The following is a 115343-nucleotide window of genomic DNA, read 5'->3' on the forward strand; positions in this document are numbered from 1 at the left end:
GCGCGTGAAGTCGGCGAACTCCAGGAGCAGTTCACGGGCGCGTTCGGGGTCGGTGCGGACGAACGAGGCGATCACCGCGAGCGAGTTGAAGATGAAGTGCGGGGAGATCTGGGCGCGCAGGGCCTTGATCTCGGCCTCGATCAGGCGGGTGCGGGACTGGTCGAGGTCGGCGAGTTCCAGTTGCACGGAGACCCAGCGGGCGACCTCACCCGCGGCCCGGACGAGGACGGCGGACTCGCGGGGCGCGCAGGCTACGAGCGCTCCGTGGACGCGGTCGTCGACGGTGAGCGGTGCGACGACGGCCCAGCGCAGGGAGCAGTCCGGCTCGTCGCAGTTCAGCCGGAAGGCCTCGCCGCGGCCGGTCTCCAGGGGGCTGCCGAGCCGTTCCATGATCTCGGTGCGGTGGTGGTCCCCCAGGCCGTCCCACGCGAGGACGGTGTCCTGATCGGTGAGGCACAGGGCGTCCGTGCCGAGCAGGGTGCGCAGTCGGCGGGCGGACCTGCGGGCGGTCTCCCCGGTGAGGCCCGCGCGCAGTGGGGGCGCGGCCAGCGAGGCGGTGTGCAGGGTCTCGAAGGTGGCGTGTTCGACGGGGGTGCCGAGGCCGCCGAGGTTCTCGGGCCGCGCGGTACGCCGGCCGAGCCAGAACCCGGCGGCGAGCAGCGGGAGCACGGCGACACAGAGGCCCGCCAGGAATCCGCTCATGCCGTCACCGCCCCGCTCGACGATACGCTCACGCCTTGGCCTCCCCGCGTGCGTCGGCGTCTGCGCGCCTGTCCCCTCCGGCCAGTTCTTCCGGCAGGTGGAACCGGGCCAGGATCGCCGCCGTCCCGGCCGGCACCCGTCCGGCCGTGGCCAGCGACACCAGGATCATGGTGAGGAACCCGAGCGGCACCGACCAGAGCGCGGGCCAGGCGAGCAGCGCGTGCAGCGCGCCCGAGCCCGGGTAGCCCGCCATGGTCGCGGCGACGGCGACGAAGGCGGCGCCGCCGCCGACGAGCATTCCGGCGGCCGCGCCCGGCGGGGTCAGCCGCCGCCACCAGATGCCGAGGACGAGCAGCGGGCAGAAGGAGGACGCGGACACGGCGAAGGCGAGTCCGACGGCGTCGGCGACGGGCAGCCCGCCGACGATCACGCTCGCCGCGAGGGGTACCGCCATGGCGAGTACGGTGCCCAGCCGGAAGTGGCGCACCCCGCGCGAGGGCAGCACGTCCTGGGTGAGCACCCCGGCCACCGCCATCGTCAGTCCGGACGCGGTCGACAGGAACGCCGCGAAGGCCCCGCCCGCCACCAGCGCGCCCAGGAGATCCGCGCCGAGCCCTCCGATCACACGGTCGGGCAGCAGCAGGACGGCGGCGTCGGCGTTCCCGGTGAGGCTCAGTTCGGGGGCGTACAGGCGGCCGAGCGCGCCGTAGACGGGTGGCAGCAGGTAGAACGCGCCGATCAGGCCGAGGACGGCGACCGTGGTGCGGCGGGCCGCGACGCCGTGCGGGCTGGTGTAGAAGCGGACGACGACGTGCGGCAGTCCCATCGTGCCGAGGAAGGTCGCGAGGATCAGTCCGTACGTGGCGTACAGCGGGCGTTCCTCGCGGCCCGCCGCGAGCGAGGTCGACATGCCGCCGTTGCTGCCCCGGTCGGCGGCCGGGACGGGGTCGCCCTTGGCGAAGGTCAGCCGGGTGCCGCGCTCGATGTGGTGGACGCCCGCGGGGAGTCGCAGCCGCTCGCCGTCGTAGCGGTGGCCGTCGACCGTACCGGTGGCCGTGACGCCCAGCGGGTCCGAGAGTCTCAGGTCGAGGCTGTCGTCGACGCGGACGACGCGCTGCTCGCGGAAGGTCGCGGGTTCGGCGAAGGCCTGGCGCGGGGCGCCGTCGGCCTGCCAGGCGAGAACCAGGAAGAGTGCGGGAACCAGCAGGGCGGTGAGCTTGAGCCAGTACTGGAAGGCCTGCACGAAGGTGATGCTGCGCATGCCTCCGGCGGCGACGGTGGCGACCACGACGACCGCGACGAGCACCCCGCCGAACCAGTCGGGCGCGTCGGTCAGGACGGCCAACGTCAGTCCGGCGCCCTGCAGTTGGGGCAGCAGGTACAGCCAGCCGACTCCGACCACGAAGGCACCGGCGAGGCGTCGCACGGCCGGTGAGCCGAGGCGTGCCTCCGCGAAGTCGGGCAGGGTGTACGCGCCGGAGCGGCGCAGTGGGGCCGCGACGAACAGGAGCAGCACGAGGTAGCCGGCCGTGTAGCCGACGGGGTACCAGAGCATGTCGGGGCCCTGGACGAGGACGAGGCCCGCGATGCCGAGGAAGGAGGCGGCGGAGAGGTACTCGCCGCTGATCGCGGCCGCGTTGAGCCGGGGGCCCACGGTGCGTGAGGCGACGTAGAAGTCGGAGGTGGTCCGGGAGATGCGCAGGCCGAAGGCGCCGACCAGGACGGTCGCCACGACGACGAGGGCGACGGCGGGGACGGCGTAGTTCTGATTCACGGCTCAGCGGTCCTCATTCACGGCTCAGCAGTCCTCGTTCTCGGCTCAGCGGTCCTCGTTCTCGGCTCAGCGGTCCTCGACCAGGCGCACGAAGTCCTTCTCGTTGCGCTCGGCGCGCCGCACGTACCAGCGGGCGAGCAGGACCAGGGGCGGGTAGACGCAGAAGCCGAGCACGGCCCACTCCAGGCTCGCGCCGTCCGGCATCGCGGCGAAGACCAGGGGTAGTGGCCCGACCAGCAGGACCAGTACGGCGAACACCACCAAGGCGGCGCGGAGTTGACTGCGCATCAGGGAGCGGACGTAGGTGTGGCCGAGCGTGGTCTGTTCGTCGATCTCGGTCCTGGGCCGGTAGTAGCCGGAGGTGCGGCGGGTGCGCCGGGGCACCCCGGTGACGACCACCCGGCGTTCGGTCGGGTCCTGCGGCACGCCGCTTCCCCCTCTCAGCTCGTGGTCCGGCGCATCAGCAGATCGCGCAGTTCGCGGGCGTGCCGGCGGCTGACCTGGAGTTCGACGGAGTCGACGAGGACGCTCACGGCGCCCGCGTCCAGGCGGAGTTCGCCGATGTGGCGCAGGGCGACGAGATGGCGCCGGTGGATGCGGACGAAGCCGCGTGAGCGCCAGCGTTCCTCCAGGGTGGAGAGCGGGATGCGGACGAGATGGCTGCCCTGGGCGGTGTGCAGACGTGCGTAGTCGCCGTGTGCTTCGACGTGGGTGATGTCCTCGACGGCCACGAAGCGGGTGACGCCGCCGAGTTCGACGGATATGTGGTCCGGGTCGGGCTCGTGGACGGGTATCCGCGGTGCGGTGTCCTGGAGTTGGGCGGCCCGCCGGACGGCTTCGGCCAGCCGCTCCCGCCGTACCGGCTTGAGGATGTAGTCGACGGCCTTGAGGTCGAAGGCCTGGACGGCGAAGCCCTCGTGGGCGGTGACGAACACGACGAGCGGCGGTGAGGCGAAGCCGGTGAGCAGCCGGGCGAGGTCGAGTCCGTCGAGTCCGGGCATGTGGATGTCGAGGAAGACGACGTCGATGGCTTCGGGGCCGCCGGGTCCGGATTCCAGGGCCCGGTTGATCCGGCGCAGCGCCTCGGTCGCGTCGCTCGCGCCCTCGGCGCTGGAGATCCGGGGATCGGCGTTCAGGAGGTAGAGGAGTTCCTCCAGGGACGGTTGTTCGTCGTCGACGGCGAGCGCGCGCAGCATGACAGTGGAGTGTAGGAGCGATCGCCATGCCTGGACATGTGCGGGACGTGGACGTCGTCGCCGGACATGCGGACGTTGTCGCTGGTTGCGTGGACGTCGTCGCTGGATACAGTGCCGCCATGAACAGCAAGCCCGCGATGTTCGACGAACTCGACCGCAAGATCATCACGGCCCTGATGGCCAACGCCCGGACGAGTTTCGCCGAGATCGGCACGGCGATCGGACTGTCGGCCACCGCGGTCAAGCGCCGTGTCGACCGGCTCCGCGAGACCGGTGTGATCACCGGGTTCACGGCCACGGTGAAGCCGACGGCGCTCGGCTGGCGCACGGAGGCGTACGTCGAGGTGTACTGCGAGGGCGCGGCGCCGCCCCGACGGCTCGCGGAGGTGGTCCGCAACCATCCGGAGATCACCGCGGCCATGACGGTGACGGGCGGCGCGGACGCGCTGCTCCATGTGCGGGCGACGGACGTGGACCACTTCGAGGAGGTGCTGGAGCGGATCCGCACCGAGCCGTTCATCCGGAAGACGATCAGCTACATGGTGCTGTCGCATCTGCTGCCGGAGGCCCCGGAGGCGGGCGCCACCCACGCGGCCCCGCAGGATGCGCTGGACGCATCAAACCTGCGTTGACCTGAGCGATTGCGCAGCGATGCTGCGCACACACGCAGCTCTCGTCTCTTGTCGCCCGTATCCCCTGTTTCCTACCTTGGAGGCACCCCCAGTCGACACCGCAGGAAGCGGAGGTACCTCTCTGTGCCCGACAGCCGTGTGCCGCGCCCTCGGCGCTTTCTCGTCTGCGAACCCAGACACTTCGCCGTGCAGTACGCGATCAATCCCTGGATGCATCCCGACGCCGACGTGGACGTCGATCTGGCCCGTGACCAGTGGGCGGCGCTGATCGGCGCCTACCGGGCCCACGGCCACACCGTGGACACCGTGGAGCCGGTGGCGGATCTCCCGGACATGGTGTTCGCGGCGAACTCCGCGCTCGTCCTGGCGGGCCGGGTCTTCGGCTCGTACTTCCACGCGCCCGAGCGCCGCCCCGAGTCCACCGCGTACGAGACCTGGTTCAAGGCGGCCGGTTTCGACGTCTACCGTCCCGAATCCGTCTGCGAGGGCGAGGGCGACCTCGTCCCGGTGGGCCGGTACGTGCTGGCAGGCACCGGATTCCGGACGACCCCCGAGGCGCACCGCGAGGTGCAGGAGTTCTTCGGCGTCCCGGTGGTCAGCCTCCAGCTGGTGGACCCGCGCTTCTACCATCTGGACACGGCACTCTTCGTCCTGGACGACGGGCCCGAGGCGAACATCGCGTACTACCCGGAGGCGTTCTCGCCCGGCAGTCGCGAGGTCCTGGCCCGGCTCTTCCCGGACGCGGTGCTCGCGACCCGTGAGGACGCGTTCACCTTCGGCCTGAACTCCGTCTCCGACGGCCGCCACGTGTTCATCGCGCCGCGCGCCGAGGCCCTCGCCGACCGGCTCGCCCGCCACGGCTACGTCCCCGTCCCCGTCGACCTCTCCGAGTTCCACAAGGCCGGCGGTGGCATCAAGTGCTGCACCCAGGAGATCCGCTCATGACCGCTCCCGCCCGTACGCGTCCGTCCTCCGCCGCCGGTCCGCGCTCCTCCGCCGACCTGATCCGCGCCGAGGAGCCCGTCCTCGCGCACAACTACCACCCGCTTCCCGTGGTCGTCGCCCACGCCGAGGGCACCTGGGTCGAGGACGTCGAGGGCCACCGTTACCTCGACATGCTGGCGGGCTACTCGGCCCTCAACTTCGGCCACCGCAACCCGGTGCTGATCGACGCGGCCCACCGCCAGCTGGACCGGCTGACGCTCACCTCGCGCGCCTTCCACAACGACCGGCTGGCCCAGTTCGCCGAGTCACTGGCCGAGTTGACCGGCCTGGACATGGTCCTGCCGATGAACACGGGCGCGGAGGCGGTGGAGAGCGCCATCAAGGTGGCCCGCAAGTGGGCGTACGAGGTGAAGGGCGTCGCACCGGACCGGGCGACGATCGTGGTGGCCGCGGACAACTTCCACGGCCGTACGACGACGATCGTGAGCTTCTCGACGGACGAGACGGCCCGCGCCGGCTTCGGCCCCTTCACCCCGGGCTTCCGCGTCGTCCCGTACAACGACCTCGCCGCGCTGGAAGCGGCCGTCGACGAGACCACCGCGGCCGTGTTGATCGAGCCCATCCAGGGCGAGGCGGGCGTCGTCATCCCGGACGACGGCTACCTGACCGGAGTCCGGGAGCTGACCCGGCGCGCCGGCTGTCTGTTCATCGCGGACGAGATCCAGTCCGGCCTGGGCCGCACCGGCACCACGCTCGCCGTGGAGCACGAGGACGTCGTCCCCGACCTGCTCCTCCTGGGCAAGGCACTCGGCGGCGGCATCGTGCCGGTGTCGGCGGTGGTCGGCCGCCGGGACGTGCTCGGGGTGCTGCGGCCCGGTGAGCACGGCTCGACCTTCGGCGGCAATCCGCTGGCCGCGGCGGTCGGCTCCGCGGTCGTCGGACTCCTGGAGACCGGTGAATACCAGAGCAGGGCGGCCGAGTTGGGCGTGGTCCTGCGCAGTGGCCTGACGGCGCTCGTGGGCCGGGGCGTGGAGGGCTTCCGCTCTCGCGGGCTGTGGGCGGGCGTCGACATCGACCCGGCCATCGGCACCGGGCGCGAGATCAGCGAGGGCCTGATGCGCGAGGGAGTTCTGGTCAAGGACACCCACGGATCGACGATCCGACTGGCCCCGCCGTTGACCATCACCGGTGAGGAGCTCCAGTCCGCCCTGGGCGCCTTGGAGAAGGTGCTGTCACAGGGGGTCTGACACCGGCACCGGACGTCGGCGGCGGCGGCAGCCGACGCGGTGGGCACGCGTGCCTCCGCCGAGATGCCGCCGCCGTTCACCGACTGCGCCGAACGGGCGGAGCGGCTGCACCGGGACGGCGCCGAGGTCACCTTCGGCGCCGTCTGTGAACTCGGCCCGTCCGCCCGCGGCCAGTTGCCCGGCGACACCCTCGACGAGCAGAGCGGCCGTCCCTTGAGGAAACGCCTCACTCGGCCCCCTCACTCGGCGGTGAGCTCCGCGAGTTGCTCGGCCGCTGTCGTGCTGCCCTGGTCGGCGAGGCGTTTCAGCTCGTCCATGTTGTCCAGTTCGGTGGCGAGTTCGATCAGCTGGTCGGTGGCCGTGGCGTTGCCGCGGTCCGAAAGGCGGCGCAGTTCTTGGAGGTCGCCCTGCTCTGCGGCGAGTTGGATGAGCTCGTCGGTCGCGGTGGGGTTGCCCGCGTCCGCGAGGCGGCGCAGTTCCAACAGATCGCCGAGTTCGGTGGCGAGTTCGATCAGCTCGTCGGTCGCGGAGGTGTCGCCGTGCTCGGCGCGTTCCCGCAGGGCAGACAGGTCGGGCTCGGTCATGACGGGCAACCTCTCCGTGGTTTCGTTCCGGGACCGGCCGGCCCCGGACCTTGTGCGGTTACGCGCCGGGGCCGGGCAGCTTTCCCGAGGCGCGCAGCGTGTCGCGGTGTGCGTGCCACTCGTCCACCAGCCTGGGCAGGCGGTCGGCCAGGAACTCGGCCAGTGCGACCATCTCTTCGAGTGGCGCGCGCCGCTGCGGTGGAGCGTCGGCGAGCAGCGCCAGCCCCTCCCGGAACAGCGCCGCATGCTCCTTGTGGATGGCGGAGTCGAAGTTCTGCGGCTGCCGACTGGCCGGATCCAGGCTCACCCGGTCCATACGCTCGCCGGCGGCACGCGTGCGCCGCGCCGTCCCGTAGTTCTCGAGCAGCTTCACCGCGCCGGTGATGGCACTCCGGCTCGCCAGCAGCGCCTGGCTCAGCTCGTCGATCGTCTGATGAGGCGGATCACAGACGAGCAGGTACCCCAACAGGCGCCCGGCCATCGGCGGAAAACCGTATTGGCGGGCATAGAACCGCCCGACATGGTCGGCGAAGATCAGCTGGCTGTCACTCGGCACATCGCCAAACCTAGCACTCTTGACTGAGATGACACAGATTTGTGTCATCTCAGTGGCGGACGACGGCAAAGCATCTCAGTGCAGGGCGACGGCAAAGAGGGGCTGTTCAGTCGATGACCGCGGTGGCTTCGACCTCCACCAGATGGTCGGGTACGTCCAGTGCCGCCACGCCGATCAGCGTGCCCGGCGCCATCGGGGTGATCCCCAGCTTCGCGGAGGCCCGCGCGACTCCCTCCAGGAACAGGGGCATCTTGTCGGGGGTCCAGTCGACGACGTAGACGGTCAGCTTCGCCACGTCGTCGAAGGAGGCGCCGGCCTCGGCCAGTGCGGTGCCGACGTTGAGGTAGCTCCGCTCGACCTGCGCGGCGAGGTCGCCTTCGCCGACCGTGACCCCCTCGGCGTCCCAGGCGACCTGCCCGGCGATGAAGACCAGCTTCGACCCGGTCGCGATCGACACCTGCCGGTACACCGGGATCTTCGGCAATCCACTGGGGTTCACCAGGGTGATGGCCATGCTGCCTGCCTCCTTGTCATGAGCGCCCTTGGGCTCGCGTCCACCGAGCCAAGAGGCCCGCGGTCTCTTGTGGTTACTCGGGAACTGTAAGAGAGTGGCCGCTGACCTGGAAGAACGCACTTTTCAGTGACTGGGGAACCCAATGGTGACCAAGCAGTTCAGGGGCTCGCCCGAGGATGCGGACCTGAGGCGCGCGGACTCCTTGGCGCGGGAGATCTTCTCCGACGTCGCCAACAAGTGGGCGTTCCTGATCATCGAGGCTCTCGGGGAACGCACCCTGCGCTTCACCGAGCTGCGCGACGAGATCGAGGGCGTCAGCCACAAGATGCTCACCCAGAACCTGCGCATGCTGGAGCGCAACGGGCTGGTCGAACGCCGCGTGCACCCCACCGTGCCGCCGCGGGTCGAATACACCCTCACGGAATCGGGCCAGGGCCTTCGCGTCACGGTCGATGCGATGTGTGGCTGGACCCACCGGTACCTCAGTCACATCGAGGCCGCCCGGCGCCGCTTCGACGCCTGACGGCTGGAGCCCTCACCCGCGCGACCGTCGCGTTCGACGGACGCCCGTGTCCCCGCCAGGCGCCATCGGGTCGGTGCCCTCAAGGCGAATGGTCGACCACCGGGTACGGGACGAACGTGCTGTCGTTCTCGTCGATTCTCAGTCGCCGGCCGAGCGGGGGTGCGGCACGCTGGGGGCAGTCGGTGCGTTCGCAGCTGCGGCAGCCCATGCCGATGGGAGTGGCGGCGGCGGCATTGCCGAGGTCGAGTCCGTCGGCGTAGACGAGGCGTGCGGCGTGGCGGATCTCGCAGCCCAGGCCGATGGCGTAGGTCTTGCCGGGTTCGCCCCAGCCTCCGCGGTGGCGGGTCAGGGCACGTGCCGTCCACAAGTAGCGCTGTCCGTCGGGCATTTCGGCGATCTGGACGTGGATACGGCCGGGGGCCGCGAACGCCTCGTAGACGTTCCACAGGGGGCAGGTGCCACCGGTCCGGGAGAAGTGGAAGTCGGTCGCGGACTGCCGTTTGGACAGGTTGCCGGCCCGGTCGACCCGGACGAAGGAGAAGGGAACTCCGCGCAGCCGCGGGCGTTGGAGGGTGCTCAGACGGTGGCAGACGGTCTCGTAGCCGAGGCCGTACCGGTCGGTGAGGCGTTCGATGTCGTACCGCACTTCCTCCGCCGCCGCGTGGAAGGTGCGATAGGGCAGGATCAGCGCGGCGGCGAAGTAGTTGGCGATGCCGATCCGGGCCAGCGCGTGCGACGGTGAACCGGCGGGAAAGTCGGCGGCGGCCTGACGGTCGAGTTCGTCGCCGTACTCGAGCAGGGCGAGCTGGGTCGCCAGACGGAACGCCCGCTGGCCGGGTCGCAGGCGGCCCGACAGATGGAGAGTGCGGGACGCCTCGTCGTAGTGGTGCAGGCGATCGCCGGATTCGGCGGCCGACCGCACGCCGTGCCCGTCGGCGAGCCGCTCGGTGAGCGCCCGCACGACCTCGCCGGGCCGGATGCCGATGTCCTCCGCCAGTCGCTCGGCCGCGAGGTCGGTGTCGTGAAGGTAGTTCTGGCGACGGTAGAAGAAGTCCCGGATCTCCTCGTGGGGCGAGCGGGGTGCCTCCCGCGTGCCGTCCCGGCCGTCCGCGGCTCCGGCGAGCCGCTCGGTGAGCGCCTGGTTGCGACGCCCCAGGTCGAGCAGGAACGTGGCGACAGCGGGCATGCGCGAGGCGAGGTCCGAGAGGTCGGAGGCGGACACGCGGTCTTCGGTGATCTCTCCCGCCAGCGCTTCCCGCAGGTCCGCGACCAGCCGGGTCGTGTCGCGCTCCGAGAAGAAGCCGGGGTCGACGCCGAAGGCTTCGGTCAGCTTCAGCAGGACCGGCACGGTGAGCGGCCGGGAATCGTGTTCCATCTGGTTCAGATAGCTGGGCGAGATGCCGAGGACCCGGGCCAGCTCCGCCTGGCTCATCCGGCGCTCCTCACGCAGCCGCCTCAGCCGCGCCCCCGCGTAGGTCTTGCCCACCGTGCTCCTCCGTTGCTCCGGACGGCCGTCAGCGTACGCGACATCAGCTCATCGCACCCTTCGCAAACTTGGCAAAAGCGCTCTCGAAGATTCACAGAAATTGGCATACGTCCACCGTTGATGGCACTCAGTGCCAGTGCCAGAGTTCTAGTGCGGCCCGCCGGAACTTCGGCGGTCGGCACCCGGAACCGGGCGCGATTCATGCCCTGACGTCGGAGATCCCGGCATCGGCGCCCGTCCGCACGGCAGCATTGCTCGGCTCCGCTCAGCGAGGGGCGGCGGGCCGCACTCATGAAGTAGACACGCAGTGCCACTCTCCCGTTCAGTGACGTCGGGGATTGGCAGACCGGACCATCGAGGGAGACGGTGAAGGCCATGACAGAGCCGAAGACGACTACGGCCGAGGAGCTCACGCGCCGCTGGGCCACCGATTCCCGCTGGCAGGGCATCGAGCGCACGTACAGCGCGGCGGACGTCGTACGGCTGTCCGGCAGCGTCCGTGAGGAGCACACCCTGGCGCGGCGCGGCGCGGAGCGTCTGTGGCGGCAGCTGCACGAGCGGGACTACGTCCACGCGCTCGGCGCCCTCACCGGCGGCCAGGCCGTGCAGCAGGTCAGGGCCGGGCTCCAGGCCATCTATCTGTCCGGCTGGCAGGTCGCCGCCGACGCCAACCAGGCCGGGCACACCTACCCCGACCAGAGCCTCTACCCCGTCAACTCCGTTCCGCAGGTCGTCCGGCGCATCAACAACGCACTGCTGCGCGCCGACCAGATCGCCACCGCCGAGGGCGGCTCGGACACCACCGACTGGCTGGCCCCGATCGTCGCCGACGCGGAGGCCGGATTCGGCGGCCCGCTCAACGCCTTCGAGCTGACCAAGGCGCTGATCGCGGCCGGCGCCGCGGGCATCCACTACGAGGACCAGCTGGCCTCCGAGAAGAAGTGCGGCCACCTCGGCGGCAAGGTCCTCGTGCCCACCTCCCAGCACATCCGCACCCTCAACGCGGCCCGGCTCGCGGCCGACATCGCCGACGTGCCGACCCTCATCGTCGCCCGCACCGACGCCCTCGCCGCCAACCTGCTCACCAGCGACGTCGACGAGCGCGACGCCCAGTTCGTCACCGGCGAGCGCACCGCCGAGGGCTTCTACCGCGTGCGAAACGGCATGGCACCGGTCATCGCCCGGGGTCTCGCCTACGCCCCGTACGCCGACCTGATCTGGGTCGAGACCGGCACCCCCGACCTGGCCCAGGCCCGCGAGTTCGCCGAGGCCGTCCACGCCCGGTATCCGGACCAGTTGCTCGCCTACAACTGCTCGCCGTCCTTCAACTGGAAGGCCGCTCTGGACGACGACCAGATCGCCAAGTTCCAGCAGGAGTTGGGTGCGATGGGATACCGCTTCCAGTTCATCACGCTGGCCGGGTTCCACTCCCTCAACCATGGCATGTTCGACCTGGCCCGTGGCTACGCCGAGCACGGCATGACCGCCTATGTCGACCTCCAGGAGCGGGAGTTCGCCGCGCAGAAGCACGGCTTCACCGCCGTCAGGCACCAACGCGAGGTCGGCACGGGCTACTTCGACCTGGTCTCCACGGCCGTCAACCCGGCCTCCTCCACGACCGCCCTGGCCGGCTCCACCGAGGAGGAGCAGTTCCACTAGGCCCCGCAAGGTCGCCCGCGCGCACCCTTCCATGACCGGGCGGGGGGCCGGGCGACCGTCCCGTCCGGCCCCCGCTCCCCCCTCCCCCTCCCTGATCAGGAGATCCTGATGTCCACCAGCGCACCGACCCGCCACGTCCGCCTCCTCGCGGCACCGGGCGACCGGCACGACGAGATCCTCACCCCCGCCGCCCTGGACTTCGTCGGTCACCTCGTCGACGCCTTCGTCGGACGTCGACAGGACCTTCTGAAGGAGCGCAGGCGGCAGGCCATACGGCTGGCGGCCGGAGCCCCGCTCGACTTCCCCCTCGCCACCGCCGCCGTCCGTGCCGACCTCTCCTGGCGGGTGGCTGCGCCGGCTCCCGGGCTGAGCGACCGCCGTGTGGAGATCACCGGGCCGCCCGACCGCCGTATGACCGTCAACGCGCTCAACTCCGGCGCCCGGGTGTGGATGGCGGACTTCGAGGACGCCACCTCACCCACGTGGGACAACGTCATCGGCGGTCAGCTCAACCTGCTCGATGCCATCGAGCGCCGGATCGACCTCACCACCGAGGCGGGCAAGGAGTACCGGCTGGGCGAACGGCTCGCCACCATCATGGTGCGGCCGCGCGGCTGGCACCTGACGGAGGAGCACCTGGAGTTCGACGGCCGGCCCGTGCCCGCCTCCCTCGTCGACTTCGGCCTGTACTTCTTCCACTGCGCGCAGCGTCAGATCGACGCCGGGTACGGGCCGTACTTCTATCTGCCGAAGCTGGAGAACCGTTACGAGGCCCGGCTGTGGAACGACGTCTTCGTCCTCGCCCAGGAACTGCTGGGCATCCCCCGCGGCACGGTCCGCGCCACCGTCCTCATCGAGACGATCACCGCGGCCTTCGAGATGGAGGAGATCCTCTACGAGCTGCGCGAGCACAGCGCCGGCCTCAACGCGGGCCGGTGGGACTACCTGTTCAGCCTGATCAAGACCTTCGGCCACCGCACGGACTTCCTGCTGCCGGACCGGTCCAGGGTGACGATGACCGCGCCGTTCCTGCGCGCGTACACGGAACTGCTGGTGCGCACCTGCCACCGGCGCGGCGCCCACGCCATCGGCGGCATGGCCGCCCACGTGCCCGGCAGGGACCTGGCTGCCCACGACGCGGCCCTGGCCGAGGTCCGGCTCGACAAGGAGCGCGAGGCGCAGGACGGCTTCGACGGCTCCTGGGTCGCCCACCCCGGGCTTGTGCCGGTGTGCCGCGAGGTCTTCGACGGCGTCCTCGGCGACCGGCCCCACCAGATCGAGCGCACCCGCGACGACGCCGAGGTGACCGCCGCGGACCTGCTGTCGGTGCGCCGCGTCAGCGGGCCGCCCACACCGGAGGGCGTACGCACCGACATCGCGGTCGCGCTGCGCTACTTCGACGCCTGGCTGCGCGGGCAGGGGGCCGTCGCCCTGTACGGCCTGATGGAGGACGCGGCGACCGCCGAGATCGCCCGTGTGCAGATCTGGCAGTGGCTGCGGCACCGGGTCGTCGACCAGGAGACGGTACTGCGGCTGCTCGACGACGAACTCGCCGCGCTGGGTGCCGAGCACCCCTGGGCGGCTCTCGACGAGGTGCGAGCCCTCTTCGAACGAACCGCCCTGGAACCGGAGTTGCCACTGTTCTTCACCCCGGACGCCTACACCCGTCACCTCGTCCGGCACGCCGAGGCCGCGTCATGAGCCGGGACATCCGCCGGGTGGGCGTGGTCGGCGGCGGCCAGATGGGCGCCGGGATCGCCGAAGTGTGCGCGCGGGCCGGACTGGACACCGTCGTGTGCGAGGTGGACGCGGTCGCCGCACGCGACCGGGTGGCGGCCTCGTTGGACCGAGCGGTGGAGCGCGGCAAGCTGACGCGAGCCGCGGCACGGGACGCCCTCGACCGGATGGTCTTCTCCGGCAGCCTCGAAGACCTGGCCGACCGGCAGCTCGTCGTCGAGGCCGTCGTGGAGAACGCCGACGCCAAGACGGAGATCTTCACCGCACTGGACAAGATCGTCGAGGCCCCGGACGCGGTCCTGGCGAGCAACACCTCCTCCCTGCCGGTGGAACTCAGTGCGCCCACCCCATGGGATCGCTGAAGTTGGCCGACCTGATCGGCCTGGACACCGTCGCCTCGATCGCGGAGTCCCTGTACGACGAGTTCAAGGAACCGTTCCTCTGGGGTGAGCGGGTGTGAGCCCGATCAGCCGCACGCCCCGAACGGTCTTGGGCGCACTGGTCCCCGGCGTACTCGACCCCGGGGCGGCGACACGCATCCTGTACGTGGTCCGATCCCGGGAGGCCAGTTCCCTAGGCGACCTGACCATATGGATACGGCCAGAGGCGACGGGGAGGCCCTGAACCATCACTCCGGTAGGGCAGGGGCCCCGCACGCTGGCACCGCACCCGGCGTCCCAGATCGCACAGCCACGCTAACCCGGACGGCCCAGGGCGCCGCAAGCCCGGAAGCCGACCATCACACGATCGATCTAAAACGACCTCCCGCACCGAGGGGCCCGGACCGCGTGTCCCAGCTCACCGTCCGAATGCCGGACCTGATCCGCCGTGCCGGGTGCGTGCCCCATAGGCTGGCCGGTGCAACTGGTTCGCCCCGTCCGCCAGGCGGGATGCGTCGCAAGAGGGAACCCGGTGGGAATCCGGGACTGCCCCGCAGCGGTGAGTGGGAACGACCGCCGTCATACGCACTGGGTCCGGTGAACAGGACCTGGGAAGCGACGGCCACTAGGTGTCCTCCGTACGGAGGACGTGCCCGCGAGTCCGAAGACCTGCCCGTTGCCCGCGTGCGACCCCTCGTGCGCGGACATCCCGGTGACCTCGTGGGCGGGTCGGCGTACATATCGGGCGGACGACCGCGCTGTGCCGTGTGAGGGTCGTTTCCGTCCGGTTCGTCACCCCTTCGCGCCCTCGTCCCGTCCCGGGATCCCAGGGAGATATCTCGCGAAGGAGATTTCCGTGACAGCGAAGTCCGCAGCCGCGGCGGCACGGGCCACCGTGTACGGCTACCCCCGCCAGGGACAGAGCCGGGAACTGAAGAAGGCGATCGAGGGCTACTGGAAGGGCCGCGTCGACGCCGACGCCCTCCGGGCCACCGCCACCGAACTGCGCCGGGGCAACTGGCGCCAACTGGCCGAGGCCGGCATCCACGAGGTACCCACCGGCGACTTCTCGTACTACGACCACGTCCTGGACACCAGCGTCATGGTCGGCGCGATCCCCGAACGCCACCGCGCCGCCGTCGAGGCCGACGCGTTGGACGGCTACTTCGCGATGGCGCGCGGCACCCAGGACGCGGCGCCGCTGGAGATGACGAAGTGGTTCGACACCAACTACCACTACCTGGTGCCCGAGTTGGGCCCGGACACCGTCTTCACGGCCGATTCCACCAAGCAGGTCGCCGAGTTGGGCCAAGCCCTCGCCCTCGGCCTCACCGCGCGCCCCGTCCTCGTGGGCCCCGTCACCTATCTCCTGCTCGCCAAGCCCGCGCCGGGCGTGGCCGCGGCCTTCGATCCGCTGACGCTCCTCGACCGGCTGCTGCCCGTGTACGCCCAAGTCCTCACCGACCTCCGCACGGCCGGCGCCGAGTGGGTGCAGCTCGACGAGCCGGCCCTGGTCCAGGACCGTACGCCCGCCGAGCTGAACGCCGCCGCGCGCGCCTACCGCGACCTGGGAGGGCTCATCGACCGCCCGAAGCTGCTGGTCGCCTCGTACTTCGACCGGCTCGGTGACGCGCTGCCCGTGCTCGCCAAGGCTCCGGTGGAAGGCCTGGCGCTCGACTTCACCGAGGCCGCCGCCGCGAACCTGGACGCGCTCGCCGCCGTGGGCGGACTGCCCGGCAAGCGCCTGGTCGCCGGTGTCGTCAACGGGCGCAACATCTGGGTCAACGACCTGGAGAAGTCCCTCGCCACCCTCGGCACCCTGCTCGCACTGGCCGACCGGGTCGACGTGGCCGCCTCCTGCTCGCTGCTGCACGTCCCGCTCGACGCCACCGCCGAACGCGACATCGAGCCGCAGATCCTGCGCTGGCTCGCCTTCGCCCGCCAGAAGACCGCCGAGATCGTCACCCTCGCCAAGGGCCTCGGGGGCGGCACCGACACCATCGCGGCCGAACTCGCCGCCAACCGGGCCGACCTGGCCTCCCGCGCCGGCTCGGCGCTCACCCACGACCCCGCGGTACGCGCCCGCACCGCCGCCGTCACGGCCACCGACGCCCGCCGCTCCCAGCCCTACCCCGAACGGGCCGCCGCCCAGCGCGCCCACCTGCGGCTGCCCCTGCTGCCGACCACCACCATCGGCTCCTTCCCGCAGACCACCGAGCTGCGCACCGCGCGGGCGGACCTGCGCGCGGGACGGATCGACAGCGCCGGGTACGAGGAACGCATCAGGGCCGAGATCGGCGAGGTGATCTCCTTCCAGGAGAAGACCGGCCTCGACGTCCTCGTGCACGGCGAGGCCGAACGCAACGACATGGTCCAGTACTTCGCCGAGCAGCTCACCGGCTACCTCGCCACGCAGCACGGCTGGGTCCAGTCCTACGGCACCCGCTACGTACGCCCGCCGATCCTGGCCGGTGACATCTCCCGCCCGGAAGCGATGACGGTGCGCTGGACGACGTACGCCCAGTCCCTCACCACCAAGCCGGTCAAGGGCATGCTCACCGGCCCGGTCACGATGCTCGCCTGGTCCTTCGTCCGCGACGACCAGCCGCTCGCCGACACCGCCCGGCAGGTCGCCCTCGCCCTGCGCGACGAGGTGAACGACCTTGAGGCGGCGGGGACTTCGGTCATCCAGGTGGACGAACCCGCGCTGCGCGAGACCCTGCCCCTGCGCGCCTGCGACCATCCGGAGTATCTGGCGTGGGCCACCGAGGTGTTCCGCCTCACCACCGCGGGCGTACGCCCGGACACCCAGATCCACACCCACATGTGCTACGCCGAGTTCGGCGACATCGTCGAGGCCATCGACGACCTCGACGCCGACGTCATCAGCCTCGAGGCCGCCCGCTCCCACATGCAGGTCGCCCGCGAACTCGCCGAACACGGCTACCCGCGCGAGGCCGGACCCGGCGTGTACGACATCCACTCCCCACGCGTACCCGGCGCGGACGAGGCGGCGGCCCTGCTGCGCAAGGGACTTGAGGCCATCCCCGCGGAACGACTGTGGGTCAACCCCGACTGCGGCCTGAAGACCCGCGCCTGGCCCGAGACCCGCGCCTCGCTGGAGAACCTGGTCACCGCGGCCCGGACGGTCCGCACGGAGCTGTCCACGTCCTGAGCCCGCACGAGGGGCCGGGAAAGCACACCCACCACTTTCCCGGCCCACCGGTGGCGCGCTGCGGGGCGAGGGCGAAGGACACCTCGAAGCCTGCGGCGGAATGCCACGATCGCGAGAACGAACGGCCAGAAGCTGTACGTGGCTCCGCTGTCCGGAAAGGATCGCGAGGACGACCGGTACCGCCACACGTCGTGCGCACCGTCGGGCCGGTGGCTCACGGGCGCCAGTACAGCGCGGGGTCGGGGTGGTTGGTGAAGCCGAGTTCGCGGTACAGCGGTTCACCCTCGGCGGAGGCGTACAGGTCCACCCGGGCGACCTCACGCTCCCCGAACCAGTCGAGCAGGCCCCGCATGATCGAGCGGCTGTGACCGCGCCGCCGGTACGACGGGTCCGTGACCACGCCGATCACGTGCCCGATCCGGCCGTTGCGCAGATGCGGGCCGGGCAACCGCTGCTCGATGGTGGCGATCCCACAGGCGGCCAGGCCACGGTCGCCGTCGCCGTCGCTGTCACCGTCCACCACGAGGATGCGCACGGCATCCGCGGTCAGCTGTTCCTTCAGCACCACGGCCAGGGCGTCCAGCCAGTCGTCGTCCGCCGACGCGGGGCTGAAGAAGCGACCGCCGAGGTTCTCGAACAGCAGGGCCCGCAGACGTACGAGCTCCACCAGGTCGTACTCCACCGCCTGTCGCACGGCCGGCCCGTCTCCTTCGCGTTGTCCCATGCCGACCAGACTGGTGTAATGGTCTTATGCACCTCAACCCTTACGGCGAGGATGCCGTGAACCTGGCCGCCGATCTGGCCAACCGACGCCCGGCCGGCACCGAGGAGCTCGCGGAGCGCTGCCGCGCCGCCGGGCTGGTGCTGGAGCACCCTGCCACTGCCCAGGACCTCGACCGCACCCAGGACGCACTGGAGGCGTGGGAGAAGGTCGTCGATGCCACCGACGAACATGAACGGGCCGAGCTGCTCAACCGGATGCTGGCGGCGGCCGCCGCCCACCCGCGGATGACCAACCACGCCGGCAGCGGCTGGCACCTGCACTTCCGCGACGACCGGCAGACACTCGGCTCCGTACTGTTCTCACTCATCGCCGTTGGTACCGCACTGCACCTGACCGGACGAGGCATGCACCGCCTCCGACGCTGCGCCGTGAGCGAGTGCACCACGATCTTCGCCGACACCTCCCGCACCGGACGGCAGCGGTACTGCTCCCCACGCTGCGCCAACCGCGACGCGGTACGCCGCCACCGGGCACGCGGCGTTTGACGAGGGTCGCGAGCTGCCTCTATCCCCCACGTGGCCAGTAGAGCATCCTCAGGGATGAAGTCCGGAAGAACGCGGCCCCAGAGCCGATTCGGTAGAGTTGGAGAGACACCGTGTTTTACTACGTGCTCAAATACGTGCTTCTGGGTCCACTGTTGAGGCTGGTGTTCCGGCCCCGGATCGAGGGCCTTGAGCACATACCGGCGTCGGGTCCCGCCATCGTGGCCGGCAACCATCTCTCGTTCTCGGACCACTTCCTGATGCCCGCGATCCTGAAGCGGCGGATCACCTTCCTGGCGAAGGCCGAGTACTTCACGGGGCCCGGTATCAAGGGACGGCTGACGGCCGCCTTCTTCCGCAGCGCCGGGCAGATCCCGGTGGACCGCTCCGGCAAGGACGCGGGCCAGGCGGCGATCCGCGAGGGACTGGGCGTGCTGCGCAAGGACGAACTGCTCGGCATCTACCCGGAGGGGACGCGTTCGCACGACGGGCGCCTCTACAAGGGCAAGGTCGGCGTCGCGGTCATGGCGCTGAAGGCCGGGGTTCCGGTCATCCCCTGCGCCATGATCGGCACCTTCGAGGCGCAGCCGCCGGGCCAGAAGATCCCGAGCCTCCACCCCGTGGTGATCCGCTTCGGGAAGCCCCTCGACTTCTCCCGCTACGCCGGGATGGAGAGCGAGAAGGCCATCCTGCGCGCCGTCACCGACGAGATCATGTACGCCATCCTCACCCTCTCCGAGCAGGAGTACGTCGACCGGTACGCGGCCGTCGTCAAGGCGGAGGAGGCGGCCGAGGCCGCGGCCCAGGCCCGCAAGTTCCCGCGGATGCCGTTGAGCTGAGAGACGCACGGCAGGCAGAAGGGGCGGCCGGGGATCCGGCCGCCCCTCTGTTGTGCGTGGGGTGTTACGCGGTCGGCGTGGCGTGCGGGGTGCACGTCACATCGGCCGCGTCCGTCTTGCCCGTGAGCAAGTAGGAGTCCACCCGGGTGTTGATGCACGGGTTGACCAGGCCGGTCACACCGTGCGAGCCCGCACCGTTCTCGGTGATCAGGCGGGAGCCCTTGAAGCGCTTGTGCAGTTCGACGGCGCCGGGGTACGGAGTGGCGGCGTCACGCGTGGACTGCACGATCAGGACGGCGGGCAGGCCCTTGCCGGTCTTGACGTTCACCGGGGTCTGCTGCTTGACCGGCCAGGTCGCGCAGGGCAGGTTCATCCACGCGTTGGCCCACGTCATGAACGGGTAGCTCTTGTGGAGCTTCGTGTTGTCCTTGTCCCACTTCGACCAGCTGGTGGGCCACTTGGCGTCCGCGCACTCGACGGCCGTGTAGACGGCGTTGCCGTTCTCCGAGGCGATGTTGCCCGCGGTGTCGGACAGGTCGGGGGCGGCGGCGTCGACGAGCGCCTGGGTGTCACCGGCGACGTACTTGCTGAACGCCGTCGCGACCGGCACCCACGACGAGTCGTAGTACGGGGCGCTCTGGAAGAAGGAGATCAGTTCGGCGGGGCCGACGACGCCACCGAGCGGGCTCTTCTTCGCGGTGGCCCGCAGCTTCAGCCACTGGTCCTGGACCCTGGCGCGGGTGTCGCCGAGGTGGAAGGCGGCGTCGTTCTTGGCGACCCAGTCCTCCCAGTCCTTCCAGCGGCCCTCGAAGGCGATGTCCTGCTCCAGGTTGGCCTGGTACCAGATGTTCTCCTTCGCCGGGTTGACGACACTGTCGACGACCATGCGGCGGACGTGGCCCGGGAACAGGGTGCCGTAGACGGCGCCGAGGTAGGTGCCGTAGGAGACGCCCAGGTAGTTGAGCTTCTTCTCACCGAGTCCGGCCCTGATGACATCCAGGTCGCGGGCGGTGTTGGGCGTGGTCATCTGCGCCAGCATCGCCTTGCCGCTGCGCTTGGCACAGCCGTCCGCGTACGCGGCGGCGAGCTTGCGCTGGACGCGCTTGTCGGCCTCGGAGTCCGGGACCGGGTCGGCCTTGGGCGCCTTCACGAACTCCTGCGGGTCAATGCAGGAGATCGGGGCGGAGTGGCCGACACCGCGCGGGTCGAAGCCCACGAAGTCGTACGCCTTCGAGGTGTTGACCCACAGAGGGGCCTTGGTGGTGACGCGGCGCGGGAAGCGCATGCCCGAACCACCGGGGCCACCCGGGTTGTAGACGAGCGCGCCCTGGCGCTCCGCCTTGGTCCCGGTGTTCCCGATACGGTCGACGGCGAGCTTGATCTGCTTGCCGTAGGGGTGGGCGTAGTCGAGCGGGACGGAGACCCAGCCGCACTGGATCGGCTTCTCGAAGCCCCAGTCCGCAGGGCAGTCCTGCCAGTTGATCCCGGCCTTCGCGGCTCGGGCGGCGGCGATCGCCGCACCGCGGGCCTCGCGGTCCTGACCGTGCCGCGAGTCGGCGGTGGCCGACGGCGCCGCGACGGCTCCGGCTATCAGGGTCGCCGTGACGAGTGCTCCGGCCGAAGCGAACGCGGTCAGGCGTCTCGTCGGTCTCTTAGCCCTCAAGTGGGACCTCCCCGTACATCGTTGCGATTGGTACGGGGATCCTTTCTGCTGTGAGGTCCCTGAGAACAGGGGTGACCGGCCTTCTTTACCATTCCGATAACCGGAGCACCAAGTCCCGTTGAGCGGAGAGTACTTGTCGACTTATCGGTCGAGTGTGCGCAAAGCCTCGTCCAGCACGCGCCGCAGTCGCAGCGCGTCCGGCGCCAGGGCGCTCACCAGAGCCGCGGGCCCGGCAAGCGGCATGAGGGCCGCGTACTCCCCCAACAGCCGCGCCTGCGGCGGCTCACTCTCGAACTCCGGTCGCACGACGACGAGTTGACCCAGTGCCCGATGTCCCCCGAGCCCCGCGGGACCGTCCCAGCCGCCGGGTGCTCCGGGACCGCACGACAGCTCCTGGTCCAGCAGCGGCCGTCCGTCGAGCCGTACGGTGAGACGACTGGTGAGCCGTCCGGGTTGCTCGCCGACGCGCCCGAGTACCTGCTCCTCCCGGAAGACGAGCCGAGCGCCCGAGCGGAGCTCGACGCGCGAGGACACGTACAGGTCACTTCCCTGGGCGGAGATCAACTGCTCGGGCAGCCAGCGCAGTTCACCCCCGCCGGACACGTCGAGCCGCACATCGTAACGGGCCTCGCCCTTGGCCTGTCCCGGCAGGGCGATGGTCGCGGCGGCCGATCCGACGTGCAGCCGGGCCCCCTCCCCCACCTCCGCCTCCACGGCGAAGCGGTCACCGCCGAGCGGCCCGCTCATCGCCCCGACGAGCATGACGCGTGCCTCGTCCCCGCTCGCCCTGGTGCGCCGCAGGGCGAGCGGCCCTTCTCCTTCCAGCACGGGCAGCGCGGTACCGCCGCGCCCGTCGGCCCGTGCCCCGATCCGTGCGGTGGCCCGCACGCCCGCTGTAGTCATGCCGTCCACGCGGCCAGCCGTTCCCGCACCCACTCGGCGACGGCCGTCACCCCGGCCTCGGTCCGCAGCGACTGGAAGACGACGGGCAGCTCGGCCCGCTGCGCCTTGGCGTCGGCGGCCATCCGTGCCAGGTCGGACCCCACGTACGGCGCGAGGTCGGTCTTGTTGACGACGAGCAGGTCGGCGGTGGTGACACCGGGCCCGCCCTTGCGCGGAATGTCGTCCCCGCCCGCCACGTCGATGACGAAGATCTGCGCGTCCACCAGTCCCTTGGAGAAGGTCGCGGTGAGGTTGTCGCCCCCGGACTCGACGAGGATGAGGTCCAAGGGCCCCACCTCGTCCTCCAGGTCCTCCACCGCTTCGAGGTTCGCGGAGATGTCGTCCCGGATCGCGGTGTGCGGGCACGCCCCCGTCTCCACGGCGGTGATCCGCTCCGGCGGGAGCACGGCCTCCCGCAGCAGGAACTCGGCGTCCTCCCGTGTGTAGATGTCGTTCGTGACGACCGCGAGCGACAGCTCGTCCCGCAGCGCCCGGCAGAGCGCGGCGACGGTCGCCGTCTTCCCGGACCCGACGGGCCCACCGAGCCCGATGCGCAGAGCACGCCGCGAGCCGTCGGGCCGACGAGCGTCAGCGCTGACGGCCGAGGCCCCGTCGTGGGTATGGTCAAGATGCACGATACGGCTCCAGCTTCTTTCAGCCCGTCCGGCGTTTGAGGACGAGGCCGTTCAGGCCGATACGGGGGTCTGGGGGCGGAGCCCCCAGGGGACGGGAATGGGTAGGGGCGGCGGGGGCGATCCACCTACGACGCGAAGAGCCGTACAGCCCAAGCGGCATGCGCCTGCGCACCGATCTCCAGCAACGGCGCCGACGCCGACGGCAAGGCGTCGACCCCAGCGTCGACCACGTTGCGCGCCGCGTCGGCCGCCGCACGCGCCACGACGTCCAACTCCGGCGCGAGCCGGGCCAGCACCCCGGTGGCATCGAACGGATCAAGGCTCAGCAACCGCACGGTCGCGGTCGCCGGACCACTGACGCTCTCGTACGCGGAGCAGTACGCGGCGTCCTCGGGCCCGAGCCCGGCGGCCCGCGCCACCAGCCCCAGTACGACCGGCTGATGCGCTCCCTTGGGAAAGGCACGCGCCAGGGCGTCGAGTTCCCCGGACGGCCAGGTCGCCCGAGCCGCCCGCATCAGCTGCCGCCCGAGCCGCCGCGCGGCGACCCGCAGAGCCGGCGACGGCGTGCGGGCGTCCGCGGCCGAGTCCAGCAGTGCCGGATCGACCCCGAGTGCGGCCGCCGCGGCCAGGGCGGCCGACACCAGCCCCGCCGTGTTGAGGCGTCCCCGGCAGAAGTCCTCCAGGCTCGCCGCCCCGTTGATCCGCCCGGCCTTGACCGCCGCCTCGGCCCCGCCGGAGTGTGCGTGCCCTCCGGCGGGGAAGCGGCCGTCGGCCAGGACGAGCAGTGCCGCGCGGGACATCAGAAGAGGAAGTAACGCTGGGCCATGGGCAGTTCGGAGGCTGGTGTGGCCTCCACCAGCTCCCCGTCGATGTGCACGGCGAAGCTGTCGGGATCGACCCGCACCCGCGGCCGGGCGTCGTTCTCCCGCATGTCGGCCTTGGTCACCCCACGCGTCGAATCGATCGCCACGAACCGCTTCCCCAGCGAGAGCCGCTCCGGCAGTCCGTCCTCGATGGCGAGCGGCGCCACGAAGTTGAACGAGTTCGAGGCAGGTGCCCGTCCGATCGCCCCGAACATCGGCCGGGGCAGGATCGGCTGCGGTGTCGGAATGGACGCGTTGGCGTCGCCCATCTGCGCGTACGCGATCTGCCCGCCCTTGATGACGAGCTGCGGCTTGACCCCGAAGAACGCGGGCTCCCACAGCACGAGGTCGGCGAGCTTGCCGGTCTCGACGGAGCCGATCTCACGGGCGAGACCCTGCGCGAGCGCCGGGTTGATCGTGTACTTGGCGACATAGCGACGTACGCGGTGGTTGTCCGCGCGCCCGTCACCGGGGAGGGCGCCGCGCCGCCGCTTCATCACATGGGCCGTCTGCCAGGTCCGCATGATGACCTCGCCGACCCGGCCCATCGCCTGGGCGTCCGAGGAGATGATCGAGATCGCGCCGAGGTCGTGCAGGATGTCCTCGGCTCCTATGGTCGAGGGCCGAATACGCGACTCGGCGAAGGCCAGGTCCTCCGGGACGGCCGCGTTGAGGTGGTGGCAGACCATCAGCATGTCGAGGTGTTCCTCGGCGGTGTTGACGGTGTACGGCCGGGTCGGGTTGGTGGAGCTGGGCAGTACGTGCGGCTCGGAGACCACGGTCATGATGTCCGGCGCGTGCCCGCCGCCCGCACCCTCGGTGTGGTAGGCGTGGATGCCGCGGCCGGCGATCGCGGCGAGCGTGTCGCCCACGAACCCGGCCTCGTTCAGGGTGTCCGTGTGGATGGCGACCTGGATGCCGGTGCGGTCGGCGACGGTCAGCGCGGCGTCGATGACGGCGGGCGTGGAGCCCCAGTCCTCGTGCAGCTTGAGACCGAGCGCCCCGCCCCTGATCTGCGACAGCATCGCGTCGCGCGAGACGGTGTTGCCCTTGCCGAGCAGACCGAAGTTGAGCGGGTACTGCTCCATCGCCTCCAGCATCCGGGCGAGGTGCCAGGGGCCGGGGGTGACCGTCGTCGCCTTCGAGCCCTCGGCGGGACCGGTGCCGCCGCCGACCAGCGTCGTGATGCCGGAGGCGAGCGCCTCGTCGGCGATCTGCGGACAGATCAGGTGGACGTGCGCGTCGATGGCGCCCGCGGTGACGATCCGTCCGTTGCCCGCGATGATCTCGGTCTCGGGGCCGATGACGAGGTCGGGGTGGACCCCGTCCATGGTGTCCGGGTTGCCGGCCTTGCCGATGCCGGTGATCCGGCCGTCGCGGATGCCGACGTCGGCCTTGACGATCCCCCAGTGGTCGACGATCACGACACCCGTGATGACCGTGTCCGGAGTGCCTTCTGCGCGCGTAGCGCGTGCCTGGCCCATGGATTCGCGAATGACCTTGCCACCGCCGAAGACGGCCTCGTCACCGGCGAGCCCGGGGCCGCCGGAACGGTCCTCCTCGATCTCGATCAGCAGGTCGGTGTCGGCGAGCCGGATACGGTCGCCGGTGGTGGGGCCGAACAGGTCGGCGTACGCGCCGCGCGAGAGCTCAGGCATCGAGGGCACCTCCGGTCTCCCCGCGCAGGCCGGGCACGACACGGGCGCCGGTGAGCGGAACGAGTTCGACGTCGACGGGGATCCCGGGTTCGAAGCGCACGGCGGTGCCGGCGGCGACGTTGAGCCGCTTGCCGCGCGCGGCGGCGCGGTCGAAGTCCAGACCGGGGTTGGCCTCGGCGAAGTGGTAGTGGGAGCCGACCTGGACGGGCCGGTCGGCGGCGTTGAGGACGGTCAGCCGGGTGACCTCACGACCTTCGTTGAAGGCGACGGGCCCCTCGGCGAACAGGATCTCTCCGGGAATCACGGCTCTCGCTCCTCCGTCAGACGATCGGGTCGTGGACGGTGACGAGTTTGGTGCCGTCCGGGAAGGTCGCCTCGACCTGGACGTCGTGGATCATCTCGGGGATGCCCTCCATGACGTCGTCCCGGGTGAGGATCTTGCGTCCGGAGGACATCAGCTCGGCGACCGTACGGCCGTCGCGTGCGCCTTCGAGGATGTGCGACGTGATGAGGGCGACCGCCTCGGGGTGGTTCAGTTTGAGCCCGCGGGCCCGTCGCTTCTCGGCCACGTCGGCGGCCACATGAATCAGCAGCCTCTCTTGCTCGTGCGGGGTCAGTTGCACGGCGTCCCACCTCACAGTCCTCGCTCCGGACCGTGCGGGGTCCGGTGGCCGCAGCCACCAAAACCCCTGGTGGCGTGGATGGGCACGCTAGTTGGCCGTCGTTTCGAGGACGTTAACCCGGCTGTGATCCACACATGACCGACGTGGACGCTCCCGGGCCGTCGCCGGAGCCGCCGCCCGGGACGAGGCCATGCGTCGGACCGTATACGGCGCGAGGGCCACCCGCCTTCGACGCGGCCGTCACCGTCACCACCGAAGGGACCGTCACCACCGAAGGGACCCTACGAGGCGCCGTGCCCCCGGTGCTCCGCCGCGATGCCGAAGCGCTGGCGCTCACGCGGGGCGGACGCGACCTCGCGGACGCTGGAGAGGGAACTGACCACCTGCTCGTCGGCGGACTCCGGGAGATCCTCGAGCCGCTCCAGGTCGGCGGCGGAGACCAGGGCGACCAGGGGCTTGCCGTGCCGTGTCACCACGACGCGCTCGCCCCCGTACACCACCCGGTTGATCAGATCGGCGAGCTCAGCCCTGGCTTGCGTCACCGGAATCTCGTAGGCCATGCCCACCAGCTTAGACCGGGCCCCCGGCACCCCCACAGAGCGGACGATCGCGTTCAGCTCCACCGAAAACGATCCGTTCGCACGACCGGGCGACCCTCCCCGCCGGCGGCGCGCGGGGATTTTCGCTGTCAGCCGAGCACCCTTCCCTCGTTCTGTACGTCCTGTACATTTTTTACAGAACCCTTCTCAGGAGGCGCGTGTCATGAATGAACCGTCCGCCCGTTACGTCCTGCCCGAGTTCACCGAGCGGACGAGCATGGGGCACCGGACCCTGGATCCGTACTCGAAGCTGCTCGACGAGCGGATCGTGTTCCTCGGGACGCCGATCGACGACACCTCGGCGAACGACGTGATGGCGCAGTTCATGCACCTCGAATACCTGGCGCCGGACCAGGACATCGCGCTGTACATCAACTCCCCCGGCGGCTCGTTCAGCGCGATGACGGCGATCTACGACACGATGCAGTTCGTCAGCTGCGACGTGGAGACCACCTGCCTGGGACAGGCCGCGTCGGCCGCCGCCGTACTGCTGGCCGGCGGCGCGCCGGGCAAGCGGTTCGCGCTGCCGAGGGCCCGGGTGCTGATCCACCAGCCCTCACTTCCCGAGCCGGTAGAGGGGCAGGCGAGCGATCTGGCCCTCCAGGCCGAGGAGTTGATGCGCACTCGGAGGCTGCTGGAGGACATGCTCGTACGGCACACGGGGCAGAGTCCTGAACAGGTCGCCGCCGACATCGAGCGGGACAAGATCCTGGACGCTCAGGCCGCGTTGGCGTACGGACTGGTGGACGGGATCATCCCCAGCCGCAAGACCTCGCGCACCGCGCCCGGTGCGAGGAACGCCACACCCGACGCGAGGTGATCCGCCGATGGTGCCCGAACTGCCCCCGCTGCCCGCGCTGACGCGAGCCGAGGCCGAGCTGATCGACCGTTACCTCGATGTGGTCGACCTGCTCGGCCGTATCAACCCGGCCAGGCCCGGAGACACCTACCGCGGGCTGCGTGCCGCCCAGGCGCTGGTCGCCAAGGCCACCGAGCTGCGGGACGCCCTCGCGCTGATGCACCAGCGCGGCGAGAGCGAGGTGCACGCGCCGACCCTGGCGCAGGCTCTGCGCGTCCTCGACGGTGAGCGTCGGGCGGCCCGCGTCACCCTGCCGCCCGACGCCGACAATTGACACATCCACACCCGGGCCGCCGTGCGCGCCGAGTCGACGAGGCGTCCGGCCCGGGCTTCAAACGGACCAGATGGCGTACCCCCTGATGGAGTAGTCACACGCCCCTTCGGGGAACCGAAAAAGTTGCGCAACGCGCGTAGCCTGGAGGCGGAATGAGACGCTCCGGTGCTGGTGGGCGCGTCGTCGCCATCCCCAACATCGCCCGAACAGGGGGTCGTCCACCCGAACGGGTGAGTGGTGAGTAACCCCACAAATCGCCGGTTCCGCTCGGATTTTCTGACTGCTATGCGTGAAGATCCCTTCCGACGACAAGCCCCCGCCACAGCGGCGGGGCGGTCCGGGCGGACGCCGAGTCCTGCCGCTGCCCGGATGACCGGTCGACAGAAGTGCATCGGCAGGAGTGGAGGACCCAGCAAGACGGGTCGCCGGAGCAATCCGGGCGGTCCTTGGGGTGAAGCCGCGCAAGCGGCCGGGCTACTTCGCCAGCCCGAATCCGACAGGTCATCCTTCACAGGCGGCTGACGAAGGGTTGCGCATGACTGCGCTCAATCGTGTCCCGTCGCTGTGGACCCGGGCCGGTACGGCCTCGGCGCTCACCATCGCCGCCGTGGGCGGCAGCCTCGTGGTTCCTGGCGTCGCATCCGACGCCGAAGCGGCCACGTTGGCGACGAAGGCACTTCAGGTCGCGGCTTCCAAGAAGGGCTCCCCGTACCAGTACGGTGCCGCCGGGCCACGCCGCTTCGACTGCTCCGGGCTCACGCTCTACTCGTACAAGAAGGCGGGCAAGACGCTGCCTCGTACGGCCGCGGCGCAGTACAACAAGACGCACCACATCTCCGCGTCCCACCGCAAGGCCGGAGACCTGGTGTTCTTCCACTCGGGCCGGAACGTGTACCACGTCGGCATCTACGCCGGGAAGGGAAAGATCTGGCACTCCCCGAAGACAGGGGAGGTCGTGAAGCTGCAGAAGATCTGGACGAAGAGCGTCTGGTACGGCCGGGTCAGCTGACCTGCCCGAGGGGGTGCCGCCGGCCGGCACCCCCTCGGGGTTCCACCCCCCAGGCGTGAAAAGCGGACGGACCGGTTACTCGTTCAGCATGGCTGAGCGACCTTCCCCCGAGGAACGGAACGAGACGCCCCTCGAGCGCGCCGATCGCAACTTCGGCGAGCTGCTCCAGGAGCTGCGTGTCACGCAGACCGGTGTGCAGATCCTCTTCGCGTTCCTGCTGACACTGGCCTTCACCCCGCGCTTCCCGTCCCTCGACACGGTGCAGCGCGCCACGTACGTCACCACCCTCCTGCTGGCCGTGGTGGCCGCCGCGCTCTTCACGGCGCCGGCCGCGCTGCACAGGTCGCTCTTCCGGCAGGGCGCGAAGCCGACCATCGTGCGGGTCTCCTCCGTCCTGGCCACGGTCGGGATGGGCGTGCTCATGCTGGCGCTGACCGGATCGGTGCTGCTCGCCGTGGACGTGGCGCTGGGACGCGCCGCCGGGATCGCCTCGGGCGCGGGCACCCTGCTCGTCTGTGTGGCGCTGTGGGCCCTCCTGCCGGGCCTGGTGCACCGTGCCGTCGTCAGCGGAGCAACGGCTCCGAAGGGAGCACCGGACCGAGAACCGTGAGACCGCACCGAGAGCCGTGAACGCGCTCATCTCCCCACTGCCCGCGGACACGAACCGCGACAGCCGGCCGAGGAAGGTGATCGGCGCCATCGGGTCGAGCGCGTGGGTGACGAACCCCTGCCGCAGTGGGCGGTCCGTCCCGGCTGCTGTCGGCCGAACCGGCCGCACTGCACGGTCGTGCCCGAGTGGGTGGTCGGGACGGCGGCGGCTCCGGTGGGGCCGGGGTTGCTGGAACCGGGAGATCCGCGCCGTACGATCTCCCTCGTCCACCGGACCGGGGACCGCTCGGCACCGGCGGCCGAGCCTTCCGGGCCCTGCTGCGCGGCACCTTCGGATGCGCGGGACAGCGCAGACACGACAACTGAGCCGCTCCTCAGGGCTCTTGTGGACCGCCGGCCGTCACCGGCTCGGCCGGCACCGTCCAGGGCAGCTCGATGGCGACCGTCTTGCCGCCCTCACGGGTGGGCCGGACGACGAGTCTGCCGCCGCATTCGGCGGTCAGCCAGCGGATGATCACCATGCCGCGCCCGTTGTCCTGCTGGACGGCGGCAGGCAGACGTTTCGGAAAGCGCGGATGGCTGTCGGTGACGCCGATCCGCAGGTGTTCGTCTCGGTCGAGCTGGACGTCCACCGTGAAGGTGGGCGACTGGCCGAACGTGTGCTGGACGGCGTTGGTGGCTAGTTCTGACACGATCAGGCGTACGGTGTCCGCGACTTCGGCGTCGCACGGCAGGCCCCATTCGGCCAGCACATCGGCGACGAAATTCCGGGCCGCGGAGACCGAGGCGGGATCGCTCGGCAGAGTGACGGATGCTTCCAGGTGATCTGCCATGGCGACGTCGTCCCTTTCCCACGGGACCGGAGTCCGACACGGAGCGGATGGTTCGAGTACGGTCCCGGACTGGTGCTTCGCGCCAGACTGCCATCACTGGACCGGTCACGGGTGCGATCCACCGAGATATGCATATATCTGTCGCTCGATGCGGTGAACTCTGCGACGGCGGAGCGTATTTGGGCGGCTCGGAAGGAGTAAGGAGTACGGCCATGCAGCACGGTCCCGCGGTGCGCCGCCGCAAGCTCGGTGCCGAACTGCGCGCGCTGCGCGCCGGTGTGGGTCTCACCAGTGGTGAGGCGGCCCGTCTCGTCGGCTGGCACCAGTCGAAGGTGAGCCGGATCGAGACCGGTATCAGTGGGGTGAAACCGGCCGACGTGGAGCGCCTGTTGGACGCCTACGCCGTCACGGAACCAGAGTTACGGGAGCTCCTGGTCGGCCTCGCGGGCTCCGAGGGCAACGGCCGCCATCACTGGTGGCACGCCTACCGCGGGGTACTGCCGCCCACGTACCGCGACTTCATCAGTCTGGAGTCCCAGGCCAGCGGCATGCGCACGCTGGAGACCTCGGTGGTACCCGGACTGCTCCAGACACCCGAGTACGCACGGGAGGTGACCCGGGTCGCCGTCGGCGGCCTGGAGGACGGCAAGCTCGACGCGCTCGTCGAGGTACGCCTCGCCCGGCAGGTCGTCCTGCGTTCGCATCCGCCGCTGGAACTGACCGCGGTCCTGGACGAGGCCGTGTTAAGACGCGAGGTCGGCGGCCCGGAGGTGATGGCTCGGCAACTGGTGCGTCTGCGAGAGGCCGCCGCCCTGCCTCAAGTGCGGCTACAGGTACTGCCGTTCGCCGCGGGAGCCCATATCGGCGTCACCGGGCCTTTCGTTATCTTCTCATTTCCGAACACAACTGATCTGGATGTGGTTGTTCTCGACCACTTGACGAGTAGCCTCTATCTCGAACGGAAAGAAGACCTTCAGGCCTACACCGAGGCCTTCAACGCCCTTCAGTTCCACGCCCTTTCGCCCGAGGACTCGTTGGACTACATCGCCGGGATAGGTGACGGCGCGTAAGGAGGCACCCCCATGACTGCACTGCCTCGGTACGTACGTTCCAGTACTTCACTCCGTGACGTGCGATGGCTGCGCAGCAGCCGTAGTACGGGAATGAACAACTGCGTCGAGACGGCCCGACCCGGCCCAGGACCCTGGGCCGGACTGGTCGCCGTGCGCGATTCCAAGAACAAGGCGGGCCCCGCCCTGCTCTTCACTCCCGCCAGTTGGGAGGGCTTTGTCGCCGGACTGAACTGATCACGCCGACGGCGTGCTCGATCTGCGCGTCGGTGAGGTCCGCGCGGGCGGTAAGCCGCAGCCGTGAGATGCCGTCCGGCACGGACGGGGGGCGGAAGCAGCCGACGGCGAGTCCCGCTTCACGGCAGTCGGCGGCCCACCGCACGGCCTGCTCGGGGGACGGCGCGCGCACGGAGACCACGGCGGCGTCCGGTCGTACGGCTTCCAGGCCCTCGGCGGTCAGCCGGGTGTGCAGCGCCGTCGCCACCTCACGGGCCCGGGCGGCGCGCTCCGGCTCACGGCGCAGCAGCCTGAGCGCCGCCAGGGCCGCGCCCGCCGCCGCGGGCGCGAGACCGGTGTCGAAGATGAAGGTGCGCGCCGCGTTGACCAGGTGGTCGATGACCGGGGCGGGGCCGAGGACGGCTCCGCCCTGGCTGCCGAACGACTTGGAGAGCGTGGCGGTCACGACCACGTCCGGGGCGCCCGCGAGCCCCGCGGCCTGCGGGGCGCCCCGGCCGCCGTCGCCCAGGACGCCCAGCCCGTGCGCGTCGTCGACGAGCAGCGCCGCGCCGTGCTCGCGGCAGGCGGTGGCGAGTTCGGCCAGCGGGGCCGCGTCGCCGTCCACCGAGAAGACCGTGTCGGACACGGCGACGGCGGGACCCTCGTGCGTGCCCAGGGCCTTGCGCACGGCGTCGGGGTCGGCGTGCGCCACGACCTGGGTCGCGCCCCGGGCGAGCCGGCAGCCGTCGATGAGGGAGGCGTGGTTGCCCGCGTCCGAGACGACCAGCGAGCCGTGCGGCGCGAGCGTGGTCACCACAGCGAGATTGGCCGCGTAGCCGGAGGAGAAGACGAGCGCGGACTCGAAGCCGCAGAAGTCCGCGAGCTCACGTTCGAGTTCGCCATGAAGTTCGGTCGTGCCGGAGACGAGCCGCGAGCCGGTCGCACCGGCGCCCCAGCGGTGCGCGGCCCGGGCGGCGGCCGCCGTGATCTCGGGGTGGCGGGCCAGCCCCAGGTAGTCGTTGCTCGCCAGATCGAGAAGGGGTGAGTCGGCGGCGCGGGGGCGCAGGGTGCGGACGAGTCCGGCCTGCAGGCGCTGGTGCGCCTGCTCGTCGATCCACGCGAACGGCGATCCGGCCATGCTGGTGCCTCCGGGCCCTGGGAGTGGTCGTGAGGGGGTCATGAAGGTGGTCGTTTTGTAGGCAGTGCACAGACCCTAGCGGGGCGACGCGGCGCCCATGATGTGGCAATACCCACACGTAGTTTTATCAACCATGGCAAGACGTCCAGGTCAGAGGTTGTATCACCCCTCAGATTGGGGACCGAATCTCACGGAATCTCACGGTTCCAGTGAGAGCACCTTGTCCAGCACTTCTCGTGCGGCCCCCAGGGTCTGAGGGTTCTTCTTCACGTAGTGCTTCCTGGTGGTGGCTGCACTGGTGTGTCCAGCCCAGTCGGCAAGCACCTGGTCCGGCACACCTGCGTTGGCCAGCAGGGTGAGCGTTGCCGACCGCGCCGAGTAGAGCCGCACCTGACGGAGCCCAGTCGACTTCATCAGTCGGTAGGCAAGCCGCCTGTACTGCTGGGTGTTCAGAGGCTCTCCAAGCCCCGTAGCGGTCACGTAGCCCTTGTCTGCGTACGCGCTTCCGGCCGTGACCTTCTCGGCTTCCTGAACGGCCCTCAGAGCCGCCAACGCGGCAAGCACCGGAAGCGGGATCAGGAGCCGACGCTTACCAGCATCCGTCTTGGTCCGCTTTTCCAGAACCTTCGTGCTGCGGACCATGGTCCGAGTGCTGTGCACCGACAGGATGCCGTTCTCGAAGTCGACGGCATCCCACTTCAGTCCGCAGACCTCAGCCGGACGGAGACCCATCAGGGAGAGAAGGAACGACGCGAACAGCCGCTCATTCCTGATGCCTCGCAGGAAGGCTTTCACCTCCTTCTCGTCCCACGGTTCTTCGCTCTCGTGGTCTTCCTCGTACTGCTTCCGAACCGTGGAAGCGATAGAGGTGAACTCTCCTTTGGCTACGTTCATGGACACAATCTTGAGTTCCATGGCGTAGTTGAGCGACCGACGCAGGACGGTAAGCATCTCGTCCACGAAACCGACGCTGAGCCCTGGTCCCTGCCTCCCGTGGACGCGCCCTTCAGTGAGCATGTAGTCCCTGAAGTCCTCCACGTGCGTGGACGTGAGTTCCTTGACCAGCAGTGCACCGAGCCGACCAGTGAGCCGACCAGTCATGGTCTCGTACTTGGCATAGGTGCCTTCCTCCACCCTGCCCTTCATGCGGTCAAGCCACTTGGTGAGAAGCCCTTCTACCGTCATCTTGCTCGGGACAACGGCTGTGCCGTCATCCTTCGCAACGGTGAGACGAGCAACCTCGGACTTCAGGTCCTTCTGAGTGTCCGCCGTGATTGTCTTCTGGATCCGCTTTCCCGTAGCCGGATCCCGCCCAGCGTCTACGACAGTCCGGTACCTCACCGGACCACCCTTCACAGGCTTTGTGCTCGGGCACTTCTTCCCGCCCTTAGCCGAGTGGCTTACAAGGACGTCTTTGGTAGCGGACTCTGAAGTCATCCGCTCACATCCGGAGCACTTCAGTACTCGCTTGATGTTGGAAGCCATCACCTCTCCTTTGATCTAGGGACAGCAGGAAGAGACTAGCAGCCTCTCTCACAGAAGTAGAAGTGTCACAAGAAAGAAGGCTCTGACCTGCAAGTCTTCAAGAGTGGCACTCCTGGATCAAGAGGACTACTAGGAGTAGGTCTAAGAGTCTCTTAGGCGTACCCGTACTAGAACTTTTTCTGGATCACTTAAGCCTCTGACCTGCATCTTCTCCTTAGGAGTAGGGCTAACAAACTGGTGCCTGAACAGGCTTGACGTACCCCCGTTGGTCCCGGTCACCTAAGAAGACGTGAGCACACCAACACTGGAAGAGATCAAGAGGTGGCCAGCAACCATCTCGGTAGCGGAAGCCGCTAACGCACTAGGGATCAGCCGGAGTCATCTCTATGAGCTGATCCGTACTGGAGAAGCACCAGTAGCCGTCTTGAAGCTAGGTGTTTCTACTCGGGTTATCACTGCTTCCCTTGTCCAAGTGCTAGGCGGATGAGTAGCCGACTACGGGAAGCCCATTCATTGATAAAATCTTAAGAAGACAAGAAAGAAGGTGAACATGCCCGGCACTAAGCGAGTGAATAACCTGAAGTCCTTCGCTCTAACCCAAGAAGACAAAGACAACCTCATAGAGCTAGCCGACAGGCAGCAGACCTCACACAGTGAAGTCATCCGACAGGCACTGAGGAAGCTTTTCAAGAGTCACGGGCTCCACGTATCCGAGCCTGACTACTAACACACACAAAGGGAGATAACACCGTGGAGATTGTTTTAACCGTAAGTGCGCTAGTGATGTGGTTAGCCGTATTTGTGAAGCTGACGGGTTTCATCCTGGCTAAGAAGTACCCCAACGCTGCCAAGTGGGCAACGAAGGATCTAAGCCACGACTTTGCCCAGTTCACACAGACCAACCAGCACAACTAAGCACTAGGAGTACACAATGAAGAACCCATTCCGTAAGAGGCTAGTAGTAACCCCAGAGGACACCCTCCCAGAAGTACGTTTAATCACTACCGATGAGACTTCCTGGGAGCCAGTAGACGGACTGGAGAGTGTTGAAGTCCTTGTAGAGCGTCCAACCATCGTTCAGGTTCGCATGGGCCCTAGTGGCTCTCGTACCTATGGAAAGTACCGAGTGCCAACCGACGTGACCGACCTGGACGCGTTCGTAACTGAGCGCGTTAACGAATTCTTCAACAACCGCGCCAACTAAGGAGAAAACGCAATGACTGACATCTCAAGCTGGATTCCTGTAGATGACAGCGAAATCGATCTTGAAGGAGTTGAGTACCTACTTAGCGAGGCAACCGCCCAGGACCCTACCGACGACTTCGCCCTAAAGATTCGCGTCAAGATTGACGGAGTGAAGTACGTATCCAAGTTCATGCTCTCTGAAACCGACGTCTACGAGAAGGGGGAACGCGTTGTAGTTGCAACGCTAGTACCGGTATTCGTTCGTCAGGTAAAGCGTCAACTAGCTGAAACCCGACCTCTCTAATGGAAGTTCATCTAGAGCCAGACTCTGAAGAACCAGAGAACTGGATTGACCTAACAGGTGACGTCTCAGGCACAACCGAGTCCCCCACTTGGAAGTTGGAGATGTACACATCAGCAGAGGGAATGAAGACCGAAGAATGAAGCGACACAAGAACCTCATCAGGTTCTTGGGTGCAATGTTGCTCCTACTCCTACTCTTCAACAATGCGCGACTAATGGCTAGAGCACGGGAGGCGGCTACACATAAGCCTCCCGTGCAGCCGACAAAGGGTCACGGCTGGAAGCTCAGTAACAACACTGGGTTGAAGCGCAATCAGACCTACGTCGTAACGTTTCGAGATGAGGAGTCCCGAAAGAAGCTCAAGCCTTACGTGAAGATTGGCCTTGACCAACTAAACGCAATGCCCGAGATGAAGTCGGCACACATCAGGTTCAACATCGCCAACAAGAACCACTACGTACCACTGCCAGGCAAGGACAACTACCAGGCACGTCCAGGCACCTATACCTTTGTCTACGGACTCAAGTCTTGGCCTAAGGGAGACTGGTCATCCTCCACAATGGGTGGAGTCGTCTGGATCAATGAAGGATATTGGTACAAGACAGGCAAGCTGCACGCTCACGACTATGCGGTTAAGAACATCGTTACTCATGAGCTAGGCCACCTGTTGGGGCTGGACCATTGCGACAAGGAAGCCGGACTCAATCCCTTGATGTGTGAGTTGGGGGACCCCCGAACGTTTGAGCGTCAAGGCTTGTTCCGAGAACCAGACCTAAATGGAATCCGCTACCTCATCATTAACGCCAGAATGGGAGTACAATAAATGCAGGTAGGACTAGAAGACGTCCTGAATGAATACAGGGACCACACAAAGTTCACCACTGATGAACTGCTTATGCATAAGGCTGCACTCAAGAATGCAGAGAAGCAGATTGCAGAACTTCAGGCCGAGAACACCCGATTAAAGTCCGAGTCCGTGCCTAGCGACTCGGAATAACCGAAAGGCTCAATCATGACAAGCCTATACACCCCACCATTGGAAGCAACCGATGACGGACGGGTTATCTATAACCTTCGATTCCACCAGAACGGATACGATGGTGGTCTTACCGAACAGGTAACTGTTGGTCCAAACACTGTTTTTGGAGCCATGCCAGAAGTTGACTTCGAGACAGCGTTAGCTGATTTTGCGAATGCCCTAAAGGTTGCTGGGAACTTCGACATAGTAGCAATTGATAAGATTGCAGTGAGCGCTACTACCCTCTAAGCGGTAGAAATACAGAAGACCCGAGCCAAAGGCTCGGGTCTTTTTCTTTGTGTGTTAGGCAACCCTGCGAATCATCAGTGCGGAATCCGACTGGATAGTGGTTGTTCCAGTGCTGGCATTTGTTGTGAACGTCAGGTTTCCCGCTGTGCTAGACGTCTTAAGAACTCCCTTAAGGAACGCGAGACGCACGCTAGCGCTAGCCGCGTATGCGTTGTTAGTCGCTCCGATGGTAGAGCTGTAGTCCGTGGACGTAGTGGTGTCGTTCCACTTCATGGTTGCACCAGATGGACCAGTCCAAGAGGGTGTCCAAGTACCTGTGGTGTTCTGGACGATCAACTGTGCTTCTACCCAGTATTCAGCGTTAGCTGCAACAGGTAGAACCAGAGCGGTAGAAGCCGTCTGACCCGTTACCGAAATGGACTGGTTAGACGTAGACCGTACATAACCGACAGACCCAATACCTGTGACAGAAAGGTTTCCACCTACGGTCACGGTTCCACTGGTGGTGACAGCCGCCGCGTTCACTGTTCCCGTGAACGTTGGTGAAGCTAGATCAGCCTTCAGGTTAAGTGCCGTCTGCTGAGCCGTACTTACTGGCTTACCGGTATCCGCAGTGTTGTCTACGTTTCCTAAGCCGACCATTGACTTAGAGATACCGCTAACCGTGCCTGTGAAGGTTGGTGAGGCTAAGTCCGCCTTCAGGTTCAAGGCAGTCTGCTGGGCAGTGCTGACAGGCTTTCCTGTGTCGGCTGTGTTGTCCACATTGCCGAGTCCAACCATGGACTTGGTAATGCCGGACACAGTTCCGGTGAAGGTAGGAGAAGCCTTAGGAGCCAACAGGGCTTCAGCACCTGTTGCCCTGGTGGTCTCGTTATCCACGTACGTCTTAGTCGCAGCATGAAGACCGCTAGAAGGTGCACCAGACAGAGTGAGAGCCCCTGTCATGGTGTCTCCAGCCGTATCCACGTACGTGCCGGATACCGCAGCAACGGCATTGTCTACGTACTGCTTTGGAGCCGCCTGGAGGGCCGTAGAGGGGTTACCAGGTAGCACCAGGGCACCAGACATCGTTCCGCCCGAGAGAGGGACGTAGGCGCCGGTTGCGGACCCTGAGTGGTTGTCTACGTACTGCTTAGTCGCAGCCTGAAGTGCACTCGCCGGATCAGCGTTCAGGGTGAGGGCGCCGGTTAGCGTCCCTCCCCCGAGTCCCAGGTAACGGCCGGACAAGTCGACTACGCCAGTCAAGCCGTCGACAGAGACCACAGCGAACGACTGTGGAGCCGCGCCACCAGGTGGAGTCACCTTCAGGTCAACGACCCAATACGGTCCGCCTGTAGTCGGCACACCGATGAAGTAGGTGTTGGAGCCATACCGGTTGAACCCTGGTCCCTCTGTGATCCGGTAGAGGGTGTCTCCATAGTCGGACGTCACGTCATCGTTGCCATAAAGACTCATAGACCAACTGCCATCGGTTCCAGCCGATGCACCGATCTCAGAGACCAACTCCCCTTCTGCACTCTCGACAAAGCCAATCTGTGGAGTGCCGTCAAGGTCCACGAGAGTCGCAGTGATGATGCGGTCACGTAGTCCAAGACTTCCCAATAGCGTTCCATGAATAGTCACTGCGCTCATGAGTCAACCCTCCTTAGGCAATTCGCTGAACGCGCATCCAGCTACCACCAGCCACCACAGCAGCCTGTGTGGAACCAGCGGTAGTGGTCTGCTGAGCCCAACTCAGAGCGAGAGTGCCCGAGCTGGTGGTTGTTACAAGTGCGGTTTCATGAGCCGCACAGAACAAGGTGTTGTCGTTACGTCCGCCGTACTGAACGGCGGTTGTGTAGTTGTGGGCACCATGACGTCCAGTACCACCAGCAGAAGTGCTAGAGAGAATGACTCCCTGATCCGCACCTTCAGCAAAGCGGGTACCCGTAGCGCCACTAGGCACAGTCCACTGAGTCTTAATCCTCGCTGTGTCAGTGGTTCCGTACATGATGTGAATCTCAACAATGTACTTAGCACTAGCGGCAAGAGAAACGGTCAATGCCGGATCATCAGCAAAAGTGTTGGTGTTCCTAGCAGTGTCAGAGGTTTTCTGAACGATGACAGGCTGATACTGCCCAGCCACAATCAACGTGCCAGCAATGGTTACGGTAGAACCAGAAGCACCAACGGTCAGGTTTCCACCCGTACCATTCAGGACGAGAGCGGAAGCGGCGCCATTGTTACGAGCTACAAGAGAGTCGTTGTCAGCAATGAGGTTGACTCCAGAAGTCGGACCGATCTGGAAAGCGTGGCCTGTGCTGCCGAGCGTCGCATTGTTGGTGTTGTTAAGAGAGATCTGAGTACCAGCAGTGAAGATTTCCTGCCACGTGCTGGAGTTGGTACGGAAAAGAATCTTCCCAGTATCCGTCTCAAGAATCGACTGACCAACATAAGGAGAAGAAGGGCGAGTGCTGGAAGTGCACACCCGGTAGTTACTGTTCAGGTCGATACTGTCTAAGTTTGCATTTAGGTCAGTACCTACGTTGATATCGTCTGCTGCGTTTGGCTTGTAGAGGACAAGCCGACTTGTGTTAGTTCCGGACATCTCTACGCCTCCTTCCTATTCTTTAACTGAAAGGCTTCCAGGTTCTTCCTGAGAACACTCCGGCCTTCATTGACTGCCCTGCGCTTGTCTTCAATCAGCTTGGGCTCATTGCGATACTTGCTACGAATCTTGTCTAGTGGGTCTGGCTTACCTGCTGGACTGACAACCTTGACTCGGTTGGCCTTTGCATGCTGGATCCGCACTAAGTGAGCTTCCCGAGCATCCTTCTTTGTCTCAGCATTAAAGAGAGTGGTTGCCTCATAGTCGCCCACACGCGTACCGGCAGAGGGAATAACGGCACGGGAAATGCGCCCCTCCATCAACGCCGGATCATCTCGGTTAAGAGGTGCCTTGTGTGGCTCATGAAGAATGACGTCTAGCAGAGTCTCTACGTCGCTAGGGTCAATTGAATACTCGGCCGCACGCCACTCTAAGGAGTCCTGCGGGAATACATAATCATGATAGGTGCCGTCTGGCTTAAGCGAGACGATATGCCAGAGCGGATTACCGTCACGGGAAAACGTCTCGCTTACTGCCTGCACCTCATACTGCTCTGCTGCCATTTTCAATCTCCCTTAGATCCTGAAGCACCAGTAGTAGAACGCCCATGAGCCGCTAGCGGCTGGGCTAATGGTTAAAGTGAATCCAGATGCATCCGACGCAGTAATAGCGTTGGAGTGGACAATGTCATCTCGGATAGCAACGATTGGAAGCAACTGAGAAGCCATCGTTGGACCAAAGCCGACAGAGAACGAAGAACCACCGCTAGTACCGTCCGTGGACCCGGTGAACAGAGCCTCATTGGATAGCGGAGTCTGGAAGTCAGCAAACGTGCCCAGCATCCTGATCCTGTCGGTAGACAGCCATAGAGTGTTCTCATTGGCCGTGCCACGGTTGGTACCAACAAACGTGTCAGTGGTATTAACCGTGATAACCCCACCGACGCTCTGAACGCCGTTAGCCCCATAACCGATACTTGCGCCGGTTGTAGAGAGGTTTACGAAACCGCCATTGGTGGCCTGGTCTTCACTCTTAACAACCTCAAATCGCGCACCATCCCTAGTGACGCGGATACGGCTGTGACGCTCGATAGTGTCGCTGCCGTCCCTGGGAATCCATGTAGACGAGAACATTCCCATTGCTACTTCATGGTCGTCGTCATTACTGTTGGTCGCTCCGTTGATTCCTCCGTACTCGGTTCCAGCAGTCGAGTAGAAACGAATCTCAGGGAGGTTAGTAGTCGACGGATTCACTAAGAGACGCTTAGACGCACCTTCAGGACCAGAGGCAAGTGTGCCGATGATGGACACGTTTCCGTCTGTGCCGACACTGACTGTCTGCTGTCCGGCCGAGTTGAAAGCCTGCAAGCCGTTCTGATTCAGCTCCACTCGTGCGCCGGAGCTAGCAGTCTGGATAGACGCTCCGAGGATCACGTTGGCGCTCAGGGTTCCAGCCGTAATCTTGCTTGCAGTCAACTCAGAGATGTACTGGGAATCCAGCAGCAGAGCCGTAGCTGAAGCAGCATCAGAAGGAAGCGACTTGTTACCAGCTCGGTCTACGGCGATAACTCTCACGTAACGGGCAGAGGTCTCTTCAACCGGCACAGTGGCAACGGCCGGAATGTGCCCGGTCATCATTCCCTGATCCGCCTTCACGGTTCCCCTCAGCGTGTCAGCAGAAGGGGTGAAGTACGGCTCATATTCCACGTGCACTTCTAGGTGGGCTAAGTCGGATTCCAGGTTGAAGGTTCCGCCCGTCGCCTTTCCTAGCTGATGCACCACCTGAACGGCGATGAGGCTTCCTGCCACAGTGGGGGCGGCTGGAGTGCTAGGCGGAATGTTGTCCTGAGTGGTGACAATCGTGGTCTCACGCCATGCGCCGAGGTTTCCGGCAGTGTCTACCGCACGGATACGGACGTCATAACCAACACCCGTAGCCAAGTCGTTGATTGGGTAAGTGGTCTCACTCCAGGCGACGTAATAGGTCTGCCACGCACTCTCGTTAGGAGTGAACGGCTGAGACCAGGAATTAGCATCCGCCCAAGAGGTGGAACTAACGGAAGACCAAGACTGAGGGTAGATAGCGTCTGTATCAACACGCACCTGAATCTCGTAGTGGTCACCATCGAGAACAGTAGAGCCGTCCACGTTGTTAGGTGCACTCCAGGTGAGTAATACCTTAGAGCGCGTGAACCCTAAGTCATCCTGGTAGTTGGTGGTCTGGAAAGGTTCAACCCATGTAGGCAGATCAGGCACAGAAGTGTCTACAGAGGGACGAGAGCCGATCGGCTGAGTGTTGCTGGAAGTCAACTGCCTGGAGAAGTCTCCAACAGTGATACGGGAATCTCCATCAGACTCAAACTCAACATAGTCAGTGAGGTCATACCAGGTGCCGTCATTGGCTCGGTAAGCAACTGTGTAGTTCTCAGTGATAGGCCAGTCAGTCTCAGTAACCTTCAGGACGATTGGGTTAAGCCTCTGTCCACGGAAGATAACTTCAAAGTCGGTGTCGTATAACTCAGCGTCTGGATCATAGACATAGACGCGGTCACCCACACTGAAGGAACCCTTAACGTCGTAGTCCTTTGTGCTAAGGGTGAGTTCTGCCCGAGTTCCCTCGTAAGAGTCCAGGGCTAGCTGTGCACGAACCGTCGCGTTCTCAGCCGTTGTATCGGATTCAGAGACGACACGAGTAATGATCAGCGCGTTACCGTGCAGATCCTTGTATGGGTTCTGTAGCGGGTCCTTAGTGGCTTCACCGAGGTAGATAGACGCCCCTTCACCCTCAGCCAGGAGAACAACGCGAGTGGTGTAATCCTCGGTGTCTAACTTGGACTCAAAGGATCCGGGCAGTGCCCTGATGTTGAGGTCTTCTCCGGCACCCTTGCGAATGATGATGCACTGGGGATCAGTTACGAAGATGTCTTCCTCTGGACCAGCGTCAAGAGTGGCATTGTTGTTCACCCTCCAAGACACAGGCGCATTCGTGTGAGAGAAGTACTCACACACGTACTGGATAGCGTCCCTTGGGGTCTGCCACTGGTGGACACCTGTGTAGGTGTAGCCACCTGGAACCGAGTAGAGAGTTCCAGCCGTTACAGAAGCTGGCAGAAGACCAGTGATGGTGTTCGGGAAAGTCTCAGCGGTGAAGGTGGCAGGTACCTCAATGACTGCACCTCGGGTGCCTTCATCTCCGAGGTGCCAAGCCATGCCGACACCACCAAGACTTACGTTCTGTCCACCAACGGTCTTTTCCCTGAGCACACCCACATAGCGAGCCTCATCGAGCAATGCGTCTTCATACTGCCGTGGGTCAATACGACCAGGAACAATCGCAACGTGGCCGAACATGCCAATGGCCGTGATGATGTCCTTAGGCGTATCCGCCTTCAGGTCTAAGTCAAAGCTACCGATTGCATTCAGCACTTCCTTGACGCTCATGAGTCTCTACCTCCCTTTAAGTGAGTGTGCTTAGACAATTTTACCTTTTAACTGCGTGTGTGCTTTCCGCCAAAGCACCGATGTACTGGTTACGCAAATCAGTTGCTGTGTCGCCGGACACGGCAGATCCACCAGCAATAACCGCACCTACAAAGAAGTCTAAGAACGTGGCAGACGACTTGGTCATAGAGCCAGTAGTGGAACCTGTGAACGTGCGGGCAGAGCCACACACAAAGCGGTTTCCATTCGCATCGTTAGATGTGGCTGTCATGTAGCCGGAAGCCGATGTGTTCACGTTGGTTTCGGACGTCACCAGGGCACATCCAAGGGTGGCGCTAGAACCGCTCTGGAGGTACCCCTCAAGCACTCGGGAGCCTCGCCTGAGAGTCAGGTCCAGGACGACCCTTCCAGGGCTCCTAGAAGCCACCAGACGGATGATGCACTGTTCCTGGTCATTGCGGATCAGAGAGGCAGAGTCCCAAGCCGCTACAGGGGAGCCAGCCACAGTCAGGCGCCATAGCTTGGAGTGCCAGGCACCCCCGGAGTACGCCTGCACGTCCAGTACTCCGGCCGAGCTGGTAGGCGTCACGTTCACCAGGGCATTGCCCAGTGACCAGGTGGCCACCCCCACCGGCCGGTCGACACCCTCCAGCTCGGAGCCAGAGCCGACTAGCCCGTAGTCGATTACACGGACACGTCCGCCGTTGTAACTGGCTACCGGGCAACCCCACTTAGGTGAGAAATCGGGGATATTCCTGTAGACCGTCATTGCTCCATCAGCACCTGTTCGCGTCATCACAGACGGATTGCTCGAACCAGTGAAGTAGGCGTAATGCCCAATGGAGGGAGCATGCCACTTCTCGCCGGTAAGACTGAAGTCATTCTTCCGAACCGCACCAGTTAGACGAGACTGGAGATCTACCTCCGACTCGGAACCCTCACGGTTAAGAGAAATCTTCCAGTCAGCAGTCTGTAGCTCCCCCTGATAGTCAGTCAGAGTGGAGCTAGACGAATCGACTGTGTAATAGCCATTACTGCCAGTCTTGTCAGTGAAGACGACAGGAACCAGCTTCCCGGCTTCCATAGCCTTGATCTGCTCATGATGGTTAACGCATTCATCGGTTGTGCTTGGTGGGGAAGACTCCTGACCTTCCAGGCTTAACTTTCGGTCTGCCCCACCATTCTCGTCCGCTGTAAGCCTTTCGACTACAGTGAACCGATCAACTGCGATAACTCCCCAGTCGGGACCGTACGTTGACATTATCGACCCCTTCCTAGGTCATCCTTACGGATAGCTTCCTTAATGTCACTAGCCATTTCCTTAGCGAACTTCTTGCGCTCACTAGGATTAGTCGTGTCAAGGGTTCCATCAATGTGCACATCAATGTTGTAAGTGTTCCCACCAGTCAGGAGCCCCCTGGTCTCACTATTACTGGAGACGCGAGAACCACTACCGGCATTGATAAGCTCCGGCCCGCGCTCCCCCACAAGGGAAAGACCACGTGCCATGCCGCCATTGGCATATCCGCCTGCACGGTTGTAAGCGCGAGACAGAGAACCGTAGGCACCCTTTGCATAACGCATAGAGCTGTAGACGTTGGCCAGCGGGTCAATGCTGGTTCCGTACATGAAAGGACCCTTGTGGGCATACTTGCCCGCCCAGTGCTGGAAGGTAGGACGGATAACCTGCATCAGTCCAACAGATGGATATCCAGCCTTAGCGTTGGAGTCCCAAAGGTTTACAGCCTTTGGATTACCACCAGACTCCTGGTTCATCCTTCGCAGTGTTGTGTTGGTTAAACCAAGAGGTTCACCAACCTGACTCAGAGCATTACGAACGACTCCAGCCCACTGAGCTACTCCGGCGCCTGGCTTGTAGTTGCCAATACCGCTAGCGGCATCTACTGCCTTCTGCTTCTCGTCGCCCTTGCCCTTTACGTAATCAACAATCTTGTTCTTGAAGTAAGCAGGCACACCCTTAGCGAGAGCCTTAGAGCTACCTCCGAATGGGATGTGACCCATGATCGGATTGACAATGTTGTTGTACGCTACAGACACGAACTTGGCTGCTGCGGCTCGGGTCCACTTAACGCCCTGGTCCCACAACCACTTTCCACCCTTGCCGATGCTGTCTAGCGGGTGCTCAAAGAAGTTGCCGATGGCTCCACCAAGACTGGCGTGAGCAACACCCTTCTTCATGAGAGCCGTCCTGCGTCCCCCACCCTGACGCAGTGCCATGACTCCGGCATGTCCGCCTAGAGCCTGCACGTCCTTAGCGGTAAGAACATGCTCACCGTTAGAGAGACGCGCCGGAATGCTGTCTGAAGTGGAAGTGCCACGACCCCTTACAGGTCCACCAGAGGCAAAGCCCTTAGGCACACCGACAGTAGGAATCTTGCTTCCGACTCCCACCTTTCCGAGAACCCAGTTAATCGTCCCAACGATTCCCTTGTTCACTACAGTGTTGATCAGGAACCGTACTGGCGACTTGAAGATGCCTTCCAGAGTGTTCCAAATGGACTTCACTCCGCTAACCGCGCTACGGAAAGTACTCTTGATCTTGTCTGAGAAGGTGGACATTCCTCCACGCACAGCGCTAGAGATGCTGTCCCACTTAGACTTAATGGAATTCCAACCATCAGACCAAGCCGACTTCAGCCCAGAAACAAAGGACTTCCACTTATCACGGATAGAGCTAGTGATACTTGAAACGCTGTCCTTGAAGCTGTTGAACTTAGCAGTTACCCAGTCCTTCCAGCTCTGGAAGGTGGCCTTAGTCGCGTTGACCCAAGAGTTCCAGGTATCAACGATCTTCTTCTTTAGCGTGCTACTCCAGCCCGGAATGGTTACGGTGAAGAAGTCGCGAATAGGGAAGAAGACATTGGACTTCAGCCAATCCCAAGCTAACTTCAGTCCAGCCTTGATGGAATCCCAGTGCTTGAGAATCATCACTACGGCGATGCCGACTGGACCAGTCAGGATTCCGACGATTAGCGGCCAATTGTTCTTGATGAAGTCATAGACGAAGCTGAAAGCCGTCTTGATGCCGCCCCAAGCCGCAGCCCAAATATCCTGGAACCAATGAGTCTTAGTGGCGATGACAACAACGATGGCAACCAGAGCCGCGATACCAATGAGAATCCAGGTAAGCGGGCTCAACAGGAAAGCGCCGTTCAGTGCGTACTGAGCTGTTACCCAGAGACGTACTGCCTTAGCAACAGAGGTGATAAGGAGAAGCGTCTTCAGGGTTCCGGCGAACACCAAGAGTCCCTGAATGAACCAGTCAGGCAGAGCCAGAACCAGCAGAGACGCAGCCTGAGCCAACTTGAAGAGAGCCGCACCTACGCCGTAGCCGAGAGAGGTGGACACCTTCAGAAGAGCCTGAGCAATGTCCTTCATTGCCTCACCAGCAGCCGGACCCTGTTCCCTCATAGCCTTTAGGAACTTCTGGAACTCTGGGTTGTTCTTGATGCTGTTATAGGCGTCGGCAATCTTCTTGACGGAAGCGCTGATCTTCTTCTCTAGAGTGCCATTGGCGAACGTCTTACCAATCTTGTCCGCCCACTTGTCTGCCTTGTCGGCAAGCCAAGTGGTGAACTTCTTCAAGGCTGGAGAAGCCGCTACACCAATCTGAGCAAAAGCAGTAGTCAGCTTGCCCGGAGTCTTCTCAAGAGGCTTCATAGCCCCGTTCAGCCCAGAGAAGAGCCTCTTGAGGGTGCCAGCCTTAGACAGGTTGATAAGAGAATCCGCGATGCTCTTACCCATGCCGTTGAAGATGGTGGCAGTGTCAGTCAGTCCAGTCTGTACATCAGGAAGTGTCTGGTCAGACAACTCCCTTAGCTTGGAATCCCAGCCAGAGAACAGGGCATCCTGGATAGAGAGCTTTACCTTCCTCCAGGCCGGAGCGATATCAAGAACGGTCTGAACAAAGCTCCGTGCATTAGGAGACAGCTTCTTCATGGCATCAGAGAAAGTCTGAGCCGCGTTGTCTCCGGCCTTACCGGCATCCTGGTAAGCCTCTGCCAAGTTGCGGGCAGAGTCGGCTACGTTCTCATTGGCCGAAAGGATGTCCCTTGAAGCCTGTTCGTGCGCGTCGGCAACACCCTGCTGAGCATCGGATACCTGACGCTGAGCGTCCTGGATAGCACGGGCACTGTCCTGGTAGACCTTTGCCTGAGCCTTCACCGAGTCGGATACCGCGTCCTGAGCATCCTTTACGCGACGTGCCCCGTCTTCAGCAGTCTGGGCAGCGTCGGCTTCTGCGTCCTTTACCTTCTGGGCAGCGTCGGCTACATCTTCGTTTGCCTTCTTGATGTTGTCCTTAGCGTCCTTAACCTGAGCGCTTCCCTCAACACCTGCCTTGTTGGCATCCTCAGTCTGGGACTTCAGCCTGTCAGTCTCTAAGGTCTGCTCTTCTAGAGCCTGCTTTGCACGGTCGTAGTTGAGCTGTGCCCGCTCGATATCCTCAGCCGAGGTCTGCCCGCCCTGAGCCTTTGCAAGGTTCTCAGCAGCCTGAGCAGCCTTAGAAGACGCGTTGGCAAACGCTGCTTCTGCCTGAGCCTTCTCCATATCGGAAGCTCCGGCACCCTTTGCACGGACAGCGTTAAGAGCGTCCTGAGCCGCCTTCTGCTCTTCAATAGCCTTTGTGTAGGCGTCCGCAGCAGCAACAGGGTTGGTCTGCATGCGAGCGTTGTCTAGAGCGTCCTGAGCGTCCTTCAGGTCCAGGACGGCATCACGCTGGTCTAGCTGAGCGTCCTTCAGCTTGTTGTTGAGGTCTACAAGCTGCTCTGCGGCATCCTTACGAGCCTGAGTGAGATCAGCCTGAGCCTGACGTGCCTTCTCCTGTGCGTCCCTCAGATTGTCTTCTGCGTCCTGTACCTGCCGCACTGCCTGAGCGTTAGCCCGAGCCACATCCTCATAGGTGCGGGAAAGGTCTTCCTGAGCCTGCTTAACGCGCTCTGCTGCGTCGGCACGGTCCTGAGCGCTCTGGACTTCAGCGTCCCTCAGGTTCTGCTGAGCGTCCTTTACCTGACGCTGAGCCGCAACGATTGCCTTAGCAGAGTCTTCTTCTGTGTACTGAAGATCCCTCTGGGCACGCATAAGAGAACGCTTAGCGTCTTCAATCTGACGTGCACTAGAGATCTGAGCGCTAGCGCTCCCCTTGGAAGACTTGGAACTGAATCCAGCAGACAAGGCAGAGCCAACACCCGAAAGACCTGTCTTAATAGCAGCGAAAGCCGCACCTAGTGCGAGTACGGCCGGAACGGCGATAGCGCTAGATGTGGCAATAGTCTTAAGCATGCTTGCAGTCGCACCGAGGATTCCAGGGGCTACAGCCATACCCAGGATGACCAGCCGGAGCAAGCGCATTGCACGGCTAGCGCTGCCACCAGCTCGGGTCACGCTGTTCAGGTTGTTGGTTACCTGGTTGATGACTGTCTGGTTGACCCTGGTGTTGATCTGGACTGTCCGAGCCCTGGTCAAGAAAGCAAGCTGAGCAGAGGCACCAGCAGAGTTGACGTCTGCACCTAGCCGAACACTGCGGTTACGGCCGAGAGCATCAATCCGGCGACGTGCTTCGGCTGTATCAACTTCCACCTTTACCTTGATGGTGACGTTACGGCCGAGCTTACGAATCTCGGACTTAGCCTGAGCACTGTCTAAGGAGACACGCAACTTAAGGGTCTGATTCTTGGCTAACTTAGAGATCTCAGACTTAGCCCTGGTGGCATCAAGGTTAGCCGTAATCTTGATCCGGTTAGTGCCCGATGTGGCAGTACGGACTTCACGCTTGATTTCTTCACGTAAACCCCTCGTGTCCGCGTTTACATCAACCCACGCGGACGCAATTTTGAATCCTACTGGCATCGGGCACCTCCTTATACGGCGTCGTTTGATTCTTCTTTACGCGGGACTTTCGTCACCTTGAATAGGTTGGCAGTCTTGCCAGAGCTGGCATGAATGCTGTTTAGCATCTCGGGACTGTCCTCATGGATTGGTCCCGAACTAGATGAGGTGGTACGCGGTCGCTCTGACGTAGAAGCCGAGCCGTTTCCGCTCTTCTCTTCCTCATCTCGGAGTGCCTCAACTCGGGCCTGCATTACTCCGGTATAGGCAGTGAGACGTACTACCAGACGGTAAAACTTCGGGCCGGAGAGATCCTCAATGTCGTCCACTCGGTGAATGGCTGACATGTCTGATTCGATATCGTCCAGGTACTCAAGTACCCAGATCAGGTCTCCGGCCCGCTCAATTAGTTTTTTGCGGACTTCTCAGCTCCGCCCATAGCCAGGTTCTGTACCTGATCCATGATCTGAGTTAACTCGTCCTCAGTAAGAGCATCGAAATCACATAAGGCGTCCCAGCCAGCCTTACCTAACATGTCTTCCATAAGCTGAGCCATGGCGTAATTCTCGTCATGGTCCTTCAGGTTGCGCATGAAGCGCAGACTTACGTTAGGACGGGGCTTGGCTGGGACTGTGTACTCATCCTCATCAATCGTGAAGAGGACTACACGCTCTTCCTGGAGAACCTCGGGGGTTACCAGGGCGATTGCCTTACGCTCTAGTGAGGACTTCTTGTTACGTGAGTTAGCAGTAGTCATTTCTATATCTCCCTTTGGTTAAAGCTCGGTTTGATTACGCTTCGTCCATGATGTGGAATGGCTCGATAACGCTAGATACGTAGTGGGCACCCCAAGTTACGGAGTAGACCGTCTGCGAATCCTTCTTGTAAGCGAAGGCCACGTTGTCGATAGAGAGAACCTTGCGAACAACAACACGACGTGCAGCACCCTCAGCAGAGAATCCGTCGATGAGGAGAGCCATGTAGGTTGGCTGAGTTGCAGAAGAGTTGTTGGCAGGAACGTAAGAGTCTCCACCAGAAGAAACAGTTCCGCCGTTAAGCGCGTACTTAAGGTTCTTAAGGGTTGGCTCAGCCATGTTGGTCTTAACCTGCATGTCACGCTTAACCAGACGACGCCCTGGAACATCTACGATCTGGTCTACCTCAAGCTCCTTGTACTCCTGGTTAATGGTGATCTCAGTACCATCGGTAGTTCCACCGAGGTCAGACCAGGCAGAAGCTGGAGGAGTAGTGGAGTCCACTGGCTCTGAAGTGCCAAAAGCGGCAATGTAGAGAGTTGCTGGACCCTGAACTAAGTTGGAAACGGTAACACTCACTTGGAGTCCACCTCTTTCTTTGTAGCCGAGCCCTTCCTAGAGCGCGGGGTTTCTTTGGGTGTTGGAACTTCCTTCAATTCGGCATACTCGGAGTTAATGAGTCCCTGCCGCTTCAGGTCTTTGAATGTGATTTCATCTACTTCGATGAACCACCCTGGTCGGATCGTCAGATCCACCGTGTGCGTCATAGCCGCACCTCCCTTAAGAGTCCTTCTGGACCCAAGTAATCTGGATGTCCATCACGTAATGGGCCATGTGCGCGTCATCTGAAGGAACCTTTGTTGGGTCCTGGAGAAGAGAGACGTTGATAACCCGTACTGGAATGGAGCCGAGAGAAGCCGAGAGCACTGTGTCCCAGTGCTGATAGCTCTCGTTAAAGCAGGCATCTACGATGAGTTCACCGATCTGGTTAGCCTGCCCGTAAGGAGCGTTCTGCTTATTGCGGTCCTGACGTGCAGCCCAGATATGACAGGTGATTACGTTGTTCCGTAGCTTCACGTGAGGGTTAATCACGCTGCCTGTCTTCTCCACCTGAACAAAGCCGGTGGACCACCAAGAACCAGAGTCCTCAGGGACTTCAGTAGCTACGGCGGTAAGCCCTAAGGACTTCAGCCATGCGACGGCTACAGACTCAGCCTGAGCGAATTGGTTAGCCATCAGGCACCGCCCCTGGACTTGTAAAGACTCTTCTTCATGAAGTTGGTTGGGGTAGTCCCTGGGTGGGGGTTGACTTCATTCACTGGGTGCTCCGCACCCTCCCAAGAAAGTGCACCCTTACCGTTGGGGGTGATGAGGTGTGGCCTTGTGCCAACTTCCACGTAGTACGCGTAAGGGGCTGTCTTGGCACCGATACGGGCCGAGAGTCCATGAACCTCGTAGTCAAGGTCATTCAGAAGACGTCCGGTGTCCTTAGGTACATAAACCTGCATGTCCTTAAGGACGTCCTTAGCGACTTCTTCTAGGAAGTCGGAAACAGAGTGGTCAATCTTGGCTTCCCAGTCTGGTTCCCATTCAACACGTCCCATTTCCAACCCTCCTTAGGCATAAAAAGAACGCAGGGCAGAGGGATATACCCCTAGCGCACTGCGTAGGAAAGGTAGATCCCTGCCGTTGTCCGGCTGAGCATCTGGTATCTGATTAGTGAGTGACCCCCTGGTTGTCCCAAGGGGGTATCAAGTGCGCTAAGAGCGCTCAACCTGGATGTGCATTGGCATGTGACCCGTTGCGTCATTAGGCAAGGTCACACTGAGCACAATCCATGTGAAGCCGGTCTTCTCGTCCCTGATACGCACGTTGTCAGTGACCTGATTCGCGTGCGCGGAAGAGAGTCGGCAAATCCCGCCCCGGATGACTCGGGGGCGAGTGGAGTTCTCAGAGTAAGCAGTGTTCGCGACTTCAGTAAGCGAAGCAGGAATACCACTCGCTACAACCGAGTCGTTGTCGATTAGGTCTCCCCATTCGTCAACACTGGTAGTGCTACCGAGAATAGTTACCCTGGTATTGCACCTAAAGATCATTGTACGTCCTTTCCCTTATCCCAAAGGACGCCAGTCAGTACGCGAGTCATCAATGACCGCGTTATCTGAATCGAGATTACGAGGGACGTAGTTCCTATTGCGTGCACTGCCAGGACGGAGGTTGATACTCCTGTTACGCCTCCAAGACAGGCGGCGAATAGCCATGCCTGCTAGAGGTGCTAGAACCCCTGCCTGAGGGTTGTTTACTGTCCAGGACATTCCGTCCTGGTTAGCGGATGTGAGATCCATAGAGACGTAGACGTCCGGATGCTCGGTCATCCAACTTGCCTGATAGGCAACGGCCAACTTCAGTAGGCGGAGATTCTTAGAAGAGATGAAGTCGTTTGAATCCTCAGTGGTCTCAGCGAACATCTCGATGAGGAACTGAGCGGCTGTGAGGTCATCCTCAGAAACCATGATCCTGGTAATAGCTAGTACTTCTGCTGTGGTTGCCCAACTCATTCTCCGCACCACCTTTCTAGGTACGTGAAAGCCCTAGGGGCGGGCAGGGAGATGTACCCGCCCCTAGGAGTTGGATCAGCCAGTCTTCTCAAGAACGGCTGCACCAAAGACATTGCCCAGCGCGAAACCACGACGGCTACGGAGCTTAAGGGCAGTCTGGTCAGTGTTGCTCTGAGCATCAGCCGGAGTAACGATGGTCTCGGGACCAGAACGGACACCGAGCTTAAGAAGTCCACGGTCACCCACGAATACGAGAAGTGGGTTACCGGCTGGCTTGCTACCGGCTACGGCAGAGGTCTTAGCGCCACGGCTCCAGAAGATCTCAATACCGAACAGGGTGTCCGGCTGGCCGGAATCGGTTCCCTGTCCCTGTACGAAGATTGGGGTTCCGTTGTTGTCCTTCACCTGACGGAGTACGTCACGGAAAGCAGTGTTGGCGATGATGAGAGCGTTTGCCTCATCGAAGTAGTCGCCTACTTCTACAAGCTTCAGGGTGTTGGAAAGGCTGTTGTAAGCGCCAGAAGCGGCACCGTTCCAGTTCACGTAGTTGGCATCAGCCACGTAGCCAGAAGTTCCGTTGGCACCGTTGGTGCGAACAGTCTTGTAGATAGAAGTGAACGGTACGGTAGTGCCGTTCTCAGAAGCGGTTACACCAACGCAAGCGTTGTCCAGGTAGGTAGCGTAAGAGTTGGCGTAATCCATAGCACGCTGGCCGATTACGTCAACAATAGACTCAGCGTCCTTAAGGTCATCTTCCTCAAGAACGGTCTTACCCATGAAACGACGTGCAGTAAGAGTCACGTAGTCAAGGTCAGAGTCGTCATCTACATAGGTGGTACCGGTGTTTACATCAAAGTCACCAGCACGGAGAATACGCTTAGTGCTGGTAGTCATGCCGGTACGGCTAGCGGTTGCCTCAATGGCCGAAGCCTTGAGTACACGCTGAATTACAGCGGAATCCCACTCAATGGGAATCCAGTCAGACATATCATTAGCAGCCATTGTAAGGCTCTCCTTAAAAGAGTTTTGGTATAGGAACCTCCTTCGCCTCACTCGGCATACTTGTTGCTATTCAGTTAGGAATCAGGGACTAACGCCCAAGAATGCTCTTTGCAAGCTTCTCGCGATAATCCGTTGATGCCGTACCAGTAGGAGTCTTCTTGCTTCCGGCCCCTACAGCGGATGCGTCCGCAACATTGGTTGTACGTGGACGCTTAAAAAGACCTGGAGCCTTCTCTTTCAGCGTTTCAAGCTGAGCGGTTAGGTCTTCATCAGGGTCAATCAGCCTGTCAACCAGATCCAGACTCTTTGGGTCTACTCCGGCTTCAACCAGACTGATTACTCGTGCGGTTGCCTTAGCAGAAGCCGCCTTCTCGATGGCTGCTGTGTCGACCTGTGCAGGCTTGGCAGCGTCCGTCTGGACGTCTTCCTTGGCAGCAGCATCAGAGCCAGTCTCAGAGACGTCTGTGAGCTTCTCGCCGGTCTTTGGGTCGTATCCCAGATCACGGAGCCAACGCTTACGCGAGGCTGCTTCAGAATCGGCAGTCTTCTTCTTGGCTAAGACGCCTTCCCACTCTTCACGGGTGGGAGGAGTCCACTCGTCTTCAGTGGCTTCAACGTCGGTGACGTCGTCGTTATCGTTGTCTTCGGTAGTGATTAGGTCAGTCATTTGCTATCTCCCTTATCCGCCTACTGCGGTGCTTCATTCTGGGTTGTAACAGGTGTTACTTCTTCTGGTGTCGCCTGAGCTAACCAGGAGTCAATGTCAGCCGAGTTGTAACCGGCTTCTGCGAGAAGGACGTCATTCGGCACACCAAGCTGCCTCTTGAGAAGCAGCATCTGAATGCCATTGAGGTCATTGATGTTCCGGACTGGCTTCCAGTTGACCGTTAAGTCTCCGGCTTCTTCGCCGAGAACCTCTAGAGCAAACTGGTAAGCCTTACGGTGAGTGGAACCAAACTTCCTCTGTAGGTTCTCCACGCGTACATAGAGAGGCTCATTGGCTACGCGGCGGCTCTCGCCTGAAATAGCGTCGCCTGTCGAGTCGAAAGCCTGGAACGGGATCTCAGTTGCCTGAGCCATGACCTTGATGTAACGGTCAAGAGGCTTCAGGAAGACGCTCGGGTCTGATGCGTCAAACTGCCCGACTGTCTTGTAACCCTCCAGGTCCCAAACGGCCGATGGAGACGCGTCTAGCTGGCTCTCTCCCGAGTCCTCAGGGTCCAAGCCGTCTAGGGGGTGTTCAGGGTCAAAGTCGCCTGTCTGAGAGCCTGCCTTGTCGGCTGTGGGGTCCACCAGGGCATAGCGCTGAGGGAAGCTCTGGTAGTCGACCGTCGCCAGGTGGGACGTCACCAGCTTGTTGATGGCTAGCTGTGGTCCGTACGCGTTCTTGTGCAGAGGGATGCCGTATGGGCGACTCGTGCGGTAGTGGAAGTAGGGCACCTGGTTGAAAGGGTTCTGAATGAAGGCCGGAGAGCCGTCTTCAGTGAAGGGCTCCCACTTAGCCTGCTTAGGGTTCTTCGGAACCTTGCCCTTATGGAACCAGCGCTCAATGTGGTCTGCGTAGTAGACGTTCACACGCACCACAAGGCTTGTGCCGGAGCCAAGCTCCCAACTCTGGATAGCCCTAGCCATCTCCGTTGGGTTCTCGATGCTGTAGAAGACACGCGCTACCCGTGGGTCCTGCGGCTCCATACGGACACCAACAGTGTTTCCACTGTCATCCGTGCTTGGCCATACGAACAGGTATGAGTCCCCAAACTTCCCCGCGTTCTGCATAAGGATTGGGAACTCTTCATCAAGGTCATTAGCGTCTCGGAGGTCATCCAGGACATTGTCTAATGCGTTGTCCTCAGTGGTCACCGAGTTCAGGTGAAGCTGATCAATGACAGCATCAACAGCAATGTGAGCCAAGTTGAATGACGGGAAGTCGTTCAGCCCGAACTTAGCCAGGAGTCGCGCAACCTTAGGGCTGCTGTAAGACTCTTCCACCATGCCGCAATAGAAAGCTTCAGCTTCTTCGTAAGCGGGGCGGGCATTGACTAGCTCGAAATAGTCGGCATGCAGGGTCTCTAGACCGATTAAGTGTGGCTCTACTGGTGTGCTCATTGTTTCCTCTAATCCTGAGTGCTTTGGACCTCCACTTATCTGCCGAGCTTGGCTACTGGAGTTCTGAATTGGTTGTGCTATTTGAGTGCGCGCCGAACCTGGCTGCTTTATCGAGTGGACAACCGGCCCGGAAACATGAGGGCAGTCACCGGGGACTTTTCCGGGCCGGTTGGCTTACGGGAGGGGGTGTGGGAGCCCTCACGACAAGCGCTTAGGGCTCTGACCTGCGGCTTTTCGGAGCCGGCATTCCCTCAACGAAGATCATTTAGGAGCCGACCGCGTCGGCTCCTAATCTCCGGAGTCACAAAAGAGGTTGGGCATTGCTATTCAATACCCACTCTCACAGGATTATACGGTATCTATTCAGATCCATAAGCGGCATTAGATTTAGCCCTGATGCCTGATGCGAATACGCGCCTTACGCTTCTGCTCAGGCTTGACCCACCGGAGTACGGCTCCCCCGATAGCGTCCGTGATGTCGTCACCCATATTCGGGTAAGTGAACATCTCAGTCTCCGCCTGGTGGAACTTCTCTGCATGGAAGACCAGAGGGTTGGGACGGTTCTGATAGAGCTGGAGAAGCCTTCCCGCGCGGGATTCCTTCTTCTCGCTTGAGTGGTACGTCTCTACCGTGATCGGCAGATCCTCAAAGAGTTCTTCAAAGAGGGCTCCACCCTGGTTGGTCTCCACCAGGAGAAGGGAGGCTTCCGGGAAAGCCGTCATGATGCCTTCAATGTAGAGCTTCAAGTCCTTACCGGTCATGCGTACTCCGGCTGCAAACTTCACAAGTGCCCTACGTGCGCCGGTAGTTGGGTCAATGGCTGCACCGACAACCGCAACACCAGTCAGGTCAGACTTCATGTTGTTCTTGGAGACAATCGGGTCAATCGAAATGTACGTACCGATGCACTCAAAGTCCGCGTACTTGATGTCACCAGGGCTCCACAGGAGTCCGGCCGCACCCATCGGGTCATTCTCGTAGTTCAACTTAAACTCCGCTGTGTGGCGTGCGTCGTTCATCTCGTCCAGGTCGAAAATGGGGTTACCAGGCCACACAGACGCCTCTGTGCCGGACTGGGGGTCCTGGATGAAGGGCTTGTGGTGGTGGACCTGGAAACGCGTCTCAGAGACCCACTCCAGCTCGGCGCCGGACTCCCCCTTGGCATGCCTCACCATGTCGTGCACGCATGATCCGTGCATGGTGACCGTTCCCGTCCACACCACGTTCGCCAGCCTGTTGAGCGGAAGAATGGCGTTGATGACGGACGTCAGACGCTGGTTCTTCATGTAGGCGGAGTAGTTCGCTGCGTCAGGCTCCAAGTCGTCCAGGACGATGGTGTCCGGCCGGAGGTTGCCCACCTTCATTCCAAGACTCTGGGAATCAATTCCCTTAGCGATGAACACAAAGCCGTTGCCGCAGAAGCGGGCTCCGGCCGAGTCTCCATCGGCCATGCCACGGATACGCCTCTTTGGCTGGCACAGCTCGGGGAAGTCCTCCCGTAGACGCTCGTTCTCGTCCAGCTCCTTCCTGAAGGTACGCAGGTGGTTCTGTGCCTGGTGGTCCGCGTTGGCGAAAGCCACTGTGAAGCGGCTGTATCCGTAGGCAGCCCACCAGAGGGGCAGTACCAGGTACCACCAGGTGGACTTACCGAGGTTTCGAGGGGCCACAAAGGCATGCCTGTTCTCGGCAATCTTCTTAGGTGTGGTCCGGTCCCAAGTCTTTGCTAGCTCCGCCCACTCTTCATGCACCGGAGAGAAGGAGATGACGCCTGTATCAGGGTCACGCACGGAATCCGGTAAGTAGATGAGGGCAAACCTGATGGGGTCTCGTGCACAGACGGCACGCCTGTACTCCGGACTAGTGGCTAAAGCCTCTGCGTCCAGTCCTTTCATGTGCTTGGCAAGGATTGGGTCCATCACTTCTCCTAAGTTTTCATTCCTCCCACTGCTTAGAGATTGGAATGGGGGTAGTCCCGATGATCATGTACATTGTCAATTCTATGTGTACCCCCCACCTACTTTGCTCGGTGAATTCAGAGCAAATCCCTAAAGGGCTTGACAATGAGTCGGCTCCCTTATTCATCAAGCCGTTCAACGTTCAATGAATAAACGGGGAGACGTCCGGCCTAAGCGCCGGACACATTCAGTGACTGAGTAACCGGCGCCCTGGTGTCGGCAAGAGGGTGTGTGAGAGATGTGTGTGAGACACAAACGATCATGCAATAGATGCAGGTCAGAGCTTGATCAACTACTGACGCTACCTGCGTTCAGTATCGTCACATCTCACTGAGGGTGACCGCATAAGGCTGCATACATAACCATGCGGGCTCTGCATAACCAGGTGAATAGCCGTCCCTGAATTACTCGGATAGCTCTCGGTCTTCCTGGTTCTTCTCTTCCATCTCGGCTACCAAAGCCAGGATAGATGCGTCCACCACAGATGAAGTGGTTACGGTGTGCTCAGTCTTAACAGGGGTGTCGAGACCTAGGTACTTTGACCTGCGCTCACTGGTCTTCAGGATGCGGTCAATAGCCTTGAAGACAGGCTCTGTGTCCGCGATAGGAGAGCCGTCAAGCGTGATTACCTTGCCATGCTGGAAGGCTACGTGCTGGTCCTCCAGGAGCTTCCAGGCCAGTGCCTCAATGCGGTCCAGCTTGTCCAGCTCTACGGCCCTAGCCTTCTCGGCAATGGGTACAGAGATCTCAGCAATGTACTCGGCTAACAGGGTGCGGATAGTCTCCCGACTAACCCCTAACTCAGCACCAATAGCGCCGTTAGTCATCCCCTTAAGGGACATTGCATAAGCCTTAGCCCGCATATCCGCACGCTGTGCGGGATTACCGGTCTTTCCATACTGCTTAGCCATTGGAATTCCTTTCATGAATAGAGCGAATAGGGGTGCATAAGCATTCCCCTTTAGAAGAAAAGGCGGGAATTGAATTGATTAATGGAAACAAAGGGGAATTTGCTGGATTTGCAGTGCAAACCAAGGCAAAATGTCAAAAAGATCATGGAAAAGATTGCAAAATGGGGTTGACACACACAAAACAGGGGGGTACGGCCTATTCACGCACCCATCAAGCCCCGACTACAGGATAAAGCCAAAGCCCCAAACCACAGTGGGCAACCCCTAAAGCACACTTAGACAATGTCTAAACTAGAACCCTGAGCTTGGCTTTCCTTCTCCGGGACAACTTGCACCACTCATCCTCCGCAACCCTCTGGGGGAAACCCCTCAGCTTCATTCCCCCGTTTCCCCCGCCTTTCCCCCCTCGTTTCCCCCCGCCTTCAAACACCTTCTGACCTGTACTTATCTATCTCTATGGGGGGAAAGGGGGAAACTTTGAAAGAAAAAGAAGGTATAAGAGAAACACAGTCGGCAACAGAGAGAAATAGAGGGCAGAGAGCGAATGACTCTCCCCAACGCAGTTTCCCCCCGACAAGTACTCTGACCTGCACTTTGTCACAGGGGGTAGTGGGGGGAAACTTTTCATTCCCCCCACCAGCTCTCTGACCTGCACAAACGCAGGGGGCATTACAGGGGGTAGTCCCCCACTTCCCGGGGGAAAGACCCCTGCCGTTCTCCCCATCGAGTAGCCGACTGGGAAACAGGTCTCCAGACCTAGACTTATAGCTCTGCCTAAACAATCGCGTCCTCGGAAAGGAGCGCACACAATGTCCACCATCACCCCCACCTACACAGCAGTCCTCTGCACATTCCCTGAGTGCTCCAAGCCAGTACGTGCCCGAGCCCTCTGTATGGGGCACTACGCACAGCAGAGCAAGGGAAAGCCGCTTACTCCCCTAAGGACCACCAAGCCTTCTACAACCGGCTGTGCCTTCCCAGGTTGCCGAGCACCTCACTGGGGTCACGGCTTATGCCGTCCGCACAATAAGGAGAAGGCAAGGGGCACCAGCAGTCTCGTGCCACCAGGAGCCCCGTACAGGATTCAGCAGCAGTCCAAGGGCCGTTGGTTCACCATCGGCTATGGAGAAGACTCCGTAAGCGCACACAGGACGCTCAACAGGTGCCGTGCCAGTAATCCGGCTACCGGCTTCCGTCTGATCCTCTCTCCGGCCGTCTGAGGGCTCTCTCCGGCTGCTCCTGGTGACGCGCATCCGTCCCGGTCCAGTCGTAGCGTTGGAGTATGCCCAAGAGACGCGGGCTCACCTTTCACGAGATGCGTGACCACCTGCGGCCGAGGTGCCGTGAGTGCGGTTGGCGCAAGCATTACGTGGAATGGCACAGGGCCAACCCTGGCAGTGCGTCTGAACCGCGTTACATGCCCGGTTGGGCAGCCTGCCTGAACCCTGACTGCCCCTGTAACCCCAAGCACCAGCGACGGGAGGCAGCAGACACCAGCTCGGAGCCAACACAGGATCAGCCGTCCGCAGAAGGGGACTCTGGCCCGTAGCCCTCCCCACCACCAACCGGCTACCAGGGTGGGTTAGCGAGCGTTCACCTGACAGTGCGTCATCTGACGGGTAGTCAGATCACCGCACACGGTCTGACCTGCGAGTTTCAAGATCAACTTCCTACAGCCGGCCGTTTTCGGGTGATCATGGAATCCGGCTTGCCGACAAGCACCAGGACCAAGCCGTCTGCCCTGTGCCGACAAGGGCTCTGAGTACCCCTACAGCAGCCGGACACAGCAAAGGGGCCCGGTCCTAAGACCGAGCCCCTTTAGCGTCCCCAGACGGCTTATGAAGCGTCCGGACGCTTCACCCCAGGGTTGTTCGTGTAGTAGAGATCAATGATCCGGTTAGCCACTCGGCCCTTGTCGTTGACCTCATGTCCGGCACCCCGAGCCCAAGCGCGAATCGCGTTCAGGTCGTGGCCGGAACCACCCGAGGTGGAAGCAGTCACACGGGGAGTCGCCGATACAACGCGCTCACGTGACTTGTCGTAGAACGGCTTGAGGGCCGTTACCAGCTTCTTGATGGACGCGTCTGAGAGGTCAAGCTCCCGAGCCTCAAAGTCCCAGTACTTCTCGGTGACGATCTTGGCCGTTCCGTCGCCGTTCAGAACGGTGTCACCTTCTGCGTCCAGCTCGGTCGTCTCGCGCTCCTTCTCCACGGGCACCAGGAGCGGAACGCTCTCGGTTCCTCCGGGAGCCGCCTTCTCCGTGAAGTCGTCTACGTACTCCACTTTGAAGTACGTGACCAGCGGCTGAGCGTCAGGGAAGCCAGGAAGCGGAGTCTCTACGCGCTGAATGTTCTCCTTGTCCTTCTCCCACTCGGCTTCCGTGACGACTACCGGCTTCTGTGCCATTGGGTACCCCCACTGTGCTGTGTTGTTGATGCCTTGTCCGTGGACCCTAGCACTCCTTAGACGTGCATGGACCCTTTCCCGCACATCTGGACTTCTGGACCATGTCAATCCAGGTTGACGAGTTGCCTCCTTCGGTCCTCTCATGTGCCGGTATTCTTAAGGGGAAGGTGAAAGAAGCCGGTCTTCCGGCCCTTCTTTTTCCCTTCTCTCGTTACTACACATGTCTTACAGATCGGAGAAGAACCATGAACGTCGCTCCTCATGACCCCACCCTTCAGGCCCGAGTGCCTAAGTGGATGGCAGACGAGACGACATGCCTAGCCAACCTTCAGGGAGTCCCCATCTCGGAAGTGATCAGGCAGGCATTACGGGCCCACCTAGAGAAGCACAACATCAACCCACCTGGGTACGTAGGTACCCCATCCAAGTAGCACCAGCGCGATTACCTAAGGAGACAGAAGCGCTATGAATAACTCACAGGACTTACTAGCAGGGGCCAAGGTACTTATTGCCAAGGGTCGCAGTGTATTCCTCATCGCCGGTAACAAGATGCCTTACGCAAACTGCGATGAATGCAGGGGAGAAACCACACCCGCTCACCGCGCTGTATGCAAGTGCCTTAAGACTGGTGGGCTCTGCCACGGCTTCTACGCCGCTACTGATGACCTGGACCAGGTTTCTAAGTGGCTTGAAGAGCACCCAGAGTGCACGCTTCTTGGTGTACCTACCGGAAGCTCTACCGGCATCTTCGTAATGGAGTATGACCCCAAGAATGGAGGAGAAGGCTCTTACAAGACTCTCGTGAAGGAGCACGGCGAGATTGAGACTGAGATCAACCGTTCCCCCTCCACGGGTCTTCATCTCGTCTTCAAGATGCCTGACTTTGAGTTCCAGAGCATTCACAACAAGCTGTGGCCTGGTATCGACATTAAGGCCGGTGGTGGATACCACATCGTTCCACCATCCCATTACACAGACGCTGAGGGTGTACGTAAGGCGTACACAGCCGTCAACACCATGGAGCCTCAGACTGCCCCTCAGTGGCTTCTAGACAAGATCTGGGATTACCAGACCAGTAAGAAGTGGGATCCAACATCCCGGCTTCTGAGCCAGAACCAGCGTCAGGAGTACAACCCTGCCAACCTGACTCAGGGTCAGATTGAACTTGTAGAGAAGACTGTCGACTACTGGACGGACCGCGTTCGTAGTGCCAAGGATGGTGATCAGAATAACCTGATCTACACAGCGTCTCGCGTTCTGTTCTCTCTGGTCTTCCATGGCGTACTTGACGAAGAAGACGCACACGTTCACCTGGAAGACGCGTGCGAGGAAGGCAACCACCCCCAGAGCCGTTCTCTGAAGTCCATTGACTCGGGTATGCGGGCAGCTTTAGCTGACCCTGATCCCCTAGACGACGCTCTTTCTGATGACCGCTCCATTGTGGCTGCATTCACTCAGGACGACTTTGGTAATGCAGACCGAGTCATCTTCCACGCAGGACACATCCTTCGCTATGACCCTGACAGGGAACAGTTCCTCATGTGGAACAGTACCCGCTGGTTACCAGCCACTAAGTCTCGCGTCTCTGGTGTGGTGGAAGACGTCCTTAAGAACATCGCTAAGACTGAGGGGCCTTTCTACAGCGCAGATTCTTACCCAGCTTCCGAGAAGGGGAAGAAGGACAAGAAGACACACAGGGAAGCATTCGTCTCTTGGGCACAGAAGCAGAGGTCCACCTACGCAGTCAATCAGACTGTTCAGCGTCTTCCGGGACGTGAAGCTCTCTACTGCTCTGTAGATGAGTTTGACAAGGACCCGTACCAGATCAACACACCAACTGGTGTTGTAAACCTGACTACTGGTGAGCTTCTACCGCATGACTCTTCTTATCTCTGCACGGAGATCACTGGGGCGGCATACAACCCAGACGCTACCTGTGCTGAATGGGAAAGGTTCCTAGAATTCGTCATGCCGGATCCTGAGCACCGCGCCTACCTAAAGCGTCTCGCCGGAATGAGTGCTATTGGGGAAGTCCGTGAACAGGTCTTCATTCTGAACAAGGGTGCTGGTGGAGCTGGACAGGGTGTCTTCCTTCAGGTTCTCCACGCTGTCCTAGGTACGTACGTAACCAAGGGAGCTACCCGAGTCTTCCAGGCCGGTAGCGGCACTACAGCACGTTTCGACGCTGCCAACTGGACGGGTAACCGAATCGTCTACTTCGATGAGTTAGGTGAACACAAGCTGAATGAAGAGGCACTGAAGGAGCACACCGGAGGTGATGAGATCCACACCGAGCGCAAGGGTGAGACTGGTTTCGACTTCACACCTAAGTACACCATCTGGATTCGTACTAACCACATCCCTCAGATGCGCAACGACAACTCTATGAAGCGTCGTTTCCTTCTCGTCAACTGGGACGTGATTGTGCCTGGAATGGTTTGGGACTCTTTCCGCAGCATGGACCATGCGCGAGTAGACCAGTACTTCTACAACCAGGAAGCCTCTGGGATTCTCAACTGGGTTCTTGAGGGTACGCGCGACTACCTTATGCACGGCTTGAAGGTTCCAGCAGACCTAGAAGCCGCCGCAACCGCCTCTCTGGAAGAGAACGATGCAGAGGCAGGGTTCATGAGTGCCTGTGTAGAGATTGACCAGGATAACGAGGATGCAACCGCACTTATCTCTGACGTCTACGGAGCCTACAAGACTTACGTAGAGGAAGAATTCGGCCGGAACAGTGATCAGCTGAAGGGGCAGCGAGCGTTTAACAAGATGCTTGCCGAGAAGTACAAGCTGAAGAGGACAGGTAGTGACTACCACAAGCCAGCCAAGTGGTTCGGTGTCCGACTCAAGACAAACATTCTGCGTGTCCGTTAACCAATTCACTATGGGGCCTGGTATCCAGGCCCCTTTAAGGGAGTATCCATGAAGAGTGAAGATGACTTATTAGACGAGTTAGAGGCATTAGCCTTTCCTCCGCATCAGATAGTCGTCGTTGATATCGACAACCCAGAACACCTAGATATTCTGACTGATCTGGACATCAAGCGTTCTCTTGAGAATCCACAGCCAGGGGATTGCTTATCTCTCTGGGGTCCCACTTATCTGTTGGCTCACACCGATGGAACACCAGCAGGTTTCCTCACTCTAAGGCCATTGGAAGATGACAGGATTGGTATCGATGCTCTGTATGTCGCGAAGGAGTACAGAGGTAAGGGCTACGGCTACGCGTTAACCCTGGTTGCTGAGTTGGCTGCACGGCGCTTCAAGCTCCCGTTAGTAGCCCTTCAGCCATTAACCCTCTCAGGTAGGAAGTTGATGGGGTACGCAGATGTACAGATCGCAGACATTAATCCTGGACGGGAGGAATACCTCACCAAGGGGTCAAAGGGTATTTGGGAGGCTTACCGAGCCGAGACAACGTGTAAGCACCATCACGCCCGTTCCCGTAAACCTGCATGTGATAGGTGCGTCTACAAGAACGTCTATCCTCGAATCCGGCACACTGTAGGTTTGATTGCTAATCAGAAGCGCGCACAGATAACTCTTGGTGTGGTTGCGTAGCCGAAAGCGGGTAACCGTTTGTTTGGTAAGCTGTAGGCATCCTTTCGGTAAGGGTAACAAGCGAGAAGGCCCCTGGGACTCCAGTCCCCCAGGGGCCTTATCGTTTGTACGAGAGTAGCCGAAAGCGTGTTATCAAGTTCTTGATAGAATAGCTATTAGCAACAAGGAACAAGCCGGTCTAGGCGACGAAAGAGGGTGAAGCCAACACATACACTAGGAGTAGACCGATGTACGCAGACGACTTTGACGCTTTCGCACATGACACATACGAGAACCACATGTACGAGAAGATTCGTGCCGAGTACCCACACGCAACACCGGTAGAGGTAGCTATGCGCGTGATTGGTGCTCTCAACTTGGGTGAATGAAGTAGCCCTCACATAGCTAGAGGGAGAGACCCAGTGGGCGGGGCCTCTCCCTCTTTTGTGTTCCAGCCGCTCAGCCGATCGGCACTGCACGACTCCACAACTCTTCTGCATGCTCGGAGAAGCGGTCAAACATGCCGCCTTCCTTGACTCGCCGGAGGTGCATCAACGGAGAGTCGTGTCCAACTAGCCTAGCTAGGTGGGGAGTTACTAGCGAGTGGTCATCAAACCTGAAGACCGAGAGAGACACGTGATTCACCGCATCCTCAGCCGCACTGAAGCGCGCTTCCAAGCCGTCTAGGTCTCCTAGGCGTCTTAGCTCTTCAAGCGTCATGTGAATGCGCGTGGAGACTGTTAGAGCAACGTCCTCAATGACTTCTCTCTGTCGGGTGACTTCCCCGTTTGGGTCACCTAGGAGAAACCGCACGCGTACACCAGACTTGGTCTTCCGGCGCAAGAGGGCAGAGAAGGCGGGGACCTGCGTCCAGAAGAAGTAGTTCGTGTATCCGCTCAGGAAGAGATCATCTTCTGTCTCTTCGATCAAGCTTGCCCACAGGGTGGAAGGGGCCGCAGAGCGGTAGGGGTAGGACTGAACGATCTCCAGGTCTCCACCCGTCTTGATCCGTTCCCTGACGGCTTTGGGCCAGAGCATTTCCTCATCTACTCCCAACACCTGTGCAGCGTCTTGCCTGTTCCGAGCATGGGGCACTAGATCAGCGTCCGCCAACCAGCGCTCAATGGTCTTCCCGGTTACCCCGATGCGGGCAGCCAACCGGCGCGGTGACTGATCCGCAGCGTCCATAGCTTGTCGTAGCGATGTGTTCAAGGCTTCCCCCGAGGACGTTTGGGCTTTTTCCAAGGTAGCCCCGAGACACCTCAAGTGTCCCTGCCCATGGACGAGATACGTCCCTTCAGGGGGCGGACGCTCGGTCTGGTCACGCGTGCGCGTGGCCCCTGAACGCAAAGGCCCCGGACCACATGCAGCGTGATCCGGGGCTAGCCGACTAGCTAGGAGTCGACCATGACGAACCGTAGCGCTCTGCCCGCCGTTCCGGAGAAGCGGACACAGGCACCCCTGGACATCAAGACCATGCGAGAGACGTCCCTCAGGCTTCTCGGGCCGGACGCTCAACTCCCCACGTGGGAAGAGCTGGAGACCCTGATCCTCACTCTCAGGGGCATGATCATGCTGGCTATCCCGGAGGTAGAGATCTTGGCTCAGCGTCTCTCCAGGGAGGACATCCCCCGGTACTGCGCACTCGCCTGCATCGGGGATGCCAGGCAACGGCTGGACCTGGTCCAGGGGCACGGCTTGCCCGCTGGTATCGCTCACGCACGGAAGCTGTCACGGGCACTCAATGCCCTCTGTGATCACCATGTGGCTCTGTCCAATCCGGCCTTGCCCACGTTGCCTGGCAAGCCGACTCAGGAAGCCTCATAGCGGCTTCACCAGTTCCGTGCCGACAACGGCCGTCTGATCCCCGATACGGGTCCGCATGGTGACCACATCGCGACAGGGTCACGTGGGGCTACGGGCTCCACAGAACGACTGAAACGCCAGAAGGGCGCCGGAGTACCGGCGCCCTTCTCTCGTGCCCTCAGAGAGCCCTACAGGGGCTCTCAGCCTTCAGTCTCGGGACGGATGAACTCCACTCGATGCGCACCAGGACGGATGTCCAGGTCTTCCCGGGTAGCCCTAGAGCGAGTCTGGTTGTCCCGTCCGTGCTGACTACAGGCGGCATCCCAGACGGCTTCCTCCGGGGCGTACTCAGGGGCATCCACCTGGAAGACGTACTCAGTGCCGGTTGCAGCACCCTTTGCGGTCACTCGCCACATGATCTATCTCTCTCCCCTGGTCAGAGGCTGTTTGTAGGAACCCCACACCATGGTCATCCGCCTGATTCGCGTGTCACGCGTCTCTCACCGAATGTAGCTCTGACCATGGACTTTGCGCCTCTGACCTGGACTCTTCCCGGTTGTGTGCTCCGTGTGGACTGTGGCGGACAGTACACAATCCCCACACGTCGAACCGTCTCTGTTGTGCAAACTCTCCTTGGCCACAGCGGCTCGCATACGTCAGGATCGGATCTCATGGACCTGCTGAACACGCTGGTGGACAAGGGGCTTCGGCGCGAGCTGCCGACCCGTGACGAGGCGCTGGCCGTGCTGGCCACGTCCGACGACGACGTGCTCGACGTGGTGGCCGCGGCCGGAAAAGTCCGCCGGCACTGGTTCGGCCGTCGAGTGAAACTCAACTATCTGGTCAATCTGAAGTCCGGTCTGTGCCCCGAGGACTGCTCGTACTGCTCGCAGCGCCTCGGCTCCAAGGCCGACATCCTCAAGTACACCTGGCTCAAGCCGGACCAGGCCTCGCAGGCCGCGGCGGCCGGGCTCGCCGGGGGCGCCAAGCGGGTCTGCCTGGTGGCCAGCGGCCGCGGTCCGACGGACCGTGACGTGGACCGGGTCTCCGACACCATCAAGGCGATCAAGGACCGAAACGAGAACGTCGAGGTGTGCGCCTGTCTGGGCCTGCTCTCCGACGGCCAGGCCGAGCGGTTGCGCGAGGCGGGCGCGGACGCCTACAACCACAACCTGAACACGTCCGAGGGGACGTACGGGGACATCACGACCACTCACACGTACGCCGACCGGGTGGACACGGTCCAGAAGGCGCACGCGGCCGGTCTGTCCGCCTGCTCGGGTCTGATCGCGGGCATGGGCGAGTCGGACGAGGACCTCGTCGACGTCGTCTACTCGCTGCGCGAGCTCGACCCTGACTCCGTTCCGGTGAACTTCCTGATCCCCTTCGAGGGCACCCCGCTCGCCAAGGAGTGGAACCTCACCCCGCAGCGGTGCCTGCGCATCCTGGCCATGGTCCGTTTCGTCTGCCCGGACGTGGAGGTCCGCATCGCGGGCGGCCGCGAGGTCCACCTCCGCACCATGCAGCCGCTCGCCCTGAACCTGGCCAACTCGATCTTCCTCGGCGACTACCTCACCAGCGAGGGCCAGGCGGGCAAGGCCGACCTGGACATGATCGCGGACGCCGGGTTCGAGGTGGAGGGCGCGGGCGAGGTGACCCTGCCGGAGCACCGCGTGACGGCGGGCGCCGGCTGCGGTGCGCACGCCGAGGCCGGGTGCGGCTCGCACGAGGGCGGCGGGTGCGGCTCGCACGCGGACGCCGGGTGCGGCTCGCACGAGGGCGCTGGCGTCTGCGGTTCGGTGAAGGTGCGGGCCGAGCAGGAGCAGCCCGCCGAAGCGCGTACGGATCTCGTCGCCGTACGCCGCCGGGGTGCCGGAACGGATCTCGCCCCCAATGCCTGACCGGTCCGAGCCGTCCACGCTGCCCGTGCGGGAACTGCTGGAGTTGGACCGGCGGCACGTCTGGCACCCGTACGGCCCCATGCCCGGCCGTCAGGAACCGCTCGTCGTGGAATCGGCGAGCGGGGTACGCCTGCGGCTGGCGGACGGCTCGGGCGAACTGGTCGACGGCATGTCGTCATGGTGGTCGGCCATCCACGGCTACAACCACCCGGTCCTCAACGACGCGGCGCGCGACCAGCTGGAGCGCATGAGCCATGTCATGTTCGGGGGGCTCACGCACGAGCCCGCCGTGCGGCTGGTGAAGCGACTTGTCGACATCACGCCCGAAGGCCTGGAACACGTCTTCCTCGCCGACTCCGGATCGGTGTCGGTCGAGGTCGCCGTCAAGATGTGCCTCCAGCACTGGCGCTCGCTCGGCCGCCCGGGCAAGCAGCGGCTGCTGACCTGGCGCGGCGGCTACCACGGGGACACCTGGCAGCCGATGTCGGTGTGCGACCCCGAGGGCGGGATGCACGAGCTGTGGCAGGGCGTGCTCCAGCGCCAGGTGTTCGCCGAGGCCCCGCCGGTCGCGTACGAGGAGTCGTACGCCGACCATCTGCGCGAGCTGATCGGGCGGCACGCCGACGAGCTCGCCGCGGTGATCGTGGAGCCGGTGGTACAGGGCGCGGGTGGGATGCGGTTCCACTCCCCCGCGTATCTGCGGGTGCTGCGGGAGGCGTGCGACGCGCACGACGTGCTTCTCGTCCTCGACGAGATCGCGACCGGCTTCGGCCGGACGGGCGCTCTCTTCGCGGCGGAGCACGCCGGTATCACGCCGGACGTGATGTGCGTCGGCAAGGCGCTGACCGGCGGCTATATGACGATGGCGGCGACGCTCTGCACGGCGCGGGTGGCCGAGGGCATCTCCCGCGGTGACGTCCCGGTGCTGGCTCACGGCCCGACCTTCATGGGCAATCCGCTGGCCGCCGCGGTGGCCTGCGCCTCGATCGACCTGCTGCTCGGACAGAACTGGCAGGCCGAGGTCAAGCGGATCGAGGCGGGGTTGCGGGACGGCCTCGCGGAGGCGTCCTCGCTGCCGGGTGTCCGGGACGTACGAGTCCTGGGTGCGATCGGCGTCGTCCAGCTCGACCACGAGGTCGACATGAAGGCGGCCACGGCGGCGGCCGTGCGCGAGGGCGTGTGGCTGCGCCCGTTCCGCGACCTCGTCTACACGATGCCGCCTTACGTCACGGGTGACGCGGACGTGGCACGGATCGCGCGCGCGGTGTGCGCGGCGGCGCGGGAGGGATGACATGGCGGTTCTGGTGATCACGGGGACGGGCACGGAGGTCGGCAAGACGGTGACGACGGCCGCCGTCGCCGCCACGGCCCTCGCGGCCGGACGCTCCGTGGCCGTACTCAAGCCGGCGCAGACGGGTGTACGCCCGGACGAGCGCGGCGACGCCGACGAGGTGGCCCGGCTCGCGGGCGCCGTGACCACGCTCGAACTCGCCCGCTATCCGGAGCCGTTGGCTCCCGCGACGGCCGCGCGGCGGGCCTCCCTGCCCCCGGTGCGCCCGGTCGCGGTGGCGAAGGCGGCGGCCGAACTGGCCACCGAGCACGACCTCGTGCTGGTCGAGGGAGCGGGCGGTCTCCTCGTCCGCTTCGACGACGAGGGCGGCACGCTGGCGGACGCGGCGAGCCTGCTGGACGCGCCGGTGCTGGTGGTGGCATCAGCGGGCCTCGGCACCCTGAACACCACCGAGCTGACGTCTCGTGAACTGCGGCGCCGTGGGCTGGACCTGGCGGGAATCGTCATCGGCAGCTGGCCCGACTCCCCCGACCTGGCGTCGCGCTGCAACCTCGCGGATCTGCCCCTCGTGGCCGAGGCCCCGCTCCTGGGAGCGCTGCCCGCGGGGGCGGGCGCTTACCCGGTCGCCGACTTCTGTGCGCAGGCGCCTGGGTGGCTGGCCTCTCGGCTGGGCGGCACCTGGGACGGAAACGCCTTCATTTCGGCGCAGGGGGTCTGAGCGCCCCGTCAGGGGCGCGGGGAACCGCGCGCTCAACCCCCACCTGCCCGCAGCCGAAGGACAGCCCCCTCACCCCTCCCCCAACAACCGCACCAACTCGATCCGTGACCGAATCCCCAACCGCGCGAACACCCCCCGCAGATGGTGGTCAATGGTCCGCGGACTGAGCAACAACCGCGCCGCGATCTCCCGATTGGTCGCCCCGTCGGCCGCCATGCGCGCGACCATCAACTGCTGCGCGGTGAGACGGGCGACGAGATCGTCGGCGCCCCGCACCGGGGAGACGGGCTCTCCCAGGACACGGAGTTCGGTCCGCGCCGCCGCCGCACACTGCGGCGAACCGAAGTGCTCGAACGCCTCGAGGGCGCTGTGCAGCCGGTCACGGGCCTCCGTCCGGTGCCGCAGTCGCCGTAGCGCACCACCGAACAGCAGCTCCGTGCGGGCACGTTCGAAGTCACGGGTGCCCGAGGCGTGCAGATCGAGGGCGGTGCGGTAGTGCTCGACGGCCTCCGTGCCGGAGGCGAGCAGGGCCCGGCAGCGGGCGCTGAGCGCCAGATCGTCGGGGCTGCGCACGGTACGCGCCCAGTGGTCGTAGTCGGCGTGGGCGGCCCGGGCGACCCGTGTGTCGCCGGTGCGGACGGCGGCCTCGACGTAGTGCGGGGTGGCGATGTGGCGGATGGCGCGGTGCCCGTGCCCGGGGCCGAATCCGGCGAGGGCGCGCAGCCGGGCCGCCGAGGCGGCGTAACGGCCGGTGCTCAGGTCGAGGAAGGCGAGCGCGAACAGGGCCAGCGCGGCGGGCAGGCCGAGCCCGCGGGCGAGGGCGTAGGCGCGGGCGGCCTCGGCGCGCTCCCGGCAGACGTCCTCGTCGCCGGTGACCGCGGCGAACATCGCGAGGGCCGCCTGCAGATGACAGGCCCCGTTGTCCTGGCCGGTGGTGTACGCCTGGCGGAGGGCCTCCAGGGTGGCGGCCTCGGCGGCCTTTGGCCGACCGGTCCAGAAGTCGGCGTACGCCCGGAACTCCATGGCCTGGGGAACGGTGACCCCGTCTCCCCCGGCCCGGGCGGAAGCGGCGGCCCGGACGGTGGCGGTGGCGGCCGCGGTGTGGTCGCCGAGCATGAGTGCGGCGATCCCGGAGTGGATCAGCAGGGTGGGATCGCCCCCGGGACCGCAGCGGCCGGCCGCCGCCTTCAACAGGTCCCGCGCGTCGTCGTAGCGGCCTTCGAACGCCGCGGCCAGCCCGCCCAGCGTGCCGGGCGGCACGATCCCGAGCCGGTCGGCGACGGCCGCCGCCTCCCGGCACCGGCGCAGGTCACCGGTGTAGATCGCGGCTTCGGTGGCGCGGGCGAGGAGGTGGACGGCGGCGTGCCGGGGGTGGTCCGTACGGGCCGGCCCCGGGCCGTCGTCGGCGTAGCGCACCGCGGCCGTCAGCAGCGCGTCGAACGCGTCCGTCGCGTTGCCCGCGCGCAGCGCGAGCAGACCGCCCAGGGCGTCGTCGTCGGTGGCGGCGACGAGCCGGCGGGCACGGTCGGCGTCGCCGGACCGCCAGGCGTCGGCGGCGGCACGGGCGAGCAGCCGGGCCCGCTCGCTCGGCTCGGGGGACAGCGCGGCGGCGCGTTCGACGAGGGCGCAGGCCAGGGCGTGGTCGCCCGCGGTGCGCGCGGTGTGGGCCGCCGCCCGGAGTTCGGCGGCGAGGCGTCGGCTGGGACCGAGCGCGGCGGCGCCCCTGTGCCAGGACCGCCGGGGTGACTCGCCCTCGCCGCGCAGGACCCGGGCGAGCAGGAGGTGGACGGCGCGCCGGTCCGTCACAGAGGCGGTCTCGTAGGCCGCTATCCGGGTCCACGGATCGCGGAAGACGATGCCGCCCGCCGTGGCGTGGGCGACTCCGGCCACCTCGGCGGTGACGAGGGGCCGGGTGTCGAGCCGGGCCGCGGTGACGGCCCGCAGGAAGGCATGGGTGTCGACCGGGTACTGGTCGGCCGCCGCGAGGAGCAGGAGGCGCCGGGTGGTGTCGGGCAGGGCGCGGACCTCCTGACGGTACGCGCGCAGGAGTACGGGAGGCTGTGCCGGCAGCGGGTCGAGGCCGGTCAATTGACGCTCGGTCAGTGCGGAGGCGAGTTCCGCGGCGGCGCGGCGGTCGCCGTGCGCGGTGCGCAGGATCCGTACCCGTACGCCTTCGGGAAGCGAGGGGCCGAGCTCGGGTTGTGCGGGGCCGCGTACGGGGTTCGCCGAAGTCACCACCCGAATGACGTTACTGGTGAGTTAACTGGCAAGTAAAGACCGGCGATTTCACCGATGCGGCGCGCGTAGACCCCAGCTGACACTCCAGGCACCCCACCCTTGTCTGGAGGCACCATGCAACGCCACTCGCGTCGCATCGCCACGTACTTCTCCGCCATGGTCGCGGCGCTCCTCGTGTCACTCTCCCTGTCCGCCGTGCCCGCCCGGGCCGCGACCCACAATCCCGTCATCTTCGTGCACGGCCTCAGCAGTTCGGCGAGCAGTTGGGACGACTGGATCGCCGACTTCAAGGCCGACGGCTACAGCGGCTCCGAGCTGTTCGCGTGGTCGTACGACTGGGGCCAGTCGAACGTGACCACGGCCCAGCAGCTCTCCACCGAGGTCAAGAACGTCCTCGCGCAGACCGGCGCGTCGAAGGTGGACCTGGTCGTCCATTCCATGGGCGCTCTGAGTGCGCGCTACTACCTCAAGAACCTCGGCGGGACCTCGTACGTCGACGACTTCGTGTCCACCGCCGGGGTGAACCACGGAACCACGGTCGCGAGCTGGTGCACATGGCTCTACACCTCGTGCGCCGAGATGTACACCGGCAGTTCGTTCCTGACCTCGCTGAACTCCGGTGACGAGACGCCGGGCAGTGTCTCGTACGCCAGCTACTGGTCGAACTGCGACGAGCTGATCAACCCGGACACCAGCGCGGTCCTGAGCGGCGCCACCGATGTGGAGGTGGGCTGCATCTCGCACACCGACATGAACAACGACTACGGCGTCTACAAGCAGGTGCGCGACTTCGTCGCCTGACGCGTGGGCCGACCCGCGTATGACGTAGGTCGAGCGTCGTAAAGCGTGTGGTCGAGCGTCGTAGAGCGTGTGGCGGACGTCCTGGGGGGACAATCCCGGTAAGACCCCGTCCTCCCGGGAGGTCCGTCATGCCCTTCAGGTCAGCCGGCTCGGCCAAGCTGTCGCACGACGCCGTACACCATCCGCTGTTCGCCCGGTACTACGCCCGTATCAGCGTGGCGGCCGACACCAGGATGGGCATCGGCGCGGTACGCGACCGGCTGCTCACCGGTCTTTCGGGGCGGGTCATCGAGATCGGCGCGGGCAACGGGCTGAACTTCGCGCACTACCCGAGCGCCGTCTCCGAGGTGGTCGCGATCGAACCCGAGCGGATGCTGCGGCAGTTGGCCGTGGAGGCCGCGCTGCGCTCCGAGGTGCCCGTGGACGTGGTGCCGGGCGCGGCGGAGGCGCTGCCGGTCAAGAGCGAGGCGTTCGACGGGGCGGTGCTCTCCCTGGTGCTGTGCAGTGTGCGCGATGTGCCGCGGGCCCTCGGTGAGGTGCGGCGCGTGCTGCGGCCCGGTGGCACGGTGTGGTTCTTCGAGCACGGCAAGGGCGGCGGACCTGTGATGACGTCCGTCCAGCGCGGACTGGACCGGACGGTGTGGCCGCGGCTGAACGGCGGTTGCCATCTGGCCCGCGACCCGATCGCCGCGCTGCGCGAGGCCGGGTTCGAACTGGGTCCCTACCGGCGGCTGTTCATTCCCGAGAAGGGTCCGCGGCTGCCCACGTCGTACTGCGTGCTGGGCAGCGCGAGGCGCCCGCCGGTCAGGGAGTAGTCACAGACTCCACTGCCGCAGCTCCTGTGCGATCTCGTGCACGGTCGCGTCGCCGCCCTTCACCAGGCGGGCGAGTTCGCGCACCTGCTCGGGCGAGGTGACGACCTTGAGGCCGCTGGCGACGAGATAGGCGTACGCGACGGCCGAGGCGAACATCGCGTTGGACCGTTCGAGCGCGGGGACGTGCAGCAGCAGCTGGAGCAGTGCGGCGGCGCGGGCGTGCGGGCTGTCGTAGACGGGAATGCCGAATATCTCCGCCTCGTGCCGGCTGACGGCGGCGACGAGGGCTCCCCAGTCGGTGACCTGGGGATCTCCGGGCGTCTTCTGTTCGGCGATCATGAGGAGCCAGGCGAGGTCGACTCTGAGACTGCTCAAGGGATCAACGACGACCTTCGCGTGAGCCGTCCCGGAACGTGTCCCGTGCGCCTTCCCGGTCCGCGCCGAACTCCTCGGCGAAGACGTTCGCGTACTGCTTCATGAAGTCGGAGGCCGCGTCGACGAAGGTGTGGCCGACCTCTCCGGTGTCCTGTCTGACCAGCTCTTCGATGTAGCGGTTCACGCTCATGCCGCGCTCCAGGGCCCGCTCCCGGGCGGCCCGGGCCGTGCCCTCGTCCACCCGCACGTTCAGCTGAGTCTTCGCCATACCTCGAAGCTAGCGCCGAAGTGCTAGCACCCGCAAGGGGGCGACTCGCCGGAGCCGGTACCTCGGGGGGATACCGGCTGTGGGCGGGCTCACACTACGCTCGGCCGGGACCGGGGAGTCAGGACGTCCATCACGGAGGAGGCGGCCTTGTCCACACCTGCTGCGGAGCACGCCGTCGGACGACGGGACGCGGACGGGGTCGCCGCCCGCGCCCGCGGCCTGACGAAGGCGTACGGATCCGGCGAGACCACCGTCCTCGCCCTCGACTCGGTCGACGTGGACATCGCGCGCGGCCGCTTCACCGCGGTCATGGGCCCCTCGGGTTCCGGGAAGTCGACGCTGATGCACTGCCTCGCGGGACTCGACACCGTCTCGGCCGGACAGGTGTGGCTCGGCGACACCGAGATCACTGGGCTCAAGGACCGTGAGCTGACCCGGCTGCGCCGGGACCGGATCGGGTTCATGTTCCAGTCCTTCAATCTGATCCCCACCCTGAACGCGGCCGAGAACATCACGCTGCCGATGGACATCGCGGGCCAGAAGCCCGACCAGAAGTGGCTGGACCAGGTCATCGACACGCTCGGGCTGCGGGACCGGCTGAAGCACCGGCCCGCGCAGCTCTCCGGCGGACAGCAGCAGCGCGTCGCCTGTGCGCGGGCGCTCGCCTCCCGCCCCGAGCTGATCTTCGCGGACGAGCCGACCGGCAACCTCGACTCCCGTGCGGGGCTCGAGGTCCTCGGCTTCCTGCGCGAGGCGGTCGACGACCTCGGCCAGAGCGTCGTCATGGTCACGCACGATCCGGGAGCGGCGGCCCACTCCGATGTGGTGCTGTTCCTCGGGGACGGGCGGATCGTGGACGAGATGGAGCGGCCTACGGCGGAGGCGGTGCTGGAGCGCATGCGGCACTTCTCCGGGAGCCGCCCGACCGCCGGGGGCGCCTCCGACGACGTGGCCGTGGACGTGGTCCTGGCCGCCGACTCGGACGACGCACCTCTCGGCGCATCTCTCGACGCGTCTCTCGACACTCTCGACACCTTCGACAAGGACTGAGGCGGCGGACGTGCTCAAGGCGACTCTGCGGAGCTTCCTCGCCCACAAGGGGCGGCTGCTCCTGTCCGCGCTGGCCGTCGTGCTGTCCGTGGCGTTCGTGGCGGGCAGCCTGATCTTCTCGGACACGGTCACCCGTACGTTCGACCGGCTCTTCGCCTCCACCGCGGCCGATGTGACCGTGTCGCCGAAGAACGACCTCAAGTCGCGGGTGGCGACCGGCGCCACGCCGACGCTGGCCGCCTCGCTCGCGGACCGGCTCGCGAAGGTCGACGGCGTGGCGGCCACCCATGTGGACGTGAGCGTCGAGAACCTCACCATCGTCGACCGCGAGAACAAGTCGATCGGACCGACCTCGGGCGCGCCGACCATCGCCACCAACTGGCAGGTCACCAAGCGCAGCCCGGTGAAACTGACCTCCGGCCACGCCCCGCACGGCGCCGACGAGGCACTGCTCGACGCGGACACCGCCAAGCACAAGCACGTGGCGATCGGCGACACCCTGACGGTGCAGGCAGAGCGCACCTTCCCGGTGAGGATCGTCGGCATCGCCACCTTCACCACCACCAACCCCGGTGCCGCGCTGCTGTTCCTCGACACCCCCACCGCGCAGACGAACCTGCTCGGCAGCCGGGACGCCGCCACGAGCATCGCGGTGGACGCGGCGCCCGGGGTCGCCGACGCTCCGCTCAAGCAGCGGATCGCGGCACAGGTGGGCACCGGGAGGTACGAGGTGAAGACCGCCGACGAGCAGGCCAAGGACGCCGCCGCGCAGCTCGGCGGATTCCTGGACGTCATCAAGTACGTGATGCTCGGCTTCGCCGGCATCGCCGTACTGGTCGGCGTCTTCCTGATCGTCAACACCTTCTCGATGCTCATCGCCCAACGCACCCGTGAGCTGGGCCTGTTGCGCGCGCTGGGCGCGGACCGGCGGCAGGTGCGGCGGTCCGTGCTCACCGAGGCGCTGCTGCTCGGTCTGGTCGGCTCGACGCTCGGACTCGCCGCGGGGATCGGTCTCGCCCTCGGACTGATCCGCCTCATGAGCGCGTTCGGGATGAACCTCAAGTCCACCGAGATGGTGATCGGGTGGCCGACCCCCGTCACGTCGTACGTCGTCGGAGTCGGCGTCACCTTCGTGGCGGCGTATCTCCCCGCCCGGCGCGCGGCGGGTGTCTCCCCGATGGCGGCCCTCTCGGACGCCGAGGTCGCCGGGGTGGGAAGGCCGCTGCGGACGCGCGCCCTGGTGGGCTCGGTCGTGGGCGTGGCCGGAGCCGCCGCGCTGGCCGGCTGCGCCACGGCGTCGAAGACCGCGACGTCCGCCTCCCTCCTCGGCCTCGGTGTCGTACTCACCCTCATCGCGACGGTGATCGCGGGTCCGCTCCTTGTACGGCCGGTGATCCGGGTCCTGGGCGGTGCCTTCCCCGCCCTGTTCGGCCCGGTCGGCCGGATGAGCCAGCGCAACGCGCTGCGCAATCCGCGGCGCACCGGCGCCACGGCGGCCGCGCTCATGGTGGGCCTCGCGCTGGTCGGCGGAATGTCCGTGGCGAGCGCGTCCATGAGCAAGTCCTTCGACCACCAGATCGACAAGACACTGGGCTCCGACTTCGTGATCCAGAACAGCAACTTCGTGCCGTTCACCAGGGAGATCACGGACAAGGTGCGCGCCACCGAGGGTGCCGGGCTCGTCGTCCGCCAGCGGTTCACGCCGGTCGCGGTGCGGCTGCCGGACGGCAAGCGGGTCGAGACGACCGCGGCGGGCTACGATCCGCGGCTCGACGACGTCGCCCACGTCACGTACACCCAGGGGGACACGGCGGCGGCGCTCGGTGCCGGGCGCCTGTCGATGGACGCGACGTTCGCGCGGGACCACGGCGTGCGCGTCGGCAGCGTGATCCCCGTCGAGTTCCCCGCCGAGCGGAAGACCGAGCTGACGGTGGGGGCGCTCACCGACCAGGGCGGCTCCGGGGGCTTCGGAATGCAGGGCGGGCTGGTCTTCGGCTTCGGCACGGTCGAGAAGTACGTGCCCGGCGGGCAGGACTCGGCCCTGTACGTGAACGCGGCCCCCGGCACGAGCCCCGACCGGCTGCGCGCGCACCTGGAGCAGACGCTCAAGCCCTATCCGCAGGTGCAGGTCCGCGACCAGGCCGACTACAAGAAACTCGTGCACGACCAGATCGCCGTGCTGCTGTACCTCGTGTACGCGCTGCTCGGACTCGCGATCGTGATCGCGGTGCTCGGCGTGGTCAACACCCTCGCCCTGTCGGTGGTCGAACGCACCCGTGAGATCGGGCTGCTGCGCGCGATCGGGCTCGCCCGGCGCCAACTGCGCCGGATGATCAGGCTGGAGTCGGTGGTGATCGCCGTGTTCGGCGCCGTCCTCGGCCTCGCGCTCGGGCTGGTCTGGGGCGTCTGTGTGCAGCGGGTCCTCGCGCTCCAGGGCATGAAGTCGCTCGCCATCCCCTGGACCACCATCGTCGCCGTGGTCGTGGGTTCGGCGGTCGTGGGCATAGTGGCGGCGCTGCTGCCGGCGCTGCGTGCCTCGCGCATGAACGTCCTGGCGGCCATCGCGCACGAATGATGTGCGCGTCCTGTTGAGGTACACGTCCTGTCCACCGACGTACTCGCGTCCGGCCCACCCCGTTCGCCCCATGCGCACAAGTGGCTCGAGAATGAGGAGAGTTCATGTCGCAGTCCTTGGGCTCCTCCCGCCCGTTCCGGTTCGGCGTCAATCTGCTCGCCCCCGCGCCCCTCGACGAGTGGCGCGCCAAGTGCCGACGCGCCGAGGAACTCGGTTACGACGTGATCCTGGTCCCCGATCACCTGGGCATGCCCGCGCCCTTCCCCTCGCTGGTGGCCGCGGCGGAGGTCACCGAGCGGCCCCGCCTCGGCACCTTCGTGCTCAACGCGGGCTTCTGGAATCCCACGCTGCTGGCCCGCGAGGTCGCCACCACGGACACGCTGACGGGCGGCCGCCTCGAACTCGGGCTCGGCACCGGCTACATCCGGGCGGAGCACGACACGGCGGGCCTCCCCTGGGGCTCGCCGCGCGAGCGGGTCGACCATCTTCAGCGCACCGTCGAGGAGTTGGAGCGCCTCCTCGGTTCGGACGAGCACCGGCCGGGAACGGTGCAGCGACCCCGCGTGCCGCTGCTGATCGGCGCCAACGGCGACCGGATGCTGCGGCTCACCGCCCAGCACGCGGACATCGCGGCGTTCACCGGCGCGCGCACCAGCCCGGGCGGCACGCTGGAGCCGATCACGGCCGCCGCACTGGACGAACGCGTCGCCCTGTACCGGGAGGCCGCACAGGGGCGCAAGGAGCCCGCCGAGCTCAATCTGCTGATCCAGATCCTCGCCGTCACCGAGGACCGCGGCGCCGCGATCCGGCCCTGGCTGCCCCGTATCCCGAACCTGACCGAGGACGAGGTCCTGGGGCTGCCGATCGTGCTGGTGGGAACACTGGAGCAGATCGTCGCGCAGGTGCGGGCGCAGCGGGAGCGGTACGGGTTCTCGTATCTGACGGTCCTGGAGCCGAACATGGAGGCGTTCGCCCCCGTCGTCGCGGCGCTGCGGGGCGAGTGACCGTCCGGATGGTGGAATTCGGTGCTGCCCCACGGAACGCGTGATGGGATCGGGGCCATGACCGACTTGCGGATACGGGCCGCGACGCCCGAGGACCTCGGCACCGTGCTGGCCTTCTGGAAGGTGGCGGCCGAGGGCACGAGTATCAGTGACGACCGGGACGGCGTGGAGCTCCTGGTCGCCCACGATCCGGAGGCGCTGATCCTGGCCGAGGACGACGGCGAGCTGGTGGGCACGGTGATCGCGGGCTTCGACGGCTGGCGCTGCCATCTGTACCGGCTCGCGGTGCATCCCGGGCGGCGCCGCCGCGGGATCGGCTCCGCTCTGCTCGCCGCCGCCGAGGAGCGGTTCGTACGGCTCGGGGGGCGGCGCTCGGACGCGATGGTGCTGCGGCGGAACGAGACCGGGCAGCTTGCGTGGCGGGCCGCCGGGTACGAGCTCCAGGAGCAGTGGCGCCGCTGGGCGAAGCCGCTCACCGACTAGCCTCCAGCACCCCAGAGGGTACTTTGCCGATCCTTTACCATGGGAGGATCACCCGGTCCTTCCATGAAAGGTGTGAGCGTCCGCCGATGGGCGAGCCTCCCCGTACCCGACATCGCGCGATCCCCCCGCCCCTGGCCGATCATGGGACGGAGGTGACCCGATGACCGAAGTGCTCCTCCTCCTGGTGGCGGTGCTGCTCTCGCTGGCCTGTGGCGCCTTCGTCGCGGCGGAGTTCTCACTGACCACGGTCGAGCGCAGCGAGCTCGAACGGGCCGTCGAGCGCGGCGAGCGCGGCGCGTCGGGCGCCCTCAAGGCCGCACGGAATCTGACGTTCCAGCTGTCCGGCGCCCAGCTCGGCATCACCGTCACCAACCTGGTCGTCGGCATGCTCTCCGAGTCGTCGATCGCCAAGCTGATCGCGGGTCCGCTGGAGTCGCTCGGCGTCTCGCACTCCGCGTCCCGTTCGGTGGCGCTGGTCATCGGTACGGCCCTGTCGACGGTCTTCCTGATGGTCGTCGGCGAGCTGGTCCCCAAGAACTGGGCGATCTCCTCGCCGCTCGCCGTGGCCAAGCGGGTGGCGACGCCGCAGCGCTGGTTCAGCGCCGCGTTCCGCCCGTTCATCACGCATCTCAACAACACGGCCAACCGTGTCGTACGGGTCTTCGGCCTCGAGCCGACCGAGGAGCTGGCCTCCGCGCGCGGGCCCAAGGAACTGGTCGCCCTGGCCCGGCACTCCGCCAAGGAGGGCGCCCTGGAGGCGGACACCGCCGAGCTGTTCGTGCGCACCCTGAACCTCGCCGACCTGACCGCGGAGAACGTGATGACCCCGCGTGTCCAGGTCGTCGCGCTGGATGTCCAGGCGACCTGCGAGGACGTGGCGAACGCGACACGGGCGACGGGTCTGTCCCGCTTCCCCGTCTACCGCGGCAACCTCGACTCGGTCGTGGGCGTGGCACACATCAAGGACGTGGTGGCGGTACCCGCCGAGTCGCGGCCCCGCACCCCCGTCTCCCAGATCATGCGTGAACCCCTGTTCGTACCGGAGTCACTCACCGTCGACCGGCTGCTCGACCGGCTGTCCGGCGGACGCACCATGGCCGCCGTCATCGACGAGTACGGCGGCACGGCGGGCGTCGCCACCCTGGAGGACATCGTCGAGGAGGTCGTCGGCGAGGTCCGCGACGAGCACGACCCGCACGAGACGCCCGACCTGGCCCCGGCAGGCACGGACGAGGAGGGGCGGACGCTGTACTCGGCCGACGGGTCCGCCCGCACCGACCAGCTGGCCCGCGTCGGGCTGCGCGTGCCCGAGGGGCCCTACGAGACCCTGGCCGGTTTCCTCGCGACCGGGCTCGGCCGCATCCCCGCCATCGGGGACACCGTCGAGGTCGCCGGGTGGCGGCTCGACGTGGTGGACGCCTCCGGGCGGCGGGCCGCGCGGGTGCTGCTGCACGCGCCGCGCGACGGGGAGCGGCGCTACGACGAGAAGAGGGGGCCGCGATGACCGTCGTACAACTACTGATCGGGCTGGCGACGCTGGTCGTGAACGCCTTCTTCGTGGGCAGCGAGTTCGCGCTGATCTCGGTGCGCCGCAGCCAGATCGAACCGCACGCCGAAGAGGGCGACCGGCGGGCACGCAGCGTCCTGTGGGGCCTGGAGCACGTGTCCGCGCTGCTGGCGGCCGCGCAGCTCGGCATCACCCTGTGCACGCTGGTCCTCGGCATCGTGGCCGAGCCCGCGATCGCGCACCTGCTGGAACCGGCGTTCCACGCGCTGGGCGTCTCGCAGAGCGCGGGCCACGCGATCTCGTTCGTGATCGCGCTCGCCCTGGCGACCTATCTGCACATGCTGCTCGGCGAAATGGTGCCGAAGAACATCGCGCTCGCGGAACCGGTGCGCACCGCGCTGGTGCTCGGACCGCCGCTGGTGACGCTCTCCCGGGCGCTGCGCCCGGTGATCTTCACGATCAACGCCTTCGCGAACGGCCTGCTGAAGCTGCTGCGGGTCGAGACGAAGGACGAGGTCGTCGCCACCTTCTCCGACGACGAGCTGGCCAGGCTGGTCAGGGACTCCGGCGCGGCGGGGCTCATCGACGACCGCGCTCTGGAGCGGTTGCACGACGCGCTGGAGCTCGGCCGCCGGCCCGTACGGGACGTGGTGCTGCCACTGGAAGGTGTCGTCTACGCGCGCGTGGGCGTCACTCCGGAGGAGCTGGAACGGCTGTCCGCCGAGTCCGGCTTCTCGCGCTTCCCGGTCGTGGACGAGGGGCGCCGCATCGTGGGCTACCTGCACGTCAAGGACGCACTGGACGCGACACCGCGCGAGTTGCCGTTCCGGGTGGAGGACATGCGGCCCATCGCGCGGGTGCGGGAGAGCACCCCGCTGGACGACGTGCTCACGGCGATGCGCCGCAGTCGTACGCATCTCGCGGCCGTCATGGGCAGCGACGGACGGATGACGGGGCTGGTGACGATGGAGGACGTGCTGAGGGAGCTGTTCGGACAGACGGTGTGAGCGCGGCCGGGGATCCGGACGTGATCGAGCAGTGGCTGGTGCTCCCGGCCCGGAGGGGGCCCGACCGACCGGCGAGTATGCGTGCGGGTTAGCATCTTGTCCGCCATGCAGACGAATGCCACCTACACCAGTCTTGTCGCGGTCGGCGACTCCTTCACCGAGGGCATGTCGGACCGGCTGCCCGACGGCTCCTACCGCGGCTGGGCCGACCTCCTCGCCGGCCGGATGGCCACGCGGACGCCCGGCTTCCGGTACGCCAACCTCGCGGTGCGCGGCAAGCTGATCGGACAGATCGTCGAGGAACAGGTGGACGTGGCGGTCGCGATGCGGCCCGACGTGATCACCCTCGTCGGCGGACTCAACGACACACTGCGCCCCAAGGTCGACATGGGACGCGTCCGCGCTCTCCTGGAGGAGGCCGTGGAGCGGCTCGCCCCCGCCTGCGAGCGGCTCGTCCTGATGCGCAGCCCGGGCCGCAACGGTCCGGTGCTCGAACGGTTCCGGCCGCGTATGGAGGAGCTCTTCTCCGTCGTCGACGAGCTCGCGGACCGGCACGGGGCGCTGGTGGTCGACCTCTATGGGGCGCCCTCACTCGCCGACCCCCGGATGTGGGACGTGGACCGGCTGCATCTGACGCCCGAGGGGCACCGCCGGGTCGCGGAGGCCGTCTGGCAGAGGCTCGGGTACGCCCCCGAGGACAAGGAGTGGCGTACGCCGATGCCGCCGACGGCGCCGCCCGGCTGGGTCGCCCGCCGCGCCGCCGACGCCAGCTTCGCCAAGCAGCACCTGCTGCCCTGGATAGGACGACGGCTGACGGGACGCTCATCGGGTGACGGCCGGACAGGCGCCCAGTTCAGCGCTGAGCTGGGCAAAGCCTTCTGGGTCACCCCTGCGGACCACACAAACCCCGGCCCTGTGACGGACTGGCGACGGGTGGGGCACTAACCCAGAGCGCCGCCCGATCGGACCGAAAGGTCACACCGGTCTCGGCGCCGGCACCCCGTCAGCCTCCCACCAAAGCCGCCGAAGGCTTCTCCGGCCGCTGAGGCCCAGCGGGACGCGACGACGTGACGGGCTGCAACATCCGGAAGGATCATCGCCGGAGACCGGCAACGCACGGACGACCACCGGAGTGACAACGCGTCGCGTCACGCGAGGTAGACACTGAGCGTTACCATACCGTGCCGCCATGAACACACAGCGTCATGTCGGTGTTGCCTGGAGACGAGCCGGCGGCACAGGCCTGTCCCGCCCCGGCAGACTCACGATCCTGGGCATGCTGACCCTGGTACTGGTCACTCTGGCGGCAGCCGCCACGCCGGCCGCTGCCGCGCTGCGCTCGGGTTCCCTGTTGACCGTGCGGTTCACCAACAACAGCGACCGCGATCTGACCCTGGGCCAGTCCAGGTACAACGGGTGCCCCACCACCCTGCCGGAACACATCGGCGCGGGCACCACCGTCAGTTGGACCCTCAACGCGTGCAACGACCCTCGCGGCAACGTGGGGACCGTGGCTTTCAACATCAACCGGGAGTCCGGGCAGGCGAACATCGGGTGGGACGCCCCCCTGTTCGGTTCGGCCGGCTACACCGCGTCAGCGCCGTCCGGCTACGTGATCAGTCACAGCGGCGGTCAGGGCTTCGACCCGACCGTCGACTACACCTTCGACTGCAACTCCAAGACCTGCGACGGCATCCCCGACAGCTGGAAGACGAACGGCATCTACATCAACCCGACCGACGGCAGCGCCCACACCCAGCCTGGGCCCGGCCGGAAGTTCATCAACCTGCCGGCGATGGGGGCCAGCGTCGACAAGCCGGACGTCTTCGTCCAGGTCGACTGGATGGCGGACAAGGACCACAGCCACGCCCTCTCGCCCGAGGCGATCAAACGGGTGGTCGACGCCTTCGCGAACTCGCCCTACAACCGCCACTCGCCCAGCACCGGCATCAACCTGCACGTGGACGCAGGGCCGGACAGCATCCTCGACTTCGCGGCCGAGACGAAGTGGGGAGACCTGAGCACGGCCCGGAAACTCACGGAGACGAAGAACCTGGGAACCTCGGTCAACGGTCTCTACCAGTGGGATGCGTTCAACAAGATCAAGACGGAGACCGGAGGCTTCAAGAGCACCGGTCGGGCGCCGATCTTCCACTACGCCATCTCGGCACACAACCTGGAGTCCGGCAGCACCTCCAGCGGCATCGCCCCCACCCCGGGAAGTGACCTCATCGTCAGCCTGGGCAGCTTCGCCAATCAGGTGGGCACCGTCTCCGAGCAGGCCGGCACGTTCATGCACGAGTTGGGCCACAATCTCAACCTGGAGCACGGCGGGAACAACAACGTCAACCACAAGCCGCAGTACTTCAGCGTGATGAACTATGCGTACCAGATGGGCCTCACCTCCGGGTCCACCACGGGAAGCATGGACCTCTCCCATCAGAACACCGCACTCGACGAGAACAGCCTCTACGAAACGTCCTATCCGACCACCAGCGGGAACCACGACCTGAAGCACTACTGCGCGAACCCGGGAGGAGGCGGCGCCTACGTCACCGTTCCCTCGGCGGACGAGCAGGTCGACTGGAACTGCGACGGCCAGATCAGCCAAAGGCCGGTCAGCTACGACATCAACGGCGACGGACAGCGCACTCGGCTCACCGGCTGGGACGACTGGGGCAACCTCCTGCTGCGCGTCGGCTCCATCGGTACCAACGCCTCGGGCAGCATGCCGGCGCCGACGGTGGAGAACGAGATGACCCCGGCCGACGAGGCGATGAACGAACCGCTGGACACCACGCCACCGGTCACCAAGGCCACGACGACCCCGCGCCCCGACAGGCACGGCGTCCACCACTCGAATGTCACCGTCACCCTGACCGCCACGGACGACCTGTCCGGTGTGGCCAGGACCGAGTACAACCTCGACGGCAGGGGCTGGAAGCAGTACACCTCACGGTTCAAGGTACGGGGCGACGGCAAGCACCAACTGCTGTTCCGCTCGATCGACCACGCGCAGAACCATGAGCGCGCGAAGTCCCTCAGCATCCGTATCAAGGGCGACTCGCACAGGTACGAGGACGGGGACTCCGGACTCTGAGATCCGACTCCTGATCCGAAACACCGTGACGGCCCCCGGTTCGCCCGGCGGGCCGTTCGGTTTTCGTCGGCCGGATCCCTTGAGGAGCCCTTACAGGAACGAGTTGATCTCGATCGCGCCGCCGGACTCAGGTCGGCCGCCGACCTGCGCGAAGTTTGGTCATGGGTTTGCGCTTCTTCTTGTTCCGGTTGTCGGCGCTCGGCTTGGCACCGCTCGGCCGGCCAGCCGCTCGGGTCCACCAGCAGGTCCTCGGTGGTGCCCGCGTCCTCCGTGCCGTCGCAGCCCATGCCGACGATGTTGGCGTGGTCCATCGGCCTGCCGTCGGTCCGGTTCAGCCTGCAGTGGTAGATCGGGCCGGTCTTGCCGGACGAACGCGGCCATACGGACGAGCCGCCGCACCACGTACGGGGGCCAAGGCCACGTTCTTCCGGGACCCGGGCGCCATCAGCGGCCCTCGAACCGGCGCAGCCCGACCCGCCGGGACAACCAGACCAGCAGCTCGAAGAGCACCAATACCACCGGCAGGGCCCACGCGGCGATGTCGATCCCGCTGTAGTCCGTCTCGGCCGGCTCCGGCGCCGTCCAGCCGTGCGGGTCGACGAGCACGTCCTCGGTCTGCCCGACTTCCATCGGCCCGTCGCAGGAGTCATTACCCAGCTCGGCGTGCTTGAGCGGCTTGCCGTCCACCCGCCCCAGATGGCAGGAGTACTCCGGCCCGTGCTTGCCCTGGTACGTCTTCACCGAGGTGACCCGCACCTCCACCCGCTGCCCTTGGTGCGCCATCACCTCCGCCTGCAGCACCGGCCCCGGCCCGGACAGCGCGGCGATCCCCACGATCACCCCGCCGACGATCAACCACCCGTTCGGCGCGGCGGTGATCAGCAGCGAGAGAGTCGCGATCAGCGTGAAGGTCCCGAGCACCAGCCCGAGCACGCTCCAGTCCGGATTGGCGGCCAGCAACGACAGCCCGACGATCACCGGCGGACCGAAAAACGCCATCGTGGTGAGGCGACGGACCCGCCGGGACGAGGTCGCGGTGGCTGTTCGAGGCACGGCGTCAGTGTGACGAACGGGGGCATCAGGTCGAAGAGCGGGGTCCGTTACTACAGTCGCGCTCTCGATGAGCACCTGTGATCCGAGCGATGTGGCATGCCTGGCGCACCGGGCACCGGCCCTGGCATGAGGAGATGTTCCGGCCCGGCGAGCGTGCGACGGTATACTTCTGCTCCTGCGGTGAGCAGTTCTGGCCCCTCACGAAGGAGGCGCCGTACCCCGACTGGCCAGGTGTGTCCAGCACTCGGCGGTGTTGATGTGGACGCCGAGGATCCCGCGGACGTCGATGCCGTGGGCGACCAGGCGGCTGGAGAAGTGATGGCCTGCGTAGTGGCGGGGCCATCCGGTGACGGACGCCCGGCCAAGCGGCCGGAGATGCTGCCGTACGAGGGGTCCGTGGGGTAGACACCGTTGGGTAGGCGGACGGCCGAAGGGAATCCCATGCCCACCAGCGTGATCAACCTCAAGGGTCATATCCACGAGTTCGGCCCCCGGCTCGAACACGCCCCGGCGGACCTCGTCTACATCGGCCGCCGCTGGACCATGGGCCACTGGGACCTCCCGCAGCACCCGCTCTACAACCCCTACGCCTACGACACCCCCACCAAGAAGCGCGACGGCACCCGCGCCGAGATCATGGAGAAGTACCGGGCGTATCTCCTGGAACGCCCCGACCTCCTCGATCAGGTGCCCGCCCTGCGTGGCAAGACGCTGGCCTGCTGGTGCGCACCCGAGCTGTGCCACGGCGACATCCTGGCCGAGCTGGCCGACGCACCGTAGCGCGGCCGACTCCCGCAACCGGCCTCCGGCCCAGCGGGGACGTCACCCCCACGGGTGTCCCCGGTGGCGTGGGCGCACCCGTACCTGCTTGCTGGACCGAGAGGGGAACGGGGGCTTCGGGAAGAGAGCGAGCGCCGATGAAGCCGAGGGAAGAACGGCTGCGGACGCCGCGCGCCGCCGGGCTGGCGGGGACGGTGTTCGCCCTCCTGCTGGCGGCGGGGATCGTACTGGTGCGGATCGCGATCCCCGCGGGGAACGCCGCCGACGCGACCGTCGCGCCGAACGAACGCTGGGCGGTGCGTACGGCTTTGGAGATCCTCCCGTTCGCGGGGATCTTCTTCCTGTGGTTCATGGGCGCCCTGCGCGCACGGGTCGGCGATGCCGAGGACAGATTCATCGCCACCGTCTTCATGGGCAGCGGACTGGTCTACGTGGCCACCATGTTCGCGGCCGGCGCCGCGGCGGGCAGCGTACTGAGCCAGCCCTCCGGCTTCGGCCGCCACTTCGCCTACACGCTGATGACGACGTACGCGCTCCGCATGGCCGCCGTGTTCGTCTTCACGACCTCGACCATCGGTCACCGTCTCGGCGTCCTCCCCCGTCCGCTCGCCGTCCTCGGCTATCTCGCGGGGCTTGTCCTGCTCGTCGCGGGATCCTCACTGCCCTGGTCGGAGCTGGTCTTCCCGGCCTGGGCACTGGTCGTCAGCCTGCACCTCCTCCGTGTCGGCCTGCGTACGCCGGCGAGCGGCTGAGCACCCTCTCGCGCATGCTGTGGAGGAGGGGGACGGGAACGGGCCACGGAAAGGCAGATCCTCGGTGAGGCTTGTCGTCGATCTCAACCGCTGCCAGGGATACGCGCAGTGCGCCTTCCTGGCTCCCGATGTGTTCGCCATGCACGGGGACGAGTCCCTGCTCTACCGCCCCGAGGTCGAGGAGGACCGGCGCGAGGACATGGCGCGAGCCGTGGCCGCGTGTCCCGTCCAGGCCATCATGGTGGACGCGAACTCCCCCGGCGGGAACCCCGGATCCGACCGGGAGGCCGGCCGGTGAGCGTCGACGGTTCGCTGGACCGGCTCAAGCGTGAAGGCCGCATCGTCGTCGTCGGCGCCTCACTCGCGGGACTTCGGGCCGCGGAGACCCTGCGGGAGAAGGGGTTCGCCGGTTCCCTCACGATGATCGGGGACGAGCCCTACGAGCCGTACGACCGACCGCCGTTGTCCAAGCAGGTCCTGCTGGGCAGGGCGACGGCGGACCGCACCGGCCTCCCCCGGCTCCGCGCCGTCGACGCGCAGTGGCGCCTCGGGGTCCCGGCCACCGGCCTCGACATGGCGGCCCGGCGGGTACGGCTGGCCGACGGCGACGAGGTGGAGTACGACCGGCTGCTCATCGCCACCGGTGTACGAGCCAGACCCTGGCCCCAGGAGGACGAGGCGGAGCTCGACGGGGTGTTCGTGCTGCGGACCCGCGACGACGCCGAAGCGCTGGAGCGCTCGCTCGCGCAGGGCCCCCGCCGCGTGCTCGTCATCGGCGCCGGGTTCACCGGCTCCGAGATCGCCTCCGCCTGCCGGGAACGCGGGATCGCGGTCACCGTGGCCGAACGGGCCGACGCGCCGCTGGTCGGAGCGCTCGGCGGAGTCGTCGGCGAGGTCGCGGCCGAGCTGCAGCGCAAACACGGCGTCGACCTGCGCTGCGGCGTCATGGTGACCCGCCTGGAGGGCGACTCCGCGGGACACGTCCGCGCCGCGCACTTCTCCGACGGGAGCACCGTCGAGGCCGACGTGGTGATCGTCTCCCTCGGTGCCCAGCGCAACACCGAATGGCTCGCCGGGTCGGGACTCGGCGCGGGTCTGCGGGGCATCGCCTGTGACGCCGGGTGCCGGGCCTTCGACATCCGGGGCATCGTCACCGACGACATCTATGTGGCCGGTGACGTCGCGCGGTCCCCGCACCCCCTGTTCGGATACCAGTTCCTGTCCCTGGAGCACTGGGGCAACGCCGTCGCCCAGGCCGAGACCGCCGCGCACAACATGCTGAGCGAGAGCGCCGACCGCCGCCCCCACATCTGGGTGCCCGCCTTCTGGTCCTCCCAGTTCGGCGTGAACATCAAGTCCGTCGGGGTGCCGTCGATGGGCACGGAGATCCTCATCGCCCAGGGTTCCCGCAGCGAGCACCGGTTCACCGGCGTCTACGGGTACCAGGGGCGCGTCATCGGCGCCGTCACCTTCGACCAGACGAAGTGGCTGCAGTTCTACCAGCAGCTCATCGAGACCACGGCGCCCTTCCCACCGGCCTTCCCCACGGTGGACCGCCGTCCCGAGGGGCAGCAGCCGATCCCCGCCGACTTCCCCGACCCGTCCGTGCCCACCCACGGCCCGACCGTCACCCTCAGCGGATACGCGCCGGACGACCGACGGCTGACGTTCACCCCCGCTCGGCACTGATCCGACGTTCCCTAGGACGCACCCATGACCGAAGCCATCCTGAGGCAGATCATCAACTACGCCCACCGCGCCGATCCGTATCCGCTGTACGAGGAGCTGCGCAAGACGCCGGTGTACCACGACGCGGACGGACCGTTCGTCCTCAGCAGGTACTACGACATCCAGAGTCTGCTCCACGATCCGCGCATCAGCTCCGACGCCCGCAATCTGAAGACCCCGGCGACCGCGAACCCGCTGGCCGCCGAAGCGGACGACGAGACGGCCCTTCCGCCGAGCTTCCTGCGGCTGGACCCGCCGGAGCACGACCGGCTGCGGCGCATGACGAACCGGCCGTTCGGGCCGCCGCACTCCCCGCGGCGTGTCCACGAGATGCACGGCGAGCTGAAGGACATCGTCTCCGGGCTCATCGACGGCATCGACAACCCGGACCGGATCGATCTGGTCGACCAGTTCTCCTATCCCTTCCCCGTGACCGTGATCTGCCGGCTGCTGGGGGTGCCGCGCGAGGACGAGGCGCGCTTCCACTCCTGGGCCGACACGATCGCCGCCAGCCTGGACCCCGACCCGGGCGCCGACACCGACGAGCGCGCCAAGGTCTCCCACAACGCCCGTACCGAGCTGGGCATGTATCTGGCCGGACTCATCGAGGAACGCCGCAAGAAGCCCGGTGCCGACATGCTGTCCCAGCTGTCCACGGCGGGAGGGCCCGACGGTGTCATGACGACGATGGAGGTCCTGAGCACCGCGGCCCTCCTGCTGATCGCCGGCCACGAGACGACGGTCAACCTCATCACCAACGGCATGCTGACCCTGCTGCGCAACCCCGACGTGCTCGAACGGCTGCGCAAGGACCCGAACCTCGCCGTCCCCGTCGTCGAGGAGCTGCTGCGGTTCGAGCCGCCGGTTCAGCTGGTGCCGCAGCGCACCACGCTCACCGACATCGAGGTCCGTGGGGTCACCATCCCCAAGGGCGCGTCGCTGTGGCTGGTGCTGGCGGCGGGGAACCGCGACCCCGACCGCTTCGAGGATCCGGACCGCTTCGACCCGGACCGCGGGGACATCCAGCACCTCGGCTTCGGCAGCGGCATCCACAGCTGCTTCGGCGCCCCGCTCGCCCGCCTGGAGGCACAGCTCGCGCTGAGCGAGCTGGCCCGCAGACTGGAGAACCCCCGGCTGCTGGAGGACCCGCCGCCCTACCGGCAGAACGCGGTCCTGCGCGGCCCGCGCCATCTGCCGATCGCCTGCGACGGCATCCGGCCCTAGGGTCGCCCGGCCAGGGCCACCGGCGCTGACCTGGGCTCCGGAGCGTGCTGACGTTCCGGAGCCCCTCCGGACGGCGGGTAAACTCCGTCCACGTGACTGCCGCGCCTGCAAAGCCCCGTATCCCCAACGTCCTCGCCGGACGCTACGCCTCCGCCGAGCTCGCCACGCTCTGGTCCCCCGAGCAGAAGGTGAAGTTGGAGCGTCAGCTCTGGCTCGCCGTGCTGCGGGCGCAGAAGGACCTCGGGATCGAGGTCCCGGACGCCGCGATCGCCGACTACGAGCGGGTCCTCGACCAGGTCGACCTGGCCTCCATCGCCGAGCGCGAGAAGGTCACGCGGCACGACGTGAAGGCGCGGATCGAGGAGTTCAACGACCTCGCCGGGCATGAGCACGTACACAAGGGCATGACGTCCCGGGACCTCACCGAGAACGTCGAGCAGCTGCAGATCCGGCTCTCGCTGGAGCTGATGCGCGACCGCACGGTGGCCGTCCTGGCGCGGCTCGGCAAGCTGTCGGGCGAGTACGCCGAACTGGTCATGGCCGGCCGCTCGCACAACGTGGCCGCCCAGGCCACCACTCTCGGCAAGCGCTTCGCGACCGCGGCCGACGAGCTGCTCGTCGCGCACGGCCGCGTCGAGGAGCTGCTCGGCCGCTACCCGCTGCGCGGCATCAAGGGCCCGGTCGGCACCGCGCAGGACATGCTCGACCTGCTGGGCGGGGACGCGGCGAAGCTCGCCGAGCTGGAGCAGCGGATCGCCGGGCACCTCGGCTTCTCGCAGGCCTTCACCTCCGTCGGCCAGGTCTACCCGCGCTCGCTGGACTACGAGGTCGTGACCGCGTTGGTGCAGCTGGCGGCCGCGCCGTCCTCGACGGCCAAGACGATCCGCCTGATGGCCGGGCACGAGCTGGTCACCGAGGGCTTCAAGCCGGGCCAGGTCGGCTCCTCGGCGATGCCGCACAAGATGAACACCCGCTCCTGCGAGCGTGTCAACGGCCTCATGGTCATCCTGCGCGGCTACGCCTCGATGACGGGCGAGCTGGCGGGCGACCAGTGGAACGAGGGCGACGTGTCCTGCTCGGTGGTCCGCCGGGTCGCGCTGCCCGACGCGTTCTTCGCGCTGGACGGTCTGCTGGAGACCTTCCTCACCGTCCTCGACGAGTTCGGCGCCTTCCCGGCCGTCGTCGCGCGCGAGCTGGACCGCTACCTGCCCTTCCTCGCGACGACCAAGGTCCTGATGGGCGCGGTGCGCGCGGGCGTCGGCCGTGAGGTCGCGCACGAGGCGATCAAGGAGAACGCCGTCGCCTCCGCGCTCGCCATGCGCGAACAGGGCGCCGAGCGCAACGAACTCCTCGACAAGCTCGCCGCCGACGAGCGCATTCCGCTCGACCGCGCGCAGCTGGACGAGCTGATGGCCGACAAGCTGTCGTTCACCGGTGCCGCGGCCGCCCAGGTCGCCGCCGTGGTCGGCCGCATCGAGGAGATCGTGAAGCAGCACCCGGAGGCCGCGGGCTACACGCCGGGGGCGATCCTCTGACGCGGCTCACTCCCGCGGACCTCGAGGCCGCCCGCGACCGGCTGGTGCCGGATGTCGTCGGGGACGGCCTCGAGGTGCTTTTCTGCGGCATCAATCCGGGGTTGATGACCGCCGCCACGGGCCACCACTTCGCCCGTCCCGGCAACCGCTTCTGGCCCGTGCTGCATCTGTCGGGGTTCACGCCCCGGCTGATGAAGCCGTCGGAGCAGGGCGAGTTGCCGTCGCATGGGCTCGGCATCACGAACGTGGTGGCGCGCGCGACCGCCCGGGCCGACGAGCTGTCCGCGGAGGAGTACCGCGAGGGCGGACGGCTGCTGAGCGCCAAGGTGGAGCGACTGCGGCCGGGGTGGCTGGCGGTGGTGGGGGTGACCGCCTACAGGGCGGCCTTCGAGGACCGGAAGGCCGTGATCGGCCCGCAGGAGCGGACGATCGGGGACACCCGGGTCTGGGTGCTGCCCAACCCGAGTGGGCTCAACGCGCACTGGACGGCGGCGACGATGGCCGAGGAGTTCGGACGGCTGCGGGTGGCTGCCGCCGAGGCGTAGCGGATCAGGTCACGGTGGGTCGATCTCGGTGATCACGGCCAGGAGCTGGAACGGCAACTCCTTGTCCCACTGTGAGACACCGAGGGCGACCCAGCGGTCGTGCCCGGTCGCCTTCCAGAGGTGCACGTCCGGCACATGCCCGCTCAGGACGCCCCAGGGCTCGGGTATGTCCTCCCCGTCCGTCGTCCGGTCGAGCACGCTCGACAGGCTGAAGACCTGCGGAGGCCCCCAGCGGTGCGTGAGCAGCACCGAAAGACCGTCCCTGTCGGCCTCGTACTGCTCCGCCGTCTCCTCCCGTGCCGTGCCGTCGTCCTCCCAGAATTCCTCGCTCGTCGCTAACTCGGCGATGTGGTAACCGGGTCCCGCGTCGCCGACGTCCGACCGGCCGTGCTCACGGGGGAAGTCCTCGGAGCACAGCCGCAGGATGGTGGCGAGGTGCTGCGCGCTGGTCATGAGATCCAGTAAAGCCGCTGCCACTGACAATTGGCGTGCCGTCAGGCGTCCCTGCGCCGTACGCTCCACGCGCCCGCCGCGAGGGCGGCCGCTGTCCAGGCCGCGGTCACCATGAGCCCGGTCCAGGGGCCGAGGGCGCCGTCCCACGTCTCGTGGAGCACCACTTGGCCCGCCCTGTCGGGCAGGAAGTCGGCCGCGCCGCCCGACATTCCGCCGATCACGAAGGAGACGATCAGGAGGAACGGCACCAGGATGCCCAACGTGGCGACCGCGCTGCGCAGTACGGCCGTGAGCCCGGCGGCGAACAGGGCCATCAGCGCCAGGTAGAGGCCGCAGCCCACGGCCCCGCGTACCCCTTCGCCCCACGTCAGCCCGCCCGCCCTGGTTCCGAGGACCGCCTTGCCCACGAGCAGGCTCACGAGCCCTGTCACCAGGCCGACGGCCAGCGCGGGAACCCCGATCGCCACCACCTTGGCCGCGAACCACCGTCCCCGCCGGGGCACCGCGGCCAGCGACACCCGCAGCGCGCCGCCCCGGAACTCGGCCGCGACGGCCTGCGCGCCGAAGGTGATCGCCGCGATCTGCCCGAAGCTCACGCCGAAGAACACCGAGAACAGCGGGTCGAAGTCCTGGCCCCCGGAGTCGTCGAGGCCGGCGAGCGCGGAGAAGGCCGCCGTCGCCAGGAGCACCGCGAGCAGTCCCGCGACGAGGGACCGCAGCGTACGGATTTTGATCCACTCCGCGTGGAGTACGGGTGCGAAGGTCATGATCGGGCCTCCTGGGGCCGGGTGGGCGACGGTACGGCGGTGAACTCGGCTTCGGCGGCCGTGAGGTCGAGGTACGCCTGCTCCAACGTGCCCTCCTCCGCCGCGAGTTCGAGGATCGGCAGGCCCGCGCCGGAGGCGAGGAGCCCGATGTCCTCCACACGTGCGTGCGGGACGGTCCACCGTCCGTCCGCATCCTCGACGGCCTCGTGACCGTGGCGTGCGAGCAGCGCGCCGAGAGCGGCGCCGTCCGTGGTGCGCACCCGTACCCGGGGCCGCACGCGCGCGTGGATGAACTCCCGCAGGGGTGTGTCGGCGAGGAGCCTGCCCCGGCCGAGGACGACGAGGTGGTCGGCGAAGGACGCGGTCTCGTTCATGAGATGGCTGGAGACGAGCACCGTGCGGCCTTCACGGGCCAGTCGGCGCAGCACTTCGCGGATCCAGATGATCCCTTCGGGGTCGAGCCCGTTCGACGGCTCGTCGAGCAGCACCACGGGTGGGTCGCCGAGGAGCGCGGCCGCGATGCCCAGGCGCTGTCGCATGCCCAGGGAGTACGTCTTCACCCTGCGCCGCGCCACGGACGCGAGCCCCGACTCCTCCAGCACGGCGTCCACCCTGCGTTCGCAGATGCGGTTGCTCGCGGCGAGTGCCCGCAGATGGTCGCGCGCGGTGCGCGAGCCGTGCGCGGCCCCGGCGTCGAGCAGTGCTCCGACCTGGCGCAGCGGCTCGTCGTGCGAGGCGTAGGGCCGGCCGCCGACGGTGGCGGTGCCGGACGTGGGCCGGTCCAGGCCCAGGACGAGCCGCATGGTGGTGGACTTTCCGGCGCCGTTGGGTCCGAGGAAGCCGGTGACGCGGCCGGGAAGCACGCTGAAGGTGAGGTCGTCCACGGCGCGCCGACCGCCGTATTCCTTGGTCAGGTTCTGGACGTCGATGCTGGTCATGGACCCAGCCTCGCGGCCTTTGCGCGGTCGGTACTCCCCCGCCGGTGGAGATCGTCTCCCCCGCTCGGGGGAAGCCGGCCCGCGGGGCCGGCTGGGACGATGGCGCGATGGCCCGCTTTCTGCGCCCGTTGTTCCTGGGGACCACCTACACGCGCCTGCTGCATCTGTGGGTGCCGACGCTGTTCGTCAGTGTGTGGCTGTTCATCGACATGTCGAGACCGTGGGTGCCCGCGGTGCTGTTGATCCCGCTGGGGCTGGTCCCGGCCGTGCGGCGGGGCGAGGGCGTGCAGGCGCGGTACATGCTGGCGCCGGACGAGCCGCGGGAGCGGGGCGACCGGGACGCGGCGATCTCGGTCGCGCCGTCGGCGACCTGGCGGGACCGGCTGCGCACCGTGCTGTGGCTCGAAGTACGGATGGGCCTCGGGGCGGTGGCGACGGGGGTCACCGTCTGGATGCCGGTGACCGCCGTCGAACTGGCCGGGGCCGCCTGGGGTCGCCCCGTCGACATCACACTGCTGCCCCTGTCGCCCCCGCCGTGGGCCTGTGCCCTGCTCGTACCGGTGCCGCTGCTCGCTCTGTACGGCGCGGTCGTCGGTCTCGGCGAGCTGGTCACGGTCATCGCGCGCCGGCTGCTTGGCCCCTCCCCCGCCGAGCGCCTCGCCGCCCTGGAGGAGCGCACCGAACAGCTCCTGGAACGCACGCGCATCGCCCGTGAGCTGCACGACTCGATCGGGCACGCGCTGACCGTGGCGGTGGTGCAGGCGGGCGCGGCGCGGGCGGCCGGCGACCCCGCGTTCACCGACCGGGCGCTGCTCGCCATCGAGGACACCGGCCGGGCCGCCCTGGAGGACCTGGAGCGCGTGCTCGGCGTGCTGCGCGAGGCGGGGCGCCCCGCGAGCGGCCGACCCACGCTGAGCGAGGCCGACCGGCTCCTGGAGTCGGCGCGCGGCTCGGGTGCGAAGGTCGACGCCGAGGTGACGGGTGCGTTGGAGAACGTGCCGGGACCGGTCTCCCGCGAGGGCTATCGCATCCTCCAGGAGTCCCTGACCAACGTGCTGCGGCACGCGGGGAGCGTGCCGGTGCGGGTCCGTATCGCGGTCGACGACGGCACTCTGGGCCTGGAGGTCCGCAATCCGCTGACGGCCGGGATACCGGGGCCGGGCCGCGGCAGTGGCCTGCGGGGCATTCGGGAGCGGGCGGCGCTGCTCGGCGGGCGGGCACGGACCGGGCCGGACGGGGGTGACTGGCAGGTACGCGTCGAGCTGCCGTTGCGCTGATCTACGCTGGCCGGATGCCGGTCACCGTTCTCCTCGTCGACGACGAACCGCTCGTCCGCGCGGGTCTGCGGGCCGTCCTGGCGGCGCAGCCCGACATCGAGGTCGTCGGCGAGGCGGCCGACGGCGCCGCGGTGATCCCGCTCGTGCGACAGCTGCGGCCGGACGTCGTCGCCATGGACGTCCGCATGCCGCTCATGGACGGCATCGAGGCCACGCGCGCGGTCCTGCGGACCGTGAGCGATCCCCCGAAGATCCTCGTCGTGACCACGTTCGAGAACGACGAGTACGTCTACGAGGCGCTGCGCGCGGGTGCCGACGGTTTTCTGCTGAAGCGGGCCAGGCCCGCCGAGATCGTGCACGCCGTGCGGCTCGTCGCGGAGGGCGAGTCGCTGCTGTTCCCCGCGTCCGTACGGCAGTTGGCGGCCGAGTACGGGGACGGCGGCGGGAATCCGGCGGCGCGGGCGGCCATGGAGCGGGCCGCGCTGACCGAGCGGGAGGCGGAGGTGCTGCGGCTGATGGCCCGGGGGCTGTCGAACGCGGAGATCGCCGGGCGGCTGATCGTCGGGACCGAGACGGTCAAGTCGCACGTCAGCGCCGTACTGGCGAAGCTGGGAGCCCGGGACCGTACGCAGGCGGTCATCGCGGCGTACGAGTCGGGGTTCGTGGCCCCTGGCTGAAACGGCGGTCCGCCGGTGGCCGAAGCGACCGGTCGGTAGCAAAGGAGGTCCCCGGCTCTCGCCGGGGCGCGCCGCGCCGAGTACGATCCGGCCAACACGCGCACGAGCTGGGAGGACGGACGTTGGGGCGGTTGACCGGCGGGGACCCCTCTCTGCTGCGAAGGATCAATTCCGCGGTGGTGCTGCACGCGTTGCGTGCCACGGACTGCGCGACGCTGACCGAGATCACCCGGGTGACCGGGTTGTCCCGGCCCACGGTCGAAGGTGTCGTGGAAGGGCTGATCGAAGCCGGGCTCGTGGTCGAGAAGGCGGCCGAGGAGGGCGCGGCACGGCGTCAGGGCCGTCCCGCGCGGAGGTTTCGGTTCCGGGCCGAGGCGGGCCATCTGCTGGGCCTGGAGATCGGCCCCCATCGCGTCGCGGGGCTCCTCGCCGATCTGGACGGCCGGGTGCTGGGCGCCATGTCCAAGGAGGTGGACGCGACCGCGTCGGCGGACGAGCGGCTGGAACGGCTGCGCACGGCGGTCGCCGATCTGCTGCGCCGGGCGGGTGTCGCGCGCAGTTCCCTGCGTGCGGTCGGCGTGGGCAGCCCGGGGATCGTCGAGGCGGACGGCACCGTGCGCCTGGGCACGGCGCTGCCGGAGTGGACGGGACTGCGCCTGGGCGACCGGCTGAACCGTTCCTTCAAATGCCCGGTGCTCGTCGAGAACGACGCCAACGCGGCGGCGGTCGCCGAGCACTGGAAGGGATCGGCGACGGAGTCGGACGATGTGGTGTTCGTGCTGGCCGGGCTGAGCCCGGGGGCCGGTTCGCTGATCGGCGGGCGGCTGCACCGGGGATACGGGGGCGCAGCCGGGGAGATCGGGGCGCTCCATCTGCTCGGCCGCGGAGCCACTCCCGAGACGCTGCTGTCGACCACGGACGAGCCCCTGCACCCGCTCGACGAGCAGGCCGTCGCCGAGGTCTTCGCACTGGCCAAGGGCGGTGACCAGCGGGCTCGCGCGGCGGTCGACCGCTTCATCCAGCGCCTCGTGCACGACGTGGCGGCCCTCGTCCTCGCCCTCGACCCGGAACTGGTCGTCGTCGGCGGCTGGGCTGCCGGTCTGGACGGCGTACTGGAACCGCTGCGGCGCGAGCTGGCGCGCTACTGTCTGCGTCCGCCCAAGGTAGCGCTCTCCCTGCTGGGCGAGGCGGCCGTCGCGACGGGCGCCCTGCGGCTGGCCCTCGATCATGTGGAGGAGCAGCTGTTCGCGGTGGAGGGGACCGTGACCGCACGCCGCTGACCAGCGGTCTCACGGGCACGGAAGCCGGCCACCGGCCTCACGGGCACGAGAAAGCCGTCACGCCCCGGAGTGTTCCGGGGCGTGACGGCTCAGACCTGGGGGCCTGTCGTTCGGACCAGGCCTGGGCCGCGGCTCAGGAAGCCCGGCGCTCGGGGTCGTGGTGGATCTCCACGCCGCCGGAGTCGCCGAAGGTCAGCCGGCAGGTGTCGGCGCGGTACGTGGCCACGGAGACCGCAGCGGTGCGCCCCTCGGCGAAGTAACGGGTCGTGACGACGAGGACGGGCGCCCCGGGCAGCCGGTCGAGCTCCTTGGCGTCGTCCGCGCGGGCCGAGCCGAGCTCCACGGCCCGGTCCTGGCCCTCCAGGTCGAGGTGCTGCAGTTCGCGCAGCACGGCACGGGCGAGGGTCGCCCCCGACGGGGCGTCGATCGCGGAGAGGCCGGGTACCGAGGACGCCGGGATGTAGAGCAGCTCGGCGGCGACCGGCTGGCCGTGCGTCACACGGGAGCGGCGGATCGTGTGCACCTGGTCCTCGGGGCCCGTCTCCAGGACCTCGGCCACCGCGGCGGGCGGGACCGCCACCGCGCAGTCCACGGGCCGCCAGGCGTCGCCGACCGCGCCCGGCCACACATGCTGCTCGGTTCCGACGGCCACGCCCATGCGCGGCGGGGCGACGGTCGTGCCCACCCCGCGGCGGCGCTGCAGTCGCCCTTCGAGCTCCAGTTGCTCCAGCGCCTGGCGCAGCGTGGCGCGGGCGACGCCGAACCTGGCCGCGAGGTCGCGTTCGTTGGGCAGGACCTCGCCCACGGAGAACTCGGAGTCCAATGCCTCGGTGAGCACCGTCTTGAGATGCCAGTACTTCGGCTCCGGCACCGTTTCCAGCTGCGTGGTCCCCACCCTGTCCTCCGCAATCGCCGTGGCCCGGCGGCGTTTTAGCGCCCTTGTTTATTAAAGGTTCTTGCACTATCCCTGCGACCATAGGGCCGCCCCCACCCTTGGTCAAGACCAATCCTCGATCCCTTACGGATTGCGGAGGCGCCTTGCCGCACAGCGTTCACAGGGCGTTCGCGCGCGGTGATGTTCGTGACACAACGTCGAAAGCCCCCGTCCAGAAGGCGGGGGCTTTCGAGGCGGCATGCGGGGACCGCGGTGGCTACCGGTTGCCCAGGGACACCAGCTTCTCGGGGTTGCGCACGATGTAGACGCACTGGATCCGGCCGTCCACGACATCCAGCTGGACGGCGCTGTCGGGCTTGCCGCCGGAGAGGACGAGGAGCGCGGCGCCTCCGTTGAGTTCCAGAGAGCGGTACGACACGTCGGGAACACCCTGCTGGGCGACGGCGTACAGGAAGCGGCCCACCTTGTCGGCGGTTTCGATGACCCGCAGCGGCGCCTTGGACAGTCCGCCGCTGTCGCCGATCAGGCGGACGTCCGGGGCCAGCAGGGACATGAGCGCCTCCAGGTCTCCTCCGTCCGCCGCCGCGAGGAACCGCTCGGTCAGGTCGCGGCGTTCGGCCGGGTCGACCTCGTAGCGCGGGCGTCGTTCCTCGACGTGCTTGCGTGCCCGTCCGGCGAGTTGGCGCACGGCGGGCTCACCCCGGTCGAGGACCGCGGCGATGTCCGCGTACGGGTAGCCGAACGCCTCTCTGAGGACGAACACCGCGCGTTCCAGGGGCGACAGGGACTCCAGGACGACGAGGACGGCGAGCGAGACGGAGTCGGCGAGCACGGCCCGCTCGGCGGTGTCGGGGGCGGTGTCCCCGAAGTCGGTGAGATACGGCTCGGGAAGCCACGGTCCCACGTACGCCTCGTTGCGCGACCGCACCTGGCGCAGCCGGTCGACGGCGAGCCGGGTGGCGATGCGCACCAGGTAGGCGCGTGGTTCGCGCACCTCGGTCCGGTCGGCGCCGGACCAGCGCAACCAGGCCTCCTGGACGACGTCCTCGGCGTCGGCCACCCGTCCCAGCATGCGGTAGGCGACGCCCATCAGGACGGGGCGGTGCTCTTCGAAGACCTCGGTCGCGGTGTCGATGGTCACGACTCCATCCCATCCCGGCACATCCCGCCGTGTCCAGGCGGCGCCGGTGAACGCGTCGGTCTCGTGGCGACAGGGGGCTACCCGTCGGTAGTAGTTGCTGACAAGCTGTCTACGAAGTTGGTTCGTCAGCGTGCCACCAGACGAGGAGCAGCATCATGTCCGCCACGGTCTCCTTCAGCATTCCCTCCGCGCACGGTCCGCGGACCGTGACCATGTCCTACGCGCGCGTGGGCACCGGCGAACCGCTGCTCCTGCTGCACGGCATCGGCCACCACCGGCAGGCCTGGGACCCGGTCGTGCACATCCTGGCCGCCGAACGCGAGGTGATAGCCGTCGACCTGCCCGGGTTCGGCGAGTCCCCGGCGCTGCCCGACGGGCTCACGCACGACCTCGGGACGGTGGTGCCCACGCTCGGCGGCCTGTGCGAGGCGCTGGAGATCGAGCGTCCGCACGTGGCCGGCAACTCCCTGGGCGGCCTGCTGGCCCTGGAGTTGGGCCGCGAGAAGCTCGTACGGTCCGTCACCGCGATCTCGCCCGCCGGGTTCTGGTCGCCGGTCGAGCGGCGTTACGCCTTCGGTGTGCTGCTCGCGATGCGGCAGGGCGCACGGCGCCTGCCGCTCCCGGTGATCGAGCGGCTCTCCCGCTCGGCGGCCGGGCGGGCCGCCCTGACCAGCACCATCTACGCCCGGCCCGGCCGCCGTTCACCCGAGGCCGTGGTCGCCGAGACCCTCGCGCTGGCCCGTGCCGAGGGCTTCGCCGACACCCTCCGGGCCGGCACCGGCGTCCAGTTCACGGACGACATCCCGGGGCTGCCCGTCACCGTGGCCTGGGGCACCCGGGACCGGCTGCTGGTACGCCGCCAGGGGATCCGGGCCAAGCACATCATTCCCCAGGCCCGGCTGGTGCGGCTGCCGGGCTGCGGTCACGTCCCGATGAACGACGACCCGGCGCTCGTCGCCCGTGTGATCCTCGACGGCAGCCGCTGACCGACGCCGGGTGAGGCGCCACGCGCCGGAGCCCAGGACGACGCCCGCGCCGACCAGGGCGCTGCCCGCGGCCTGCGCGGCGCCGTACGCGCCGGTGCCGACCAACGGCGCCGTGCAGGCCGCGGCGACGGGGATGAGCCCGGAGAAGAGCGTGGCGCGCTCCGCGCCGATGCGCTGCATGCCCATGTACCAGCACACGAAGCCGACGACCGTGACGACCGCCGCCTGCCACAACAGCGCGGCGGCCTCGGTGGTGTCCGGCGTCCGCAGCCACGCGCCGCCGGTGAGGCACGCGGTGAGGATCCCGGCCACCGCCGACTCGACCGCGGCGATCCCGCAGACGGTGGCCGACAGCAGCCGGGGTCCGAGCGGGCGCAGCACCGGTACGGCGAGCACCGCGAAGCCCACCTCGCCCGCGAGCGCGCACACCGAGTACGCGATCCCCGTGCCGTCGGTGCGGCCCCAGCCCTGGACCGTGAAGGCGCCCACCGCGACGAGTGACGCCCCGTACAGGACCGGACGTTGCGGCCGGCGACCTTCAAGAAGGGGGACGACAACGGCCACGACCACCGGGGCGCAACCCACGAAGACGCCAGGAACAGCCGGTTCCGCGGTGCGTTCAGCGGCGATCACGGCGAGGTTGAAGCCGACCATGCCGACGGCCGCGAGCAGCGCGAGGCGCCCCCACCGGCGTACCGCGAGCCGCCGCAGCGGTGCCGTGCCACCCCGTGCGACCAGCGGCAGGAGCAACACGCAGGCGAGACCGTAGCGAAGGAACTGACCGCCCGCGTACGGGTAGTGGCCCAGGACGCTGTTGGCGGTGAAGGAGCCTCCGACGAGGACGCACGCGAGGGCGGCGAGCAGCGATCCGCGGAGGGTGGTGGTGTTCATGACGGTGACGCTACGAAGGGCGGCGGTCCGGTTTAAGGTCCACTTTCATGACGCCATCGGGGACCACATGACGCCGTCGGGAGCCGCGGAGGAGATGACCCCGTCGGGGGCCGCGTGGGAGCTGCTCGTGCCGGCCGCTTCGGCACCGGCACGCGCGCGTGGGCGCGCTCTGCAGGCCGCGCTGCGCGAGGCGGTGCGCACGGGGCGGCTCGCGCCGGGCACCCGGCTGCCGTCCAGCCGCGAGCTCGCCGCCGACCTCGGGGTGTCGCGGGGGCTGGTCACGGAGGCGTACGAGCAGTTGACCGCCGAGGGGTATCTGCGCAGCGACCGGGGCGCGGGGACCTGGGTCGGCGGCGCCGCACGGGCGGCCCACCCGCGCGCGCGTGACCTCGCACCGCGCCCCGCCGGGGCCCGCGCCGACTTCCTTCCCGGGACACCGGATCTGTCCCTGTTCCCGCGCGCCGCCTGGGCGGCCGCCCAGCGCGGGGTCCTCGCCGAACTGCCCCACCAAGCGCTCGGCTACCCGGATCCGCGCGGTCTGCCCCGGCTGCGCACCGCTCTCGCCGAACTGCTCGCCCGGCGCCGCGGCGTGGTCGCGGACCCCGAGCGCGTCATCGTGGTCTCCGGGGTCGCGCAGGCGACGACCCTGCTCGGATTCGTGCTCCACGCGCGCGGGGTGCGCGCGATCGGCGTCGAGGACCCCGGAAGCCCGGAGCACGGCACTCTCTACGCCTCGGCCGGCCTCGACGCCGTACCGCTGCCGCTGGACGGCGAAGGGCTGGCCACCGGGCCGCTGAAGGAGTCGGGCGTACGGGCGGTGGTGACCACGCCCGCCCACCAGTTCCCGTCGGGGATCGCCTACTCGGCGCGGCGCCGCACGGAACTCCTGGACTGGGCGCGCTCGGTGGACGGTCTGGTGGTCGAGGACGACTACGACGGGGACTTTCGCTACGACCGTGCTCCCGTGGGGGCGCTTCAAGGGCTCGATCCCGAGCGCGTCGCCTACACGGGGTCGGTCAGCAAGTCGCTCGCGCCCGGGCTGCGGCTCGGCTGGCTGCTCGTACCGGCGGCGCTCGCCGAGGAGGTCGTCGAGCGCAAGCGCACCATGGATCTGGGGAACCCCGTCGTGGACCAGGCGCTCCTGGCCCGCTTCGTGGAACGGGGCGACTACGACCGGCAGTTGCGCCGCTGCCAGCGCGCCTACCGGGAACGGCGCGACACCCTCGTATCCGCCCTGGAAGAGCACTTTCCCGGTACCGAGGTGTCCGGGATCGCGGCGGGTCTGCATGTCATCGCCGCGCTGCCCGGGCGGTACGGGCCGCCGGAGTACTTCCTGGAGCGCACCGCGGCGGCGGGGGTGGCCGTACGTCCGCTGGCGGACTACGGGCGGGCGGTCGAACGCGCCGACGTACGGCTGGTGCTCGGTTACGCGCACCAGTCGCCCGCCCGGATCCGCGACGGCGTACGCCTGATGGCGCAGGCTCTGCGCGCCTGACCTCTGAGGGGCGGTCCGTGTGAGTGGGAAGCCGGAGCATCCGTGGGACGTGCGCGCTCGGAGGCGGACGTCGGTGCCCTTGCCGGCGGGGCCAGTTGTTCACTTGTGGTTTCCGTGCGCGCTGCGGCGCACCCGTAGTTGTGGCTGAGCACACCGGCCGACTCCGTCGACTCCGTCCCTGGAGGCGCATTCATGTCACACCGCCCGCACAGCCCTCTCCCCCTCCCCGGTCGCCGCGGCGTCCTGCGCGGATCCCTTGCCGCTTCCGCGGCCCTGGCCCTGCCCACCGCACTCGGCTCGGCCCCGGCGTTCGCGCTGTCCGGGCGGCCCAAGGCGGGATGGGGCGTCCAGGCCGGAGACGTGAGCGCGCACTCCGGCCTGGTGTGGGTCCGCTCGGACCGCCCCGCCCGGATGATCGTCGAGACGTCCGCGACCGAGTCGTTCCGCGACCCCCACAGATGGCACGGTCCGCTGCTCGGCGCGGACTCCGACTTCACCGGTACGACGCGGCTGCGCGGACTGCCCTCCGGCGAGCAGATCCACTACCGCGTACTGCTGGCCGACCCCGACGACCCGCGCCGTACGGGCGAGCCGGTGACCGGCACCTTCCGCACCGCGCCCGCGAAGCGGCGCCACGACGTCCGGTTCGTCTGGTCCGGTGACCTGGCCGGTCAGGGCTGGGGCATCAACGAGTCCATCGGCGGCTACCGGATCTTCGACGCCATGGCGAAGGTGGACCCCGACTTCTTCCTGTGCAGTGGCGACAACATCTACGCCGACGGCCCGATCTCCGCCACGGCGCCGCTTCCGGACGGCAGCCTGTACCGGAGCATCACCACCGAGGAGAAGTCGCACGTCGCGGTCACCCTGGCCGACTACCGGGGCAACTTCCGCTACAACCTGCTGGACTCGGCGCTGCGCCGGTTCAACGCCCGGGTTCCGAACATCGTCCAGTGGGACGACCACGAGGTCCGCAACAACTGGTACCCGGGCGAGGTCATCGGGTCCGGCACCCCCTACCCGGCCGGCACGAAACTCGACGACCTGGCCGTCCGTGCCCGGCGGGCGTTCTCGGAGTACTTCCCGATCTCCAGCGTCAGCGGACGCCCGGACGGACGGATCTACCGGACCGTCCAGCACGGCCCGCTCCTGGACGTGTTCGTCCTGGACATGCGGACCTACCGGAACGCCAACTCGCCCGACGACCAGACCACCGACCCGCAGGGCATCCTCGGCCGCGAACAGCTGGAGTGGCTCAAGCGCGAGCTGAGCCGGTCGCGCGCGGTGTGGAAGGTCATCGCCGCCGACATGCCGCTCGGCCTGGTCGTGCCCGACCCGGTCGAGGGCAAGCCGAACATCGAGGCCGTCGCCCAGGGCGACCCGGGCGCGCCGCTCGGCCGCGAGCTGCAGATCGCCGAGCTGCTGCGGTTCATCAAGCACCGGCGGATCACCGGGACCGTATGGCTGACGGCCGACGTCCACCACACCTCGGCGCAGCACTACGACCCCTCGCGGGCCGCTTTCAAGGACTTCGAGCCGTTCTGGGAGTTCGTCTCCGGGCCGCTCAACGCGGGTGCCTTCCAGGCGAACGCCCTGGACGGCACCTTCGGCCCCGACCGGGTCTTCGTCAAGGCTCCCGCCACCGCCAATGTCTCGCCGGCGGACGGTTACCAGTTCTTCGGCGAGGTCGACATCGACGGCGACAGCGGGGAGCTGACGGTGCGGCTGCGCGACCTGGACGGCACGGTGCTGTTCACACAGGCGTTGCAGCCGGGGCGTGTGGGTCAGTAACGGCGCCCAACTCCCGTACCCTCGAAGGGTCGGGCCGCGCACCGGAGTCATCCCCCGGTGCGCGGCCGCTCTTGTGACCAGGCACGTAAGCCAGGTGATCCGAGGTAGGCAAAACAAGGGCAAAAAGAACCGCAAAAAGGATAGAACGACACTTTACCGATCAGTCACAGACCGTTCGTGATCACGCAACACCATTCCTTCACAGTGGTTGCATGACTCCAGACATGTCTGATGTGACCCGGGCGAAGCACGGACGCCCCGTCCACCACTGGCGACGCGACGTGGTCGAGCTCGCCGCGCTGTTCACTGCCGTCGCGGTCGCCGACGCCGTCGCCAATCTGATCGGACACGGCCCCGACGGCCCGGCCCTGCTGGTGATCTCGTCCGTGATCCTGGTGGCCACGGCCGGATTCCACACATGGTGGGCACGCCGCCACGGTCACGCGCCGCCCGCGGGCGATACCGGGGCCCGGACCCTCGCCGTGGGGCGAGCGGCCGGGCAGGCCGGCCGGGCCACGGCGGCGCCGGAGGCCGTCACGGGAGAGACCGTCCTGTGGCGGATGCGCACGACGGTGAAGGACGAGCCGGGTTCGCTGGCCGCGCTGTGCATGGCGCTGGCCCACCAGCGGGTCGACATCCTGAGCCTGCAGACGCACCCGCTCGCCGAGGGCACGGTCGACGAGTTCCTGCTGCGCGCGCCCGTCGAACTGGACGCCTCCGAGATCACCCGCGCCCTCTCGCAGGCGGGCGGCACCGGGACCTGGATCGAACGGGCCGACGCCCACGACCTGGTGGACGCTCCGACGCGCGTCCTGGGGCTGGCCACCCGCACGGCTTTGGACGCCGCGGAACTTCCGCTCGCCCTCCGGCAGTTGCTCGGTAGGTGCACCATTCGTTCGCTGCCCGCCCGCTCCCCCGGGTCGGGTCGGGCGGAAGAGGGTGCGCCGGTCGAAGGAGTGCTGGAAGACACGGTGATGCGGTTGCGCGCACCGGAGGGTGGGGTGATCACGGTGGAACGGCCGTATCTGCCGTTCACGCCGACCGAGTTCGCTCGGGCGCGGGCGTTGGTGGAGCTGGACGCGCGGCTGGGTCCGCGCATCCCGCTCCACCAGGACATGCTGACACTGCCGGAGGGTCCCGCGATCACCGTGCGTCGCGCCGACGTCTCCGATCTCGCCGCGGCGAAGGCGATGCACGAGCGCTGCTCCCCGCGCACGTTGAGCATGCGCTACCACGGGCCGGTCGGTGACGCGGACCGTTATCTGAACCACCTGCTCAGCCCGCGCTTCGGACGCACCCTCGCCGTGCAGACGGCCTCGGGACGCATCGTCGGGCTCGGCCATCTCCTCTGGGACGGCGACGAGACGGAGATCGCGCTGCTCGTCGAGGACGACTGGCAGCGGCGCGGGATCGGCGCCGAGCTGGTCGGCCGGCTCGTGACGATGGCCGTCGAGGCGGGCTGCGCGAGCGTGTACGCCGTCACACAGGCCTCCAACACCGGCATGGTCGCCGCCATGCGCGGCCTGGACCTCCCCCTCGACTACCAGATCGAGGAGGGCACTCTCGTCATCACGGCCCGCCTGGACGCCACACCGGTGACCTCCCGACTGCCGTACGACCAGGAGCAGACGCAGGGGCAGAAGCACTAGGACGGACACCGGGAGGCCCCGGGCATGATGCCCGGGGCCTCTCCCTGGTCAGCGCCCCAACGCACCGTCCAGGTCGGCCCACAGGTCCTCCACGTCCTCCAGCCCCACCGACAGGCGCAGCAAGCGGTCACTGACCCCCGACTCGCGGCGGTCGTCGGCGGCCACGATGCGGTGGCTGATGGACGCCGGATGCTGGATCAGGCTGTCGACGCTGCCGAGGCTCACCGCCGGGGTGATCAGGCGGACCCCGGCGATGACCTCGTGCGGGTCGCCGTGGACCTCGAAGGCGATCATGGCGCCGCCGATCCGCGGATAGTGGACGCGGTCGACGCGAGGATCGGTGGCGAGCCGGCGGGCGAGTTCGGCGGCGTTGGCGGACGCGGCCCGGACCCGCACGGGCAGGGTCGACAGGCCGCGCAGCAGCAGATATCCGGCCAGCGGATGCAGCACACCCCCGGTCGCGAACCGCACCTGGCGCAGCCCCCGGGCGAACTCCTCGTCGCAGGCCACCACTCCGGCCATGACGTCCCCGTGTCCGCCCAGGTACTTGGTGGCGCTGTGCAGGACCAGGCGGGCCCCCTGCTCCGCGGGGCGCTGCAGCACGGGGGTGGCGAAGGTGTTGTCGGCGAGCAGCGGAACGGACCCGCAGGCGTGCGCGACGGCGCGCAGGTCGAGTTCGGCGAGCGTCGGATTGGCCGGGGACTCGACCATGACGAGGCCGGTGTCGGGGCGCAGGGCGTCCGCGATGCCCGCAGGGTCGACCCAGGTGACCTCGGAGCCCAGCAGCCCGGCGGTGAGCAGGTGGTCGCTGCAGCCGTACAGGGGCCGTACGGCGACGACATGGCGCAGGCCGAGCGCGTTCCGCACGAGCAGTACGGCGCTCAGCGCGGCCATGCCGCTCGCGAAGGCGACCGCGCTCTCGGTCCCTTCGAGGCGGGCGAGGGCGGTCTCGAAACGGGCGACGGTCGGGTTGCCGAGGCGACCGTAGACGGGCGGGCCCTCCGGTTCGGCGCCGTCGGCCGCGAACGCGTCGATGCGAGCGGCTTCGCCGCGGCTGTCGTACGAGGGGTAGGTCGTGGACAGGTCGATCGGCGCGGCGTGCAGACCCAGCCGGGCGAGGTCCTCCCGCCCGGCGTGCACGGCCTCGGTGGCGAGAGCACGGGGCGCGAGGGCGCGGGTGCCCTGAACGTCGTAGAGGTCGTCCCGACCGTCATAGGAGTCGCCCCGCGCGTCGCGGGAGTCGTCCTGAGCTTCGTATGCGTCGTGCACCACGGATTCCATGCACAGCAGACTGAACACCGGCCGGGGACCCCGACACACACTCCGTGTTACGTTCGGGCCATGGCTGAATCCGTCGTACTCGATCCGGTGGATCTTCATCTGCTGCGGCTGCTGCAGAACGACGCACGGACGACGTACCGCGATCTCGCCGCGCAGGTCGGAGTCGCGCCCTCGACCTGCCTGGACCGGGTGACGAGGCTGCGCCGCGCCGGGGTGATTCTCGGCCATCAGCTGCGCCTCGATCCGGCGAAGCTCGGGCGGGGCCTCGAAGCCCTGCTGTCCGTGCAGGTCAGACCGCACAGCCGCGAGTTGGTCGGGCCGTTCGTGGAGCGGATCAGGGCGCTGCCGGAGTCCCGGACCGTCTTCCACCTCACCGGGCCCGACGACTACCTCGTCCTGGTCGCCGTCGCCGACATGGCCGACCTGCAACGACTGGTCCTCGACGAGTTCACGTCCCGGCGCGAGGTGGCCCGGGTGGAGACCCGGTTGATCTTCCAGCAGTGGGACTGCGGCCCCCTGCTCCCGCCCTCCCCACCCTCGCCGTCGTCCACGCCCTCGTCCTCGGCCCCGACCTCGGCAAAATCAAGCTGATACCGACCCCATGCCCCGTCGACCGGGCTGACGCGGCACCCGTCCTCGTATGAGGATGTCGGCATGTCAGAGACGAAGAGCCCGCTGCCCCGCGAGGTCGCCGACGCGTACGTCGACGATCTCATCGCCCTCGATCCGGTCCTCGGTACCTACCTCGGTGTGAAGGAGAGTGCCGACAAGCTCCCCGACACCTCGCCCGCGGGGCAGGAGGCCGTCGCGGAGCTGGCGCGGACGACGCTCGCCCGGCTCGACGAGGCGGAGCGGCAGCCGGGCGCGGACAGCGACATCGAGCGCCGCTGCGCCCGGCTGCTGCGCGAGCGGCTCACCGCCGAACTGGCCGTCCACGACGCCGACGAGGGCCTGCGGGCCGTCGGCAACATGCAGACGGCCGCGCACTCCGTGCGCCAGGTGTTCACCATCGCGCCGACCGAGACGGACGAGGACTGGGCCGCGATCGCCGAGCGGCTGCGCGCGGTGCCGACCGCCCTCACGGGGTACCGCGAATCCCTCGCCCTCGGCCTGGAGCGCAAGCTGTACGCGGGCCCGCGCCCCACCGCGACCTTCATCGAGCAGCTCACCGAATGGTCGGACCCGGACGGGCAGGGCCGTGGCTGGTTCGAGGACTTCGTGTCCGCGGGACCCGACGCCCTGCGGGACGAGCTGGACACGGCCGCCCGGACGGCCACGGGGGCCCTGGTGGAGCTGCGCGACTGGATGCGCGACATCTACGCGCCCACGATCGAGGGCGCCCCGAACACGGTGGGCCGCGAGCGGTACGCGCGCTGGGCACGCTACTTCAACGGTACGGATCTCGACCTCGACGAGGCGTACGCGTACGGCTGGTCCGAGTACCACCGGCTCCTCGCGGAGATGAAGTCCGAGGCCGAGAAGATCCTGCCCGGCGCCGAGACCCCCTGGGTGGCGCTCGCGCACCTCGACGAGCACGGCAGGCACATCGAGGGCGTCGACGAGGTCCAGGCGTGGCTCCAGGGTGTGATGGACCGGGCGATCGACGCGCTCGACGGCACCCACTTCGAACTCGCCGAGCCGGTACGGAAGGTGGAGTCGCGCATCGCGCCGCCCGGCGGCGCGGCGGCCCCGTACTACACCGCGCCGTCCGCGGACTTCTCGCGGCCCGGCCGCACCTGGCTGCCCACCATGGGGCAGACCCGCTTTCCCGTGTACGACCTCGTCTCGACCTGGTACCACGAGGGCGTCCCCGGCCATCACCTCCAGCTCGCCCAGTGGGTGTACGTCGTCGACGACCTCTCGCGCTACCAGGCCACCGTCGGTCTCGTCAGCGCCAACGCCGAGGGCTGGGCGCTGTACGCGGAGCGGCTGATGGACGAGCTCGGCTTCCTGGAGGACGCGGAGCAGCGGCTGGGCTACCTGGACGCGCAGATGATGCGCGCGGCCCGGGTCATCGTGGACATCGGCATGCACCTGGAACTGGAGATTCCGGCGGACTCCCCCTTCCACCCGGGCGAGCGCTGGACCCCGGAGCTGGCGCAGGAGTTCTTCGGCGCGCACAGCAGCCGTCCGGCGGACTTCGTGGAGAGCGAGCTCACCCGCTACCTCTCCATCCCGGGTCAGGCCATCGGCTACAAGCTCGGTGAGCGGGCCTGGCTGCTGGGCCGCGAGAACGCAAAGAAGCGGCACGGCGCCGCCTTCGACGCCAAGGCCTGGCACATGGCGGCCCTGTCGCAGGGTTCGCTGGGCCTGGACGACCTGGTGGACGAACTGTCCCGGCTCTGACGGACACCGACGACGGCCGGGCTCACGGTGACGACCGGGCCCGGCCGCCGCGTATCGAGTAGGCGGGGTATCGAGTTCGCGGGGTATCAAGTACGGGGAGTACCGGAATTACTCGGCGTGCTCGGGGTGCTCGGCGTGTTCGGCGTGTTCGGAGCACAGGCAGCCGACGCCCTTCTCGATCCACTCCCGGCCGACCCACTCCGGGTGCCGTTCGATCATCAGCGCCGAGATCTCCTCGACGATCGTCCGCTCGTCCACGGCGGAGTCGCGGCGGACCCATGTCTCGTCCCGCAGCAGTCGCAGGTAGTCGCGCACGTCGGCCAGCAGCCCCGCGCCGCCGACCTCGCCGTGGCCGGGCACCACGATCCGGGGAGCCTGCGCCGCCAGCCTCTCCATCACCGCGATCCAGCGGGTCCCGGACACGTCGGTGTCGTACGGCGGGAACCAGGGGAAGATGGCGAACTGCCCGGCTTCCACGAGGTCCCCCGCGAACAGGACGTCCGCGTCCGGCACCCTGACCACCTGGTCGCCCCTGGTGTGGGCCCGGCCGGTGGCCCGCAGCTGCACCACCCGCCCGCCGAGGTCCAGGTCGTACGCCCGGTCGTAGACGACATCGGGCCGCGCCGGCTCGACGCCCTGGAGCCGGCGCTCGACCGGCTTGCCGAGCCCCTTGAACATCTCCAGGTAACCCGGCCCCTTCACCTTGAGGTCCTCGGCCTGGTCCCGGTTGAGCAGGAACGTCGCCTCCCCGGCGAAGACCTGCGCCCCGAAGGCGTGCTCGGGGTGAAAATGCGTCGTCGTCAGATAGATCCGACGTCCCTTGGCATAGTCGGCCGCGAACTCCAGCACCTTTTCGGCGTTGCCCGGGCCCAGGCCGGTCTCGACGACGAGCACGGCATCGTGACCGCCGATGACGCCGATGTTGGGCACGAGCTGCACCCGCCGGTCGGGGATGACCACCAGGTCACGGGCCGGCTCCTGAACACCCTCGACGTGCACGACGGGATCCGTCGTCACCGCTTCCTCAGACACTGCGACTCCTCGGTGTTGCGCTGAGCCACCAGTCCAGCGCGGGATGTCCGGGGGCGTCCAACACCGATCTCGCAGCCCCGATACCGCGCGGGTATCGTCGCAGTTGAGCGAAGTCGAGAGAGCGGCTCGGGACGGCGATGGAGCGATGATGGAGCTGCGGACCCTGCGCTACTTCGTGGCGGTCGCCGAAGAACTCCACTTCGGCCGGGCCGCCGCGCGACTGCACATGACCCAGCCCCCGCTGAGCCGGGCCGTCAAGCAGCTGGAGACCGACCTCGGCTGCGAACTGCTGCGCCGCTCACCCACGGGCGTCACCCTCACCCCGGCCGGGGCCCTCCTCCACGACGAGGCGTGCACCCTGCTGGCGCGGGCCGACCAGGCCCGGGCCCGGGTGGCCGCGGCGGCCGGCACGGCCACCCTGACCATCGGCACCCTCGCCGACAGCGCCGAGCAGGTCGGCACCCGGCTGGCCGTCGCCTACCGGCGCCAACACCCCGCCGTGCGCATCCGCATCCGCGAGGCCGACCTGACCGACCCGACCATCGGGCTGCGGGCCGGCCTCGTCGACGTGGCCCTGACGCGGGCGCCGTTCGAGGACACCGGCATCACCACCCGCGTGCTGCGGTCGGACCCGGTCGGTGTGGTCCTGCGCGCCGACGACCCGCTGGCCGACCGCGACCGGCTGCGCCTGGACGAACTCGCCGAGCGCCGCTGGTTCCGGTTTCCGGAGGGCACGGACCCGGTGTGGCAGGCCTTCTGGACGGGCCCGCCGGGCGCCGAAGGGCGTCGTGACGGTCCCGTCATCCGCACCGCCCACGAATGCCTCCAGTCGGTCCTGTGGAACGACACCGTCGGACTGATGCCCCTCGCCCACTCCCAGGCCCTGCCCAAGGGCCTCACGGTGATCCCCTTGGCGGATGCACCGCCCAGTGACCTGGTCATCGCGTGGAACAGCGCCCACACCACCCCGCTCATCCGCTCGTTCGTAAGCCTCGCGACGGGCCTCACGCGCTCCTAGGAGCGGTCAGCAGCCACAGTCCGCCGCGTCCACCGGAGCCGTCAGCGGGTCCGGCGCGCGCCGCTCGCCCCCCTCCCAGGTCTCGTACGCGAACCCTTCGCGCACCCAGTACTCGAAACCCCCGAGCATCTCCTTGACCGGGAAGCCGAGTTCGGCGAGGGCGAGAGCGGCACGGGTCGCGCCGTTGCAGCCGGGTCCCCAGCAGTAGGTGACGACGGGCACCGACCTGTCGAGGAGCTGCTCGGCCTGCTCGGGGATGAGCGCGGTGGGCAGGTGGATCGCACCGGGCACGTGCCCCTGGTCCCAGGACGCGGTGGAGCGGGAGTCGAGGACCACGAAGCCGGGGTCGCCGCCTGCCGCGAGCGCGGAGGCGACGTCGGAGACATCGGCGTGGAAGGCGAGGCTCGCGCCGAAGTGGGCGACGGCCTCGGCCGGGGACGCCGGAGCGACGCGCAGCACGGGGTTCGCGTTGGTCGCGGTGCTGGTCACAGGAGTGACAGTCGCGGCTCTGGTCACAGTGGTGACCGTGGTGTCGGCGGTCGCAGTCATGGTCCGGCCTTCCCTCCCTGCCCCGCCCGACCGGCACCTTCGCGGCACCGGCCCCACGGGGACCTCCTGGCCAGAAATCTACGGCCGGTGATCCTCTTCCTGAAGGGGGGATCCACGGCATCGCTCTTGATCGGCCGGGGCTTTCCCTGCTATCCATCGCTCATGACCGCGTATTCCCCGGACGCCACCGACTGGCACATCCTCGACGTCCTCCAGCGCGAGGGCAGGGCCAGCTTCGCGGAGCTGGCCCGTGCCGTCTCGATGTCCGCGAGCGCGGTCACCGAGCGGGTGCGCCGCCTGGAGGAGGCGGGCGTCATCCAGGGGTACGCGGCCGTCGTCGACCCGGAGAGCCTCGGTCTGCCGATCCTCGCCTTCGTCCGGCTGCGCTATCCGAACGGCAACTACAAGCCGTTCCACGACCTCGTCGAGGCGACGCCCGAGATCCTGGAGGCGCACCACGTCACGGGCGACGACTGCTTCGTCATCAAGGTCGCGGCGCGCTCGATGAGCCACCTGGAGGAGATCTCCGGCCGGATCGGCACCCTGGGCTCGGTGACCACGAGTGTCGTCTACTCCTCACCGCTCCCCCGACGCCCCCTGGGCCACTGATCCCCCGGCGATCCGTCGGCTCAGTCCTGGACGCCCCGCTGCCGTACGACCGATCCCGTTCTGCCCTTCACGACCTCCAGCTGGGCGTGGACGCGCCGCCGCAGGTCGGCGACGTGGCTGACGATGCCCACGCTGCGGTCGCGCTCCCGCAGGGAGTCGAGCACGTCGAGGACCTCGTCCAGGGTCTGGTCGTCGAGGCTGCCGAAGCCCTCGTCGATGAAGAGCGTGTCCAGCCGCACCCCGCCGGCCTCGTCCGTGACGACGTCCGCGAGGCCGAGGGCCAGCGCGAGCGAGGCGAAGAACGTCTCGCCCCCGGAGAGCGTCGCCGTGTCGCGCTCCCGGCCGGTCCAGGCGTCCACGACATGCAGTCCGAGCCCGCTGCGGCCACGGCCCGCGCGGTCGTCGGAGTGGACGAGGGTGTAGCGCCCGGAGGACATGCGCTGAAGTCGTACGGTCGCGGCGGCGGCCACCTGTTCCAGGCGGGCGGCGAGGACGTACGACTCCAGGCGCATCTTGCGCTCGTTCTCCGCCGAGGTGCCCGCGGCCAGCCCGGCCAGGCGTGCCACCCGGTCGAACTCCTCACGCAGCGGCGCGAGCCGGCGTACGGACGTGCCCGCGCGCGTGGACAGCCGGTCCAGTTCCGTGCAGCGTCGGGCGGCCTCGTCCTGGGCGGAGGCGGTCTCCCGCAGCCGTCGGGCGGCGGACTCGGCGGCTCGTTCGGCGGCGGCCAGGTCCGCGGCCGGCCGCTCGGCGGCGGCCGCGGTGTCGGCCTCGGCGAGCACGGCGCGCACCGCGCTGTCCTCCAACTGCCAGGCGTCGAGCCGTCGTTGGAGGTCCCGGTGGGCCGTGTCGTCGAGGAGCGCGGCGGCCGCGGCCTGGGGGGTGTCGAAACCGGCGCGGAAGGCCGCGTCGGACAGGCGTGCGTCGGCGTCCTTGAGGCGCTGCGCGGTGTCCTCCGCCACGCGCACGGCCTCCGCGGCCTCCGTGAGCAGGGCGGCCTGCCGCTCCAGCTGCGCGGCGCGCGCGGCGACACTGTCGGCGGCGCCCCGCGCCTGCGCCAACTCCTCCTCCAAGGAGGCCCTTTCGCGGTCGTTCCGGTCGCGGTGGGAGACCCGGGCGGCAGATCGCAGCGCGATCTCCTGCTGGGCCGCGACCCGGCGCTCGTGCTCGAGTCCCGCCTGCGCGAACCGCTCCCGGGCGGCGTGCAGCCCGGATCCCGCAGCCCGCGCCTCGGCGTACCGCAGCTCCAACTCCTCGGCCTGCTCGGCGAGTTGCGCAGTCGGCGTGTCGCCCGCCTCGGCACTCGCGGCCGCCAGCGCCTCGCGTACGACGCCGAGCCTGCGCTCGTCCTCGGTGGCCTGCTCGTCGGCGCTCTGGTAGGCGGCGAGGGCCCGCTCCTCGGCCTCCCGGTCGACGTGCCCGGCGTCCTTGCGCGCGGGTGCGGGGTGCGCGGAGCTGCCGCACACGGCGCAGGGCTCGCCGTCGACGAGACCGGCGGCGAGTTCCGCGGCGATGCCCTGAAGACGCTGTTCCTTCAGATCGAGCCAGTGGACCCGGGCGTCCGTCGCGTGTTCACGCGCGGCGAGGGCCCGGGCGTGGGCGGCGTCCGTGTCCCGGGCGAACTGGTCGCGCTGCCGGGCCGCCCTGAGCCGCGCCTGGGCGGGATCGCGCCGCTCGGCGAGCTGCTCCGCACGTGTGGTGGCCTCCTGCGCGGACTCGATGCGCGCCTGGAGCTCCGCGCGGGTCGCCTCCCAGGTGGCGAGCCAGCTCTCGGCGTCCTGGCGGACGTCCTCGTCCTCGCGCTCCTGGCGGTCCAGGGAGGCGCGCTCCCGGGTGAGTTCGCCGAGCCGGCGCTCCGCCCTGCGGGCCGACTCCAGACCGCCGAGCTCCTCGGCCGCCTTGCGCGCCGCCGCCGCGAGCCCGGGCGCACCCGCTCCGGCGTAGCTGTCCGGCAGGGCGAGACGCGCGCGTGCCTCGTCCGTGGCCGCGCTGCGGTGCTCGGACTCGGCGGTGTCGCGCAGATCGAGCGCGGGGGCGACCGTCTCGGCCTTGCGCGCCCGCTCCATCCGCGTCTGCGCCTCCCGATGGGCGTCGGCACGCTCCGCCAGCCGCGCGGCGCGCTCGCGCGCCTCGGTGAACCTGCGCTGCAGCCGG

General features: G+C 66.5%; 104 protein-coding genes, 2 pseudogenes and 2 riboswitches (2 of these 108 running past the window's edge). Of the genes and pseudogenes, 54 read left to right on the top strand and 52 right to left on the bottom strand.

Features of this window, described 5'->3' with window-relative positions; translation table 11 throughout:
- From AQJ27_RS37035 to AQJ27_RS37050, 4 genes are all read right to left on the bottom strand, one after another.
- On the bottom strand, window positions 1–702 hold the 5' portion of the coding sequence (locus tag AQJ27_RS37035) for a sensor histidine kinase (RefSeq protein WP_067378680.1). The gene continues 504 nt to the left of window position 1, outside the view; 702 of the gene's 1206 nt are visible here — the first part of the coding sequence; the start codon lies at window positions 700–702; the stop codon falls past the left edge of the window.
- A gap of 28 nt (window positions 703–730) precedes the next feature.
- A complete protein-coding gene (locus tag AQJ27_RS37040) occupies window positions 731–2476 on the bottom strand; it encodes a sodium/solute symporter (protein ID WP_067378683.1) in 1746 nt (581 codons plus the stop codon).
- Window positions 2477–2542: 66 nt separating this feature from the next.
- Complete coding sequence (locus tag AQJ27_RS37045) at window positions 2543–2902, bottom strand: hypothetical protein (protein WP_054228962.1); 360 nt, start codon at window positions 2900–2902, stop codon at window positions 2543–2545.
- 14 nt (window positions 2903–2916) lie between these two features.
- A complete protein-coding gene (locus tag AQJ27_RS37050) occupies window positions 2917–3672 on the bottom strand; it encodes a LytR/AlgR family response regulator transcription factor (protein WP_067378686.1) in 756 nt (251 codons plus the stop codon).
- Between the two features lie 119 nt (window positions 3673–3791).
- On the opposite strand from AQJ27_RS37050, the gene AQJ27_RS37055 reads away from it, so the two are divergent.
- The 3 genes from AQJ27_RS37055 (at window position 3792) to rocD (ending at window position 6496) form a co-directional block, all read left to right on the top strand.
- Window positions 3792–4304 (top strand): Lrp/AsnC family transcriptional regulator, encoded by a 513-nt coding sequence (locus AQJ27_RS37055; RefSeq protein ID WP_067378689.1) that lies wholly within the window; start codon window positions 3792–3794, stop codon window positions 4302–4304.
- Window positions 4305–4427: 123 nt separating this feature from the next.
- Window positions 4428–5249 (top strand): dimethylargininase, encoded by an 822-nt coding sequence (gene ddaH, locus AQJ27_RS37060; RefSeq protein WP_067378692.1) that lies wholly within the window; start codon window positions 4428–4430, stop codon window positions 5247–5249.
- Window positions 5246–6496, top strand: a complete 1251-nt coding sequence (rocD, locus tag AQJ27_RS37065; protein WP_067378695.1) for an ornithine--oxo-acid transaminase — start codon at window positions 5246–5248, stop codon at window positions 6494–6496. The genes ddaH and rocD overlap by 4 nt, the downstream gene beginning before the upstream one ends.
- Before the next feature lie 239 nt (window positions 6497–6735).
- Here rocD and AQJ27_RS37070 read toward each other — a convergent pair whose 3' ends face one another.
- The 3 genes from AQJ27_RS37070 to AQJ27_RS37080 all read right to left on the bottom strand — a co-directional run bounded on the left by AQJ27_RS37070 (window position 6736) and on the right by AQJ27_RS37080 (window position 8150).
- Window positions 6736–7080, bottom strand: a complete 345-nt coding sequence (locus AQJ27_RS37070) for a hypothetical protein (RefSeq protein ID WP_079065521.1) — start codon at window positions 7078–7080, stop codon at window positions 6736–6738.
- 58 nt (window positions 7081–7138) lie between these two features.
- Window positions 7139–7636, bottom strand: a complete 498-nt coding sequence (locus tag AQJ27_RS37075) for a GbsR/MarR family transcriptional regulator (protein WP_067378696.1) — start codon at window positions 7634–7636, stop codon at window positions 7139–7141.
- Between the two features lie 106 nt (window positions 7637–7742).
- On the bottom strand, window positions 7743–8150 hold the full coding sequence (locus AQJ27_RS37080) for a RidA family protein (protein WP_067378699.1): 408 nt from the start codon (window positions 8148–8150) through the stop codon (window positions 7743–7745).
- Between the two features lie 142 nt (window positions 8151–8292).
- Between AQJ27_RS37080 and AQJ27_RS37085 the strand changes: the two genes are divergently transcribed.
- Window positions 8293–8673 (top strand): winged helix-turn-helix transcriptional regulator, encoded by a 381-nt coding sequence (locus tag AQJ27_RS37085; protein ID WP_067378702.1) that lies wholly within the window; start codon window positions 8293–8295, stop codon window positions 8671–8673.
- A gap of 79 nt (window positions 8674–8752) precedes the next feature.
- Here AQJ27_RS37085 and AQJ27_RS37090 read toward each other — a convergent pair whose 3' ends face one another.
- Window positions 8753–10159 carry a short-chain fatty acyl-CoA regulator family protein gene (locus AQJ27_RS37090; protein ID WP_067378705.1) on the bottom strand — a complete coding sequence of 469 codons (1407 nt, stop codon included), beginning with the start codon at window positions 10157–10159 and terminating at the stop codon, window positions 8753–8755.
- A gap of 375 nt (window positions 10160–10534) precedes the next feature.
- On the opposite strand from AQJ27_RS37090, the gene aceA reads away from it, so the two are divergent.
- The 4 genes and pseudogenes from aceA to metE all read left to right on the top strand — a co-directional run bounded on the left by aceA (window position 10535) and on the right by metE (window position 17110).
- Window positions 10535–11818: an isocitrate lyase gene (aceA, locus tag AQJ27_RS37095; protein ID WP_067378708.1), complete on the top strand. Its 1284-nt coding sequence runs from the start codon at window positions 10535–10537 to the stop codon at window positions 11816–11818.
- 108 nt (window positions 11819–11926) lie between these two features.
- Window positions 11927–13519 carry a malate synthase A gene (gene aceB, locus AQJ27_RS37100; protein ID WP_067378712.1) on the top strand — a complete coding sequence of 531 codons (1593 nt, stop codon included), beginning with the start codon at window positions 11927–11929 and terminating at the stop codon, window positions 13517–13519.
- Window positions 13516–13991, top strand: a pseudogene (locus AQJ27_RS37105) (3-hydroxyacyl-CoA dehydrogenase NAD-binding domain-containing protein); the annotation flags it as partial. The gene aceB and the pseudogene AQJ27_RS37105, both read left to right, overlap by 4 nt.
- Window positions 13992–14403: 412 nt before the next feature.
- Window positions 14404–14626: riboswitch (cobalamin riboswitch) on the top strand.
- Window positions 14627–14791: 165 nt separating this feature from the next.
- Entirely contained in the window at window positions 14792–17110 is a 2319-nt protein-coding gene (gene metE, locus AQJ27_RS37110) for a 5-methyltetrahydropteroyltriglutamate--homocysteine S-methyltransferase (protein WP_067378718.1), read from the top strand.
- 214 nt (window positions 17111–17324) lie between these two features.
- Here the strand turns inward: metE and AQJ27_RS37115 are convergent, their stop codons facing one another.
- Window positions 17325–17804, bottom strand: coding sequence for a GNAT family N-acetyltransferase (locus AQJ27_RS37115; protein ID WP_235613712.1), 480 nt, complete (start codon window positions 17802–17804; stop codon window positions 17325–17327).
- A gap of 56 nt (window positions 17805–17860) precedes the next feature.
- On the opposite strand from AQJ27_RS37115, the gene AQJ27_RS37120 reads away from it, so the two are divergent.
- The gene (locus tag AQJ27_RS37120) at window positions 17861–18379 is read left to right on the top strand and encodes a CGNR zinc finger domain-containing protein (protein ID WP_067378725.1); all 519 of its coding nucleotides are present in this window, start codon (window positions 17861–17863) and stop codon (window positions 18377–18379) included.
- Between the two features lie 110 nt (window positions 18380–18489).
- Window positions 18490–19215: a lysophospholipid acyltransferase family protein gene (locus tag AQJ27_RS37125; RefSeq protein ID WP_067378728.1), complete on the top strand. Its 726-nt coding sequence runs from the start codon at window positions 18490–18492 to the stop codon at window positions 19213–19215.
- A gap of 64 nt (window positions 19216–19279) precedes the next feature.
- Here AQJ27_RS37125 and AQJ27_RS37130 read toward each other — a convergent pair whose 3' ends face one another.
- From AQJ27_RS37130 to AQJ27_RS37165, 8 genes are all read right to left on the bottom strand, one after another.
- Complete coding sequence (locus AQJ27_RS37130) at window positions 19280–20878, bottom strand: alpha/beta hydrolase (RefSeq protein WP_067378731.1); 1599 nt, start codon at window positions 20876–20878, stop codon at window positions 19280–19282.
- A 141-nt stretch (window positions 20879–21019) separates the two neighbouring features.
- Window positions 21020–21781, bottom strand: coding sequence for an urease accessory protein UreD (locus AQJ27_RS37135; RefSeq protein ID WP_067379126.1), 762 nt, complete (start codon window positions 21779–21781; stop codon window positions 21020–21022).
- Window positions 21778–22455 (bottom strand): urease accessory protein UreG, encoded by a 678-nt coding sequence (gene ureG / locus AQJ27_RS37140; RefSeq protein WP_067378734.1) that lies wholly within the window; start codon window positions 22453–22455, stop codon window positions 21778–21780. Before ureG ends, AQJ27_RS37135 begins: the two co-directional genes overlap by 4 nt.
- Window positions 22456–22580: 125 nt before the next feature.
- On the bottom strand, window positions 22581–23255 hold the full coding sequence (locus AQJ27_RS37145) for an urease accessory protein UreF (RefSeq protein ID WP_067378735.1): 675 nt from the start codon (window positions 23253–23255) through the stop codon (window positions 22581–22583).
- A complete protein-coding gene (locus AQJ27_RS37150; RefSeq protein ID WP_067378738.1) occupies window positions 23255–24976 on the bottom strand; it encodes an urease subunit alpha in 1722 nt (573 codons plus the stop codon). The genes AQJ27_RS37145 and AQJ27_RS37150 overlap by 1 nt, the downstream gene beginning before the upstream one ends.
- Window positions 24969–25280, bottom strand: coding sequence for an urease subunit beta (locus AQJ27_RS37155; protein ID WP_067378741.1), 312 nt, complete (start codon window positions 25278–25280; stop codon window positions 24969–24971). The genes AQJ27_RS37150 and AQJ27_RS37155 overlap by 8 nt, the downstream gene beginning before the upstream one ends.
- A gap of 16 nt (window positions 25281–25296) precedes the next feature.
- Window positions 25297–25599, bottom strand: a complete 303-nt coding sequence (locus tag AQJ27_RS37160) for an urease subunit gamma (RefSeq protein WP_054229180.1) — start codon at window positions 25597–25599, stop codon at window positions 25297–25299.
- 281 nt (window positions 25600–25880) lie between these two features.
- Window positions 25881–26159, bottom strand: coding sequence for a type II toxin-antitoxin system Phd/YefM family antitoxin (locus tag AQJ27_RS37165; RefSeq protein WP_067379129.1), 279 nt, complete (start codon window positions 26157–26159; stop codon window positions 25881–25883).
- A gap of 202 nt (window positions 26160–26361) precedes the next feature.
- On the opposite strand from AQJ27_RS37165, the gene AQJ27_RS37170 reads away from it, so the two are divergent.
- The 4 genes from AQJ27_RS37170 (at window position 26362) to AQJ27_RS37185 (ending at window position 28950) form a co-directional block, all read left to right on the top strand.
- On the top strand, window positions 26362–27018 hold the full coding sequence (locus AQJ27_RS37170; protein ID WP_067378744.1) for an ATP-dependent Clp protease proteolytic subunit: 657 nt from the start codon (window positions 26362–26364) through the stop codon (window positions 27016–27018).
- A 7-nt stretch (window positions 27019–27025) separates the two neighbouring features.
- On the top strand, window positions 27026–27331 hold the full coding sequence (locus AQJ27_RS37175) for a hypothetical protein (RefSeq protein WP_054228981.1): 306 nt from the start codon (window positions 27026–27028) through the stop codon (window positions 27329–27331).
- Window positions 27332–27708: 377 nt separating this feature from the next.
- Window positions 27709–27863, top strand: a riboswitch (cyclic di-AMP (ydaO/yuaA leader).
- A gap of 3 nt (window positions 27864–27866) precedes the next feature.
- Window positions 27867–28340, top strand: coding sequence for a C40 family peptidase (locus tag AQJ27_RS37180; protein ID WP_067378747.1), 474 nt, complete (start codon window positions 27867–27869; stop codon window positions 28338–28340).
- Between the two features lie 88 nt (window positions 28341–28428).
- The gene (locus AQJ27_RS37185; protein WP_067378750.1) at window positions 28429–28950 is read left to right on the top strand and encodes a DUF6328 family protein; all 522 of its coding nucleotides are present in this window, start codon (window positions 28429–28431) and stop codon (window positions 28948–28950) included.
- Between the two features lie 373 nt (window positions 28951–29323).
- On the opposite strand, the gene AQJ27_RS37190 is transcribed toward AQJ27_RS37185, so the two are convergent.
- The gene (locus tag AQJ27_RS37190) at window positions 29324–29782 is read right to left on the bottom strand and encodes an ATP-binding protein (protein WP_067378753.1); all 459 of its coding nucleotides are present in this window, start codon (window positions 29780–29782) and stop codon (window positions 29324–29326) included.
- Window positions 29783–29994: 212 nt separating this feature from the next.
- Between AQJ27_RS37190 and AQJ27_RS37195 the strand changes: the two genes are divergently transcribed.
- Both AQJ27_RS37195 and AQJ27_RS52965 read left to right on the top strand, forming a co-directional pair.
- Window positions 29995–30852 (top strand): helix-turn-helix domain-containing protein, encoded by an 858-nt coding sequence (locus AQJ27_RS37195; RefSeq protein ID WP_067378755.1) that lies wholly within the window; start codon window positions 29995–29997, stop codon window positions 30850–30852.
- Window positions 30853–30864: 12 nt separating this feature from the next.
- Window positions 30865–31089: a DUF397 domain-containing protein gene (locus AQJ27_RS52965; protein WP_079065523.1), complete on the top strand. Its 225-nt coding sequence runs from the start codon at window positions 30865–30867 to the stop codon at window positions 31087–31089.
- Here the strand turns inward: AQJ27_RS52965 and AQJ27_RS37200 are convergent.
- Window positions 31046–32206: an 8-amino-7-oxononanoate synthase gene (locus AQJ27_RS37200; RefSeq protein WP_067378758.1), complete on the bottom strand. Its 1161-nt coding sequence runs from the start codon at window positions 32204–32206 to the stop codon at window positions 31046–31048. The genes AQJ27_RS52965 and AQJ27_RS37200 overlap by 44 nt on opposite strands.
- A 198-nt stretch (window positions 32207–32404) precedes the next feature.
- The gene (locus AQJ27_RS37205) at window positions 32405–33691 is read right to left on the bottom strand and encodes a site-specific integrase (protein WP_079065524.1); all 1287 of its coding nucleotides are present in this window, start codon (window positions 33689–33691) and stop codon (window positions 32405–32407) included.
- A gap of 289 nt (window positions 33692–33980) precedes the next feature.
- Between AQJ27_RS37205 and AQJ27_RS52970 the strand changes: the two genes are divergently transcribed.
- The 4 genes from AQJ27_RS52970 (at window position 33981) to AQJ27_RS55825 (ending at window position 36003) form a co-directional block, all read left to right on the top strand.
- A complete protein-coding gene (locus AQJ27_RS52970; protein ID WP_079065525.1) occupies window positions 33981–34178 on the top strand; it encodes a helix-turn-helix transcriptional regulator in 198 nt (65 codons plus the stop codon).
- A gap of 63 nt (window positions 34179–34241) precedes the next feature.
- Window positions 34242–34418, top strand: coding sequence for a ribbon-helix-helix protein, CopG family (locus tag AQJ27_RS60935; RefSeq protein ID WP_079065526.1), 177 nt, complete (start codon window positions 34242–34244; stop codon window positions 34416–34418).
- Window positions 34419–34907: 489 nt separating this feature from the next.
- Entirely contained in the window at window positions 34908–35180 is a 273-nt protein-coding gene (locus AQJ27_RS56640; protein ID WP_159064477.1) for a hypothetical protein, read from the top strand.
- 253 nt (window positions 35181–35433) lie between these two features.
- Complete coding sequence (locus tag AQJ27_RS55825; RefSeq protein ID WP_159064478.1) at window positions 35434–36003, top strand: matrixin family metalloprotease; 570 nt, start codon at window positions 35434–35436, stop codon at window positions 36001–36003.
- A 498-nt stretch (window positions 36004–36501) separates the two neighbouring features.
- Here the strand turns inward: AQJ27_RS55825 and AQJ27_RS56645 are convergent, their stop codons facing one another.
- The 17 genes from AQJ27_RS56645 to AQJ27_RS52985 form a co-directional block, all read right to left on the bottom strand.
- Complete coding sequence (locus AQJ27_RS56645) at window positions 36502–38079, bottom strand: hypothetical protein (protein WP_159064479.1); 1578 nt, start codon at window positions 38077–38079, stop codon at window positions 36502–36504.
- Between the two features lie 13 nt (window positions 38080–38092).
- Entirely contained in the window at window positions 38093–39034 is a 942-nt protein-coding gene (locus tag AQJ27_RS56650; RefSeq protein ID WP_159064480.1) for a hypothetical protein, read from the bottom strand.
- Between the two features lie 2 nt (window positions 39035–39036).
- Window positions 39037–39597 (bottom strand): hypothetical protein, encoded by a 561-nt coding sequence (locus tag AQJ27_RS56655; protein WP_159064481.1) that lies wholly within the window; start codon window positions 39595–39597, stop codon window positions 39037–39039.
- A gap of 12 nt (window positions 39598–39609) precedes the next feature.
- Complete coding sequence (locus tag AQJ27_RS56660; protein ID WP_159064482.1) at window positions 39610–42474, bottom strand: fibronectin type III domain-containing protein; 2865 nt, start codon at window positions 42472–42474, stop codon at window positions 39610–39612.
- 40 nt (window positions 42475–42514) lie between these two features.
- The gene (locus AQJ27_RS56665) at window positions 42515–43735 is read right to left on the bottom strand and encodes a hypothetical protein (RefSeq protein WP_159064483.1); all 1221 of its coding nucleotides are present in this window, start codon (window positions 43733–43735) and stop codon (window positions 42515–42517) included.
- Complete coding sequence (locus AQJ27_RS52980) at window positions 43735–48342, bottom strand: transglycosylase SLT domain-containing protein (protein ID WP_079065541.1); 4608 nt, start codon at window positions 48340–48342, stop codon at window positions 43735–43737. The genes AQJ27_RS56665 and AQJ27_RS52980 overlap by 1 nt, the downstream gene beginning before the upstream one ends.
- A gap of 385 nt (window positions 48343–48727) precedes the next feature.
- Entirely contained in the window at window positions 48728–49078 is a 351-nt protein-coding gene (locus AQJ27_RS56670) for a hypothetical protein (RefSeq protein ID WP_159064484.1), read from the bottom strand.
- Between the two features lie 34 nt (window positions 49079–49112).
- Complete coding sequence (locus AQJ27_RS37220) at window positions 49113–49655, bottom strand: phage tail tube protein (RefSeq protein WP_067378773.1); 543 nt, start codon at window positions 49653–49655, stop codon at window positions 49113–49115.
- Entirely contained in the window at window positions 49652–49843 is a 192-nt protein-coding gene (locus AQJ27_RS56675; protein WP_159064485.1) for a hypothetical protein, read from the bottom strand. Before AQJ27_RS56675 ends, AQJ27_RS37220 begins: the two co-directional genes overlap by 4 nt.
- A 13-nt stretch (window positions 49844–49856) precedes the next feature.
- A complete protein-coding gene (locus AQJ27_RS56680; protein ID WP_159064486.1) occupies window positions 49857–50312 on the bottom strand; it encodes a hypothetical protein in 456 nt (151 codons plus the stop codon).
- Window positions 50312–50680 carry an HK97 gp10 family phage protein gene (locus AQJ27_RS56685; RefSeq protein ID WP_159064487.1) on the bottom strand — a complete coding sequence of 123 codons (369 nt, stop codon included), beginning with the start codon at window positions 50678–50680 and terminating at the stop codon, window positions 50312–50314. The genes AQJ27_RS56680 and AQJ27_RS56685 overlap by 1 nt, the downstream gene beginning before the upstream one ends.
- Before the next feature lie 1029 nt (window positions 50681–51709).
- Entirely contained in the window at window positions 51710–52636 is a 927-nt protein-coding gene (locus AQJ27_RS37225) for a phage major capsid protein (protein ID WP_067378776.1), read from the bottom strand.
- 88 nt (window positions 52637–52724) lie between these two features.
- Complete coding sequence (locus AQJ27_RS56690) at window positions 52725–53303, bottom strand: hypothetical protein (RefSeq protein WP_159064488.1); 579 nt, start codon at window positions 53301–53303, stop codon at window positions 52725–52727.
- A 20-nt stretch (window positions 53304–53323) separates the two neighbouring features.
- Window positions 53324–54742, bottom strand: coding sequence for a phage portal protein (locus tag AQJ27_RS37230; RefSeq protein WP_079065527.1), 1419 nt, complete (start codon window positions 54740–54742; stop codon window positions 53324–53326).
- 387 nt (window positions 54743–55129) lie between these two features.
- Window positions 55130–56659 (bottom strand): hypothetical protein, encoded by a 1530-nt coding sequence (locus tag AQJ27_RS37235; RefSeq protein ID WP_159064489.1) that lies wholly within the window; start codon window positions 56657–56659, stop codon window positions 55130–55132.
- A gap of 443 nt (window positions 56660–57102) precedes the next feature.
- A complete protein-coding gene (locus AQJ27_RS37240; protein ID WP_159064490.1) occupies window positions 57103–57609 on the bottom strand; it encodes a hypothetical protein in 507 nt (168 codons plus the stop codon).
- 1836 nt (window positions 57610–59445) lie between these two features.
- A complete protein-coding gene (locus AQJ27_RS52985) occupies window positions 59446–60015 on the bottom strand; it encodes an Lsr2 family DNA-binding protein (protein ID WP_159064491.1) in 570 nt (189 codons plus the stop codon).
- A 465-nt stretch (window positions 60016–60480) separates the two neighbouring features.
- Here AQJ27_RS52985 and AQJ27_RS52990 point away from each other — a divergent pair, with 465 nt between their 5' ends.
- Together AQJ27_RS52990 and AQJ27_RS52995 are read left to right on the top strand one after the other, a co-directional pair.
- Window positions 60481–62892: a phage/plasmid primase, P4 family gene (locus AQJ27_RS52990; RefSeq protein ID WP_079065529.1), complete on the top strand. Its 2412-nt coding sequence runs from the start codon at window positions 60481–60483 to the stop codon at window positions 62890–62892.
- A 48-nt stretch (window positions 62893–62940) separates the two neighbouring features.
- The gene (locus tag AQJ27_RS52995) at window positions 62941–63579 is read left to right on the top strand and encodes a GNAT family N-acetyltransferase (protein ID WP_079065530.1); all 639 of its coding nucleotides are present in this window, start codon (window positions 62941–62943) and stop codon (window positions 63577–63579) included.
- 438 nt (window positions 63580–64017) lie between these two features.
- Here the strand turns inward: AQJ27_RS52995 and AQJ27_RS37255 are convergent, their stop codons facing one another.
- Window positions 64018–64596, bottom strand: coding sequence for a DNA-binding protein (locus AQJ27_RS37255; protein WP_067378789.1), 579 nt, complete (start codon window positions 64594–64596; stop codon window positions 64018–64020).
- 438 nt (window positions 64597–65034) lie between these two features.
- Here AQJ27_RS37255 and AQJ27_RS59140 point away from each other — a divergent pair, with 438 nt between their 5' ends.
- The 4 genes from AQJ27_RS59140 to bioD all read left to right on the top strand — a co-directional run bounded on the left by AQJ27_RS59140 (window position 65035) and on the right by bioD (window position 69274).
- Entirely contained in the window at window positions 65035–65385 is a 351-nt protein-coding gene (locus AQJ27_RS59140) for a DUF6415 family natural product biosynthesis protein (protein WP_235613716.1), read from the top strand.
- A gap of 650 nt (window positions 65386–66035) precedes the next feature.
- Complete coding sequence (gene bioB / locus AQJ27_RS37265) at window positions 66036–67265, top strand: biotin synthase BioB (RefSeq protein WP_067378795.1); 1230 nt, start codon at window positions 66036–66038, stop codon at window positions 67263–67265.
- Window positions 67258–68556: an adenosylmethionine--8-amino-7-oxononanoate transaminase gene (locus AQJ27_RS37270; RefSeq protein ID WP_067378798.1), complete on the top strand. Its 1299-nt coding sequence runs from the start codon at window positions 67258–67260 to the stop codon at window positions 68554–68556. Before bioB ends, AQJ27_RS37270 begins: the two co-directional genes overlap by 8 nt.
- 1 nt (window position 68557) lies before the next feature.
- Entirely contained in the window at window positions 68558–69274 is a 717-nt protein-coding gene (gene bioD / locus AQJ27_RS37275) for a dethiobiotin synthase (RefSeq protein ID WP_067378802.1), read from the top strand.
- 69 nt (window positions 69275–69343) lie between these two features.
- On the opposite strand, the gene AQJ27_RS37280 is transcribed toward bioD, so the two are convergent.
- Window positions 69344–71512 (bottom strand): helix-turn-helix transcriptional regulator, encoded by a 2169-nt coding sequence (locus AQJ27_RS37280; protein ID WP_079065531.1) that lies wholly within the window; start codon window positions 71510–71512, stop codon window positions 69344–69346.
- Between the two features lie 114 nt (window positions 71513–71626).
- Between AQJ27_RS37280 and AQJ27_RS37285 the strand changes: the two genes are divergently transcribed.
- The gene (locus AQJ27_RS37285) at window positions 71627–72313 is read left to right on the top strand and encodes an esterase/lipase family protein (protein ID WP_067378805.1); all 687 of its coding nucleotides are present in this window, start codon (window positions 71627–71629) and stop codon (window positions 72311–72313) included.
- A gap of 128 nt (window positions 72314–72441) precedes the next feature.
- Window positions 72442–73128, top strand: a complete 687-nt coding sequence (locus AQJ27_RS37290) for a class I SAM-dependent methyltransferase (protein WP_067378809.1) — start codon at window positions 72442–72444, stop codon at window positions 73126–73128.
- Here the strand turns inward: AQJ27_RS37290 and AQJ27_RS37295 are convergent, their stop codons facing one another.
- Both AQJ27_RS37295 and AQJ27_RS37300 read right to left on the bottom strand, forming a co-directional pair.
- Window positions 73129–73503, bottom strand: coding sequence for a hypothetical protein (locus AQJ27_RS37295; protein WP_054228993.1), 375 nt, complete (start codon window positions 73501–73503; stop codon window positions 73129–73131).
- A 4-nt stretch (window positions 73504–73507) separates the two neighbouring features.
- A complete protein-coding gene (locus AQJ27_RS37300; RefSeq protein ID WP_067378812.1) occupies window positions 73508–73771 on the bottom strand; it encodes a toxin-antitoxin system, antitoxin component in 264 nt (87 codons plus the stop codon).
- A 147-nt stretch (window positions 73772–73918) separates the two neighbouring features.
- Here AQJ27_RS37300 and AQJ27_RS37305 point away from each other — a divergent pair, with 147 nt between their 5' ends.
- From AQJ27_RS37305 to AQJ27_RS37340, 8 genes are all read left to right on the top strand, one after another.
- Window positions 73919–74821 carry an ABC transporter ATP-binding protein gene (locus tag AQJ27_RS37305; protein ID WP_067378815.1) on the top strand — a complete coding sequence of 301 codons (903 nt, stop codon included), beginning with the start codon at window positions 73919–73921 and terminating at the stop codon, window positions 74819–74821.
- Window positions 74822–74831: 10 nt separating this feature from the next.
- Complete coding sequence (locus tag AQJ27_RS37310; protein WP_067378817.1) at window positions 74832–77396, top strand: FtsX-like permease family protein; 2565 nt, start codon at window positions 74832–74834, stop codon at window positions 77394–77396.
- A 104-nt stretch (window positions 77397–77500) separates the two neighbouring features.
- Window positions 77501–78400: an LLM class F420-dependent oxidoreductase gene (locus AQJ27_RS37315; protein ID WP_067378819.1), complete on the top strand. Its 900-nt coding sequence runs from the start codon at window positions 77501–77503 to the stop codon at window positions 78398–78400.
- A 57-nt stretch (window positions 78401–78457) separates the two neighbouring features.
- Window positions 78458–78883 (top strand): GNAT family N-acetyltransferase, encoded by a 426-nt coding sequence (locus tag AQJ27_RS37320; RefSeq protein WP_067378822.1) that lies wholly within the window; start codon window positions 78458–78460, stop codon window positions 78881–78883.
- A 160-nt stretch (window positions 78884–79043) separates the two neighbouring features.
- Window positions 79044–80387 (top strand): hemolysin family protein, encoded by a 1344-nt coding sequence (locus tag AQJ27_RS37325; protein ID WP_067378824.1) that lies wholly within the window; start codon window positions 79044–79046, stop codon window positions 80385–80387.
- Window positions 80384–81397: a hemolysin family protein gene (locus tag AQJ27_RS37330; RefSeq protein ID WP_067378829.1), complete on the top strand. Its 1014-nt coding sequence runs from the start codon at window positions 80384–80386 to the stop codon at window positions 81395–81397. The genes AQJ27_RS37325 and AQJ27_RS37330 overlap by 4 nt, the downstream gene beginning before the upstream one ends.
- 105 nt (window positions 81398–81502) lie before the next feature.
- On the top strand, window positions 81503–82342 hold the full coding sequence (locus AQJ27_RS37335; RefSeq protein WP_067378832.1) for an SGNH/GDSL hydrolase family protein: 840 nt from the start codon (window positions 81503–81505) through the stop codon (window positions 82340–82342).
- A gap of 244 nt (window positions 82343–82586) precedes the next feature.
- On the top strand, window positions 82587–84497 hold the full coding sequence (locus tag AQJ27_RS37340) for an OmpL47-type beta-barrel domain-containing protein (protein ID WP_159064492.1): 1911 nt from the start codon (window positions 82587–82589) through the stop codon (window positions 84495–84497).
- A 444-nt stretch (window positions 84498–84941) separates the two neighbouring features.
- On the opposite strand, the gene AQJ27_RS37345 is transcribed toward AQJ27_RS37340, so the two are convergent.
- Window positions 84942–85475 (bottom strand): hypothetical protein, encoded by a 534-nt coding sequence (locus AQJ27_RS37345; RefSeq protein WP_067378838.1) that lies wholly within the window; start codon window positions 85473–85475, stop codon window positions 84942–84944.
- A gap of 516 nt (window positions 85476–85991) precedes the next feature.
- Between AQJ27_RS37345 and AQJ27_RS37350 the strand changes: the two genes are divergently transcribed.
- The 7 genes from AQJ27_RS37350 (at window position 85992) to mug (ending at window position 92114) form a co-directional block, all read left to right on the top strand.
- Window positions 85992–86330, top strand: coding sequence for a DUF4326 domain-containing protein (locus tag AQJ27_RS37350; protein WP_067378840.1), 339 nt, complete (start codon window positions 85992–85994; stop codon window positions 86328–86330).
- A gap of 137 nt (window positions 86331–86467) precedes the next feature.
- Window positions 86468–87082 (top strand): hypothetical protein, encoded by a 615-nt coding sequence (locus tag AQJ27_RS37355; RefSeq protein ID WP_067378843.1) that lies wholly within the window; start codon window positions 86468–86470, stop codon window positions 87080–87082.
- Between the two features lie 64 nt (window positions 87083–87146).
- Window positions 87147–87380, top strand: a complete 234-nt coding sequence (locus AQJ27_RS37360) for a ferredoxin (protein ID WP_067378846.1) — start codon at window positions 87147–87149, stop codon at window positions 87378–87380.
- Window positions 87377–88771: an NAD(P)/FAD-dependent oxidoreductase gene (locus tag AQJ27_RS37365; protein WP_067378848.1), complete on the top strand. Its 1395-nt coding sequence runs from the start codon at window positions 87377–87379 to the stop codon at window positions 88769–88771. The genes AQJ27_RS37360 and AQJ27_RS37365 overlap by 4 nt, the downstream gene beginning before the upstream one ends.
- 24 nt (window positions 88772–88795) lie before the next feature.
- Entirely contained in the window at window positions 88796–90034 is a 1239-nt protein-coding gene (locus AQJ27_RS37370) for a cytochrome P450 (protein WP_067378851.1), read from the top strand.
- 92 nt (window positions 90035–90126) lie between these two features.
- Entirely contained in the window at window positions 90127–91569 is a 1443-nt protein-coding gene (gene purB / locus AQJ27_RS37375) for an adenylosuccinate lyase (RefSeq protein ID WP_067378854.1), read from the top strand.
- Entirely contained in the window at window positions 91566–92114 is a 549-nt protein-coding gene (gene mug, locus AQJ27_RS37380; protein WP_079065532.1) for a G/U mismatch-specific DNA glycosylase, read from the top strand. Before purB ends, mug begins: the two co-directional genes overlap by 4 nt.
- A 9-nt stretch (window positions 92115–92123) precedes the next feature.
- Here the strand turns inward: mug and AQJ27_RS37385 are convergent, their stop codons facing one another.
- Genes AQJ27_RS37385 through AQJ27_RS37395 form a run of 3 tightly spaced genes read right to left on the bottom strand, consistent with a single transcriptional unit; the run spans window position 92124 to window position 94272 of the window.
- Complete coding sequence (locus tag AQJ27_RS37385; protein WP_067378860.1) at window positions 92124–92567, bottom strand: hypothetical protein; 444 nt, start codon at window positions 92565–92567, stop codon at window positions 92124–92126.
- 41 nt (window positions 92568–92608) lie between these two features.
- Window positions 92609–93334 (bottom strand): ABC transporter permease subunit, encoded by a 726-nt coding sequence (locus AQJ27_RS37390; protein ID WP_067378864.1) that lies wholly within the window; start codon window positions 93332–93334, stop codon window positions 92609–92611.
- Window positions 93331–94272, bottom strand: a complete 942-nt coding sequence (locus AQJ27_RS37395; protein ID WP_067378868.1) for an ABC transporter ATP-binding protein — start codon at window positions 94270–94272, stop codon at window positions 93331–93333. The genes AQJ27_RS37390 and AQJ27_RS37395 overlap by 4 nt, the downstream gene beginning before the upstream one ends.
- A 107-nt stretch (window positions 94273–94379) precedes the next feature.
- Here AQJ27_RS37395 and AQJ27_RS37400 point away from each other — a divergent pair, with 107 nt between their 5' ends.
- The 3 genes from AQJ27_RS37400 (at window position 94380) to AQJ27_RS37410 (ending at window position 97506) form a co-directional block, all read left to right on the top strand.
- A complete protein-coding gene (locus AQJ27_RS37400) occupies window positions 94380–95549 on the top strand; it encodes a sensor histidine kinase (RefSeq protein WP_067378872.1) in 1170 nt (389 codons plus the stop codon).
- Window positions 95550–95563: 14 nt separating this feature from the next.
- Window positions 95564–96226 (top strand): response regulator transcription factor, encoded by a 663-nt coding sequence (locus AQJ27_RS37405; protein WP_067378875.1) that lies wholly within the window; start codon window positions 95564–95566, stop codon window positions 96224–96226.
- A gap of 122 nt (window positions 96227–96348) precedes the next feature.
- Entirely contained in the window at window positions 96349–97506 is a 1158-nt protein-coding gene (locus tag AQJ27_RS37410; protein WP_067378879.1) for an ROK family transcriptional regulator, read from the top strand.
- Window positions 97507–97639: 133 nt separating this feature from the next.
- On the opposite strand, the gene AQJ27_RS37415 is transcribed toward AQJ27_RS37410, so the two are convergent.
- Window positions 97640–98401 (bottom strand): GntR family transcriptional regulator, encoded by a 762-nt coding sequence (locus tag AQJ27_RS37415; protein ID WP_067378882.1) that lies wholly within the window; start codon window positions 98399–98401, stop codon window positions 97640–97642.
- 256 nt (window positions 98402–98657) lie between these two features.
- Entirely contained in the window at window positions 98658–99542 is an 885-nt protein-coding gene (locus AQJ27_RS37420; protein ID WP_067378886.1) for an RNA polymerase sigma-70 factor, read from the bottom strand.
- 155 nt (window positions 99543–99697) lie between these two features.
- Between AQJ27_RS37420 and AQJ27_RS37425 the strand changes: the two genes are divergently transcribed.
- Window positions 99698–100528: an alpha/beta fold hydrolase gene (locus AQJ27_RS37425; RefSeq protein WP_067378888.1), complete on the top strand. Its 831-nt coding sequence runs from the start codon at window positions 99698–99700 to the stop codon at window positions 100526–100528.
- Between the two features lie 45 nt (window positions 100529–100573).
- Here AQJ27_RS37425 and AQJ27_RS53000 read toward each other — a convergent pair.
- A pseudogene (locus AQJ27_RS53000) lies at window positions 100574–101419 on the bottom strand (DMT family transporter); the annotation flags it as partial.
- Window positions 101420–101486: 67 nt separating this feature from the next.
- On the opposite strand from AQJ27_RS53000, the gene pdxR reads away from it, so the two are divergent.
- The 3 genes from pdxR (at window position 101487) to AQJ27_RS37445 (ending at window position 106354) form a co-directional block, all read left to right on the top strand.
- Window positions 101487–102914: a MocR-like pyridoxine biosynthesis transcription factor PdxR gene (pdxR, locus tag AQJ27_RS37435; protein WP_067378897.1), complete on the top strand. Its 1428-nt coding sequence runs from the start codon at window positions 101487–101489 to the stop codon at window positions 102912–102914.
- 192 nt (window positions 102915–103106) lie between these two features.
- The gene (locus AQJ27_RS37440; protein ID WP_067378900.1) at window positions 103107–104705 is read left to right on the top strand and encodes an alkaline phosphatase D family protein; all 1599 of its coding nucleotides are present in this window, start codon (window positions 103107–103109) and stop codon (window positions 104703–104705) included.
- Window positions 104706–104929: 224 nt separating this feature from the next.
- Complete coding sequence (locus AQJ27_RS37445; protein ID WP_235613711.1) at window positions 104930–106354, top strand: GNAT family N-acetyltransferase; 1425 nt, start codon at window positions 104930–104932, stop codon at window positions 106352–106354.
- A gap of 48 nt (window positions 106355–106402) precedes the next feature.
- Here the strand turns inward: AQJ27_RS37445 and AQJ27_RS37450 are convergent, their stop codons facing one another.
- A complete protein-coding gene (locus AQJ27_RS37450; protein ID WP_425275254.1) occupies window positions 106403–107635 on the bottom strand; it encodes a trans-sulfuration enzyme family protein in 1233 nt (410 codons plus the stop codon).
- Window positions 107636–107695: 60 nt separating this feature from the next.
- Here AQJ27_RS37450 and AQJ27_RS37455 point away from each other — a divergent pair, with 60 nt between their 5' ends.
- Both AQJ27_RS37455 and AQJ27_RS37460 read left to right on the top strand, forming a co-directional pair.
- Complete coding sequence (locus tag AQJ27_RS37455; RefSeq protein ID WP_067379138.1) at window positions 107696–108226, top strand: Lrp/AsnC family transcriptional regulator; 531 nt, start codon at window positions 107696–107698, stop codon at window positions 108224–108226.
- 63 nt (window positions 108227–108289) lie between these two features.
- Window positions 108290–109981, top strand: coding sequence for a DUF885 domain-containing protein (locus AQJ27_RS37460; RefSeq protein WP_067378906.1), 1692 nt, complete (start codon window positions 108290–108292; stop codon window positions 109979–109981).
- A 108-nt stretch (window positions 109982–110089) separates the two neighbouring features.
- Here the strand turns inward: AQJ27_RS37460 and AQJ27_RS37465 are convergent, their stop codons facing one another.
- Complete coding sequence (locus AQJ27_RS37465; protein WP_067378909.1) at window positions 110090–111013, bottom strand: MBL fold metallo-hydrolase; 924 nt, start codon at window positions 111011–111013, stop codon at window positions 110090–110092.
- Window positions 111014–111161: 148 nt separating this feature from the next.
- Here AQJ27_RS37465 and AQJ27_RS37470 point away from each other — a divergent pair, with 148 nt between their 5' ends.
- Window positions 111162–112031, top strand: coding sequence for a LysR family transcriptional regulator (locus AQJ27_RS37470; RefSeq protein ID WP_067379146.1), 870 nt, complete (start codon window positions 111162–111164; stop codon window positions 112029–112031).
- Window positions 112032–112037: 6 nt separating this feature from the next.
- On the opposite strand, the gene AQJ27_RS37475 is transcribed toward AQJ27_RS37470, so the two are convergent.
- Window positions 112038–112580 (bottom strand): rhodanese-like domain-containing protein, encoded by a 543-nt coding sequence (locus tag AQJ27_RS37475; protein WP_079065533.1) that lies wholly within the window; start codon window positions 112578–112580, stop codon window positions 112038–112040.
- Between the two features lie 162 nt (window positions 112581–112742).
- Here AQJ27_RS37475 and AQJ27_RS37480 point away from each other — a divergent pair, with 162 nt between their 5' ends.
- Window positions 112743–113189 (top strand): Lrp/AsnC family transcriptional regulator, encoded by a 447-nt coding sequence (locus AQJ27_RS37480; RefSeq protein ID WP_067378911.1) that lies wholly within the window; start codon window positions 112743–112745, stop codon window positions 113187–113189.
- 20 nt (window positions 113190–113209) lie between these two features.
- Here AQJ27_RS37480 and AQJ27_RS37485 read toward each other — a convergent pair whose 3' ends face one another.
- On the bottom strand, window positions 113210–115343 hold the 3' portion of the coding sequence (locus AQJ27_RS37485) for an AAA family ATPase (RefSeq protein WP_067378914.1). Its footprint extends 869 nt past the window's final position; the window shows 2134 of its 3003 coding nt (coding positions 870–3003); the start codon falls outside the window, past its right edge — the gene reads right to left on this strand; its stop codon occupies window positions 113210–113212.

Source organism: Streptomyces olivochromogenes (assembly GCF_001514115.1).
Taxonomy (GTDB): domain Bacteria; phylum Actinomycetota; class Actinomycetes; order Streptomycetales; family Streptomycetaceae; genus Streptomyces; species Streptomyces olivochromogenes.

Bases quoted from the DNA above. Each gene is read 5' to 3' on its own strand.
- AQJ27_RS56665 (WP_159064483.1), bottom strand. From the start codon at position 43,735: ATGTCAACGTACGGTCCCGACTGGGGAGTTATCGCAGTTGATCGGTTC.
- AQJ27_RS37320 (WP_067378822.1), top strand. From the start codon at position 78,458: ATGACCGACTTGCGGATACGGGCCGCGACGCCCGAGGACCTCGGCACC.
- AQJ27_RS37480 (WP_067378911.1), top strand. From the start codon at position 112,743: ATGACCGCGTATTCCCCGGACGCCACCGACTGGCACATCCTCGACGTC.
- AQJ27_RS60935 (WP_079065526.1), top strand. From the start codon at position 34,242: ATGCCCGGCACTAAGCGAGTGAATAACCTGAAGTCCTTCGCTCTAACC.
- AQJ27_RS37240 (WP_159064490.1), bottom strand. From the start codon at position 57,609: ATGGCTAAGCAGTATGGAAAGACCGGTAATCCCGCACAGCGTGCGGAT.
- AQJ27_RS37170 (WP_067378744.1), top strand. From the start codon at position 26,362: ATGAATGAACCGTCCGCCCGTTACGTCCTGCCCGAGTTCACCGAGCGG.
- AQJ27_RS37445 (WP_235613711.1), top strand. From the start codon at position 104,930: ATGTCTGATGTGACCCGGGCGAAGCACGGACGCCCCGTCCACCACTGG.
- AQJ27_RS37460 (WP_067378906.1), top strand. From the start codon at position 108,290: ATGTCAGAGACGAAGAGCCCGCTGCCCCGCGAGGTCGCCGACGCGTAC.
- AQJ27_RS56670 (WP_159064484.1), bottom strand. From the start codon at position 49,078: ATGACTACTGCTAACTCACGTAACAAGAAGTCCTCACTAGAGCGTAAG.
- AQJ27_RS56650 (WP_159064480.1), bottom strand. From the start codon at position 39,034: ATGTCCGGAACTAACACAAGTCGGCTTGTCCTCTACAAGCCAAACGCA.
- bioD (WP_067378802.1), top strand. From the start codon at position 68,558: ATGGCGGTTCTGGTGATCACGGGGACGGGCACGGAGGTCGGCAAGACG.
- AQJ27_RS37425 (WP_067378888.1), top strand. From the start codon at position 99,698: ATGTCCGCCACGGTCTCCTTCAGCATTCCCTCCGCGCACGGTCCGCGG.
- AQJ27_RS37085 (WP_067378702.1), top strand. From the start codon at position 8,293: ATGGTGACCAAGCAGTTCAGGGGCTCGCCCGAGGATGCGGACCTGAGG.
- AQJ27_RS37195 (WP_067378755.1), top strand. From the start codon at position 29,995: ATGCAGCACGGTCCCGCGGTGCGCCGCCGCAAGCTCGGTGCCGAACTG.
- AQJ27_RS37370 (WP_067378851.1), top strand. From the start codon at position 88,796: ATGACCGAAGCCATCCTGAGGCAGATCATCAACTACGCCCACCGCGCC.
- AQJ27_RS37050 (WP_067378686.1), bottom strand. From the start codon at position 3,672: ATGCTGCGCGCGCTCGCCGTCGACGACGAACAACCGTCCCTGGAGGAA.
- AQJ27_RS52985 (WP_159064491.1), bottom strand. From the start codon at position 60,015: ATGGCACAGAAGCCGGTAGTCGTCACGGAAGCCGAGTGGGAGAAGGAC.
- AQJ27_RS37315 (WP_067378819.1), top strand. From the start codon at position 77,501: ATGTCGCAGTCCTTGGGCTCCTCCCGCCCGTTCCGGTTCGGCGTCAAT.
- AQJ27_RS37300 (WP_067378812.1), bottom strand. From the start codon at position 73,771: ATGGCGAAGACTCAGCTGAACGTGCGGGTGGACGAGGGCACGGCCCGG.
- AQJ27_RS56680 (WP_159064486.1), bottom strand. From the start codon at position 50,312: ATGGCTAACCAATTCGCTCAGGCTGAGTCTGTAGCCGTCGCATGGCTG.
- AQJ27_RS52990 (WP_079065529.1), top strand. From the start codon at position 60,481: ATGAATAACTCACAGGACTTACTAGCAGGGGCCAAGGTACTTATTGCC.
- AQJ27_RS37165 (WP_067379129.1), bottom strand. From the start codon at position 26,159: ATGGCCTACGAGATTCCGGTGACGCAAGCCAGGGCTGAGCTCGCCGAT.
- AQJ27_RS37145 (WP_067378735.1), bottom strand. From the start codon at position 23,255: ATGTCCCGCGCGGCACTGCTCGTCCTGGCCGACGGCCGCTTCCCCGCC.
- AQJ27_RS56675 (WP_159064485.1), bottom strand. From the start codon at position 49,843: ATGACGCACACGGTGGATCTGACGATCCGACCAGGGTGGTTCATCGAA.
- AQJ27_RS37340 (WP_159064492.1), top strand. From the start codon at position 82,587: ATGAACACACAGCGTCATGTCGGTGTTGCCTGGAGACGAGCCGGCGGC.
- AQJ27_RS37205 (WP_079065524.1), bottom strand. From the start codon at position 33,691: ATGGCTTCCAACATCAAGCGAGTACTGAAGTGCTCCGGATGTGAGCGG.
- aceB (WP_067378712.1), top strand. From the start codon at position 11,927: ATGTCCACCAGCGCACCGACCCGCCACGTCCGCCTCCTCGCGGCACCG.
- rocD (WP_067378695.1), top strand. From the start codon at position 5,246: ATGACCGCTCCCGCCCGTACGCGTCCGTCCTCCGCCGCCGGTCCGCGC.
- AQJ27_RS37270 (WP_067378798.1), top strand. From the start codon at position 67,258: ATGCCTGACCGGTCCGAGCCGTCCACGCTGCCCGTGCGGGAACTGCTG.
- AQJ27_RS52965 (WP_079065523.1), top strand. From the start codon at position 30,865: ATGACTGCACTGCCTCGGTACGTACGTTCCAGTACTTCACTCCGTGAC.
- AQJ27_RS37180 (WP_067378747.1), top strand. From the start codon at position 27,867: ATGACTGCGCTCAATCGTGTCCCGTCGCTGTGGACCCGGGCCGGTACG.
- AQJ27_RS37235 (WP_159064489.1), bottom strand. From the start codon at position 56,659: ATGGACCCAATCCTTGCCAAGCACATGAAAGGACTGGACGCAGAGGCT.
- AQJ27_RS37475 (WP_079065533.1), bottom strand. From the start codon at position 112,580: ATGACTGCGACCGCCGACACCACGGTCACCACTGTGACCAGAGCCGCG.
- AQJ27_RS52995 (WP_079065530.1), top strand. From the start codon at position 62,941: ATGAAGAGTGAAGATGACTTATTAGACGAGTTAGAGGCATTAGCCTTT.
- AQJ27_RS37200 (WP_067378758.1), bottom strand. From the start codon at position 32,206: ATGGCCGGATCGCCGTTCGCGTGGATCGACGAGCAGGCGCACCAGCGC.
- AQJ27_RS37440 (WP_067378900.1), top strand. From the start codon at position 103,107: ATGTCACACCGCCCGCACAGCCCTCTCCCCCTCCCCGGTCGCCGCGGC.
- AQJ27_RS37390 (WP_067378864.1), bottom strand. From the start codon at position 93,334: ATGACCTTCGCACCCGTACTCCACGCGGAGTGGATCAAAATCCGTACG.
- AQJ27_RS37385 (WP_067378860.1), bottom strand. From the start codon at position 92,567: ATGACCAGCGCGCAGCACCTCGCCACCATCCTGCGGCTGTGCTCCGAG.
- AQJ27_RS37450 (WP_425275254.1), bottom strand. From the start codon at position 107,635: ATGGAATCCGTGGTGCACGACGCATACGAAGCTCAGGACGACTCCCGC.
- AQJ27_RS56660 (WP_159064482.1), bottom strand. From the start codon at position 42,474: ATGAGCGTCAAGGAAGTGCTGAATGCAATCGGTAGCTTTGACTTAGAC.
- AQJ27_RS37400 (WP_067378872.1), top strand. From the start codon at position 94,380: ATGGCCCGCTTTCTGCGCCCGTTGTTCCTGGGGACCACCTACACGCGC.
- AQJ27_RS56690 (WP_159064488.1), bottom strand. From the start codon at position 53,303: ATGACTGACCTAATCACTACCGAAGACAACGATAACGACGACGTCACC.
- AQJ27_RS37470 (WP_067379146.1), top strand. From the start codon at position 111,162: ATGGAGCTGCGGACCCTGCGCTACTTCGTGGCGGTCGCCGAAGAACTC.
- pdxR (WP_067378897.1), top strand. From the start codon at position 101,487: ATGACGCCGTCGGGAGCCGCGGAGGAGATGACCCCGTCGGGGGCCGCG.
- AQJ27_RS37185 (WP_067378750.1), top strand. From the start codon at position 28,429: ATGGCTGAGCGACCTTCCCCCGAGGAACGGAACGAGACGCCCCTCGAG.
- AQJ27_RS56640 (WP_159064477.1), top strand. From the start codon at position 34,908: ATGACTGACATCTCAAGCTGGATTCCTGTAGATGACAGCGAAATCGAT.
- AQJ27_RS56655 (WP_159064481.1), bottom strand. From the start codon at position 39,597: ATGGCAGCAGAGCAGTATGAGGTGCAGGCAGTAAGCGAGACGTTTTCC.
- AQJ27_RS37070 (WP_079065521.1), bottom strand. From the start codon at position 7,080: ATGACCGAGCCCGACCTGTCTGCCCTGCGGGAACGCGCCGAGCACGGC.
- AQJ27_RS37225 (WP_067378776.1), bottom strand. From the start codon at position 52,636: ATGGCTGCTAATGATATGTCTGACTGGATTCCCATTGAGTGGGATTCC.
- AQJ27_RS59140 (WP_235613716.1), top strand. From the start codon at position 65,035: ATGCGAGAGACGTCCCTCAGGCTTCTCGGGCCGGACGCTCAACTCCCC.
- AQJ27_RS37330 (WP_067378829.1), top strand. From the start codon at position 80,384: ATGACCGTCGTACAACTACTGATCGGGCTGGCGACGCTGGTCGTGAAC.
- bioB (WP_067378795.1), top strand. From the start codon at position 66,036: ATGGACCTGCTGAACACGCTGGTGGACAAGGGGCTTCGGCGCGAGCTG.
- AQJ27_RS52980 (WP_079065541.1), bottom strand. From the start codon at position 48,342: ATGCCAGTAGGATTCAAAATTGCGTCCGCGTGGGTTGATGTAAACGCG.
- AQJ27_RS56685 (WP_159064487.1), bottom strand. From the start codon at position 50,680: ATGGGACGTGTTGAATGGGAACCAGACTGGGAAGCCAAGATTGACCAC.
- AQJ27_RS37325 (WP_067378824.1), top strand. From the start codon at position 79,044: ATGACCGAAGTGCTCCTCCTCCTGGTGGCGGTGCTGCTCTCGCTGGCC.
- AQJ27_RS37135 (WP_067379126.1), bottom strand. From the start codon at position 21,781: ATGACTACAGCGGGCGTGCGGGCCACCGCACGGATCGGGGCACGGGCC.
- aceA (WP_067378708.1), top strand. From the start codon at position 10,535: ATGACAGAGCCGAAGACGACTACGGCCGAGGAGCTCACGCGCCGCTGG.
- AQJ27_RS37230 (WP_079065527.1), bottom strand. From the start codon at position 54,742: ATGAGCACACCAGTAGAGCCACACTTAATCGGTCTAGAGACCCTGCAT.
- AQJ27_RS37350 (WP_067378840.1), top strand. From the start codon at position 85,992: ATGCCCACCAGCGTGATCAACCTCAAGGGTCATATCCACGAGTTCGGC.
- AQJ27_RS37395 (WP_067378868.1), bottom strand. From the start codon at position 94,272: ATGACCAGCATCGACGTCCAGAACCTGACCAAGGAATACGGCGGTCGG.
- AQJ27_RS37355 (WP_067378843.1), top strand. From the start codon at position 86,468: ATGAAGCCGAGGGAAGAACGGCTGCGGACGCCGCGCGCCGCCGGGCTG.
- AQJ27_RS37285 (WP_067378805.1), top strand. From the start codon at position 71,627: ATGCAACGCCACTCGCGTCGCATCGCCACGTACTTCTCCGCCATGGTC.
- AQJ27_RS37120 (WP_067378725.1), top strand. From the start codon at position 17,861: ATGCACCTCAACCCTTACGGCGAGGATGCCGTGAACCTGGCCGCCGAT.
- AQJ27_RS37150 (WP_067378738.1), bottom strand. From the start codon at position 24,976: ATGCCTGAGCTCTCGCGCGGCGCGTACGCCGACCTGTTCGGCCCCACC.
- AQJ27_RS37455 (WP_067379138.1), top strand. From the start codon at position 107,696: ATGGCTGAATCCGTCGTACTCGATCCGGTGGATCTTCATCTGCTGCGG.
- AQJ27_RS37405 (WP_067378875.1), top strand. From the start codon at position 95,564: ATGCCGGTCACCGTTCTCCTCGTCGACGACGAACCGCTCGTCCGCGCG.
- AQJ27_RS37290 (WP_067378809.1), top strand. From the start codon at position 72,442: ATGCCCTTCAGGTCAGCCGGCTCGGCCAAGCTGTCGCACGACGCCGTA.
- AQJ27_RS37255 (WP_067378789.1), bottom strand. From the start codon at position 64,596: ATGCTCTGGCCCAAAGCCGTCAGGGAACGGATCAAGACGGGTGGAGAC.
- AQJ27_RS37055 (WP_067378689.1), top strand. From the start codon at position 3,792: ATGAACAGCAAGCCCGCGATGTTCGACGAACTCGACCGCAAGATCATC.
- AQJ27_RS37335 (WP_067378832.1), top strand. From the start codon at position 81,503: ATGCAGACGAATGCCACCTACACCAGTCTTGTCGCGGTCGGCGACTCC.
- AQJ27_RS56645 (WP_159064479.1), bottom strand. From the start codon at position 38,079: ATGAGCGCAGTGACTATTCATGGAACGCTATTGGGAAGTCTTGGACTA.
- AQJ27_RS37190 (WP_067378753.1), bottom strand. From the start codon at position 29,782: ATGGCAGATCACCTGGAAGCATCCGTCACTCTGCCGAGCGATCCCGCC.
- AQJ27_RS37175 (WP_054228981.1), top strand. From the start codon at position 27,026: ATGGTGCCCGAACTGCCCCCGCTGCCCGCGCTGACGCGAGCCGAGGCC.
- AQJ27_RS37080 (WP_067378699.1), bottom strand. From the start codon at position 8,150: ATGGCCATCACCCTGGTGAACCCCAGTGGATTGCCGAAGATCCCGGTG.